The organism is Catellatospora chokoriensis (genome assembly GCF_011297315.1).
GTDB classification, from domain to species: Bacteria; Actinomycetota; Actinomycetes; order Mycobacteriales; family Micromonosporaceae; genus Catellatospora; species Catellatospora citrea.
Genome location: NZ_JAAOTI010000032.1, coordinates 1 through 108,071, shown reverse-complemented (window position 1 = coordinate 108,071; position 108,071 = coordinate 1). Strand labels below are relative to the sequence as shown.

Genomic DNA, 108,071 nt, shown 5'->3' with positions numbered 1-108,071 from the left:
CTTCATCGGACCCGAACTGAGACCCGACCTGTCCAGCAGCGCGCTGACCGAAGAGCCGGGCGGCACGAACGGCGCCCCCGGCGAACTACTGCGCCACCAGGCACAACAGGCCAAAGACACCAAGGACACCAGGGACTTCGAACGGCCAAGCTGACGCTGTGCACGCGCACGTCGCGGCGCGCCGATCACGGAAGGATCGCGGCATGAGCACCGTGCAACCACACTCGGAACTGATCGTCAAGGCCAGGCCCGAGGCGGGGCTGCGAGTGAGCCCCGCCGGTCTCACCTCGGTCACCGGCGCCGACACCGGCTCCCTGGGCGAGGTCTGCGCCCGCTACGGCGGAACGATGCGCCCGCTGTTCGGTGTCGGCGAGGAGCGGCTACGGCGGGAGGCGACCCGTGCCCCCGCAGCGGCCACCGCGCCCGACCTTTCGGTGTACTACGGCGTCGACGCGCCGGCGGACCAACTGCACACCATCGCCGCGCAGCTGCGCCAGCAACCGCTGGTCCAAGCCGCCTACGTCAAGCCGCCTCCCGAGCCGCCCCATCTGCTGCTGGACCTGCCCCCGCGTGCGGAGGAGGCACCCGCGGCCACACCCGACTTCAGCGACCGGCAGGGCTACCTCGGACCGGCCCCCGGCGGCCTCGGCCCGCAGCACATCTGGCACCTACCCGGCGGCAAGGGAGCCGGCGTGCGGATCATCGACATCGAGGCCGCCTGGCGGTTCACTCACGAGGATCTGAGCGGGCACCAGGGCGGTCTCGTCGGTGGCTTGCAGAGTCCCGATCTCGTGTGGCGCAACCACGGCACCGCGGTCGCCGGCTTGCTCAGCGGCGACGACAACACGATCGGCATCAGGGGCATCTGCCCTGACGCCACGCTGACCACGATATCGATCTTCGAACGCGACGTCGACGACACCAACTCGGCCGCCGCGATTCGCAACGCCGCGCTGCGGCTGTCCTTCGGCGACATCCTCCTGATCGAGCTGCACCGCACCGGGCCGCGCCACGATTTCGCGACCTCAGGCGGCCAGCAGGGCAGAATTCCGGTCGAGTGGTGGCCGGACGACTTCGACGCGATCCGGTTCGCCACCGATCGCGGAATCATCGTGGTGGAGGCCGGCGGCAACGGCGGTGAGGACCTCGACGACCAGCTCTACGACATACCGGCGCCCGGATTCCCCGCCGACTGGGCCAACCCGTTCCGGCGTGGCAGCCGCGACAGCGGCGCGATCCTGGTCGGCTCCGGCGCTCCCCCGCCCGGAACACACGGACGCGACCACGGCCCGGACCGCTCCCGGCTGGCCCACTCGAACTTCGGCTCGGCCGTCGACGTGCAGGGATGGGGTCTCGAGGTGAGCACCTGCGGCTATGGCGACCTGCAGGGCGGCAGCAACGAGGACCTGTGGTATACGGACCAGTTCAACGGCACCTCCAGCGCCTCGCCGATGATCGCCGGCGTGCTGGCCTGCATCCAGGGCAGCATTCGCGCCGCCGGCCTCGCTCCGTTCCATGCCGCCGAGGCCCGCCGTGCCCTGCGCGAGACAGGCTCGTCCCAGCAGGACGCTCCGGGCCGCCCGAGCAGCCAGCGCATCGGCAACAGGCCCGACGTGGCGCAACTGACAGCCGTCCCGCACGGTGCGAAGCCCCAGCCGGACAAGGACGCCAAGGAGAGCACGCTGGAGAAGACCGAGAAGGAGGCCAAGGAGACCAAGGACGCGAAAGAGGCCGTCAAGGAGCACAAGGACGGCAAGGAGAAGAGCGAGAGCTCGGAGAAGGCGGTGAGCGCGGACAAGTCATCCCCGGAGAAGGCAGTCGGCAAGGACCTGAAGGAGCTGAAGGAGGAGAAGGAGGGGAAGGACGCGCCCGAGGACGCCGCACCCGTCCCGCACCTCGGCATGCCGCAGACGGGCGCGGACAAGAACATCGCCGACCGGCTGGCCGGGCTCGAGCAGGTGGTCGCCCAGCTCACCCACTTCATCGGGCCCGATCTGCGACCGGACCTGACCTCCAGCGCGCTGGTACACGAACAGCCGGCCCTACCCGACGTCCGGGTTCTCAGCGCCGAGCTCCGCCGGCAGGCCGACGAGGCGAAGAACGCCAAGGACTGCAAGGACCTCGAGAAGTTCCCCGAGCGGTGAAGGGCGGCAAGGGCGTATGTGGCTGGTGCTGTGCCACCCGGACGACCATGCCGCGCTGTGGGCATACACCGCGCTGAAGGCGCGTGGCCTGGCACCCCTGCGCCTCGTCTGCCCGCAGGCGCTGGCCTGCGCCACCCACGTCGTCCACCGCATCGACGCGCACGGCGCCCGCTTCGAGCTGAGCCTCGCCGACGGCAGCACGCTCGCCAGCAAACAGATCCGCGGCGTGCTCAACCGCATGAGCTCGCTACCCGTAGCACACCTCGGCCCCGCCGATGACGTGGACAGCCGTTACGCCGCGGAGGAACTGAGCGCCCTCGCTCTGAGCTGGCTGTCCTGCATCAGCCCGGTCATGGTCAACCGGCCCAGCCCTCGTGGCCTGCCCGGAGCGTGGCGGCCGGCTGCCCAGTGGGCCGTCCTCGCGGCTCAGGCGGGCCTTGCCGTGTCGGCGGTGCCGCTGTACAGCCCCGGTCTCCATCCGCGACCGCTGGCGCCGGCCCGGGTGGTCGTCGTCGCCGCGGGCACCGCCTACGGCGCTCCCGCGCCCGAGGCCGTCATGCGGGCCTGCGTCCAGCTGGCCGATGCCGCCGAGCTCGACCTGCTCAGCGTCGGCTTCCACGTCGAGCCGGACGGCACCTGGCGGTTCGCACATGCCGATCCCCTACCCGACCTGCGCCTGGGCGGGCAGGCACTCATCGGCCGGTTGCACGATCACCTCCTGAACCTGCCATGGAGCCCGTCATGATCGTCGTATGCGGAATCGCCAGCGAGCCGCCGATCGCCATGGTGTGTGCGGAACTGGACCGCCTCGGGCTGGCGTACGTCATGCTGCACCAGCGGCGCTTCGCACACACCCGCATCGACCTCGAAGTCGTCGACGGTCAGCTCGCCGGACGCCTGACCGTCGACGGCACCAGCCTGTCCTGCGCCGGCGTCACCGGCGTCTACACCCGGCTCATGGACTGGAGGCAGCTGCCCGAGGTGGTCGGCGGCGGTGACGACGTGGCCGCGCACGCCCGCCAGTGGCACGAGGTCATCTCCACCTGGATCGAAATCCACCCGGGGCGGGTCATGAACCGTGCCGCCGCCACCGCATCCAACCAGTCCAAGCCGTATCAGGCACAGCTGATCACGCAGACCGGGTTCCTGACCCCGCCGACGCTGATCACCAACGTGCCTGACGAGGTTCGTGCGTTCAAGTCACAACACGGTCAGGTCATCTACAAATCCATCAGCGGCGTACGCTCCATCGTCCGCTTGCTCGACGACGACGCCCTCAGCCGCCTGGCCCGGATCCGCTGGTGCCCGGTGCAGTTCCAGCGCTACCTCCGTGGCACGAACGTCCGCGTGCACGTCGTGTCCGGGGAGGTGTTCGCCACCCGGATCACGACCGACGGCGTCGACTACCGGTACGCCCGACGCTACGGAGGACGGACCGACCTCACACCATGGGCCCTGCCTGACGAACTCGCCCAGCGCTGCGTGCACCTGGCCGCACGGCTCGGGCTTGAACTGGCCGGGATCGACCTGCTCCTGGCCGACGACGGCGGCACCTACTGCTTCGAAGTGAACCCCGGCCCCGCGTTCAGCTTCTACGAAGCGAACACCGGTCAGCCCATCGCCCATGCCATAGCGCTCGCCCTGTCCCGCTGACGGCCGCACCCCGGCCACCGCGCTGGGCGACCCCGGCGGCCTGTACGCCGAGGAGCTCGCCCAGGCGGTCATTCGAGTGACACCACGCAGGAGATCGGTCGTAGCCCGTACTGCTGCACTCCGACGTCGATGATCTGCAGATCCCCGTCCCACCCGCATTCAAAGGCGCGGTAGTAGGTGGGGCGGATCGCATAGACATCATCGCGCAGTTCGAACAGGTCGTCGGTGAGCTCGTCCTGAAAGACGGCGTCGGCGGTGCCGGCGGCTCTTGCTACGGTGGTCAGCGCCAGATTGACCTGGACGGTACGGTCATCCAGGAGCGTGCCTGAGGCGTTGATGCCCAGTCTCGTGCCTTTGAAGTCGGCCACCACCTGCGCCAAGGGCGGCAGCAACTCGTGACCGTTGGGTCCCAACGGACCTTCGATCTGAAAGTTCGCGAGCGGATAGTATCCCAATCCGTCATCACCGTTGAAGTGTATTCGCCCGAAACGCCCGACGGCCTGGTCGAAGTTGTTCTCGGGCCTGGCCTGCAGGTCGGCGAGCAGTTCGTCCAGATCCTTGTTGAAGGTACGCCATGCCAAGAGCATGTCCTTGGTCGGACGGCGCACGCCGGTGAGGCAGCCGCGGGCGGAGAAACGCGTATTGACCTCGACCGCGGCCACGGAGCACTCGACGTGCGTGCCGAAGCGGTGTTCGCGGATGCGGTTTTCCAGCTCGTTCACGTCGGACAGGTCCAGCACGGGCGAAGATTGCGGTGTGGAGGGATTCGTGAGGGTTTCCTGGAGGGCGATCTGACCGTCGAGGTAAGCCTGGTAGTTCGATTCCAGTCCGGGGTCGACGGCCAGCCCTTCGATGCGCTCCAGGAACGCTTCGGGTTCGCCGGCTCGAACCAACTCGACGATGTCGAGCAGCGTGAGAGGGTCGTTGGCGTACCAATAATTGAACAGCAATGCGGAATATCGGTAGTACTTGGCATCGGACTCGTAGGTGGATCGCAGAATGTCGGCGACGGTCATGCGGTTCACACCGTCATTCTTGATGCGCCCGACGAGTGTCTTTCTCACCGTGACACCGCCGGTGGCGGTGGCGCCGGTGAGAAATTCGGCGAATCCTTCGTCGAACCACTGCATGCGGCCGGTGTGATAGATCGGGGTGTTGGCCCACATCCCGCCGATGAGATATCGGCCGGCAAGGTAGTGGGCGTATTCGTGACGGAACAACTCCTCGAGGGTGTACGTCTGGCCCACTCGGTCGAAAGTGTAGAAGGTGCCCCGCGGCTCGATGTAAATGCCTCCGTTGTCCGTGTCGATGTCGAAGAGCTCCTTGGCGTGGTCGATGTATTGCTGATTGCTGCCGAAGAGGAACACCGTGAGTTGGCCGTTGTGGTCTTCGGGCAGCGGCGCGATCGTCTGGGTGACGCGGCTGAACTGGGCGTGGACCCGTTTGGTCGCGTCATAAAGGACCTGCAGAGCAGGTAGCCCCAATGGCGTCAACACGGTCATCGCGCCGTCGTCGAAGGTGAAGGTGTTCGGGAAGAGCTCATCCATGAGCCCGGCCACCTCGGCCGGGGGCCCCGGCGGCGCCGGCAGAGGTTTCGGCGGCATGTCCAGACGTTGCACGCCGTGGTCTACGGAGTTCGCGTACATGCCATCAGGTTCGCGTACCGGTCTGGGTGATGTCTGCCGATTCGCTTGATTGACATCCTCCCCGCCCTAAAGGACGGGGATTCCCTTGGTCGCCCTCAGGTTTTCCTGTTTCACCGACGATCGCCCCGTCCGAGAGGACTCTCGTTGAGGTCTTACACCGTCTCCGCAGGCTGTCACCGCCAGTCCGGCGGCCAGAATGTTACGCGCGGCGTTGACGTCGCGGTCGTGGACGGCACCGCATGGGCACGTCCACTCCCGTACGCTCAGCGGCATCTTCTGCGCGAGTGCGCCGCAGGCCGAGCACAGCCGGGTCGAAGGGAACCAGCGGTCCACGACGACCAGGTCCCGGCCGTGCCAGGCGGCCTTGTACTCCAGCATGGTGCGCAACTGCCGCCAGGCGGCGTCCGAGATGGCGCGGGCCAGACGGTGGTTCTTGACCATGTTACGGACGGCCAGGTCCTCGATCACGATCGCTTGGTTCTCACGAACGAGCCGAGTGGTCAGCTTGTGCAGGTGGTCGCGCCTGCGATCGGCGATCCGGGCGTGGATACGGGCGAGGGTGACCCGGGCCTTGGCCCGGTTCGCCGAGCCCTTCTGCTTACGGGCCAGGTTCTGTTGCGCGCGGGCCAGCCGCTGCCGGTCGGCGCTCTCGTGCCGAGGATTGGTGATCTTCTCGCCGGTGGACAGGGCGAGCACGCTGTCGAGCCCAGCGTCGATCCCGACCCGGCCCGTGGCGGGGGTCTGGGCGATGACGTCGTCGCAGAGCAGGGACACGAACCAACGTCCGGCGGCGTCACACGACACGGTCACCGTCGACGGCGACGCACCGTCAGGCAGCGGCCGCGACCACACGACGTCGAGGGGTTCGGTCATCTTGGCCAGGGTCAGCGTGTCGTCGCGCCAGCGGAACGCGCTGGTGGTGTATTCCGCCGACCGGCGCGAGCGCTTCTTGGACTTGAATGTCGGGTGCTTGGCTCGTTTTGCCCAGAAGTTGGTGTACGCGGTCTGCAGGTGCCGCAGCGCCTGCTGCAACGGCACGCTGGACACCTCGCTGAGAAACGCCAGGTCGTCGGTCTTCTTCCACGCGGTGAGCAGGGCCGAGGTGACGTTGTAGTCGATCCGCTCCTGCCGCTGCGTCCACGCCTCGGTACGGGCCTGCAGGGCCATGTTGTAAACCAGCCGGACGCACCCGAACGTCCGCGACAACTGCGCGGCCTGGGCGTCGGTCGGGTAGAAGCGGTACTTGAACGCCCGCTTCACGGTCCTGGACACGCCCGCAATCCTAAACGGACACTGCAGAGCCTTGGTCCATGGGTGGACGCCGGTCCGCCTCGACGGCGGATCGGCTATGCCTGTCCTGCTCCGCAGGGGTTCCGTTTCCTCTCCGGCCTGAAGGCCGGAGTATCCACGGAAGGGATCTGATGACACGCCGTCACGGCCGGACACGTGGACCTCGACGCGCCCGGAAGGCCATCCTGGATGCAGGCGCAGCCGGCACGGCGCCCGCCGGACACGATCCGCGTGAGCGCCGAACGGCCACAGGTCGGCCATCGACACCGAGTTGGAGCAGACGTGCACACATCCGGCCATGACCCGCGCACACCGCGGCCCCATGCCGCGGCCGGATCACGAGTTCCGTGCGGCGCCGCAGACGCCTTTGACGCCCTTCGCCTCCGCTGGCGCCGGGCGCTCATCGGCTCGGGGTTCGACCCCGCCGCTGAACCGTACGCGAGCAGGCTCGCGGCGCTCGGGGCCACAGCGGCGGGCTTTCGCGGCACCATGGCTCCTGCCGGCGAGTCTCTGTGGCCCGACCAGCCACTGGCTTCCTCCGACTCGGTCACCGGCGGCTACGCCCGGCTGCGGGTGATGGCATTGGCCTACGCGCAAGCCGGCACGGGCCTGACCGGCGACGCCTCGCTGCGCGACGATGTGGTCGCCGGCTTGGACCATCTGCACGGCCACGCCTACCACGCGTCGACCACCTTCTACGGCAACTGGTGGGACTGGAACATCGGTGCCCCGCTGGCTCTCACCGACACCATGACGCTCGTCCACGACGCCTTGTCCTCGACGCAGCTCGGCAGCTGGCTCGCGGCGATCGACCACTTCGTGCCCAGCGCCGACCAGCTGCTGCATGTCGGCCCCGCCACCGGGGCCAACCGAGTCGACGTCTGCGCCGTGCTGGCGCGCAGGGGCATGCTCGGCAGGAGCGCGGCCAAACTCGCCGCCGCACGCGACGGCCTGTCCCCCGTGCTGGTCCAGGTACGCGCGGGCGACGGCTTCTACGCCGACGGGTCCTTCATTCAGCACCGCCGCGTGCCCTACACCGGCACCTACGGCGAGGTCCTGCTCTCCGGCCTGGCCGCGATGCTCGCCTGGCTCGCCGAATCGCCCTGGGCGGTCACCTCCTCCCACCGGCGGGTCCTGTTCGACGCGGTCGCAACGACCTACGCCCCGTTCATCCACAACGGTCTTGTCATGGACGCTGTCAGCGGTCGCGCCATCGCCCGTAACCAGTCCGATCACCAGCGCGGGCACGCCGTCAGCGCCGGCATACTGCAGCTGGCCGCCTCGGCACCGCCCGCCGAGGCCGCTGTCTGGAAGGCCATGGTCAAGGGCTGGACGCAGCGTGAGCGCTGGGCGAACATCACCGTCGATCCCAAGCTCGGCATCCCGGCGCTGGCGGCCGTGCTGGCGGTACGAGACGACCCTGCCGTCACCCCCAGCCCTGAACCGGTCGGGCACCGGCTGTTCGCTTCGATGGACCGCGCCGTCCACCGCCGCCCCGGATGGGCGGCCGTGCTGAGCCTCTGCTCCGGTCGCACCGCCTTCTACGAGACCACCAACGGCGAGAACCTCAAGGGCTGGCACACGTCCAACGGCGCGTACCACTACTGGGGTGACACCTGGGGCGGCGGCCAGTACTCCGACTCCTACTGGCCCACCGTCGACCCCTACCGACTGCCCGGCATCACGGCCTCCCGCAAGACGCTCGCCGACGCCTGGGGCGGCGCTTTCGGGCTGCCCCGCCCTGACACGGTCTGGGCCGGCGGTGCCTGCGACGGCGCCCACGCCGCCCTCGGCCAGGACACCCGCGGTCCCGACTCCTCGCTGAAGGCGAAAAAGTCCTGGTTCTTCGTCGGCGACACCATCACCTGCCTTGGCGCCGGCATCACCGCCACCGACGGCACCGCCGTCGAGACCACCATCGACAATCGCGGCCTCGGCGGCGGTCCCCTCACCGGCAGCCTGACTGTCGACGGGGTCGGTCGGCCGGCCGCGACCGGCTGGAGCGCGACCTTCCCCGACGCGGGCTGGGCCCAGCTCGACGGAGCCGCCGGCTACATTTTCCCCGGCGGTGCCGACGTCCGGGTGCTGAGTGAGAGCCGCACCGGCAGCTGGTCGCAGATCAGCGCATCGGGATCGACTGCTCCGATCAGCCGCGATTACCTGACCCTCTGGCTCGACCACGGCGTCGACCCCGCCGGCGCGTCCTACCACTACCTGCTGCTTCCTGGAGCCGACGCCGGCACCACGGCTGCCCGTGCGGCAAACCCCACCGTCACAGCCCTGTCCAACACCACCACCGCTCAAGCGATCACCGACAGCGCCACCGGTGTGACCGCCGCGAACTTCTTCACCGCCGGCACTGCCGGGCCGGTCACCGTAAGCGCCCCGTGCTCCGTGCTCATCCATGAACACGGCGGGCAGCTGAAAGTCACCGTCGCCGACCCCACCCGCGCCGCCACCACCGTCACCGTCACCCTCGCCCGCAGCGGCTACGCCACAGCGGCCTGCGATCCGCAGGTCAGCATCACCAATGTCGATCCGATCACGCTCGTGGTCGAGGTCGGCGGCAGCCTCGGCGCCGGCCGCTCGCTGACCCTCGGCACCGGATCCGCGGTCACCGGCGGTCAGCACCTGACCCTGGCACCCGTCGCGGACGCCTATGTCCGCGACGGCTCGTACGCAACAACCAACTTCGGCAACGACCAGTACATGATCATCAAGAACGCGAGCGCCGGATGGGCCCGCCGCGCCTATCTCAAGTTCGACCTGACCGCGCTGACCGGCGCACCCAGGCGCGCGGTGCTGTGGGTCAGCGGCCACACCGCCGACAGCGCGGGCACCCACACCACCATCTCCGCGTACACCACGGGCAGCGGCTGGACGGAGAACGACATCACCTGGAACACCTCACCCGCGCTGGGCACGGTGGAGGCCACTGCGCCACTGTGCGACGTCACCGACTGGATACCGCTCGACGTCACCTCACTCATCACCTCGGCATACATCAGCGGCGCCACCGCCGCCGTCGCCATCTACCAGAGCTCAGCGGGCTTGGCCACCGTGATCAACAGCCGTCGCAACCCCGTCCGACCACCGTTCCTACAGGTCATCTCTGACTGAGAAGGGCCGCCTACGGTGTGCCGGTGATGCGCCGCCGACAGCCCCTTGCGGCATATCGGGCACGACCGCACGACTCGATCCCGAACGATTCGTCAGCAGGTCCAGCTCGCGGTCGTCGCCGGTCGAGCATGCCCGGTGGTTCCCGCATCGCGGCCCACCCGTGACCCAAGCCGCTCAGCCGTCATCCCCCGAACTCCAACCGGATCGAGTCGTTGTCCGGCAGCACGATGAGCCGGCCCAGCCCGTCGTTCCAGCCGTCACTGAGCAGGAAGTACTTGTCGCCGGAGCGCTGGAGGAGGAACAGGCCGTCATAGCGGTATCCGTACCCTGGCTCCGGGCCAGGCGTGATCGTCTCCCGGACCCGGTCGGTGGACAGGTTCAGGCGCCGCACGCTGTACACCGCAACCGGTGCCAGCTCGTCGGCGGGTGCCGCTTTGATGCCGACGGCCATCTCGCCGCCGACGAATGTGGCGTAACGCTCGGCGGTCCAGAACAGCGTGACGGCCAGCAGCGCGGCGACGAGCGCGACCGTGGTCAGGGAGGGCAGCGGCCGACCCTGGAACACACGGTGCAGGGTGGCACCGTAAGCGGTGCCCACGATCCCGACCGCCACCCACAACGGAAACGTGATGTGGCCGAACACCGGGACGATCATGGTCAGTGGTATGCCGATCGCGACCGGGATCAACCAGGAGAGCCTGAGCCAACGCGCCCAGCGGATGGCCGATCGTGGTGGTGTGCTGGGCACCGGCTCGGGACCGCCCTCGCGGACGGAGCCGACACGGTGGGACCCGGTCAGCCGGCGGTGCACGCGGATGCCGAGATACGACGCGACGAGCAGCAGGAATACCGGAATGAACAGGGCGTCGATGCTGCGTAGCAGGTAGTCGGCGGTGGACATGTCGAAGACGCTGGCGTCAGCACCGAAGGCGCGGGCCTGTGCCTCACTGCGTGCCCAGCCGAAGTAGTAGAGCAGCGCGGTGAGCAGCGCCGCCAGCGAGCCGACTTCGGTGGCGACCTTGAGCAGGGGCAACAGCCGGTCCGAGGTGGGGGCTACCGGCGGCTCCCCGGCCGAGGGCTGGGTCATGTCATCGGGCGGGGCAGGGTGCCCGGTGCGACCCGATGCGGGATCGTCCGGCTCCGCCTGCCGCCGGCGATTCGCCGGTGTCAGGCGGTGCAGGTGACACGGCAGGCTGCGACGCCGAGGCGGAGGGCGAGGGCGGCGGACCCACCGAAGAACTCGCGCTGGGCCCCGGCCGATCCAGGGTGAACAGTTCCTCATCGGTGGACCAGCTCACTTCCGCCTGCACGCGGACACACGCAGCTGTCGCGGACTCGGGTGCGGGCGGCATGATGAACTGCAGACCGCCCGCCACCGGCTGGAGCCCGTCGGGTCCCGCGTTCCGTTCGAAGAGGGCGGAGTCGTTGACCTCGCCGTTGAATTCCACGAATACGCTGTGGACCTTGTCGAGGTTGTCGCCGACGATCGTCACCTTGTCGCCGGAGAGGCCGTGGTCGGGCTGAAGGCGCGTGATGGTCGGACACGGAGGTTCGCCGCCCGGACCGGCCTCACCGACTTCGAAGGTCGCCTTCGGGTCCGCGCGGTGGGCCTTGACGAGCTGATCCAGCAGGTCGTAGACCGGGACGTTCAGGCAGTGGACCGAATCCGGTCCGCCGGCCTGTTCCAAGGCGGACTCGGCCGACGGCCACAGCTCGGTGCGGCCGTCGAAGGCCGCCAAACAGGCCTGTGCTGCTCCGGCGAACAGGCGGCCGGTCGCAGGCTCCATATTTTCGGTGAGGGGAATGACATCCGCGCACTTCCGCTGCCCCAGCAGGTCATAGGCCTCGGTCAGGTCCGATTGCGGACCGCGCGGTGTGCCCAGTCCCAGCCGTCTGAGCCAGGCGATGATGTTGCGCTTTCTGGTCGGCGCGACCCCCTGTCGGGCCGGAGTGGCGGCGGCGGTCGGCATGGCTGCGCCGGTGCCGGCCGGCGCTGCAGGCGCGCCGGGATCGGTGTCTGTGCAACCCGACGCTGCCAGGAGCATCGCGATAGCCAGCGGCACACAAAACCGGCGGATCATCATGCAGACACTCCCATGACCAAGCGCAGGGTTCCCTCGCGCCCTGATCGTAGGCAGGCCGATACACTTAAAGTGCGCTTTCTGGACAGTTGGTGCAGGACCCTAGCGCGGCGCGGACTCCTACCGTCCGGTCCCGGCTCACATCGCAGGTGCGCAGATCAGCGCCGTCCCGCAGCTTTCGTCCAGGACCACGCACTGCTGCGCCATGCGGTCATTCCGAACCCGACCGGTACGTAGCAGTCGTCGATGCCCAGTGACGCCGCCCTGCGGTATCCGTGAGACTCCAGCAGTATCCGGATCTGTTCGCGGGCCGACGTGTAGTTGTGTTCCACGGTGAGCACCCGGAACGCGTACTGCCCGAACGGGAACGACCGCAGGATCGACAGCTCGGAACCCTCGGTGTCCAGGCTCCAATAATCGATCACCGGCGGCGCGCCGCATTCGACCAGCACGGAACGCAGCGTCCGGGCCCGCTTGCGCTCGGGTTCCGTGCCGGCGAGCGCCTGCCGGGCGAAGGCACGCGCGAAGCGCAGGTGTTCGGGATCGTATTCGTCGACGATCCCGCCGTAGACGCTCGCGGCGGAAAGGAAGTCGACGTCGACGTCCTGGTCGTAGAGACAGCAGTCGAGGCAGATGCAGCTGCGGTTGCGCACCAGTTCGGCGAACATCGTGCCGTTCGGCTCTATGCATATCCCCGACCAGCCGAACTGGGACTCCAGCAGCTTCGTATTGCTACCGCGGACGCCGTCCGAGGCACCGGAGTCCAGGAAGAAGCCACCACGCAAGCCACCCAGCTGGGCTAGGACGAACAGGTCCTGCCCCTGGTAAGAGTGGCTGGACGGCATCGCGCGGGCGCCGTCACCGCCCACGTCGGAAAGCCCTCGACCGCCACGCGTACGGTGCCGCCGCCTCCGGCTCCGGCTGGCGCAGGGGGCTCGGATGGTGCTCATCCTGCTCCCGGTCGCCGTAGAGCATGGTGATGTTGACGCGCCGGTTCTCGTACTCCGGGCGGAATCGGATCTGCGCTGTCGCGTGGAACAGGTCGGAGTTGAAGATGATGGCACGATTCTGTCGATACGGGATCGTCACCGCCCGCGCCTGCCGCTCGTGCAGGTAGCGCCGAATGTATTCCAGACTCTCGTTGTAGGTGCCGAAGTCCCACGACAGGGGCGCCGCCACGTCGTAGACGACCAGCCCACCCGAATCGGGGTCCAGGTTCGCCGACTCGGGGGTGATCCAGAAGTTGGCGTTCACCGCAGCGAAGTCGGCATGGACGGTCGAGTCCGCCGGCAGGTTCGGCGAGTTCTTGAAACCCCACAGCTGGCGCAGCGGGTGACGACGGCCGATCACCTCCGGCAACTGCACACGGAGCTCGTCGGCGATCTGAAGCAGCAGCGGGCAGTTGAACCCCGCGAAGAAGAAGGCGCCCAGACGCCCGTCGGCGTACCGGTTGCCCGACCACACGGTCGACTCTTCACAGAACCGACGCAGGGCCTGCAGCGCCTGCGGGGACAGGAAATCGTCGATGACCACGAGCCCCGGTGACTCTTGGAGGTATTGCCGCTGCACCGCTGCCCGATCCCAGCTCTTCGACAAAGCGTGGTCAAGGCGGCCCGCCTCGCTGACGTGCACTATGCGGCTGTACACGTGGCCGATGCGCCGCTCGTCGTCAGCCTCCATCGGTGACCTGCTGTTGGTGCCCAGCGGTCGCAGCCGGTCTGCGATCTTCGCGTAGTCGGCGATGATGGCATCGAACTCCGCGCCGAGCACTCCACGCTGGCGCAGCAACCCGAACTGCGCCATGTCGTGGTCCAGCTTCGGCACCGACAGATACGTGTTCGGCGTGCGTGTGGGCAGCGGCAGCTCCCGGCCGGCCGAGTCGCGCGGCGGCCGCCACCGACTGGCCCATCGCGATGCGGCGAAGATGCCCGCCAGCTCACCAGCGACGGCGAGGTCGCCGGTCGCCATCGCGTCGACTATGGCGTCGTTCATCCATCGCGTGCCGTCCTCCCCGGACTGCACTTCTGCGTGCCATATGTCACGGCTGTCGGCGATCCGGCCGACCCTCACCAGGTGCTCAGCCAGCAGACGGCGTGTCCGGCCCGGGTTCATCGCGCTGCGCAGCGCAGATTCGTATCCCGCTCGGACCGAGTCGAACCCGGCATCGCGGGATTCACGGTCCGTACTCACTCGATCCATCGATGTACCTGGATCAGCCGAGACCGGAGACCCGCAGCGCGCCGCTGGCCCGCATCTGCTTGGCGAACTGCGTCAGCGCGTCGAGCGTCACCTGCACGTCGGGGCTGACCATGCGGGCGACGCCCGGGCTCATCTCGGTCCCGCCGGTGCCCGGGCTCATCTCCGTCCCACCACCCGGACTCATCTCCGTCCCCGCGAAAACACCACCACCCGCAGCCAAGACCCCCGGGCTCATCTCCGTCCCGCCGGTGCCCGGACTCATCTCCGTCCCACCACCCGGACTCATCTCCGTCCCCGCGAAAACACCACCACCCGCAGCCAAGACCCCCGGGCTCATCTCCGTCCCGCCGGTGCCCGGACTCATCTCCGTCCCACCACCCGGACTCATCTCCGTCCCCGCGAAAACACCACGACCGGAGCCGACCGCGCTGATGATCGCTTTGAGAAGTGCGGACTGGGCTCGGAACGTGTCCTCGCGCTGACCCCCGCCACGAACGAGCGCGAGCACGACTTCATCATCGCCGTGCCGGGCGACGGCACGCGAGAAGTCCTTGGCGAACACGTCCTCCGGCGGCATGTCGGGATGGCCGGAAGCGTAGTCGCGCAGCCACTGCAACAGCGGCGGGTGGGACAGCACCGCGTAGGTGAGCTGGTTGGCAGCCTGGGTCACCTCGGCTGACGGTCGTTCGCCGTCGACGTACTCGTAAAACACCTGGGCAGGATCGGTGACGAACTGCTCGCGCAGCAGGAAATCCGACGACATGGCCTTGAACAAGGCGTCGACCCGTCGCTTGAGTCTGAGTTCGACCGTCATACGAGTACTCCCCTCGGCGCGGGCGCTGGCCCGTGGTCACGTGTTGGTGGGCGACCGCTGATCCGGTCACCCACGACGACGCTATCAGGCTAAATACGACGCAATAGGGCTATTCGGCCGTGTGTCGGAGATCGCCCCCGTGGACGAACGAGCGAGCATCAGCGTTCAGACCCGCAGGAAGAACCCCGCCAAGCTAGCCCGGACGTGCGTTCCGGCATTGGTGTCGACACGGCGGATCATGTGCGGGCGATCTGGCCCGAGCAGCACGAGCCGGTTCGGATACGGCACGATGCAGGTGGCAATGCCGGAAGAGTCCTCGTCCTGGTCGTAGCCCCGAGAAGGCGCGACCGGATCCGCGTCGTGGAACACGAACAGCTCACCGCCCCAGTGCAGGCTCCAGGACCGGTGTGCGAAGAAGGTGAAGGCCCCGGTGTACTTCCCGCCGTCCAGGTGCAGGGACAACGCGCTACCCACGGGATACAGCCAGGGCGCGACGAACATCGCCCGCCAGTCGGCGCCCTGCGTCCCCGCGACGTCGGGGAACCGGTCGGCAAGCTCGCGGGCGGCATCGACCAGCGCGTCGACCGAGGTGCCGGTGGGATAGCTGACCTGCCCCTGGTCGAGCAGCCCCGCCGGGTCGAAGCGGACCGAGGGCCCGCGCAGCGGCTGGCCATCCGACAACCGCCATGCCTTGTCCCAGCGCCGGGCATGCACAGAGTGGTACTCCCCAGCGTCGACCTCGTCGGCCACGGCCTCGAACGTCTCGGCGGGCAGCACGTGGTCGGCCACCACGAGCCCCGGCGCCTGCAGCGTCACCTTCATGCAGGCACCTGCGCATCCCCCAGGGCGCCGGCGCGCACGAGCAGCGGCTGCACGATCTCAGGCGGGTACGCGTCCTGCCGGCCGTCGAACATGTGGCGCCGGGAGGAGCCATCCGCGCGCACGTAGTTCAGGAACACCTGGCCGAAGTTGTCGCCGTGGAACGTGTCGCGCCAGTGCTCGACCTGGGTGCCGAAGTAGACCACCGCGTCGCCGGGATGCTGCGTGACGGCGACCCCGGGAGCAAAGCATATCGGTGGCGGCGCGATCCCCTGCCGCCCGAGATGGATCGTCACGGCGATCTCGCAGGCATCCCGATCGCTGTGCCGCTTCAGCTCGTTGCCGGGCAGATAGAGGCGCGCGTACGAATAGGTGGGCAGCAGGCTGCAGCCGGAGGCGTGCTCGACTTCGGGCAGCAGCCCGAGCAGCAGTGCGTCGAGTGTCGAGTCGCCCCAGAAGCTGAGCGCGTCGGCGACCTGATCATCACGCTTGTATTCTCCACGGGCCCGGCGGAGCAGCAGCATCGCGTAAAGCGTGCGCGCCAGTGGTGGATCTATGAACTGCTCGACCACGGTGAATCCGGTGGCCGATAGCGATGGCACCATGCCTCCGACTTTAGTGCCGCCGCCGTGACCAGCGGTTCAACACGTCGACAACCCTGCCTCCCGACGAGAACCGAGTCGTGCCGCGACACCCTCGCCGCCGGCGGGAACTGCTGGGTCAAGTTCGCCGACATCCAGGTGTGCGACCCCGGCTTCGGACACAAGCGCCTCGACCACGTTGAGCCGATCCGAATCCCGCGCCGCCGCGCGGACGCCGCACCCCTCTCATTCACACGTTAGTGCCTGTTTCATGACATATCGCAGTTCAGATGGCCTGTATCGCTATAGTAGCTTTTGCCGCATTGATTGGTCGTAAAGCGAACCCTCGACCGGTGGGCGGCAGCGTCCGTTGATGCGAGGGGGAGCCTTGATCGGCGACAGCCCGTCGGCCGGAGCGGCCAGAAGATCGGTGGACGTCGTCCTGGTCCAGCCGAACATCGTGTGGGCGTACGACCCGTTCGAACACCTGGGTCTCGCCTATCTGGCCGCGGCGTTGCGAGCCGACGGGTTCAGTGTGGACATCATCGACGGTCTGCTGGGTGAGCTGACCACCGATCAGCTGCTCGACGAGTTGGGCCGGCGGGACATCGGCGTGCTCGGGGTGACCCTGATCTCGCACGGCTATCCGCAGACGGTCTCGTTCCTCGAGCGCGTCCGCCAGGCGCACCCTGGTACGCGGATCGTGGCGGGCGGGCACTTCGCGACGTTCGCGGCCGACAAGATCCACGCGCACACCGATGTGTTCGACGCCATCGTGCTCGGCGAAGGGGAGCGCCCGTTCCTCCACTACTGCCGCAACGTACTGCGGGGCGCTGTCGAGTGCCTGGACGACGTCTGCGAACGGGGCGAGAAGGCTCGCCGCACCGGCCGCTCCGGGTACGACCTCGACGAGCTGCCGAACCCGGCGCGGGACCTGCTCAGCCTGGCGCTCAGGCGAGGAGCTCAGGCGAGCGTCACGTCCTCGCGAGGGTGCTATGCGCGCTGCGCGTTCTGCAGCGTGCCGAACTTCTACCGGGCGGGCGGGGTGGCGGCGGGCTGGCGGCCACGATCGATTCCGCACGTGCTGGCCGAGCTGGCGGAGCTGCATGACCGCTTCCGGCTCTCCCATTTCATGTTCGTCGACGACAACTTCATCGGTCCCGGCAAAGCGGGCAGGCAGCGCGCGATCGAGTTCGCCGCGGCCTACAAGGCGGCCGGGATCCCCATGACGTTCCACATCGACTGCCGGGCGGTCGACGTGGACGAGGAGGTGATCGCGGCGCTGCACGACGCGGGCCTGCGCTCGGTGTTCGTCGGTGTGGAGTCGGTGACGGCCGAGGACCTGCTGGCCTACCGCAAGGGCGTGCGGGCGGCGAAGAACTGGGCGGCAGTCGAGATCCTGGAGCGCTACGAACTCCGGAAGACCCTTTCCATGATCATGTTCAATCCCGAGACCACGCCGGACGCCGTTCTGCAGAACATCGCGTTTCTCCGGTGGGCGGAGTACTACCCGCGGAACCCATTATCGATCTTGAACTTGTACGAGGGGACCGACCTGCTCGAACGTTACCGCGCTCAGGTGCGCGGGCCGTTCTGGGACTACCGCTTCAACTTCGCCTGCCCGCAGACCCGCGTGGTCTACGAGGAGGCGATGTCGTTCTGCAAGGGGACGCTCGCGCTCGAGCGCCGACTGTCCAGGGGCGACGAGGCGGCGGCGCGCGCCCGGACCGTCCTCTACCGCCTTCGCCTGGGCCACCTGGAGGATGTCGCGGCCCACCACGGGACCGAACCAGCCGGTGAGCGGCTGGCTCGCTGGCGCGGCCGAGTCGACGTCCTCGACAGCACGATGACCGCTGCGGGCGCGCCACCTGCGGTCCCCGAGCGGCGGTATCTCACCGGCTCCTTCGACGAGCCGGCCGACCTGCGCGACGAAACAGATGTATCCAGCTGACCGACAGACCAGTCAACCCGACAGACAGGAACCGGTATGACCACCCAGGACAGGGACGACAGCAGCCTCCTCGAGGAACTCTCGACCGGGGAGGACGAGTTCGACGTAGATCTCATGGCGTGCGGGTGCAGGCTCGCGCCGGCCGGAAAGCTCGAGTTCTCCATCTACGACCTCGTCCGCATGTACGCGCTCAACGAGGACGACCTGGTGTCCATGGTGGGCGCCCTGATCGACGAGGGCCGTATCCCGCACGACAAGGTGCACGAGCTCGCCGACCGGGTCGCCCGGGGTGAGTTCACCGAGAAGGACAAGGACGAGCGCGGCAAGACCATCGAGGATCGCCGCGCCCGCCGAGGCGAGCAGTGAACCGGCCACTCCTCGCCTGCGTCACGGGCCGGACCGCATCCGGCACCGCCTCGCTGTCGGCAGCGAAGCGGTGCCGGATTGACCTTCGCTAGCAGACTGCGATGGGGGTGACCATCCGGACACCGGCCGCGGCCGACACCGCACCGGACTTCAAGGCGGCCGTGGCCGAGGCACTGCACCTCGCCGGCCGTTTCGACGAGGCCGCGGCCGAGTTCACCAGTTTGGCACAGGCCGGACATCGCACCGGGGTGTCGGCCTTGAAGGCGGCGATCAGCCGATTGGCGGCCGGGGACACCCGATGCGGCACTCGGTTGCTCGACGTCGCCCGCACCGCGGGTGCGCCGCCATACGACGTCTCCTACGTCAGGGCGCAGGCGCTCTGGCACGCCGGCTCCGTCGACCGCGCGCTGTCGCTCATGGCGCAGGCCGCGCAGGAGGAGCCGTCACCGGGGCGGGCGGCCAACGCCCTGGGCATGCTGCTCTGCCGCACCGGTCACCGCGAGGACGGTCTGGCGCTCGTACGGAAGGCGGCTGACGCCTCTCCCCCTGATCCGTGCGCGCTCGTCAACCTCGTGGTCGCGGGGCCGCGCATCCCCGTCCGCGAGGCCCAGGAACTGCTCAACCGCGCGGCGGCACTGGCTCCCCAGCGTCCCGACGCCCACCGCGTCTGGTCCGTCCTGGCGGCCCGCGAACAGCTGGCCGACGAGGTCGAGCTCGCCCGGCAGCGGTCGGCCCTGCGCGCCACACCCAGCCGCCACGCCACGACCGGGGCCGCTCGCCCGGAGCCGCAGTACTGGGCGGACGGCAGGGTCGAGCTGGCGATCGGCCGCGGCGTGCGGCTGGCTGCCGTGATCACGCTCGATGATCAGGTCTGGGCGGCTCATCGCCCCAGCGTGCTGCGCATCAACGAGGGCTACGGCCGCGTCCAGGTCGGCGATCAGGAAGCCGCCGCCGGCAGTATCACGCTGGACGACAGCTGCTGGGATCTGCTCGACGGTGCCCGGCGGCTGCGCATACAGGCCAGCGGGACGCCCAGCGGACCGTGCACGCGGTTCGACGCGCGCCGCGTCGAACTCGGCGAGGCGTCCTGGTGGCTGCCGACGTTCGAGCCCGGACCTGACATCCGCTGGACGCCGGTCGCGGTCCCGGACGAAGGCGCCGTCGACATCCCGCTCAGCGGGGACCGACGCGGCGGCCTGGGCTGGTGCCGCCTGCGGCATCCCGAGACGTTCAGCCTCCCTGCCGGCGCGAGCGCCGTGGGCCACGCCCACCGGTCGGCCTTGCGCACGCTGGCGACCACGGCCACGGCCTACACCGACCTGCTGACCAGCCTGCTGGGCCGGGAGCCTCCACGGCACCCGCGAGTGGTCCTCGTGGACGCGCCGTCATCCACCTTCTGCTACACACGTGCCGGCGTCATCCGCGTCGCGTCTGGCGCCGTTGACCGCGGGATCGCCGAGGTTCTGCTCGGACACGAGGTCGGCCATCTGTGGTGGGGCATACGAGCCCCGTTCGCACCGGCCGGCACGTGGCTCTGCGAAGCCCTCGCCGAATACACCCTCCATCTGGCCGACCGGTCCGGCATGCTCGCCGGCGGCTACCGGCGGAAAACCCTGGAGGCGGTGGCCCGGCTCGACGCCGCCGGCTCGGAGGCGGCGCTGGAAACCCTGGCCCGACGCACCGACCCTGCCGGTCGCCATCTGCTGCGCGCCAAGGGCGGGTTCGTCATCGCGATGCTCGAGAACATCGTGGGTGCCGACGTCATGACCGAAGCGCTGCGCCACTTCCTGAGGCTGGGCCGCACCCATGTTCTCGACACGTTCGCTTTCGCGGCGATCGTCGGCGCGGCGTATGGCGGCTCGGTGGACTGGGTGCTGCAGCAGTGGCTGGAACGGCCCGGTCTCCTCGACATCCGGCTCGACCCGATCCGGCTGACCGGGTCCGGTGCCGGATGGGAGCTGGCCGTCCAAGCGCGCTGCACGACTCCCGCGGTGCCGGGCAGCGCGGTCACCATCGAGGTCACCGACGTCCACGGGGCTCGCGAGCGGCAGCGGGTGCTGCTCGACGTCGCACCCGCGGTGGCCGTGTTCTCGCTCAGGGCCCGACCGGCGGTGGTCGTCGCGGACCCGGACCACCTGTTGTTTCGAACGTTGCGCCCGGCGACCGTTCTGGGCCGCGAGCTGGAGGATGCCTCATGAATCTGCGTGACCGTGTCATCCTGCTGATCGCGCCGGAGATCATCAATCCGAGGTCGATGCCCTGCGTGGGGCTCGGATACATCGGCACCTATCTCGCGGCGAAGGGACTGCAGGTCAAGATCGTCGACAGCCAGTTCACCAAGGAGGACCCCGGGCGCGCGCTGGCGACACTGCCGCCCACGCTGGTCGCCATCGGCGTGGACTCCCGCACGATCGACCGTGGTCGGCGGATCGCGCGGCTTGCCAAGCAGCACGGTCACACGACCTTGCTCGGTGGCCTGCACGTCTCGCTGATCAAGGAGGCGATCCTCGAGTTTCCGGAGGTCGACTTCGGCATCGTGGGCGACGGCGAGGAGCCGACCTGGCAGCTGGTCGAAGCGCTGGAAGGTCGCCGCGAGTTCGCCAGAGTGTCCGGCCTCGTCTGGCGCGAGAACGGACGCACCCGGCGCAACGTCAACACCACGGAGTCCAACGACCTCGATGCCCTGCCCTTCCCCGACTACCGCCTGGCGGGCATCCACCACTTCCCGCTGTACCCGCTCGTCACCTCCCGGGACTGCCCCTTCAAGTGCACCTACTGCACGGTAGGGAACATCTCGCACGGCCGGTTCCGCTCGCGCACGCCACAGAGCTGCGTGGTGGAGCTGGCCTACGCGAAGGAGCGGTATGGAGTCCGCGGATTCCTCATCGTTGACGAGAACTTCGCCGTACGCAAGGAGCGCGCGTACGAGTTCTGCACGGCCCTGATCGAGGCGGACCTCAATCTGCCTTGGACAGCTTTCGAGGGGGTACGCGCCGACATGATGACCGACGCCTTCGCGGCGCTGCTGCGCCGATCGGGCTGCCGGTGGGTGTTCTTCGGGATCGAGAGCTCCGAGAACGGTGTACTGAAGGCGGTCCGGAAGGGTTCCAAGATGTCCCGCATCGAGCGGGCCGTGACGATCGCCCGCAGGAACGGACTCAAGGTGGGCGGGTTCCTGATCGTGGGCCTGCCGGAGAGCTCCTTCGAGTCGGACATGAGATCGATCGCCTGGGCGACCGAGCACCTCGACAAGTGCCAGTTCTGGATGTCGATCCCCTACTACGGGACGGCGCTGTACGAATGGGTCAAGACCAACGGGCGGCTGCTGCGGGCACCGGTCGGCGACAACCTGGTCAACTCGCTGAGCACCATGCCCTACTACGACACGCCGCAGTATCCAGCGCGCGACATCAAGCGGGCCCACGTCATCGCGTCGCTGCGCACCGGCGTCGAGTTCTTCTTCGAGTACATCGACCGCGAGGCGTACGACCGGATGCACTGGACCCGGCAGCGCGCGGACGCCGAACGGCGCCGCCTGCTGAAAGTGGCGACGCGCTGGGACCCCTTCTGGGCGGAGCACTTCGCCGGGCGGCTGCCGAAGGCCGTCGACCCGGTGACCGCGGCGCGGGACGCGGCGGCGGTCGCCGAAGAGCCCGCACTGACCAACGACTTCCTCGGGACACTCGGGTCGCCCGTCCCGCCTGTGCGCACACTGCCGATGGCGGTGCGGTGACATGGGCCTGATGAGCCTCGTCGTGCACGGCGAGATGCTGCTGGACAACGGCCGTAACCGGGCGCTCGCGGCGGCGATCGAGGAGGTCGTGCGCCCCGGCGACGTCGTCGCCGATGTGGGCGCGGGGACGGGCATCCTCGCCATGCTCGCCGCCCGAGCCGGGGCCGCCCAGGTTTACGCGATCGAGCGTGCGCCGATAGCCGCGGTCGCGCGGGCGCTGCTGGCCCGCAACGGGCTCGACGACGTCGTGCAGCTCGTGCACACCGACCTCACGGAGTTCGCGCCGCCCGCTCGCGTCGACGTTGTGCTGTGCGAGACGCTCGGCATGGCGTGCCTCGACGAAGGCTTCCGGGCGACCATGGCCGACGCTCGCCACCGGCTCCTGCGTCCCGGCGGCCGGCTGCTGCCCGCCGACGTCACCGTCCACGTCGCCCCCGTACGCCACGGCGCCGGTCGGGCCAGGCTGGACCAACTCGACTCGCTGGTGGGCCTTGACTTCGCGCCGTTCGGGGATCTGGTGCGGGCCGTCCACCGTCGTGTTCACCTCGACGCCAGTGACCTGCTGGCGCCCGCGAAGACGGCCTGGCTGCTCGACTGCCACACCATGGAAGCCGACGAGACGCTGACGTCGACACTGTCATTCCGGGCGACCCGGGATGCCGAACTCGGCGGCTTCGCGATGTGGTTCGATGCGGCCCTCTCGCCCTCGGTGCGCCTGAGCAACTGGGGAAACGACCCGGAGAACCACTGGGGCCAGGCATTCCTACCGGTGACGGTGCGGCCGGTGGCCGCGGGCGAGCGGATCGAGCTCGCCGTCTCGATTCAGGACAGTCCTGGCCAGTTCCGCGTGCACTGGCGCGACGGGGGCACCAACCCGCCGGCGGTCCGCCAACCGATCGATGCTTGAGAAGGAGTCGGCAGTGTGGAAGATCAGCCAGTTCACCGTCGTCCATGACCTCGCCTGCCGCGGACGCCCCGGTCTGCTGCTCGTGCTGAACACAGCCACGCAGCGCAGCATGGTCGTCGCGGAGCCGACCTGGGCGGCCGCTGCCGGCTCGGCAGCGTGCCCCGACTCGGCGGAGCCGTCCACGAGAACGGTCATCGCGGCGCTCGCCGACGCCGGATACCTGGTGGCAGAGGCCTTGGACGAGAACGCGGGTTTCCTCGACGGCTTCGACCGCCGTCGGCTGGCTCCGGCGCGCATCAACCCGATCATCGCTTTCACCACCGATTGCAATATCGCCTGCACCTACTGCTACGAAGAAGGTGTCCGCGCCACCACGATGACCGAGCCGGTGGTGGCGGCCACGGTACGGTGGCTGGAGCGGCGGATCGTGCTCGACGGAGTCATCGAGGTCGTCCCCAACCTTTTCGGCGGCGAACCGCTGCTGCACCGGCGGCTGCTGACCGACTTCATGACCCGGGTCAACGCCATGGGCGATGCGCACTCGGCGACCGTCGCCTACGCCATGTCCTCCAACGGGATGCTGCTGACCGAGGAGCTAGCACGCGTCCTGGCCCAGCTGCGGCTGCGCCAGATCCAGATCTCCCTCGACGGCCCCCCGGCCGTGCACGACCAGAGGCGGGTGGGCCACCGCGGCCAGTCGACCTTCGCCCAGGCGCTGCGCGGGATCGAGCATGCCTGCCGTTGGATCCCGGACGTCACCGTCAAGGTCAACTTTGATCGACACAACGCGGCCGCGGTACCGGACCTCTTCGACGAGTTGGCCGCCCGCGGCACCGCCGAGCGGCTGACGGTGAAGCTCGAGGCGATTGCGCACCAGTTCCCCGGATCGAAGGCCTGCCACCCGAGCAGTTATGTGATCCCACCCGAGACCCCGGAGATGGCCGACACCTACCTCGGTCTCACCCAGGCGGCCCGCCGCCGAGGGCTGCGCGTCACACCCGACACCGCGCACACCACGCCGTGCATGTACACGTCGCAGTGGGGTGTGATCATCGGGCCCGACGGGGGCATCTCGAAGTGCATCAGCCTGGTGGGGCGCCCGGAACACGAGGTCGGCAACGTCCTCGCCGGTGACTGGGACACGGACCGGTACGACGCCGCGATGAACGTCCGCAAGAAGGTCACGGACTGCGTCTCGGAGAAGTGCGCCTACCTTCCGGTATGCGCCGGCGGGTGCAGCTACGAGTCCGCCGTGCGAGGCATGTCCACCGCCACCCGTTTCTGCACCAAGCCCGCCCTCGAGCGATACCACTTCGGCCGCCAGCTGTTGCGGCACGAGGCCCGCCTGACAGAACTCGGGGTGACTCCGCTCGGCGACCCCGACTTCTCGTTGCCCGTGGCCCCGGCGCCCGGCCGAGCGCCCACACCGGTCCTTCTTCCCATGCCCACCAGAAGGGACAGCGCGACGTGAGCACCCACCCAGACAGCAGCACCACCATCCAGCACGACCGGCTCGACGGACTCGTCGACGCCGCGGGGGCCGAGCTCACGGCAGCCGGGCCGATGCGCTACCGGGGCGCCGCCTACCTGCCGGAACTCGACGGAGGCCCCTGGTTCGACCCGTCGGCATGGCAGTGGGCGGCATCCGTCGAGGACGCCTGGCCGGAAATCCGACACGAGTTCGAGACGATGGCGGCGCAGGCCGTGACACAGGAGTACCGGCAGCCGTTCGACGCCGACCGGCACGCGCCCGGACGGCCGGCCACCGGCGGCAGCGGCGGATGGGACGTCGTCTTCCTGCAGCGCCACGGCACCTGGGTGAAGCGCAATGCCGACCTTTTCCCCGCCACCCGCGCGACGCTCGTGCGCTCACCCATCGCCACCGGGGAGGCGATGTTCTCGGTGTTGGGGCCAGGCCAGCGGATCCTGCCGCACAGCAGCGGCTGCAACCTGGTCGTCACCTGCCATCTGCCGCTGGACGTCCCGCCGGGTGCCGGCATCTGCGTGGCCGGCCAGAACCGGACGTGGACCGAGGGTGCCATCCTCGCCTTCGACGACAGCTGGCTGCACCGCGCCTGGAACGACGCCGACCGGCCGCGGGTCGTGCTCATCTGGGACGTCTGGCACCCAGGTCTCACCGCCGACGAGGTCGACCGGCTGAGCGGACTTCTGCCGCGCCTGATGCCTGACATCGAAGGGTGACCCGCTGGCAGGCGCGGAGGACCTGAGTGGTCCCCCGCGCCTCATGCCGTGCCGGCCTACGCGGTCAGCTGTAGACCTCGAACTCGAACAGCGAGTAGCCGTACGCGGTGCCGCGGGCCGTGCCGTTGATCCTCACGTAACATCAAAGCCCGCTTCCGGAACTCCGGAAGCGGGCTTCTACCAGGTCTTACACACCGTCGGGCTGGCCGGATTCGAACCGACGACCCCTTGACCCCCAGGTATATCAAGGGCCAGCGGTGTACTAGGCAACGTTTGCCGAGGTCACTGGAAGCATAAAGTACCCTAGTCAAGGTGTCTGTGATTGCACCATTCCAGCATCACGTTCACCCAGCTCACGGACATACTGCATTCAGGATAGCTGATCGCCGCGTGACAAAATGGACAATCTGAAGTAGCCTCGATCGCCGAATTGCCGGGTCGCCAGCGCGCCGACGAGGATGCAGGCGATCCGGTCGCCCCGCCTCCGCCGAGGCCGATGCGGTCGAGACAGGCGAACACGAGCGGGGCACCGGGTGGGATGCCCGGAAACATGGTTGGTCCAGGAGTCGGGCTGGAAGTCGAGGATGCGGCTGGTTAGCCCGCGCAGCATCGCGCGAATATCGGTGACCTCCCCACCTCGGTGACGTATTCGGGCCGCGCGGCGAGTCTGCTCAATCGCCGCCACGGCAGCGCCTGCGCCAGGCCCGGCTGTGCAGGACGACGGCGGCCGCGATGGCGAGCGCGGCGGGGGCCCGGTGCCGAGATGCAGCCGCCGTGCCGGTGCGCTACAGCGGCGTGTTCGCCTATGTCAACGAAGCCTACGTCGGTCGGTAGCAGTTGGAGATATCGTGCCCTGGTCCCCAGCCTCGTCCTCGCCGACCCCGAGGGATCTGGTCAGGGAGTTAGAGGCTGGGGACTCACCTCATGCCGTCGCCGTGGCGGCGGCGATGATGAGGTTGGTGGTCACGTCCGGCCTGCTGACCATCGCTACGTGCGACCCATCGACCTCCACGGTCTTGGAGTTCGCACGTTTGGCCTCGTACCGCTCAAGTTCGGCCGGAATCGCCTTGTCCTGTCGCGCGATCAGCGCCCAGGACGGAATCGTGTGCCACGCTGCCTCCTGGGTCACGTCCTCGAACGAGGAGGCGCTGAACGGACGCTGGGTCGAGGCCATCAGCATGGTCGTCGACTCCGGCAGATCCGCTGCGAAGACCGCGCGCAGCTTGTCGGGCTGCAGGTACAGTTCTGTGCCGGTGGTGCCGTCCGGGTTCGGGAACTGCACTGGGTTCAATGCCGCTTGGATCTCACTGCCGGGGAACTTGCCGATCAGCTCACCGAGCCTCTCTCCCTTGTCCGGCATGAACGCCGCGATGTAGACCAGTGCTTTGACATCGGAGTCTCCGGCGGCCGCGTTGGTGATGACCGCGCCGCCGTAGGAGTGACCTACCAGCACGATCGGGCCCTTGACGCTGTCGAGCACGCTCTTGAGATATGCCACATCGGTGGGCAGACCGCGCAGCGGGTTGGCGGGCGCCACGACGGGGTAGCCGTTCTTCTGCAGGCGTTTGATCACGGGGTTCCAGCTGGCACTGGCGTCGGCGAAACCGCCGTGCACGAGAACCACCGTCGGCTTGGCACCGGCGATGCGGCTGTCCAGCGTCGTCTTCATGTCGTCAACGGTGGTGGAGGCGGTCGCGGACACCGTCGAGGTCAGGAGGATGCCGAGGGTCACGGCGGTGACGCCGGCGGCGGCCAGGATCGGGGTGGGTCTCAGCAGGTTTCGTATGTTCACTTTGTTCTCCTTGAGAATTATTACGTGGCGACAACGAGGTCGTTGCCGCGCTGCATCTGACTTGATGTTGCTAGGCGGCCGGACGTGTCGATGCCGCATGCGCCCGACAGCGAGTCCGGGCTGACGGCCCTGTATCCCCGGAGTCGGAGAAGCCGAGTGCCCCGATGGTCACCGGCCGGCTGCGGCGCGCTTGACGAGGGCCGCGACCGCGGCCGGATTCGACACGTACACCGCGTGGCTCCCGCCGACCTCGGACACGGTCGCACCGGCGCGCTCGGACATCGCCCGCTGCGCCGGCGGCGGGATCATCTTGTCGTCGGCGGCCACCAGGTACCAGCTCGGCTTGACTCGCCACGCGGGCTCGCTGACCGTGCCCGTGAGCGCGGCTACACCCCACGGCACCTGGGAATCGGCCATGAAAGAGGCCTGCCCTGCAGGGAGGTCGGCCGCGAACGACGCCGCGAACTTCTCCCGCTCGAGGAACAGGTATCCGTCCTGGGGCGGCAGGATCGGCGGGACCGGGGTGCCGGGCGGCGGGTCTGCGATGAGCGTGCTCACCGACTCGCCCTTGTCCGGTGCGAAGGCCGCGATGTAGACGAGTGCGGCCACGTTCTCGTGCATGCCCGCTTCCGTGATGACCACTCCACCGTAGGAGTGGCCGACCAGGACCACCGGGCCCTGCTGCTGGTCGAGGATCTGTCGCGTCGCCGCGACGTCGCCTTCCAGCGACAGCGTCGGGTTCTGCACGACACTGACGTTGTACCCGTCGGCCTTCAGCAGGTGGTAGACACCCTGCCAACCCGACCCGTCGGCGAACCCGCCGTGAACGAGCACGACGTTTGTCATGCCATCACCTATGTTCACGATCAACTCCAATTCATCCAGGGGAACGACGGCCGCACCACCCGTAGCGCCAAGGATTCGCGAGTTGGCACCCTGAAACATCGGTCAGGGCACCGAGCCGTAGAAAGCCCCAGAAGAAGTGAAATCAGACGTAGTCAACAAACGTTGCATAAGGGACTGCCGACGAGAGCAAGCCGGTACGACCAGCCGCACGAGCGCGGGCCTACGCTGACGTAGTGGGCAACGAGTACGCCCCGCCGACCGGTCGACAGAATGAAATGGACATACTTCTCAAACTGGCCGAACGGGCAGTAGGGGGTCACGGCGCGGCCGTGTGGCTGGAAGGCGAGCCGGGCATCGGCAAAACCGCGCTGCTGGAAGCGTTGGCGGCAGAACTCGGTCAGCGAGGTCTGCGTGTGGTCACCGGTCACGGCAACCAGTTGGCGAAGGAGATGCTGTTCACGACGCTGGGAACCTGCCTGCGCCAGCAGACGGCGAACACGCCCGAGGCGACGAGGCTCGGACTGCTGCTTGACACGAAGGACTCCGACAAGCACGTGTCGGCAGAGCACTACGGCTTCGTGGTCAGCGAAGCCGTCCTCGACATGTTCGAGACCTGGTGCTCGCAAGGCGCGGTCGCGCTCATCGTGGATGATGCCCAGTGGATCGACGCCGCATCGGCGGCAGCGCTGCAGCGCCTCATGCGTGGCATCTCTCACCTGCCACTAATGATGATGTTCGGCGCGACCCAAACCATCGACGATCATGGAGCAGCCACGGCAACTGCGTTGAGAGCCGACGCCAGCTTGCGGATCCCACTGAGCCCGCTGACTCCTGAGGACGTTGGGATCTTGGCCACCAACATCCTCGGCGCACCCCCCGGCCCTGGGCTCAGACTGCTACTGGAGCACGCCGGCGGAAACCCGCTGTTCGTGACCGAAGTCCTCACCGACCTGGCACAGCACGGCCAGATCGCCGTCGCAGGGCTCGCGGAACTGGTCGACCCCACCGGTCACCACATGCCGCCGTCGCTGGCCGAGGCAATCACCCGCCACTTCACCAGCCTGCCGGCGGAATCACGCCACGCTCTGCAGATCGCCGCTGTCCTGGGCCAGTCCGTCGACGTCGAAGAGCTCGCGCTCGTCCTCGAACTGCCGATGTCGACGCTGTCACAGATCGTTCTTCAGGCCGTGGATTGCCACTGGCTGCTCAGCACCGGGCCCAGGCTTCGATTCCGGCACGAAGTGGTCCGACTCGCCCTCAGGGAAAAGGTTCCACCGGCGCTGCGCGTCTCACTGCACCGGCGGGCCGCGCAGCTGCTGATCGCAGCCGACGCGGACGCCGACCGCGTGGCAGAGCACCTCCTGTCGGGCGACTTCACCGACGCGATGACGGCGCGATGGCTCACCCGGGAAGCTGACGCACTGATAACGCGCTCGCCGAAGCGCACCAGGAATCTGATCGAGAAGGCGCTCGTGGCCGCCGATCCCGAGACCCAGCGTCCGCTGCGCCGGCAACTGGTCCAGGTGCTGCTTTGGGAGGGCTGCTGGGAGCACGCAGAACACATAGCCCGCGGGGCCCTCGCCACCGACCATGATCCAGTGGACGAAGGCCCGCTCCGCTGGCACCTCATGGACGCGATCTACCGCCAGGGCCGCCTTCCGGACGCGATCCACGTGGCGGATGAAGCACTGGCGTCACCACACCTGACGGACGCGCAGAAGGCTCGATTCCACGGTTTCTCCGCGCTGTGCCACATGTTCGGCGGCCAGGCGGACCCCTGCCGTGCCGCCGCGGAGAAGGCCGTCGCCGGCGGGGAGGGCAGCTGGGACGAGATCGCCGTCGGATACGGATACGAATGCCTGGCCACGTTGCGTTACATGGACAATGAACCCGAGGACGCCCTGCAGCTGATCAACCGTGCTGCCGCCGCATTCCAGGGCAGCCGCCCCGACCTGCCGATGGCGACCTACGCCGTGCAGAGCCTCATCCTCGCGGCACTGGGACGTTTCGCCGAAGCAGACAAGGCGCTCGAGGACGCGGTACTGCAGAGCCAGCAGGCAGGAGGCGTCTACCTCACCTACATCTACTTCATCCGGGCGACACTGCGCTATCACGACGGCCGCTGGGACGACGCCCTGGCCGAACTCCGCGCCGCCGCAGACGCGAGGGACCCGCTGAACCAGACGACCGGCCTACAAGGCCTGGCCGCCCTCATCGACCTCCACCGCGGACGCGAGACTGAAGCTGTACAGCAACTGTTGGACCCAGGCGACGCCGGCCCCGGAAACTTCGACTTCCCCATGCGCTGGACCCAGGCCCTTCACCTCGAGAGGCAGGCAGGACCACGTCGCGCGCTCACGACACTTCATCCGGTGTGGCAGCGGGCCGGCGGCCTGACGCCCGCCGGCCTGGTTTACAGCCTCTGCCCAGACCTCGCCCGTATGGCAATCGACGCAAGTCGGCACGAACTGGCACGACGCCTGGCCGACGATCTTGAATCCTTAGCCGGCGGCAGACAGCCGGATTCCGTGACGGGCGTGAGTTCGTTCTGCCGCGGCCTCGCCAACGACAACCCGGAACTTCTGGCCGCCGCGGCACAATCCTTTCGCCAGGCAGGATGGCCGCTGTTCGAGGCACAGGCACTTGAGGAGACCGCTGTTGCCCTCGCCCGCGGCGGACATGTCCCAAAGGCTCGGGAAGCGCTCCGCGACGCCCTCGAAATCTTCGACCGGCTAGAGGCGACCTGGGACATCGCGCGCGTCACCTCCCGCATGCGGGAGTACGGCATCCGCGTCGGCGTCCGTGGTCGCCGCCAGCGGCCCAAGCATGGCTGGAACGCGCTAACCGCCACGGAGCAGCAGGTGGCGCTCCAGGTGGCGAAGGGCTTGTCAAACGCCGATATCGCCGCCCGAATGTACCTGTCCCGGCGCACCATCCAGACCCACGTGTCCAGCATCCTCGCCAAACTCGGCATGTCCTCCCGTGTCCAGGTAGCTATCGAGGCAGCGGCGCTACCGATGCGCTCGGACGACTAACCAGCCAGCCCGAGCCCAGCAACGGTGCGACGGCCCCGGACCCCGAGAATGGCGGGCCCGCCCCGCCGCCGGTTGTCGGTCCGGTGGCTTATCCGAACACTCACACCCGTCGACAAATTGCGGCTTTAGCCAAGTGCCCGCCCGGCGCAACGAACGCAACTGCGCAGTACGCACCGCACGGGCGCCGCTTTCGTCACCGCAGCGCAGTGACTGGTCCCAGAAGAAGAAGTGTGGCGTTGATATCCCGCACCGTTACTCCCCGGGCCGTGGCTTGCCCGCGGCGTACAGGTATGGCGCGAGCAGTTCGTCGACGAGGTTTCGAACGCCGTCCGGCGGGACCCCGTTCTCGATCATCTGGGATCCAGTCCGCACCACTGCCTGGATCAGCTCCGCCATGTGCTGTGGCTCCGTCGCTCCCGACCGGGCGAGCGCGTCGATGAGCGGCACGCGCAACTGCTCGTGGAGAACGCTGCTGGATTCGGCGAGGGTGGCTCCGGGTGCCGCCATGGCCAGGCCGCGCATGACGGCGTGTTCGCCTTGAGCGACCAGCTCCAGGTTGGCGTCGGCATATGCCAGGACCTGCTCGGCCGCGGTCGGCGCGCTGTCCATGCGCTGGGCGACGAAGTTGGACCAGCGGGGAAACATGTCGGCGATGACGGCTTCGAGCAGGTCCTCTCGTGATCTGAAGTACTGGTAGACGCTGGAACGCGCCAAGCCTGCCCGCTGCGCGACGGCGGACAGGCTCGGCGCGTCGGGCGCGCCCGAGGCCAGGAGTTCACGGGCAGCGTCCAGCAAAGCCCGGTGCTGTAGCGCGCGGTGCTCGGCTACCGTGGCCGCCTGAATCTTCGGCACGCGCCCTCCCCGCGGTCATAATCTGGTCAGTGCGCCGTCCATCATTCCGTAGACGGAGTCGCAGTACTGCAGCACCTCGGTGTCGTGGGTGACCATCACCGTGGCGACGCCGTGGCGGCGGGTCTCCCGGGCGAGCATCTGCACGATGTCGCGGCTGCGCGCCTGGTCGAGGGCAGCGGTCGGCTCGTCGACCAGCAGCAGCCGCGGACCGGTGACCAGCGCGCGGGCGATCCCGACCCGTTGGCGCTCGCCGCCGGAGAGCTCGTGGGGCCGCCGATCTGCTTTGCCCGCCATGCCGACCTCGGTCAGCAGCTCCATCGGATCACGATGGACTGCTCCCGCTGACGCGAACCGGGTCAGCAGGCGCAGCTGGTCGAGGGCCGTCAGCGCAGGCAGCAGGTTGCCGGACTGGAAGACGAAGCCCACCAGATCCCGCCGCAGCGCAGTGCGAGCCCGGCGGGAAGCCGCCGTCATCGGCCGCCCGGCGATGGTCACCGTCCCGGAGTCCGGCACGGCCAGCCCACCGGCTACCGCCAGCAGGCTGGACTTGCCGGATCCCGAGGGGCCGACGATGGCCGCGAACTCGCCTGCGGCCACGGTGAGGTGCACGCCATCCAGTGCGCGTACGGTGTCGTCGCCGTCGCCGAGCAGCATGGTCACGTCCCGCATGGCGAGGCCGTCCTGCTGCGCGGGGCCGTAATCGCTCTCGGCGGCGGCGTGCCGGGTGGTCTCGGGGTGTGCGTTCATCGGTTTCCTCCCAGTGCGGTCGCCGGGTCGACGGCGACGATGCGGGCGATGGCCACCGCTGCTCCGGTCAGGCCCAAGCCCACCAGCAGTGCGGCGGCCAACGCCACGGCTTGAACGTCCAGCGCGAACGGGACGCCGCCGCCGACCAGGGAGCCCAGCCCGATGCCGACGCCGATGCCGACGGCGGCCGCGGCCAGCAGCAGCACCAGAGCCTGCGCCAGCCCATCGCGCAGCAGGTAGCCGGTGGGCGCGCCCAGGGCGCGCAGCACGGCGAGCTCGTGCTTGCGCTGGATGGTCCAGACGGTGAAGAACGCGCCCGCCACCAGTGCGCAGATCAGGTACAGGAACACCTGGATGAGGGTGAGCGTCGACGTTTCGGCGGTGTAGCCGGGCGAGGCGCCGTACGACTCGGGCAGGGTCATGCTTTCGGTGCCCGCGGCGGCGTCGCCCGTGGCGAGGTCGACGGCGGTGCCCCGGACCGCAACGGCGGTGATCTCCTGGCGGGCGCGGTCGGGGACGGGTTCGCCCGGTCCGGCGCCCGCGTGGATCGCCTGCCACGCGGCCAGCGGCAGGTACGCGACATCGACGTGGCCGAAGGTGTGCTGTTCGGCCAGCACACCGACGACGGTGAGCCGGGTGCCGAGCCGGTCCACGGTGACGGTGTCGCCGAGCCGCAGGCCCGCGTCGGCCGCGGTGCTGCTGACGACGATGCCGTCCGGGGCTGCCAGCGGTGACCCGGTGGCGACCTTCGGCGCGAGGAATGAGCCGGGCTCAACCCCGAACAGCGCGAGGTCGATCTCGACGCCGGAGCTGCTTCGGGCGTTGATGAGGGCGCTGCCGAAGGGGGCGGCTTCGTCGACTCCGGGCTGCCCCGACCAGCTGTCAACCGTGTCCAGGCTGATGACGCTGCGGGTGAAGGCCGCGTCGCGTGCGACGCCGTGGCTGAAGGCGAGCGAGGTGACCGGCAGTTGCTGCAGCCCGGACACGCCGTCGCGGACCAGGCCCTGGGACAGGCCGGAGAGTAGGACCATGAGCACGGCGATGAGTGCGATGACCGCGCCCATCAGCGCGAAACGGGCACGGGCGAAGCGGAGCTCGCGGACGGCTAGGAACACAGGCACCGCCCAGCACACTTTACTGACATCATGTCGGCATCTTATCGACATGATGTCGGCAACTGACTGAGGGGGTGGTGCCCACCGCAGCTCCGACCTCACCACTCAGCGGCTACAGCGTGAACTGCTCGAAACGGGCGAGCACCGCGGTGCAGCCCGTTTATTGCGACCACTTCAGCTCGAACATCCGGTGTCGTCTCGCGACTTCGGCCTGCACGCTGCTTCACCGCCGGGCTCCGGCAGGACCCGGCCGCCTTCGCCGGCGGACTGTCCAGGGCTGTCCTCGATGACCATGCTTCAGGCGGCCTCGGACAGGTGAGCTAAGCCGTTGCGGCTGCCTGATCACCCGGTAAGGAAGCGAACTTTAGGCGCGGGACACTAGTCGGATTGCGTACCGAGAGTGGCGTCGTGCTTGGGTTCCGTGCGGCGTGGTTCACAGGAGTGTTGGTACCTCATACCCCTGGGGGTATGGTCGGACTATGCAGCTGAACGAAGCACTCGCGGGCGACGCCCTCAATCGACTCAAGCGCGCCCAGGGCCAGTTGGCCAGCGTGATCTCAATGATCGAGGAGGGTGAGGAGTGCGAGAAGGTGCTAACCCAGCTCGCCGCGGTATCGAAGGCGCTGGACCGGGCGGGGTTCAAGCTGGTCGCCTCCGGCCTACGGCACTGCCAGCGTGCCCGCGAGCGCGGCGAGCAGCCGCCGATGAACGAGGACGAGCTGGAGAAGCTGTTCCTGGCTCTCGCCTGATCCACTAGCCGACACCGTGCTTGGTGTCGGCTTCTTTCGATCCGACAGATACCCCCGGGGGTATCTCGCCGTGGCCGCAATCTACCATTCGCATACCCCCCGGGGTATACAGTTCAGGAGGACCCAATGGAGATCGTTTCGTTCCGGACGCCCGGACTGGGCGACCAGACCTACCTGCTCACGCACGAGGGCCAAGGCGTCCTTGTGGACCCGCAGCGCGACATCGACCGGTTCCTGGCCGCGAGCGCCGAGCGCGACGTGCAGCTGCGGTTCGTGCTAGAGACCCACCTGCACAACGACTACGTCTCCGGCGGCGAGCAGGCTGCCCTGCGCACCGGCGCTGAGCTGGTCCTGCCCGCAGCCGCGGCGTCCGCCTACCCGCACACCCCCGCCTTCCACCTCGAGGACATCAAGGGCGGACGAGGGCTGAGCCTGCGCCCGATCCACACCCCTGGCCACACCCCGGAGCACACCAGCTACCTCGTGCTCATCGACGGAGAGCCGGTGGCCGTGTTCTCCGGCGGCAGCCTGCTGGTGGCCTCCGCCGGACGCCCCGACCTGCTCGGCGTACCGCGTGCCCACACCCTCGCGAAGTTGCAGTACGGCTCGCTGCATCGCCTGGCAGGCCTGCCCCGCGACGTCGAACTGCTGCCCACCCACGGTGAGGGCTCGTTCTGCACCTCGTCGGGCGCGGGCCGCTACACCTCGACCATCGGCGCGGAGGTCGACACCAACCCGCTGCTGGCAGTCGGCGACGCCGAGGCCTTCGCCCAGCGGCTGATGGCCGAGCCGATGCCGATCCCGGCCTTCTACCAGCACATGGGACCGGCCAACACGCTCGGCGTACCGCCCATGCCCGCGGTGACAGTCGCCGAGATCGCCCTCGGCGACGTGCCCGCCGGCGCGCACGTGGTCGACCTCCGGCCGCGGGCCGCCCTCGCGGCGGGGCACCTGCCAGGCGCGATCGGCATCGAGCTGGGCATCGACTTCGGCTCCTGGGCCGGATGGCTGCTGCCCTACCAAGAACCGATCGTGCTGGTGGCACAGCGCGGCCAGAACGTGACCGAGGCAGTCACCCAGCTGGCACGGATCGGCGTCGACAGCGTCCGCGGAGTCGTATACGAACTCGGCGGCACCGCACTGGCGAACTTCGAGCTGCTCGACCTATCGGCGTTCACCGACCGGATCAGGGCCGACGGAGCACAGGTGCTCGACGTCCGCATGCCCAGCGAGCAGGGCGCAGTCCCCCTCAACGGCGCGGTGCGGCGGTTCCTGCCCGACCTGGTCACCGAAGGCATCCCCGCCGAACTGCACCGCGGCCGCCCGGTCCTGGTCGCCTGCGGCTCCGGCCGCCGCGCCGCCATCGCGGCGACCCTGCTGCTGCGCGCGGGCTACCAGCCCGTCGCGCTCACCGGCGCGGGCGTGCCCGACGTCGTCGCCGCGCTGTCTGCCTGACCAAGCACCCATATCCCGAGAAAGGAATCGCCATGACCACGACCGCATCCGCCACCATCAGCGTCACCGCTACCCGGGCTTTGATCGCTTTCGACCCCGACGTGCTCCTTGTCGACGTGCGCACGCCCGGTGAGTACGAAACCGCCCACATCGCCGGATCCATCAACCTGCCCCTTGACCAGGTCGACAGCCACCTGCAGTACATCGTCGCCGCAGCCGGGACCACCATGGTGGTCGTCTGCCAGTCCGGCAACCGGGCCGGACAATGCCAGACCAAACTCGCCGCCGCCGGCCTGACCGACACGGCCGTCATGACCGGCGGCATGAACGCCTGGCTCGCCGAAGACGGCCCCGTGATACGCGGGAGGCAACGCTGGTCGCTCGAGCGGCAGGTGCGCCTGGCGGCCGGCGGCATCGTGCTCACGTCGATCCTGGTCAGCATCTGGTTTCCCGCGGCACGGTACCTGGCCGGATTCATCGGCGCCGGACTCACGTTCGCCGCTCTCACCGACACCTGCGCGATGGGCATGATGCTCTCCAAACTGCCCTACAACCGATCAGCGAACAGCACCGACGTACGGCAGGCACTCTCCGGGCTGCGTGACAGGAACGACCGATGACCGCCTGGCTCGCCCTCACCCTGGCCGCGTCAGTCGCCATCGGCCTGACGCTGGGGCTGCTCGGCGGGGGCGGCTCCATCCTCACCGTCCCGGTGCTGGTCTACCTCGCCGGAGTCGAACCCAAGTCCGCGATCGCGATGTCGCTGGTCGTGGTGGGTGTGACCAGCGCCGTCGCGCTGATCACCCACGCCCGGGCAGGCCGGGTGCAGTGGCGTACCGGAGCGCTGTTCGGCGCTGCCGGCATGGCCGGCGCCTACGCAGGCGGCCGGGTCGCCCAGTACATTCCCGGCACCGTACTGCTGATCGCCTTTGCGCTGATGATGCTGATCACCGCGATAGCGATGCTGCGCTCGCGGCGCGGCACAACCGCGCCCGCTGAGTGCCGGAATGCGCCGCTGCCAGTGGTGAAGATCCTGGCCGAGGGCGTTGTCGTCGGCCTGGTCACCGGCCTGGTCGGCGCGGGCGGCGGATTCTTGGTGGTGCCGGCGTTGGTCCTGCTCGGCGGGCTGCCGATGCCCGTCGCCGTCGGCACCTCGCTGCTCGTCATCGCGATGAAGTCGTTCGCCGGCCTGGGCGGGTACCTGCACAGCGTCACCATCGACTGGCGGCTGACCGCCGCCGTCACCGCCGTCGCCGTTCTGGGCAGCCTCGCCGGAGGCCGCCTGGCCGGGCGAATAGACCCCGGCCTGCTGCGCCGAGGGTTCGGCTGGTTCGTCGTCGTCATGGGCGTCGGAGTCCTCGCCGGCCAGCTCGCCGGATAGCCAACGGCGACAGCCGTCTCCGGATTGCCGGTGCATCGGAGCGCATCGAGGCCTGCCAAATCATTTCCGATAACAGCAATCCGCGCGCGCAATACCCCCGGGGGTATTGTGAACGGCGACAAGAGATGAAAGGAACACAGCATGTGCCAGCGAGCCGTGTGCCGCAGATGCGGCAAGGCCACGTATCAGGGATGCGGGCAGCACATCGAGCAGGTCCTCGCCGGTGTGCCGGAATCGCAACGGTGCAGCTGTGCCACATCACAGAACCAGCCCAGCCGCGGGTTCTGGGCGCGGCTGCGAGGTCGGTGAACACCTCCTCCGACTGGACCCTGTGTGATCGGCGTGGGCAGGATACGACGACCCGCTGAAACGGGTACAAGTGCCTGCCCACGCCGAGACCGACTCCCCTGCTCGCCCCACACCGGCGTCGGATGAAGGTTGTTGGAACGGACACAGGCCTCAGGCGGGAGGCACGGGTGGGCGGCCGGTCGCCACCACGCCCGCGCCTGCCGGTAGTACCGTTCTTGTCAGCGCCGGCGCAGAGGTTGTGGCTGGTGGCCGCTCAGCAATCACGCCGCCAGCTGCGCGTTTCAGGCTACGGCGACGCCCACCAGCTGGCCGATGCCGAATGTGACAGCCATGGCGAGAGCACCACCGGCCACTAACCTCACCACCGCCCGGGTGACGCCGGCGGCGCCCAGGTAGGCGCTGACCGCGCCGGTCAGCGCCAGCGCCAGCAGCACGACGACGAAGGTGATCGGGACGCGTGTCGAGGCGGGCGGGAGCAGGATCGCGGCCAGCGGCAGCAGGGAACCGAGGGTGAACGCCAGTGCCGATGCTCCGGCCGCGTGCCACGGATTGGTGAGCGCGTGCGGGTCGATGCCGAGTTCGGCGTCGGCGTGTGCGGCGAATGCGTCATTGGCGGTCAGCTCGATGGCCACCTGGCGCGCGGTGGCCTCCGACAGCCCTTTGTTCCGGTAGATCCCGGCGAGTTCGTCGAGTTCCGTCTGGGGGAACCGGTCCAGCTCGTCCCGTTCCTTGCGCAGCAGCGCACGTTCGGTGTCACGTTGGCTGCTGACCGAGACGTACTCGCCGAGCGCCATCGACACCGCGCCGGCCGCCAGGCCGGCCACACCGGCGGTGAAGATCGCCGAGGTCGCGCTGGTCGCCCCGGCGACACCCACCACGAGGCCGGCCGTCGACACGATGCCGTCGTTGGCGCCGAGCACACCGGCGCGCAACCAGTTGAGCCGACCGGCCAGGCCGGTGCGGTGCGGCTCACCCGGATGCGTGGCATCGGGTGTCTGCTCGGCGCCGGGATCGTTCATCATCATCACAGTAGCCGCGCCACCGCTGGTTCAGCAGTGGTAAAGCAGACGCCTCCGGCTGAGGCGAACGGCCCAGTGGACGCGGCATATATCAGTGCTCTTGCTGCTCCAGCAGTTGGGCTATGCCGTCCACGCAGCGGGCTGCGGCGGTGTATTCACGCCCCGCCTCCTCGAAGCGCACCGATACCCGTTCTGCGGGCCCTCTGCGGGCGTGCTCGGCATGGAATCCCTGCGCCGGGCTCCAGGACAGCAGGTAGGCGAGCTTGTCAGAGCAGCCGACGACGATGGTGCCACCATGGCCGGACAGGGTCTGGCCCACGTAGGTGCTCTGGCTGTGAGGGATTCGGCCCTGGCCGGGGCTGGACGCGACCGGGGTCGGTGATCCGGCGGCTACGGGTATGTGTGGCAGCGTGATCGGGGCGGTCGCGGCGTCTCCGGCGTCGTCGCCCACCAGGCTGAGCGCGTACTGCCCGACCATCAGTGCGACAGCCGCGCCTGCGCACCAGGCGAGCAGGCTCGGCAACAGCCGGCGAAGGGTTGCGACCACACGGACACCATGACACAGCCTCGGGTTAAGGGACGGCTAAGGCAGCCTCAAAGTCGTGCTCAGCACCCGGCGAGGATGCCGATGCGGCATCGTTGCCGGTACGTTGGCCCCGTGGCACAACTGCTCCTGGTCGAGGACGACGCGGAGATCCGTCGTGCGCTGATCCGCGCGCTGAGCGAGCGTGGCCACGTGGTCGCCAGCGCGTCGACCTCCATCGCAGCGATGCAGCACGTCATCGGGCAGACTCCCGATCTTGTCGTGCTCGATCTGGGCCTGCCGGATCTCGACGGGCGTGAGCTGCTATTGATGCTTCGGGCCGTCAGCAAGGTGCCCGTCGTGGTCGCGACGGCCCGAGACGATGAAGCGACCCTGGTCGAGGTGCTGGACCGGGGTGCGGACGACTACGTGGTCAAGCCGTTCAGCGTGACTCAGCTCGACGCCCGCATCCGGGCAGTGCTGAGGAGGGCGGGCGCGGAGTCGGCCGCGGCGGCCGTACTGGGCGTCGGAACCCTGTGCATCAGTCCGGGTGCCAGGGAGGCGACCCTCGACGGAAGGCTGCTGGACCTCACGCCGCGGGAGTTCGACCTGTTGAGCTACCTCGCTGTGCGGGTCGGAACGGTGGTGACGAAGCGCGAACTACTGGTCAATGTGTGGCGTCAGCCGGCCGGGGGTGCCGACAAGACCGTGGACGTGCACCTGTCGTGGCTGCGCCGCAAGCTCGGCGAGAGCGCGCAGCAGCCGCGTTACCTGCACACGGTACGCGGCGTGGGCGTGCGGCTGAACGCGCCCGCGGAGCGCTGAGGCCGTTGCGGTCACGGCTCGTCTGGCTGGTCGCGGCCACCAGTTCGCTGCTGCTGGTGGCGTTCCTCGTGCCGCTGGCGCTGGCGGTGCGCAACGCTGCCTCGACCCGGGCGGTCAACTCCGCCGTCATGCAGGCGCAGGCGCTGGCAGGCCTGCTGCCCACTGCTGAGCCGGCCCGTCTCGAGGTGTTGCTCAGCGACGCGAACGGGGCCACCGACGGACGCCTTACCCTGTTCCTTTCCGACGGCACCGTGCTGGGCTACCCGGCGCAGCACTCCGCTGCGGTCGAGGCGGCCCTGGCCGGCAGCAGCCTGACCGCACGAGTGCCGGATGGTCGCGAGGTGCTGGTGTCGGTGGCAGGCCTGCCCTCAGGCCCCGCAGCAGTCCGCTGCCTGGTGCCCGACGCCACGTGGACCAGTGGGGTCTACCGCGCGTGGCTGCTGCTGTGCCTGCTCGGCCTGGGCCTGCTCGCAGTGAGTCTGCTGGTCGCCGGGCGGCTCGCCGGCACGCTGACCCGGCCCATCTCCGAACTCGCCGACGTCTCACACCGGCTCGCGGCCGGTGACCTCTCGGCACGGGCAGGCGAGACGGGCCCTGCCGAGGTTCGGCAGGTCAGCGCCGGGCTCAACCTGCTGGCGTCACGGATCGGCGAGCTGCTCGCCGATGAGCGGGAGGCGGTGGCGGACCTGTCGCATCGCCTGCGTACACCGTTGACGGCCCTGCGCATCGACGCCGAGTCGCTGCGCGACGGCCGCGACCGCAACCAGATCATGGCTGATCTGGACGCCGTCGAGCGCACCGTCAACGAGGTGATCCGAGCGGCGCGGCGCCCGATCCGCGAAGGTGTGGGCGCCTCGTGCGACGCCGCGGCGGTCGTCGCCGAGCGGGTGACGTTCTGGTCCGCGCTGGCCGACGAGGAGAACCGCATCGTGGGCGGACATCTGCCGGCGGGCCCGCTGCCGGTGCGGGTGACCGCCGACGATCTCGGCGCGTGCGTCGACGCGCTGCTGGACAACGTCTTCGCTCACACCCCGGAGGGCCGCGGCTTCGAGGTCCGCCTGCGGGCTCTGCCCGAGGGCGGGGCCGTTCTGGCCATCGACGACGAGGGGCCTGGGTTGGCGACCTCGTCCTGGCGGCGTGGCGGCAGTGGTGCCGGATCCACCGGGCTGGGGCTGGACATCGTGCGGCGTACTGCGGAGAACTCCGGCGGCGGTGTCTGGTTCGGGACGGCGCCGGGCGGTGGCGCCTCGATCATGGTGGAGTTCGGCCCGGCCAGCACGCAGCAACCGGTAGCCCATCCGATCGGTAGGCGTCTCCTGCCGAGGTGATGACGGCCGACTCGTATCCGTCGAGCGTGGCGAGCCAACGTAAAGCGGGCAGGCCCATCGCCAGCGCCGCGGTCGCGTAGGCGTCGGCTTCGGCGAGCCGGGGTCCGGCCACGGTCACCGACACGAGGTCGCGGGCGGGCCGGCCGTCGTGGGGGTTGGTCACGTGCGCGCCACGCTCATACGTGCCCGAGGTCGCCACCGCCAGGTCGGTGCCGGTCACCACCCAGGCCACCCGGTCCCGCTGCCACGGATGGCGGATGCCGACGAGCCACTGCTCGTCCGGTGCGGGTCGTCCCGCGAGCTGGAAGTCTCCGCCGGCGTCGATGCTGTGATTGTTCGCGCCGGCGGCGCGCAGCATTTCCGAGGCGACCTGGACCGACCAGCCTTTGACGTAGCCGGACGGGTCCAGCCGGCCGGTGGCGTAGGCGTCGAAGTAGCCGTCGGTGCGCCGCCAGAACTCGGCGCACTGGTCGAGCACATGGCGCAGGTCCGCCGAGCAGTCGGCGGTCGCCAGTTCGCGCCGGTCCAGGCGGTTGACCTCGCTGTCCGGGCGGTAGGTGCTGAACCGCCGGTCGACCTCGTGCAGCCAGGTGAAGACCAGGTCGGCGAGTTCGCGCAGGCGTGCGGGCGGCCAGTCCTCGGCGATGTGCACGGTCGCGACCGTGCCCATCACCTCGTCTTGGCAGCGCAGTCCGCGTGGCCGGTCCGCAACCGAGGCCATCAGATCTTGTTGATCGCGGCCTGGAGGGACTGCTTGTAGGCGTTGCTGGTGTAGGTCGCGCCGGAGACGTTGGCGATGTTCGCGCTCTGCGCCGCCAGTGCCTCCTGCCGCAGTATGGTCGCGGAGTTTCGTGGCCGGTTGGACATCTGCAGGACCTTGATGTCGTCGATGTGGCGTCCGGTCACGATGATCTGGACCTGGACGTTGCCGAAGTCCTTGGCAGGCACAGCCGTGCCGTTGATGGTCCTGGCGGCGGGCGGTGCCGCGGTGGTCGGGCCGGGCTTGGGCGCCGTCGCGGCTGGCTTCGGGGTTGCGGTGGGTTTGGGTGTGGCGGTGCCCTGCTTCGGGGTTGCGCTCGGCGTCGCACCGGGAGCCGTCGAAGGCCCGGAAACCGGAGCTGTGGCCGACGGATCGGGTGTGGTGCCCTCCTGGGTGCCCTGGCCGCTCGTGTCCCCTGCTGGGATCGAGTCGATCGGGGCGTCGGCCAGTAGCGAGGGGCCCCCGCTGGCGGTCAATCCGCCCTTGGCCCCGATGAGGAGCACAGTGGCGACCGCGGTGCCGCTGAGCCAGAGGATGAGACGGCGCATGTCCTGTCCTTCGGGTGGGGTTGACGTTCCGCTGAGCAGGATCGGGTGGTCAGAACTCGAAAGGGTCGAGGTGGATCTGGCGGCGCGGGACCCGCAGCTTGCGCAGAGTGGCCACGGCGGCGCTGACCATGCCCTCGGGCCCGCACAGGTAGACGTCGCGGCCGGCGACGTCCGGCACGAGTTCACGCATGCCGCGAGGTGACATCGCCCGCCGGGGGGCGGGGTCGTCGCGGCCGCCCAGGATGTACCAGACCTCGGCGGCACGCGCTTCGGCCAGCCAGTCCAGCTCGCGGCGGAAAATGAGATCCTCGACCGTACTGGCCCGGTAGAGCACGACCGCGCCGCGGGGCAGGTCCTCCAGCAGCGCGCGGATCGGGGCGATGCCACTACCCGCGGCGATGAGCAGCGCCCGGTTGCGGGTGCGCCGGGACGCGGTGAACGCGCCGGACGGACCCTCGATGAACACCCGCACGCCTGGGTCGAGCCACCGCAGCTGCTCGGTGTGGTCACCGACGGCCTTCACCGTCACCCGCAGCCACCGGTCGTTGGGCGCGGCCGACAACGAGAAGGGGTGTGCCTGCCACCAGCAGCCGCCGGTCATGAACCGCCACCGGAAGAACTGCCCCGCCTGGGCCTGCAGCTCGCTGAGACGGCGCCCGTGCACGTAGATGGAGAAGATGTCCGGTCCCTCGTGCACGACCTCCAGGACCCGCAGCCGGTGGCGCAGGTTGAGCCGCAGCGGCAGGATGACCCGACCCCAGACAAGGCACAGCACAACGAAGATGTTCAGGGCGGTCCAGTAGTAGCGCCCGAAGGTGCCGGGCAGCAGATTGGCGCCGCCGGCGAACTGGTGCCCGTAGCCGAGCAGCAGCACCAGGTAGCTGGTGGTGTGCAGGTAGTACCAAAGCTCGTACGGCATGGCGTTCTTGATGCGCCGGATCGCCATCACCCCGACCGCGGTGAGGATGCCCGTGGCGAGATAAGCACTGATCATGTCCTCGTACGAGCCGAGGATCACCCGGGACTCGTGCAGCAGAGTCGCCCCGTCCAGCGCGGCGTAGCCCACCGTGATCAGCGAGGCGTGGGCAAGGACCACCACCAGCAGGAGTGCCCCGAGATCACGGTGCCAGCCCAGGACCTCCGCGGCGCCCACGCTGCGCTCCAGCCAGCCCACCCGGCTCATCAGCAGGATCTGGATGAGCAGCAGATAACCCGCGATCATGCCCGTGATCTGGCCCCCCGCCGTGTAGGCAGCGGCCGCGTCGGTCACCGAACCCGCCGCCGTGTCCCACCACCAGGGCAGCAGGCTGAACGTGAGACCGGCCCAGAACAGCAGCACCAGCATCGGCCGTCCAGCCCGCCCTCGCCCCGCCATCCGCCGCGGCCGCTCGGACGCCTCCACCACCCGGCTGCGCTGGATACGTGGCATGGCACCGGTCTGCACCGCCGCGAAGCTGCCCGTATGGTGGTCGCGGTCGGGCCGGTAGGCAGGCAGGTTCCCGGTGAACGCCGGATCGCCGCGCCTGGGCGGGGCGTGCGGTCGCTGCTGGGGCACCGACACCACGGCCTGGTCTGCCGCCGGGAAATTCCGTTGCGGATGATGCCGTCCGGTTCGTTCCACCGGAACGGTCTACCAGAGCAGCTCAGGCACCGACAAGATCAAAGAGCTGCCTTTATGGCTTGTTAACGTCCCTTTACCGCTTGCTTAGCGGTGCCGCACGCAGCGTCCGGCGCGCCACGACAGCCGGTGACACCTCCAGCGATCCCCCATCCGGTCTTGAGCCGGCGCCCACAGCATCGTCCTACGCTCGTCGGCGTTAACAACTTGGGATCCAACCCGTCACCTGAGATGAGGATGAGCTGTGACGAAAACCGTGACCCTCTTCGGCGCGGCCGCGCTGGCGGCAGGGGTGCTGCTATCCGGGTGCGCCAGCACCGACACCGGAACATCCGGCGCCTCTGCCACCACGCCCGCCGTCGCTGCCGCAGCGTCCCCGACTCCGGCGGCGACGACCGCCGCGAAGATCTCGGCGAACACCGCGTCCGAGTCCGAGATCGCGGCCGCGCTGAAGGCGGCCGGGGTCACCAGCCCCGAGCGATGGGCCGAGGAGGTCGTCGAGTATCGCCCATACGAGGCCGGCGACACGGCCCTGAACCGGCTGCGGCAGAAACTCGCCAAATACAACCCCGGTGAGGACACCATGAACAAGATCTTGGCGGCGCTGCGGCCGTGACGGTCCTCGACCGCATCCGCACCACGGACACCGCGACCAATCTGCGAGCGGGCGTGCTCGTCCTGGCCGCAGTCGCGATAGCCGGCACGGCGGTCGAACTGGCGACGGAGCGGCACTGGAACGGGGTGGTGCAACTGGTGCCGTGGTTCGCGCTGGCCGCACTCGCCGCGTCGTGGGTGCTGACGGCGTGGCGGCCTCGGCCCGCATCGCTGAGCGCCGCGCGTGTCCTGGCCGCTCTCGTGCTGCTCGCCTCGCTGTACGGCATCTGGGAGCACCTCGAGTCCAACCTGAACGCCGGATGGCTCGACGCGGTCTACTCCGCCGGCTGGGAGTCGCTCAGCGCCGGCACCCGCTGGTGGTACGCGATCACCAAGACCGTTGGCGCCGCCCCGCCGCTGGCGCCGGGCATCCTCGCCCAAGCAGCGCTCCTGGTCATGCTGTCGACGTGGCGGCATCCCGCCATGACAGACCTCGACCGGTGCCCGCAGACGGGCGATGGGGTAAGACCACCCGGATAGCCTGCTCGCCCATCCTCACCGTCGGTTCTGCGTCGACATCCACTACGACCTTGCCATCGCACAGGATTGTCCAAACACCCTGACGCGGCGGCGAGTGGCAGGCCCGTATTGCGGTCGCATTTGAAGGCTGCGGTCGACCGGCACGAGTCCGTGAGCGGGGCGAGGCTGTCCGAGGCAGGTGACTCTGGCGTGGTGGCGATTGCGTCGTTCGGCTAGCGGGCCAGCAGTCTGATCAGATCACTGCTGGTGAACATACCCATCGGCGTGCCGTCGTCGTCGACGACTGCGACGGCGTCGCTGCTGCGGGCGTGCATCATACGAGCGGCGTCACGGACTCGCGCGTCGGCGCTGACGGTCGCACTGTCGTGGTCGAGCACGGCTCCGACGGTGACTGCGGTGAGGCCGGCAGGATCTGCCGACCAGGCAGCCGCGACCGATCTTGCAGCCAGTACGCCGACGCACCGACCGGCTGCGTCGACGACCGCGAGGTGACGCACCCCGGCGTGCAGCATCGCGGCCATGGCCTGGTCGAGGCTGGCATCGACATCGGTCGCGACCACAGGGCGGGTCATCACCTGTGAGATCGGTCGCCGGGCCCACTGCAGCGTCGGGTCGTCGCCACGTACCGGCGCTGCGAAGATCGCCTTCATCGCGACCCCGCCTCGGTCGCCGGGACAGCGGCGGCGACCGGCCGCGGCGGGCCGGGCACCGGGATGACGACCACCGGACACGGTGCGTTGGCGATGCACGCCTCGCTGACCGAGCCGAGGATGGTGTGGTGGGCTCGGCCATGACCGTGACTACCCAGCACGAGCAGGTCCGCGTTCCGTGCCGCGGCGACGAGAACGTCGGCGGGCTGGCCCTCGACGACCCCCGCAGCCACGCTCACCCCGTGCCGGGCGGGCTGGGCCTGCACCTCCCGGTCAAGGGTCAGCTGCGCCAGTTCCTGACAGGCTCGCGCGTCTGCCAATGACGTCCTGGGATCGCCCCGCCGCCAGGACAGCACCGCCTGCACGGTAGCGCTGCCGGCAGCCGCCTGCTCCAGCGCCCACGCGAATGCACGCCGTCCGCCCTGCGAGCCGTCGACTCCGACGACGATCTGCCGCGTAGCCATGTCGATCACATCCTTCGGCTAGTCGTTCATCTTCACTGTGCGCCCGACCCGTTGTCTTCGGCAGGGCCGAAAGCCCTGGTTGCGGGAAGACTGCTGCCGAGCGCGGTCGGCGGAGTCGGCCCTGAGCGGGTTCATGGCGTTCTCCGGGGGTGCGTGGGCCGCAGGTCCCGTCAGGCCGGGCCGGGCGTCCTGCGACGGCCGACGGGAGGTCCCTACGTGACCTTGGGAACATCGGTGAGGGACCTGTGGCCCTGCCCGCCAGGCCGGAGTTGATGTTGGCTGCTGCTGTCGAATCAGCTAGCAGGAGGAACACATGGGCACCACAGCTCGCGCGGGCACGGTCGCGGCCGCGGACGCGCTCACCGCGGAAGGGCAGATCGTGCGGATCCGGCCGGTGACGGCTGCCGATGCAGCCGGTCTTGAGGCTCTGTACCACGGCGGTTCAGTCGACAGCCTTCGCATGCGTTTCTTCGTCGTCCCAGGCGATGCCACGCTGAAAGCGGAGGTCGACCGATTGTGCCGGCCACCGTCCGGCACGCACGGCAGCCTGGTCGCGCTGTCAGACGGCACGATCGTCGGGGTCGCGTCGTGGGAGCGCGGCGATCGCGACACCGACACCGCGGACTTCGCGGTGTTCGTCGGCGAGCGCAGCCGCGGCGAGGGAATCGGCACGCTACTGCTGGAGCACCTGTGCGCGTGGGCACGGGCCTGCGGGGTGACCCGGCTGGTCGGGCAGACGCTGGCGGGCAACGTCGCGATGCGGCGCGTCACCCGCGGCCTCGACTCCGACGCCGAGATCGGCACCGTGGACGAGGTCGTCGGGCTGAGCGTGCCGACCACACCAGGCGAGGCTTCGCTGCTGGCGATGGACGTACGCGACCGGTCGACCGAGCGGGCGTCGCTGGGTCCGCTGCTGGCTCCTCGCGCTGTCGCGGTGGTCGGCGCCGGTCGGCGGCCGGGCGGCGTCGGCCATGAGACGCTGGCTGCGCTGCGGGACGGCGGCTACACCGGTGACCTGTATGCGGTCAACCCGAACGCAGCGGAGGTCGCCGGGGTCGAGGCCTACCGCTGTCTATCGGACCTGCCGGGCCCGGTCGACCTGGTAGTCGTCGCGGTGCCCGCGGACGCGGTCACCGCGGTCGTCGAGCAAGCCGCGGACGTTGGTGCAGGCGCCGTGGTGGTGCTCAGCTCCGGGTTCGGTGAGACCGGCCCGGCCGGACAAGCCAAGCAGTCCGACCTGGTGCGGCTGGCTCGCAAGCACGGGATCCGGCTGGTCGGCCCGAACTGTCTCGGGGTGGTCAACACCGACCCTGAGGTGGCGCTCAACGCCAGCTTCGCAGCCGTGACCCCGGCACACGGCGGCTTGGCGGTGGCGTCGCAGTCAGGCGCGGTCGGTATCGCGTTGCTGGAACACGCCGCCCGTAACGGCTGCGGTGTGTCCACGTTCGTGTCGCTGGGCAACAAGGCCGACGTCAGCGGCAACGACCTGATCGCCTACTGGTACGACGACCCTGCCACGACCGCGGTCGCGCTGTACCTGGAATCCTTCGGCAACCCACGCCGCTTCGCCCGTACCGTGCGTGCCCTTGCCCGCCGCAAACCGGTGCTGGCGGTCAAGAGCGGCCGCTCGCAGTCGGGCCGACGGGCCGGCGCGTCGCACACCGCCGCCGCGGCGTCACCCGACGTCAGCGTCGACGCCCTGTTCGCCCAGGCCGGAGTCATCCGCGTCGACCATCTCGGTGAGCTCATCGACGCCGCTCGGATGCTGACCGACCAGCCGCTGCCGGGCGGCAACCGGCTCGCGATCATCGGCAATGCCGGCGGCATCAACGTCCTCGCCGCCGACGCGGCCGAATACGGGCAGCTGACCGTCCCGACCCTCAGCCCGCAGGTGACCGCGAAGCTGACTGCGTGCGCCCCGGGCGCGGCCGGGTACGACAACCCGCTGGACCTGGGAGCCGCCGCCGACACCGCCACCGTCGCCGCCGCTGTCGAAGCGGTCGCTGCCAGCGGGGAGGTCGACGCGCTGCTGCTCGTTGTCGCCGCGACCCGCGCCAACGATGTGCCCGGCACCCTGGCCGCGCTGGCCGCGGTCCTCGACCGTCACCACGGCCTGCCCGCCGCGGTGGTCGTGCTCGGCATGTCCGAGCCCTCGACGACGCTCGGCGCCCGCAACGCGCCGGTGTTCGACCTACCCGAACGGGCGGTCACCGCGTTAGGGCACGCCGCCCGCTACGCGGCCTGGCGCCGCGAACCCCTGGGCCACCAGCCCGCCTTGGCCGGTGTCGACACCCGGACCGCACGGAAACTGGTCGAGTCGGCGCTGCACACCCGCGAGGGATGGCAGACCTATGACGTCATCTCCGCGGTGCTCGCCTGCTACGGCATCGGGTTGCTGACCACAGCCGTCGTCTTCGACGTCGACGCCGCCGTGAGCGCCGCCCGCGCTGCCGGATACCCCGTCGTGCTCAAGAGCGCCGACCCCCGGCTGGTCCACAAGTCCGACGTCGGCGGCGTGCGCCTGCACCTGCGCGACGACGCCCAGGTCCGTAGGGCGTTCGCACCGGTCGCCAACGCCGGAGATCCCTCCTGCGGGGTGCTGGTCCAGCCGATGGCGCCCGGTGACGTCGAGCTGACGACGGGCATCGTGCACGACCCCTTGTTCGGGTCGCTGGTCATGTTCGGGCTGGGCGGAGTGCACACCGACGTGCACGCCGATCGGTCGTTCGCGCTGGTGCCGCTCACCGACCGGGACACCGCCCGCATGTGGCAGGGTCTGCGGACCGCCCCGCTGCTGACCGGCTACCGCGGCGCGCCCGCCGTGGACATCGGCGCGGTCGAGGACCTGATCGCCCGCATCGGTCGCCTCGCCGAGGACCTGCCCGAGATTGCAGAACTGGACCTCAACCCGGTCCTGGCGGGTCCGGACGGCGTCTTGGCGGTGGACGCGAAGATGCGACTGGCCACCGTCGGCGCCGAACCCGATCCGTCGCTGCGGCAGCTGCGCTCGCCCGACTGACGCCGACCCGTCGAAGGCGACGTTCCTGGTGGTGAGGCCTCGCGGGTTCGCTCTGCGAGGCCTGTCAGCGGCGTACCACCAGCACCGGGCATGCGGAGTGGTGGAGCAGCTGCTGGCTGACGGAACCGAGCATGAGCCCGGTGAAACCTCCGCAGCCTCGTGCACCGACGACTATCAGCTGCGACATCTCGCTGAGTTGGGTCAGGATGCGACCGGGACGCCCTGACATGGTCTCGGCGCGTACGGACACGCCGGGGTGGCGGACCCTGCCGTCGGCGAGAGCACTGGTGCGTATGCGTTGAAACCTCGACTGCGCCGTCTCCAGTCCCGCCACGGGCGGGCCCGCATCTGCGACCACGGCCGCTTCCTGCACGTGCACGGCGACCAGGTTGGCATCGCGTCGCTCGGCCATGGCGAAGGCCGCTTCAACGACAGGACCAGGTTCCGGCAGGTCGTCAAGGCCGACGACCACAGGTGCGACCGGGTGCTCCTCGCCCCGCGCGACCAGGACGGGCGTTTCGGTATGAGAGGCGACCTGCGCGGTGACCGAACCGAGAAGCAGCCCCGCGAAACCGCCCACGCCTCGTTTGCCGAGCACTATCAGATCCGCGTCACGGGCGGCGGCAAGCAGCACCACCGCGGGATCACCGGTCAAGATTTCTGTGGTGACGGCGACGGCGCGGTCGGATACGGCTGCGGTCGCCGCCGCCTCGGCCAGCAGATGGTCGGCGTGCCGACGCGCTGCCTGGTACATGAACTGCGGAAATGCACTGATGTCGAACTGGGCCAAGGGCCACTCGAATGCGTGGATGATGCGCAGGCTCCGGCCGCGCTGCGCGGCTTCCCGGGTGGCCAGGCGGACCGCTGAAAGGGCTGCGGCTGAGCCGTCAACGCCCACCACTACCGGCGGTTTCACCGCACTGGCACCTCCGTGACTCCCCTGGCCATCATCTCGCGGCAATGGTCTGGCAATGGCGGTTCCGGTCCGCTGGTGTGCCGTGTCCGCTTCAGCGATAGTCGACGTGGTCAATGGCGAACCGGATGAACTCCTCGGTGGCGCAGTGGTCGGGACATTGCCACCAGCCTGCCCGCGCGGCGCTGCGGATGGTGAAGCCGTCGTAGGTTGCTTCGGGTCCGTCGAGCAGCGCGGTGAACAGGTGCTCGGCGTAGTCGGCTGCGGTGGGCTGCCCCCAGCGTGGCACGTCGACGCGGGTGAGGGTGCCGTCGGTGGCGACGGTGATGGTTACCGGGTGGCTGATGCCGGCGAGGTCGATAGTCGCGGTCGCCTTGCTGTGGTCTACCTCGCTCCAGCGCACCTGGGATGCCAGCGCGGTGGCGGGTACGAAGCAGAACTCCGCGGCGAGCCGGCCTGCGGCGCTGCGGGTGACGTCGGCTCCTGAGGCGGTCATCAACGGTAGGAGTCCGAACAGCCGCCAGCGCATCTCGCCGCTGCCGCGGGTGTAGCGGTCGTAGCCGCTGATCGCGATCGGACCGAGGTGGGTGGTTGCCGACCAGATGAAGCCGTTCAGTGGTGAAAGCGCCCAGTCGGCTTCGTAGTCGTGCCAGCCTCCGATTCTGATCTGGCCGTGTTGCCGGACGATCGCGGCCCGACGCAAAGGTGTGCCGGGGGCGATGGCCCGGTTGAGCCAGCGGCGGGTCGGCGCGGGCAGGTCTGCGGTCATGTCTGCGGTGAACTCCGTGGCGGGGTCGGTGGGTGCGGTGAGTGCGCTCCATTGGGCCCGCAGGGACGGGTCGATGCTGGCCGGCTGGGCTGACGGGTGGTGTCGCGGCCGTGCGGCGGTGTTCATGACGCTGCCTCCAGGTGGGATACGGATGTGTCCAGGTCGGGCGGCACGCCTGCCGACGGGTGGCCAGAACATCCATTTGCCACCCCGTCGGCCTGCGGGCTCGAGCCGTCGCGGCCCGCCGTGCGGTTCAGAGTTCGGACGGGTGGATGACCGCGACTGGGCTGTGAGCATGGTGGACCAGTGCGCCGCTGACGGAGCCGAGTAGCAGTCCGGCGAATCCGCCCCTCCCGCGGCAGCCGACGACGGTCAGCGTGGCGCCACGGGAGGCCTCGACCAGGCTGTATTCGCTGTTGAGGCTGCGGATGGCGCGGGTTTCGAGTTTCAGCTGCGGGTGTGTGGTGGTCAGCGCGGACGTCGCGTCGGCGAGCAGTCGCTGTGCCCGGTCCTCGGCGGCGCGTTCGGCTTCGGCCTGCGCGGCGGCCTCGTCCGCGACGAGCTGCAGCCAGGGTTGCGGCCAGTACACGTGCGCGACGACCAGCGGGACGTCGCGGCTGACGGCTTCTTCGGCAGCGAAGGTCAGGGCTGCTTGCGCGGCGGGGGATCCGTCGACGCCGACCACGACCGGGCGGTGGGCGGCGGGGGGTTCGGGCTGCTCCGGGCCCGGCTCGATCGAGTTGTCGGGCACCGGCGGGCGCACGACGATGACCGGGCAGTGGGCGTGGGCGGCGACCTGCGCCGACACGGAGCCGAGGAGCAGTTCGGCGAATCCGCCGACGCCGCGGCAGCCGACGACGGTCACGGCCGCGGTGCGGGACTGCTCGATCAGGACCGGCGCGGGACCGCCGGTGATCTGCCGGGCGTGGATCTCGCCGAGTTCGGGGTGCTGCTTGCGCAGGGCTTCGACGGCGTCGGCGAGGCTGCGGTCGATCGCGTCGCGGGTGTCGGCGTCGTCGTAGTACGGCTCGGCCAGCCCGGCGGTGCCGTAGCCGAACAGGGGGCTGAGGTAGCCGTGCACCAGGTGCAGGGGTGCCCGGCGGCGTACGGCCAGATCGGCGGCGTAGGAGGCGGCGGCGAGGCTGGACGGCGAGCCGTCGACGCCGGCGAGGATCGGCCGGATGGACATGTCGGTCTCCTGTTCAGGTGGCGGGGTTGATGGACTCTTCGTAGGGCCGCCTGGTGGTCGGCGGTGGCATGCGGGGTTGGGCGTAGCCGACACGTACGCAGACTTGCGGCTCACCGAGCACGGGCAGCAGTCTGCGCAGTTCGTCGCGGGTGCCGGGCACTTCGGTGACGTCGCTGATGGGTGCGCTGCCCAGGCCGTGCACCGTCGCGGTGAGCAACACCGCCGACAGTGCCTGTCCGGCGTGCAGCCAGGCGGCCGCGGTGTCGTCGTCGGTGAAAAGCACGAGGTAGCGCGCTCCGGCGTCGGTGTCGCGGCCGGGGTGCATCGTCTGCCCGCCGAAGGGTGCGTAGTCGCGGATCGGGACCCGCCGCGCGACTGCCTGCACGGTGGTGTCGGTGGACACGCCTTCGCCGCTCCACGGGGGCCGGTGGGTCCAGTCGGCCAGTTCGGCGCGGTATTCCGGGTCGGACAGCTGCAGGGCGCCCGCACGAACCGCGGCCAGGGCAAGGACCGCGACCTGATCGTCTCCGACGAGATGGACGTGGGCGTGCTCGTTTTCCGCGGCGGTGATGAGTGCCCGGCAGGTGGCGTCGGTGACCGGCTGGGTGGTGAACGGCCGCCGGTCGGTGTGCCGACGTGTGATCGCGGTGAACGTCTGCAGTTCGGCCAGGGCCGGCTCGCGCGGTCCGGTGATACGGATCTCGGCGAGCAGGTCCGGGTCGGCCGGGTCGGGCAGTTCGCGGACGTCGGTGTCGAAGCCGGCGGCTGCCAGGGCGGTGCGGGCGTGGTGCAGGCCCGTACCGCAGCTGACAGTCAGGAGCCGGCCTTGCGGGTCGGCGGTGAGCAGCTGGCGCCGGCGGTCGGCGAACAGGCGCAGGACGTCGGGGTCGGCCTGCCAGCGCCACGGCTGGGTGTTGAAGATCGACGGCGCGGCGAGCGCGGTGCGGGCCGCGTCGTACAACGCCGGTGCGCGGCTCGTCCCGTCTGCTGTCATGGTTTCACTGTCCGCTCGCGGCAAAGGCCGGGTCAGTGCCGGCGGGCCTGGCCCGGCAGGGGCAGGGGTCCTGTCTGCCGACGGGTCTTTGGTCCCTTCCCCGCCTCGGGCCGGGGTGGACAATGCGGGTGTGATCCGTGTCTTTCTGCTCGACGACCATGAGGTGGTTCGTCGCGGCCTGCGTGACCTGCTCGAAGCTGCCGGTGATATCGAGGTGGTCGGCGAGTCCGGTTCTGCTGCCGAGGCCACGCGGCGCATCCCGGCGCTTCGTCCCGACGTTGCGGTGCTTGATGGGCGGTTGCCCGACGGCAGCGGCATCGATGTGTGTCGTGACGTGCGTTCGGTCGACCCGGAGATCAAGGGCCTTATTCTGACCTCTTACGAAGACGACGAGGCGCTGTTCGCCGCGATCATGGCCGGTGCCGCGGGTTACGTTCTCAAGCAGATCAAGGGAACCGAACTCGTCGACGGGATACGCCGGGTCGCTGCGGGGCAGTCGCTGCTCGATCCGGCCGTCACGCAACGGGTGCTGGAACGCATCCGCAACCCGAAACACGAACCCGATCAGCTCAAGTCCCTGACCGACCAGGAACGCAAGATCCTCGGCTATGTCGCCGACGGGCTCACCAACCGGCAGATCGCGGCGCAGATGTTCCTGGCCGAGAAGACCGTCAAGAACTACGTGTCCAGCCTGCTGACCAAGCTCGGCCTGGAACGGCGCACCCAGGCCGCGGTGTTCGCGGTGAAGCTGACCGGGCAGTCGCCCCGTTAGCCGGTCGGCACGCTCCAGCGCAGGACGGTGCCGACCGGGTCGCCGGGTTCGACAGTGAGCTGACCGCCGTGCAGTACCGCACGCTCGGCGAGGTTGAGCAGACCGCCGCGGGGGGTGGCACCGCCGGTCCCGTTGTCGGTGACGGTCGCGCTGAGCCGGCCACCGTCGACCGCGATCGCCACGAGGACCCGTCCGGCGTGCGCGTGGCGTACCACATTGGACAGCGCCTCACGGACGACGGCAAGCAGGTCGGCGTGCAGTTCGTCGGGAACGGCGCTGTCCACTGGCCCGTCGAGGACCAGGTCGGGCCGGAACCCCAGCGATTCGGCCGCGCCGTCGACGAGTGTGCGAAGCTCGGCGCGCAGTGATTGTCCAGCGGGGCTGCGCAGTTCGAAGATCGCGCCGCGGATGTCGCGGATGGTGCTGTCCAGCGCGTCGACCGCGGACCCGATGCGGGCCGCCAGTTCCGGACGGGCGGCCGACATGGAAGCGACGGTCTGCAGTTGCAGGCCGGTGGCAAACAGCCGCTGAATGACCACGTCGTGCAGGTCGCGGGCGATGCGTTCGCGGTCGGACAGCACCAGTAGCTGCTCGCGGTCCTCGCGGGCGCGGGCGCGCAGCAGTGCCAGACCGGCCTGCCCGGCGAACGCGGTCAGCAGTAGTTCGTCGTCGGCGCGCGGGGCGCCGGTGTAGGCCACCAGCAGCACGCCCTGACCGGCGGCGAACGGTGCGGCGATACCGCGGATGTCGGGTACGGCCACCGGCCATGGCGCTGCCTTGCCGAGCTGGTCGAGGGTCACTACCTGCTGATTGGCAAGTACGGGCGCGAACCCGGTCTGTCCCACCGGCAGGATCGCGCCCTCCAGACCGGGCACAGGTTCTGCGGCGTCGACGACGGCGACGGTCAGGGACGCGTTGTCCTCGTCGTGCAACAGAACCGCGACCAGGTCGGCTTCGGCTACCTCGCGGGCGCGGCGGGCGACCAGTTCCAGGGCCTCGGCGGTCGAGGTGTCCTCACCGAGCGAGTTGATGATCTCCGCGGTGGCTGCCAGCCACTGCTGCCGGCGTTGCGCCACTGCGTACAGGCGCGCATTCTCGATCGCGGCGCCCGCTGCGGCGGCCAGCGCGATCGTGATCTCCTGGTCGTCGTCGGTGAACTCTGCCGCGTTGGCTTTCTCAGCCAGGTACAGGTTGCCGAATACCTGGTCTCGGATGCGGATCGGGACGCCGAGGAAGCTGTGCATCGGCGGGTGGTTGGCCGGGAACCCGACCGAGCGCGGGTGGGTGGAGATGTCGGGTACCCGTACCGGCTCCGGGTGGCTGATCAGCAGCCCGAGCACGCCGTGCCCGGTGGGCAGGTCGCCGATTGCCGCATGCTGTTGCGGGGAGATGCCGTGGGTGATGAATTCGACCAGCCGGTCGTCGGGGCCCAGCACGCCCAGCGCACCGTATTTGGCGTCGGCCAGCCGGCACGCGGCGACCACGATCCGTTCGAGGGTGGACCGCAGGTCCAGGTCGGTGCCGATGCCGACGACCGCGTCGAGCAGGCTGCGCAGCCGCTCGCGGCTGGCCATGACCTCCGACACCCGGTCGAGCAGCTCCTGCAGCAGCTCGTCGAGCTGCACGCGGGACAGCGGTGACAGGCCGAGCGACGCCCACTGGTTTTCCACAGCCACGATGCTATGGCCCCGCTCGCGGTGCGGCCATGCCTGGTTCGCGATGCGGCGCGGCCCGGACGCAGCCGCGGCCGCACCCTGGTCGCGCTGCTCACCGCGTGTGCAGCGGTGTCAGCGGGTGAGCAGGGTGACCAGGTCGCTGCCGGTGATGATGCCGACGGCGCAGCCGCGGCGGTCCACGACCGCGACGGCATCGACGTGGGTGCCGCACATGAGCCGGGCTGCGTCGACCACCGCGGCGTCGACATCGACGGCTGCGGGGGTGCTGTCCAGCACGCTGGATACGCGGCGTGCGGACAGGCACCCGGGTTCGGCGGCCCACGCCGCGACGATCGCCCGGTCACTGATCACCCCGGCGCACCGCCCGGCGCCGTCGACGACGACAAGGTGGCGCAGCTTGGTGCCGGCCATCGCAGCCAGGGCGTCTTCCAGGGTCGCCGAGGCAGTCACCTGCACGGGGTGACCGCTCATCACCTCGCGTACTGCTCGTTGCGGCAGGCCCGGTGGTGTGGTTGCCGGCCGGGCCGGATCCGAAGTCGTGGCCATGATGCTTGCTCCCCCGTGTTCAGACGACAGCGGTCACGGCGTGCGATCGTGTCGTGGATCCGGAACCACCAGGACGGGGCAGGCAGCGTGGTGCAGGATCTGCTGGCTGACCGAGCCCAGAAGCAGTCCAGCGAATCCGCCGCGTCCTCTGGCACCGACGACCAGTAGTTGCGCCAGCTCGCTGAGCTGCACGAGAGTGCGTCCGGGTCCGCCGCAAACCAGCTGCTCACGCACCTCGACCTTGGGGTGACGCGCCGAACCTGCCGCCACGGCGTCGGCGAGGACAAGCCGTTCGGCATCCTCGACCGGTCCGCAGTCGGCCGGCACCGGCGGCGTGTAGAGCGTGGCCATCACCGGGTAGGTCCAGGTGCGCACGGCCAGCAGTTCGGCTTGGTGCTGCTCGGCGGTGACGAACGCGGCCTCGATCGCCGCCGCGCCCGCGGGCGAATCGTCGACGCCGACGACGATCGGGCCGCCGGCGTGCTGCTCGCCGCGGGCGACGAGGACAGGTGTGGTGCTGTGCGCGGTGACCTGGACGGCGACCGAGCCCAGCAGCAGACCGGTGAAGCCACCGAGGCCGCGGTCGCCGAGGACCAGCAGTTCGGCGTCGCGGGCCGCGGACAGCAGCACCGACGCGGGGGCGCCGGTGACGAGTTCGGTGACGGTGGTGACGTCGGGCTGCGCCGCGGTGGCGGTAGCGGCGGCTTCGGCGAGCAGGCGTTCGGCGTCGTGGCGCAGGCCGCCTTCCGGCACGGCCTGCGATGCGCCGACGTTGACGTGCATCAGCGGCCAGATGAACGCGTGCACGATCCGCAGGTCGCGGCCGCGGCGGGCTGCCTCATGTGCGGCGAGCCGCACAGCGGACAGGGCGGCTGCTGATCCGTCGACGCCCACCACGATGTCGCGTCGTGTTTGCTGCTCGTGGCTGTCCATGGGTGGCTCCTGTCTGTATGGATTATCGAGGGTTGCGGCGGCGCCGGAGGGCTGTCCGCCAGATGAGGGCGACCGTTCCGGGTAGCAGGCCTGCTGCGGCGCAGAAGGCGAGCTGGGTGGCGTTGAGCGGTGCGGTGCCCAGCAGGGCGCGCAGGGCCGGGATCGCGACTGCGGCAAGCTGGGCGAGCGCGGACAGGGCGACGGCGGCGAGCAGGCCGGGGTTGGCCCAGCGGGTCCCGCCAGGTCGGGTGGCGCGTGATGCCAGGGCGATACCGAGCTGGGCGAGGCCGAGCACGACGAAGACCATGCTCTGCCACGGCCAGCCGGCGGCTGCCGCGTACAGGCCGGTGCCGAGGGTGACGGCGGTCAGCAGCGCGCCGAGGGCGAGTACGTCGCGCAGCAGGCCGTCGCCGAGGATCTGCTCGTCGGGCGGGCGTGGCGGCCGGCGCAGCACGTCTGGTTCGGCGGGTTCGGCGCCCAGGGCGACGCCGGGAAGCCCGTGGGTGAGCAGGTTGATCCACAGGATCTGGCCGGGCAGCAGCGGCACGCCCAGACCGAGCAGCGGGCCGACGAGCATGACGGCGAGTTCAGCGGTGCCGCCGGCCAGGCCGTAGCGCAGGAAGCGGCGGATGTTGTCGTAGACGCGGCGGCCTTCGGCGACGGCGTGGCTGACGGTGGCGAGGTTGTCGTCGAGCAGGACGAGGTCGGCGGCTTGGCGGGCGACCTCGGTGCCGCCGCCCATGGCCACGCCGATGTCGGCGCGGCTGAGCGCGGGGGCGTCGTTTACGCCGTCGCCGGTCATCGCCACGACGTGGCCGTGGTGCTGGAGTTCGGCGATGATGTCGAGCTTCTGCTCCGGCTGAGTGCGGGCGAACACCCGCACCTGGTGGGCATGCTCTGGCTGGTCGCCGGTGGCGATCGCGTCGCCGGGCTGCCAGATGCCGACCTGGGCGGCAATGTGCGCGGCGGTGCCGGGATGGTCGCCGGTGATCAGCATGAGCCGGATGCCGGCCTGGGTGAACTCGGTGGCGGTCGTGGCGGCGGAGGGCCGCAGGGGGTCCTCGATGCCGATGACGCCGAGGGGCCTAAGTCCGGTGGGCGCGATCGGGTTGGTCGGCTCGGCGGTGGTGCCTGCTGCGATCGCGAGCACGCGAAGACCTGAGGCGGCCAGGTCGGCGGCGGCTTGGCGGGTGGGGGCCAGGTGCGGGTCGGCCGGATCGACGACGGGCGAGCCAAGGACGCTTTCGGGTGCGCCTTTGCAGATGGTCAGGTAGTTGTCGCCGTAGCGGTGGACGGTGGTCATCTGCCGGGTGGCCTGGTCGAACGGGTGTTCAGCCCAACGGGGCGCGTTCGCCCGCACCACGTCAGGATCCAGGCCGCATCGAGCCGCGAACGTGACCAGTGCGGCTTCGAGCGGGTCGCCGACCGCGGTCCAGGCCGGCCGGTCGGGTGCCGGTGGCAGGACTGCGGCATCGGAGCAGAGCAGCCCGGCGCGGGCCAGGTCGAGCAACGGTTGCGGCAGCGGCACGGCGGTGCCGGTGATCTGCCCGGCGGGTTCGTAGCCGATGCCGGTGACCGAGGCGTCGGCACCAGGCGCGACCGCCCGGCGCACGGTCATCCGTCCCTCGGTCATGGTGCCGGTCTTGTCGGACGCGACGACGGTCACCGAGCCCATCGTCTCGACCGCGTGCAGGTTGCGCGGGATCGCCTTTCGGCGGGCCATCCGGCGGGCGCCCAGCGCCAGCGACAGGGTCACCACGGCGGGCAGCGACTCAGGGACCGCGGCGACGACCAGGCTGACCGCCGTCAGCGCCATCAACAGCAGCGGCCTGCCTGCGGCCAGTCCTGCGGCGAACACGACCAGGCACAACGCGACCGCAAGCGCGCCGAGGATGCGGCTCAGGCGGGTGAGGCGCTTCTGCAGCGGGGTCGGGCCGGCGTGGGTGGTCGCAACGAGTTCGGCGATGCGGCCCAGGGCGCTGCGCGCGCCGGTACGCACCACGATGCCCGCGGCGCGGCCGGTGACCAGCACCGTCCCCGCGGACAGTTCGTCGCCCGCGTCACGGGCCACGGGCACGGACTCGCCCGTCAGGGCCGCTTCGTCGGCCTGGCACCGGTGGGCGTCGTGCAGCAGGAGGTCGGCGGGCACGATGTCACCGGCCTCGACCCGGACCGCATCACCGCAGACCAGGTCGGCGGCGGGCACGACGAGTTCGGATCCGTCACGGGTCACCCGGGCGGTAGGCGCGGAGAGGGTGTCCAGCGCGGCAACGGCCTTGTCGGCACGTACCTGCTGCGCGACGCCGATCGCGGTGTTGAGGACCACGACCACGGCGATGATCACCGTGTCGGCCCAGTCCCCGAGAAGACTGGTCACCGCCCCGGCGACCAGCAACAGCGACACGAGCGGGTCGGCCAGTTGCGCCAATACCCGCCGGATCAGATGGGGCGGGTGCGGGGGTGCGACGGCGTTCGGGCCGTCCTGCGCCAGCCGTGCCGCGGCCTCGCCGGCGGTGAGGCCGGCCGGCCTCTGCCCGGCGTACGTGGCGGGTGTCTCGGTGAGGGCCATAGCGTCAAGGCTCCCGCCAACCCGTCCCTACGGCACAGAGCAGCTCGCCCCGCCGCGCACAGGCCGCTAGGGCACGATACCCGGGCCGAAGGTCCCGACCTGGTGACCTCTCCGACGGCGGGCCCAGGCCTCGGCCAGCCCGAACGCCGTGGAGAGGGCCGAAGGTCCCGAAGCGGGCGGGCTGGCAGGCCCTACACCCCACCGGCCACAGCAGCCACGCTGATGAACATGCATATCGCGCAGGGCGCCCCGCTGGGCGCGCAGGAGCTCGCACGCATCGACGCGCACTGGCGAGCCGCCAACTACCTGTCCGTCGGGCAGATCTACCTGATGGCCAACCCGCTGCTGACCCAGCCGTTGCTTCCCGAGCACGTCAAACCGCGGCTGCTCGGCCACTGGGGCACCACCCCCGGCCTGAACCTGCTGTACACGCACCTGAACCGGATCATCGCCGCACGCGGCCAGGAGACCATGTACATCACCGGGCCCGGCCACGGCGGCCCCGGCCTGGTCGCCAACACCTGGCTGGAAGGTACCTACAGCGAGGTCTACCCGCACGTCAGCCAGGACGAACGTGGCATGGGCCGGCTGTTCCGGCAGTTCTCGTTCCCCGGCGGCATCCCCAGCCACGTCGCGCCGGAGACCCCCGGCTCCATCCACGAAGGAGGCGAACTCGGCTACAGCCTCTCCCACGCCTACGGCGCCGCACTCGACAACCCCGACCTGCTCGTGGCATGCGTCATCGGCGACGGCGAGGCCGAGACCGGCCCCCTGGCCGCATCATGGCACTCCAACAAGTTCCTCGACCCGGTCGGCGACGGCGCGGTCCTGCCGATCCTGCACCTCAACGGATACAAGATCGCCAACCCGACGGTGCTGGCCCGGCTGTCCGACGACGAACTGACCGCGCTGCTTACCGGGTACGGGCACAAGCCCTACCTGGTCGAAGGCGACGACCCGACCACCGTGCACCAACTGCTGGCCGCGACGCTGGACGCCGTCTGCGACGAGATCGCCGCGATCCAGGGGTCCGCCCGCGCGGGCGAGCTCACCGAACGGCCCCACTGGCCGATGATCGTGCTGCGCACCCCGAAAGGCTGGACCGGCCCGAAGCAGGTCGACGGCCTGCCGGTCGAGGGCACCTGGCGCGCCCACCAGGTCCCGCTGTCGGCCGCCCGCGACGACACCGACCACCTCGCCATGCTCGCCGACTGGATGCGCTCCTACCGGCCCGACGAGCTGTTCGACGCCAACGGCGCGCCACTGCCGGAGGTCGTCGGCTGGCTGCCCGCCGGGCAGCTGCGCATGGGCGCCAGCCCGCACACCAACGGCGGCCGGCTGGTCCGCGACCTGGAGCTGCCCGACTTCCGCGCATACGGCGTCAAGCCCGGCCCGCTCGCCGAGCCGACCCGGGTGCTGGGCGGATGGGTCCGCGACGTGATGGCCGCCAACGCCGCCTACCGCAACTTCCGGATCGTCGGCCCCGACGAGACCGAGTCCAACCGGCTCGGCGCCGTCCTCGACGTCACCGGCAAGGCCTGGCATGCCCGCACCGTCGACACCGACCTGCACCTGGACCCGCACGGGCGAATCATGGAGATCCTGTCCGAGCACACCTGCCAAGGCTGGCTGGAGGGCTACCTGCTCACCGGCCGGCACGGCCTGTTCTCCTGCTACGAGGCGTTCGTGCACATCGTCGACTCGATGGTCAACCAGCACGCCAAGTGGCTGAAGGTGACCAGGGAGCTGGACTGGCGCAAGCCGATTCCGTCCTTGAACTACCTGCTCACCTCGCACGTGTGGCGTCAGGACCACAACGGCTTCTCGCACCAGGACCCCGGGTTCATCGACCACGTCGTCAACAAGAAGGCCGACGTCATCCGCGTGTACCTGCCGCCGGACGCCAACACCCTGCTGTCGGTGGCCGACCACTGCCTGCGCAGCCGCGACTACATCAACGTGATGGTGGCCGGCAAGCAGCCCGCGCCGACGTTCCTCGACATCGACGAGGCCGTCGCGCACTGCACCCGCGGGCTGGGCATCTGGGCCTGGGCCGCTGATGACGGCGGCGACCCCGACGTGGTCCTCGCCGCCGCCGGCGACGTGCCGACCATGGAGGTCCTGGCCGCGGCGGACCTGCTGCGCGAGCAGCTGCCCGAGCTGCGGGTGCGCGTGGTGAACGTGGTGGACCTGATGCGGCTGCAGCCGCAGACCGAGCACCCGCACGGCCTGCCTGACGCCGAGTACGACGCGATCTTCACCACCGACCGGCCGGTCGTGTTCGCCTACCACGGCTACCCGTGGCTGATCCACCGGCTGACCTATCGCCGCCACGGCCACGAGCACCTGCACGTGCGCGGCTACAAGGAGGAGGGCACCACCACCACACCGTTCGACATGCTCGTGCGCAACGACATGGACCGGTTCCACCTGGTCATCGACGTCATCGACAGGGTGCCCGGACTGGCCCGCAAGGCCGCCGGACTGCGCCAGGCGATGGTCGACAAGCGCACCGAACACACCGCATACATCCGCCAGACCGGCCAAGACCTGCCGGAGATCCGCGACTGGACCCCGACGCGCCGCTGAACCGGCCGTCCTGCGAGGAAGGTGGCACATCATGTCCGTGGACGTCACGGGGCGGGTGCTGGTCGGGGTCGACGACCTCACCGGCACCGCCCCGGCCGTCGAGGCCGCGCTGAGCGAGGCCCGGCGGGCCGGCTGCGGCCTGAGCCTGGTGCACGCGTTTGCCAGCTCGCCAGCGTTCGGGCCCAGCCAGTGGCTCAACGCCCTCGCCGCGGCCCTGCCCGAAGCACACGACCTGCTCGAACAGCAGGCCGACCGGCTCCGCGCCGCGCACGACGGCCTGGACGTCGACACCCAAGTCGTCGTCGGCCGTCCCGCACCTGTGCTCATCGAAGCGTCCCGGACCGCGCGGCTGACCGTGGTCGGCTGCCGCGGCGTCGGCGGCTTCACCGAGCTGCTGCTCGGTTCGGTCAGCGCCCAGGTCGCCGCCCACGCGCACAGCCCCGTGCTCGTCATCCGCCCACCCGGGCACGAGCAGCCCGTAAGTGACGCCCCGGTCCTGGTCGGCATCGACGGCGCGCCGGGCTGCGCCGAGGTTGTCCAGGCGGCGTTCGAGCACGCCCACGCGCGCGGCGTCGAGCTGGTCGCGGCGCACTGCTGGGCCTCGATGGAAGCGCCTGGCGGTGATGCGTGCGGCGAGTACGACCGGTCGGCGCCAGAGGAAGCAGCACAGCTGCTGCTCGACGGTGCGCTGACCGCTGCGCGACAGCGCTACCCGCAGGTGCGGGTGGTCCGGCGGCTGATCCGCACCGGCGCGACGGGCTCCGCGCTGGTGCGCGAGTCTGCTGAGGCCGGGCTGGTCGTGGTCGGCAGCCGTGGGCATGCCGGTGCCGCGGGCGTGCTGCTGAACTCGGTCAGTCAGGCGCTGTTGCACCACGCCCGCTGCCCGGTGGTCGTCATCCGCTGACCGCGCCGAACACCGACGGCACGCCATGCACGACAGCGCGCACCTGGGTGATCGGACCCGGTCGCCGGCGGGCAGGTCCCACAAGGTCGGGACCAGCGGCACTGAACAGCTGCTCCTTCAGCGGCGACAGTGCCGTGGCGGCCGACACCACACCGCGCCGGCCAGTGGCCGACGTGCTGGCCTCCCTACCGACGGTCCCGCAAGGCACCACACGTTAGTCCGGCGGGGGCGGGTCCTCGGCCACGAGACCGCCACCAAGGCAGCCTGGATCAATGCCAGCGTCCACCGCCACGGGTTCCTGCGCTGAGCAAGGTTCGTCGCAGGCGCGGCCCCGCATCGGGGCCGCGCCTGCGGCGTTGTCGAAATCACCCGCAGCCGCCCTGCCGGCAGCTCGTTGGCAGGGCCGAAAGTCCCGGCCGGAAGGACCCTTCGCTCCTGGCCCCGACCCAGGCGCACCACGTGCACTGGACGCGACGACTTCTTGGAGGCAGACGATGACCACGCCCACTGGCGAGCACCGCCGTCCTGCGGCGGCGGCCTACGCCGCGGCCGCTGACACAGCGAGGCGCGCGCCCTCGATCCACAACACCCAACCCTGGCACTGGCAGGTCCACCCGCACCGGCTCGACCTGTACGCCGACACCACCCGTGCGCTGCCCGGCACCGATCCCGGCGAGCGGATGCTACTGGTCAGCTGCGGGGCGGCCCTGCACCACGCCCAGGTCGCCCTGCACGCTGAGGGCTACGACGTCGCCGTGCGTCCATTGCCCGAACCGGCCAGGCCTGAGCACCTGGCGACCATCACCATCACGGGTGCCATTCCCGTGACCGCAGCCGCCATGCGGCTCGTGCAGGCCGTGCAGCTGCGGCACACCGACCGGCGGCCCACCGTCGACGTGCCGGTCACCGCGGAGCAAGTCGACGAGCTGCGCCGGATCGCCGACGCCGTCGGCGTCCCCCTGCACAGGCTCACCGCAGATCAGGTCACCGACCTGGTCGTCGCGGTCTCGCACGCCGAGGACGCGGCCGCGGCCGAACCGGTGTTGCAGGCCGAGACGCACCTCTGGACCGGCCCCAGCCGGCCTGCCGGCACCGGACTACCGCCCGAGGTGATCCCCGACCGGCGACCCGAGACCGACGTCGGCGAGCGTGACTTCGGCACCCGCGGCACCCTCGCGGTCGGTGGCGGCCACGACAAAGCCTCGACCTACGTCGTGCTGTTCGGCAGCGATGACGACCGCGCCGCCTGGCTGCGTGCCGGGCAGGCCCTTTCCGCGATATGGCTGCACGCCACCATGCAGGGTCTGGCCGTGCTGCCCTTCAGCCAGGTCATCGAGATCGACGGTACCCGGGCCATGATGCGCCGCATCCTGTCCAACCTCGCGTGTCCCTATCTCGTGCTGCGTCTCGGCGTCGCCGACCCCGAGCACGCCCTACCCGGACACACGCCACGGCTGCCGTTCGACGCCACCGCCACCATCGACGACACCGCCCGGTGACCCGCCCGGGCGCCGGCAACCGGGACAGGAACCCGCCATGATCCGAATTTTCGTCCTCGACGACCATGAAGTGGTTCGCCGCGGGCTCATCGAACTGCTGCAGCAGTCCGGCGACATCGAAGTCGTCGGACAATCCGGGTCTGCCGTCGAGGCCGCACGGCTGATCCCCGCGGTACATCCCGACGTCGCGATCCTCGACGTCCGGCTGCCCGACGGCAATGGCATCGACGTATGTCGCGACATCCGGTCGGTCGATCCCCGGATCCAGGGACTGATCCTGACCTCGTACGAAGACGACGAGGCCCTGTTCGCCGCGATCATAGCCGGGGCGGCCGGATACGTCCTCAAGCAGGTCCGCGGCACCGACCTGCTCGACGCCGTACGCCGTGTCGCCGACGGCCAGTCGCTGCTCGACCCCGCCGTCACCGCGCAGGTCCTGCAACGTATCCGCCGTGGCGTGCACGCTCCGCCGGAGCTGGCGCAGCTCACCGAGCAGGAGAGGCGCATCCTCGGCCACATCGCCGACGGTCTGACCAACCACGAGATCGCCGAGAAGATGTTCCTGGCCGAAAAGACGATCAAGAATCATGTCACCAGCATCCTGGCCAAGCTGGGCCTGGAACGCCGCACCCAGGCTGCGGTCCTCGCCGTGCGGGTACTCGGCGGCACCCGGCCCTGAACTCCTGGACGTGGTCCCTCAACAACGCGCCGCACCCGAGCGCCGCAGCCTCCCGAGCGCCAACGGTCCAATGGGCACAAGGACGCACCGGCAGAAGACCTTCGGCCCTGCCCCGCACTGTCAAGGCAAGACCAGTCTGGCACTGCACCCTCCACCCCCACGCCGCCGCAAGCGGCACCGAACAGAGGTGACACCCCATGGCCACCGTCGCCATCGACCGGCTCGGCAAGACGTTCCCCAACGCGGCCCGCCCTGTTCTGGACGAGGTCAGCCTCACCGTCGGCGACGGCGAGTTCCTGGTCCTCGTCGGCCCGTCGGGCTGCGGAAAATTGTTCGTCGCGGGATTCATCGGCTCTCCCGCCATGAACCTCGCTCTCGGCCGAGTCGAACCGGGCACCGACGGACCGGTCCTGGCTCTCGGCACGCACCGCTGGCCGGTTCCCGCCGCAGTGCTGGACAGGCTGGCCGGGCTGAACACCGACGCCGGGCACGACGTCGTCGTCGGGCTGCGGCCGGGTGCACTGGGACTCGCCTCGCACGCCACCGGCCAGGCCGACATCACGGTAGCCGCGATCACGGTCGAGGCCCTCGGAGACGAGACCAACGTGCTGTTCCTGCCGCCGTTCCCGGTACCCGACGTGATCCGCGCCGGCACCGGACCGGCCGACACCGAACTCGCCGCCATGTGGACTGCCCGCCTGGAGCCCGACGTCTCCGTCACTGCCGGTGACGACCTCACCCTCGCCCTTGACCTGGCGCAGGCTTACCTGTTCGACGCTGTCACCGGAATGGCCCTTCACCCGGCCGAAGCAGACGTGGCAGCCGCGTGACCGTCAGCCGTAACGCGCCCGGCCTGGCCGCCCATCAGGCTCACCTGCCGGGCACCGCCGTGTCGGCTGTGACCGCGATCAGGACGAACGTCCCGCCGAGTACGGTCCACCGCCCCGTGACCACGAGCCCACAGCGGACGAGCCTCGAAGGCGAAGCCACCGAAAGGTGATGAGGAAAGGAGCAGTCATGCGCGCTTGCGTGGTCACCGACTTCGCTGCCCCGCTGACCGTCGGCGAAGTGCCCATCCCTCAGCCCGGCCCCGAACAGATCCTGGTCCGGGTCGAGGCCAGCGGCCTGTGCCACACCGACATCCACGCCGCCCGCGGCGACTGGCCGGTCAAGCCGACGCTGCCGTTCATCCCCGGCCACGAGGGCGTCGGCATCGTCGAACGCCTCGGCCGCGGCGTCACGGAGGTCGCCGTCGGCGACCGCGTCGCCATGCCGTGGCTGGGCTACAACTGCGGCGCCTGCGAGTACTGCGTCAGCGGAGACGCCATCGCCGAAGTCCTCGCCTCGACCGTCACCGCGCGGATCGTGTTCCGCCTCTGACATCCACAGCCCGTGCGGGCCGCCACAGCGCGGCCCGCACGGCTGCTTTTGCGCCGAACGCAGCAGAAACGCCACCCGGCGGCCCGGCACCGTGGATGATCAGGACGGGCCTTCAGCCGGCTACCGGGGCTAACTCAGGAGATCGTCATGACCACCCCGCTGACCCTGACCAACACCGCGTTCCGCGACGTCGTCGCAGCCGCCGTCCGCGCCCCGTCCCTGCACAACAGCCAGCCATGGCGCTTCCGCAACCGTGGCGGCGCCATCGAGGTCCACCTCGACCCCGCCCGGCGCCTGCCGGTCGCCGACCCCACCGGCTGGGCCGCCCGCATCGCCTGCGGCGCCGCGACCTTCAACGCCCACCTTGCGCTGACCGCCATGGGCCTGGCCGCGCAGGTGCAGCTGCTGCCCGAGCCGAGCAGTCCGCAGCTGCTCGCGCGGCTCATCCCGACGGCGGCCTGGCAGACGACCCCGGCCGAGGAGGCGCTGTTCGCCGCGATCGAGCGCCGGTTCAGCAACCGGGAGCCGTTCTATCCCGCCCCGGTCCCCGTCCACGCCCAGGTGCAGATCGCTGAGGCGGCACGCGCCGAGGGTGCCTGGGCCGACATCCTCAGCGGCCCCGCCTGCGTCGAGGCCATCTCAGAGATCGTCCGCGCGGCCGACGCCGTACTGGCTGCCGACAGCGCTTACCAGGAGGAACTGCACGCCTGGACCCGACCGGACCGCGACGACCGCGACGGGGTGCCCGCACCGTCCGGCGGTCCGGTCCGGCAGACCGGCGATCTGCTGCCGCGTCGTGCCTACGGCAACCGTGAAGCCGTTCCAGGCGGCGACTTCGACCCCGACCCGCTCCTCGTCGTGCTGGGCACCGCCGGTGACACTCCGGCCGACCAGCTTCGGGCGGGTATCGCCCTACAGCGGGTCCTGCTCACCATCACCGACGCCGGCCTGGCCGCATCGATGCTGTCGCAGCCGATCGAGGACCCCGCCGAACGGGACAGCCTGCGACGGGCACTGGACCGGTGCGAGGTCCCTCAGATGGTGCTGCGGGTCGGCACCGGGCGGGCAGGTTATCCCACGCCCCGCCGCGACCTGGCAGAGGTTATCGACGAGCCGTGACCGGTCCTGGTGCCGGCAACTCGCGACAGCACGGACGCAGGCCTGACGGCAGTGCGACAGCGGGTCATTGGTCCCGAGACGACAGGTCCTCCAACTCTGCTGTGACAGCAGGGGCGCACGGGATTCTTGGTGCAGGCAACGATCCCCCCAAGGAGCCCACCATGAAGCGCAGGACCCTCGACCTGATGTTCAGCCTCGGCGGCGTGGCCATCGCCGTCCTGCTCGCCATCGCCGGCATCGTGCTGCAGGCCAACGCGAACTTCGCCACCGACTACGTCACCTCGCAGCTGGCCGAGCAGAACATCACCTTCAAGACCCTCGACACCCTCACCCCCGAGGAGCGCGAGCAGCCCGGCCTAGTCGAGTACGCCGGGCAGAAGCTGACCACCGGCAAGCAGGCAGAGGTGTACGCCCTGCAGTTCATCGGCCTGCACCTGAAGAACACCGCCGGCGGCAAGACCTACGCCGACCTCGGCGTGCCGCAGAGCCAACTGCGGGCACAGGTCGCCGAGGCGACCAAGAACAACGACCCGAACCTGGCCGCCCTGCAGCAGCAGCTGACCGAGGTCACCGCCCAGCGCGAGACCATGTTCAAGGGCGAGACCCTGCGCGGCCTGCTGCTCACCACCTACGGCTTCAGCGAGTTCGGCACCAAGGCTGGCCAGGCCGCGCTGGTGGCCTACCTCGCCGCCCTGGTGATGGCGCTGCTGTCGATCGCCGGCTTCGTCCACGCCTGGGTCACGCCCCGCACGCAGCCGTTCGCGCCGATCGAGGCGATCGCTGACCGGAAGCAGATCAACGCCTGACAGTTCCACCTCGTGGGGCGGCCCGCCGGAAGGCGTACCGCCCCACAAACGTGTGTACGCGCTTGCGCGGCAACCGCCCTCAGCCGCCTTTCGTCCAGTCTGCCTACGCCGGCCATCGTCTGCGCCGCAGGCCACCGATCCCGTGAGCAGCGCCCTCGGGTGCAAACCGGGCCCGCAACGACGGCCGACTCGCGTGGGCCAAGCAGTTCACACGAACGACACAGGTTAATCATCACTGCCTGCTGGCCGTTGCTGGTCGGATCGCAGGGTTCGTCTGTCGGTGCCGGCGGAGCGCTGCCGTTCGGCGTTCGGTCAGGGTCTGGCCATGAACCGACTGATAATGGATGAGTGCCTTACGCAGGGCGCACGGCCAGTGGAGCACCGATCGTGGTCGGCGTCGACGGTTCGGCCTCGGCGCCGGCGGCGGCGCGTCTGGACGCCCGCATTTCGGCGCGTCGTGGATTCTCGTTCTTCATCCCTGTACTGGTGCTGGCGGGGCTGTTTGATGGTGCCACCGGCTGGCCGGGGTGAGGTCGTGGTCGACCGGATGCGGCCGGGCCGTAGCGCGCTGGAGGAGCTGGCAGCGCGCCGGGCCGACGCCGCTGCGCTCGGCCGTCTGCACAATGTCGGGTCGAACAATGTCGCTGATGTCGGGTTGCCTGCAGCGGCTGTCCACGGCACCGTCACCTACTTCAGCGATCTGCACGCGGTGCGGGGCGCTCGTCATGTGCGGGTCTGTACGGGCACGGCCTGCTTTCTGGCCGGCGGTGGCCGCCAGCTGGGCGAGGTCGAGCAGGCGTTGGGGGTCCGGGCCGGCGGGCGTACGGCCGACGGTTCGGTATCGCTGCAGGCGGTGCACTGTCTCGGGTTCTGCTACGGCGGCCCGGCCGCACTCGATGGCAGCACGCCCGTGGCCGGGCCCGAACTCGCCTCGCAGCTGGCCGGCCGAGCGCCTCGTCGGGCGCCGCCGATCCCGGCCACCGCGGTCTCGCAGCCCGTGGTGCTTCGTGGCCTGGCCGGTGGCCCGAGCTGGCAGGTGTGGCCGTGCCTGGTCGGCCACGCCGACGCCGCCACCGTGATCGGTGACGAGATAAGCCGGTCGGGGCTGCACGGGCGCGGCGGCGCCGGTTTTCCCGTAGCCCGCAAGTGGCAGGCGGTGGCCGAGCAGCCCGCTCCGCGGTTTGTGGTGGCCAACGGTGACGAGGGCGACCCAGGCTCCTACGCCGACCGGCTGCTGATGGAACGCGACCCCGACCGGGTCCTGGAGGGCCTGGCGCTGGCCGGGCTGGCCTGCGGCGCGAGCTGCGGGGTGGTGTACGTGCGCTCGGAGTACCCGCAGGCCCTGGCCGGCATGCGGGACGCGGTCGCCTCTGCCCGCGCCGCCGGTCACCTGGGCCGCCGGGTGCACGGCAGCGGCGTCGACTTCGACGTGGAGGTGACGGAGGGCGCCGGGTCGTACGTGGCCGGGGAGGAGACGTCGCTGCTGCGCTCGCTGAGCGGGCTGCGCGGCACGGTGCGGCTTCGCCCGCCCTACCCGGTCGAGTACGGGCTGTTCGGCCGTCCGACGGCGGTGAACAACGTCGAGACGCTCGCGGCGGTGCCCGCGATCGTCGCCGACGGCGGGGACGCCTACGCCCGGCTGGGCCGGTCGCCGGAGAACGGGACGCTGCTGGTGTGCCTCAACGAGCGGTTCGCCCGCCCGGGCGCGTACGAGGTCGAGCTGGGCACGCCGCTGCACGAGATCGTGTACGGCCTCGGCGGCGGCCTGCCCGCCGGTCGCACGCTGCGGGCGGTGCAGGTCGGCGGGCCACTGGGCGGATTCCTGTCCCCCGATCGGCTGGACCTGCCGCTACTGGCGTCGGCGCTGAACGGCGCCGGAGTCGCACTGGGCCACGGCGGCCTGATCGCCGTCGACGACACCACGGCCCCGCACGCCCTGCTGGGACATCTGTGGCAGTTCTACGCCGACGAGAGCTGCGGGGCGTGCACACCATGCCGGGAGGGCACCCGCCGCGGGGCGGCCGACCCGCACGCGGTCTCCGCGGACCGGGACCTGCTGGAGCTGATGGCGACGGCGAGCCTGTGCCCGTTCGGGCGGGGCATCCCGCGCGCGGTGCGGAGCCTGATCCGTGCCCTGGCCGAGGACACGCCATGAGGGTCGTCGTCGACGGCCGCACGGTCGAGGTACCCCACGGGGCCAGCGTGCTGGACGCCGCGCGGGCCGCCGGGGCACCGGTGCCGACGCTGTGCCACGACGACCGGCTCAGCCCGGCCGGGCAGTGCCGGGTCTGCCTGGTCCGCGTCGACGGCCGCATCGCCGCCGCCTGCGTCACCGCCGCCGCCGACGGACAGCACGTCAAGACCGGCGACCCGGACGTGGCCGCGATGGCGCGGCTGGCGCTGGAGCTGACCGTCGAGCGGCTGCCCGCCACCGCCCTGGAACTGCCGACGGAGCTGGCCGCCTGCTGCACCGAACTCGGGGTGGGCGCAGACCGGTTCGCCGCGGCCGGACGTGGGTTGGGCCGTGACGACAGCCATCCGTATGTGCACCTGGACCGGGATCTGTGTATCGCCTGCGGCCGGTGCGTACGCATGTGCGACGACGTGCAGGGCGCGTTCGCGCTCACGCTGGCCGGACGCGGTGCCGATACCGTCGTCGCGCCGGGTGCGGGCAGCTGGGCGCAGTCGGCGTGCGTGTCCTGCGGCGGATGTGTGGACACCTGCCCCACCGGCGCCATCACCCAGGCGGGCCGCCCACCGGGGACGGCGACAGCGGCGGTCGACACGACGTGCGGATACTGCGGCGTCGGCTGTGCCCTGACCGTCCACACCGCAGACGGTGCCGTCAGCGAGATCACCCCGGACCGGCGAGGTCCGGTCAACCGAGGGCACGCCTGCGTCAAAGGCCGGTTCGCGTACGGGTTCACCACCTCACCGGACCGGCTCACCACACCCCTGGTCCGGCGCGGCGACCGCCTCGAGCCCGCGGGCTGGGAGGAGGCGCTCGCCGTGGTCGCCGACCGGCTGGGCGGCATCGTCGCCAGCAGCGGGCCGGACGCCGTCGCCGCGATCTGCTCGGCGCGGGCCACCAACGAGGAGAACTACCTCATGCAGAAGCTGATGCGCACGGTTGTCGGCACGAACAACGTCGACAACTGCTCGCGCATCTGCCACGCCCCATCCGCAGCGGGCCTGAGCGCCGCGTTCGGACTGTCCGGCGGCACCAACCCGGCCGACGACATCGAAGCTTCCGACTGCCTTCTGATCGCTGGAGCCAACCCCACCGAGGCGCATCCGGTCATCGGCGCACGGATCCTGCAGCAGGCCTTGTCGAGCGCGAAACTCGTCGTGATCGACCCCCGCCGCACCGCCCTGGCCAAGATCGCCGACGTGCACCTTGCCGGAACGCCCGGCAGCAACGTCGCGGTCTTCAACGGCCTCGCGCGGATCATGCTCGAACGCGGCTGGATCGACGAGCAGTTCCTCGCCCAGCGCGCCGACGGCCTCGACGAGCTGCGCGAGCAGCTGGCCTGGTTCACCCCCGAGCAGGTCGCCGAGATCAGCGGCGTCACACCGCAGGCGCTGCTGGACGCGGCACGCCTGTACGGCACCGCCGGATTCCCGTCGATCATCTACGGGCTCGGGGTGACCGAGCACGCGCACGGCACCGACGGCGTACGCGCCCTGGTCAACCTGGCGATCCTGCGCGGTGCCGTGGGCACCGGCCGCGGTGGCGGCGTCAACCCGCTGCGCGGTCAGAACAACGTGCAGGGCGCCTCCGACATGGGCGCGCTGCCGGACCTGCTGCCCGGCTACCAGCCGGTCGCCGACCCACAGGCGCGCGGACGCTGCGAACAGATATGGGGCTGCCCGCTCCCGCAGCGGCCGGGTCTGCGCATCCCGCAGATGTTCGACGCCGCCCTCGACGGCCGGGTCCGGGCGCTGTACGTGTTCGGGGAGAACATCGCCCAGACCGACCCCGACAGCGGCCACGTGCGCGCCGCATTGGACGCCTGCGAGTTCGTCATCTGTCAGGAGATCTTCCTGACGGACACGGCACAAGCGGCGGACGTGGTGCTTCCCGGCGCGTCGTTTCTGGAGAAGGACGGCACGTTCGTCAACTTCGACCGGCGTTTCCAGCGGGTCCGGCCCGCACTGCGCCCACCCGGGCTGGCCCGCACCGACTTCGAGATCATCAACGCGGTCGCCGTCGCCCTCGGCACGGACCTGGGCTGCCCGACACCGTCACAGGCCCTGGACGAGTGCGCCAGGGTGGCACCACTGTACGCCGGAATCTCCCACATCAGGCTGGACCGCGACGGCCCGCTGCACTGGCCGTGCCGCAGCCCCGACGAGCCGGGCGAGGCCCGGCTGCACCAGGAATCGTTCGCCACCCCGAACGGCCGCGCGCAGCTCGCCGCCAGACCCTGGCTGCCGCCGGGCGAGCAGACCGACGCACGTTACCCGTTCGTGCTGATCACCGGTCGGCGACTGGTGCACTACAACGCCGGCACGATGACCCGTCGGACCCTCAACCTGCGGCTGTCGCCACGCGAAACCCTCGACATCCACCCCGCCGACGCGCTGGCGCTCGGACTGCGCGACGGCGACCTGGTCGAGATCGAAAGCCGCCGCGGAACCGTCGCCGCACCCGCGCGGATCACCGGCGACGTCAGCGCGGGTCAGGTGTTCCTGGCGTTCCACTTCCCCGAGGTCGCCGCGAACCTGCTCACCTCCGCCGCCGTCGACGAGGTGACCTCCTGCCCCGAGTACAAGGTCACCGCCGTACGGCTGCGCCGGTGCTGAGCCGCCTGCCACGCCATGCCTTGTGGGCCGTGTCGGCCAGCAGCAGGATCGGCACGGCCAGCGCGGCAAACCCCCAGCCGGCCAGCGGGGGCCACGAACCGCCCAGCGTCCGGACGACTACCGGCACGCCGAGGAACACGCACAGCAGGACCAGCTCGACGGCGACCGCCCACAGCAGCAGCCGGTTGCGGCGCGGGTCGAGCAGGAACGCAGGGCGGGTCTCGCTGCGGCAGGCGAATGCGTTGGCGAGCTGCCCCAGCACGATCGCCGCGAACGCGGTTCCCGACGCCGCAGCCAGCAGACTGGGTGCCGGTGCCTGTCCGGGATGCCAGCCGCCGAGGCTCAGCACGGCGGTGAAGGCTCCCAGTGACGCGATCACCTCGGCGGGGCCGAGGACGCCGAATACCCGTACCAGCAGCCGGCGGTCAATGAGCTGCCCGGTGCGGGCCCGGCCGGTGAGCGTGCGCGGGTTGGGCGGTTCGGCGCCCAGCGCCAGCGCCGGCAGCAGGTCGGTGCCGATGTCCAGCGCGAGGATCTGCAGGACGCCGATGGCCAGCGGAAACGTTCCGCCGCTCAGCGCCCAGACCACGAACGGGGCGAGTTCGGCGACGTTGTCGGTGAGGTGGTAGGTCAGGAAGCGGCGGATGTTGGCGAACGTGGCCCGGCCGGTTTCGACGGCGGCGACGATGGTGGCGAAGTGGTCGTCGAGCAGGACCAGGTCGGCGGTTTCGCGGGCGACGTCGCTGCCGGAGGCGCCCATGGCGATGCCGATGTCGGCTTCGCGGAGTGCGGGTGCGTCGTTGACGCCGTCGCCGGTCATGGCCACGGCGTGACCGCGAGCACGTAGGGCGCGGGCGATGCGCAGCTTCTGCTCGGGGGTGACCCGGGCGACGACGACGCCGTCGTGGTCGACCAGTTCTCCCAGCTCCCGGTCGTCGGCGGGAAGCTGCGCGCCGGTCACTACGAGGGGGTCCGATCCGCACAGCCCGACCTGCGTGGCCAGCGCGCGGGCGGTCGCCGGGTGGTCGCCGGTGATCATCGCGAGGCGGATGTGGGCGCGGCGGCACGCGGCGATCGCGTCGCCGACGTCCGGGCGCGGCGGGTCGAGCAGCCCTACGACGCCGATGAGGTCGAGGTCGCGGGCGTCGGGTGCCGCTTCGGGTGCCACCGTGGCCCTGCGGGCGACGGCGAGCACCCGCAGGCCGTCGTCGGCCATGGTGTGCGCGGCCAGCAGTGCCGGCGCGGTGTCGCCGCGGCAGTCGGCCAGGATGCTCTCCGGTGCGCCCTTGGTGTACAGGGTGGTGCCGCAAAGGCTGGCCGTGCGCAGCCGCACCGGGTCGAACGGCAGCCACCGCTGTTCCGGTTCGTTCGCGGCGCGGGCATCGACGTTCACACCGCACCGCAGGGCGAGCACGTGCAGCGCCACTTCCATCGGGTCGCCGTGCGGCTGCCGGGCGCCGTCGTGCGGGACGAGGCGGCCGCGGGAGGCGCGGACGGCGGCGTAGGCCAGGTCCGCGACCTGTTCGCCGACGGTCGGCGCCGCGTCGACGTGCCCTCGGGTGTCGTAGCCCTCTCCGGTGATCACGGCCTGGCCGGCGGGTGTCCACACCCGTACCGCCGACATCTGGTTGCGGGTGAGGGTGCCGGTCTTGTCGGTGCAGATGAAGGTGACCGAGCCGAGCGTCTCGACCGCTTCGAGATGGCGGACGAGCGCGTTGCGGCGGGCCATGGCGTGCGCACCGTACGCCAGGGCGAGCGTCACGGTGGGCAGCAGCCCCTCGGGTACCAGCGCGACCGTCACGCCGAGGGCGAACAGGAAGCCCTGCAGCGGCGTCAGGCCGAGCAGCAGACCGACGCCGAACAGTACTGTTCCGGCGGCGACCGCCGTCACCGCGACGATGCGCACGACGCGGGCGAGCCGCACGGCCAGCGGGCTCGGCGGGCGGCGGGTCTGTGTGGTCATCGCCGCGATCGCGGCCAGCCGGGTGCCGGTGCCGGTGGCGGCGACGATGGCCTCGGCCGCGCCTTCGACGACGAAGGTACCGGCGTACAGCTCCTGGCCTGCCTGGACGCGGCGGGGCACGCTCTCGCCGGTCAGCAGCGACTCGTCGACGGCGAGCGCGGCCGCGGAGTACGCCCGCAGGTCGGCGCTGACGCGGTCCCCGGCCTCCAGCAGCACCACGTCTCCGGGCACCAGGTCGGTGGCCGGCACCTGGCGGCGGTGCCCGTCGCGGCGTACGACCGCCTGGGCGGGCATCAGATCTCGTAGCCGGTCCACGGAGCGGTCGGCCCGGTATTCCTGTATGAACGCGAAGACGCCGTTGACGACGACGACGATGACGATTGCTGCGCTGAGTTGCGGCATATGGGCCAGCAGCGCGAGCAGCGCGGCGGCCCACAGCAGCAGGGCGAAGAAGTGGCTGAGCTGGCGGGCCAGCAGCAGCACGACGGGCGGGCGCCGGCTCGCGGGGATGGCGTTGGCTCCGGCCCGAGCCCGCGCCAGGGTCACCTGGACGCTGGTCAGCCCGGCGCGGACGGCGTCGTCCGCGGATGCCGGGGCAGCCGTGGAAGAGGCTTCGGCGCCGGTCACCTGGGCTCCTCAGCGGCCCGTATCAGTCAGCGCCGGTGAGGTGCGTGGGGTGGTTCCACGTGCGACTCGGATCCGGGGAACACCATGCTCTCGCGTCCGGTGTCCAGCCACCTGACCATGTATGGCGGTGTTCCGTCGGTGTGCCGCAACTCGGTGATCACGCCGACACGCCGGGGCTCACCGACGTGGATGGCCTCCATGACCAGGCGGTCTCCCACGTGTGCCTTCATGCCTCCACTGTCCCTCCCCGCGGCGTGGCCTACAGGGGTAAGCGGTCATCGCCGTGCAGGACGTTCGTCCCGACTCGGGCAGGCGTGCAGGTTTCGCCCCGGCGGGCATCGGCAAGCCGCGGTGGCGGCCCGAATTCGACCGCGTCGCCGCGGTCGGTGCGCAGCGATCACGCGTTGCCGGACTGGTGTGGTACCGCGGAGGTCACTGCGGGTCGATCATCTGGCCGGCGGGGCGCCGCGGGCTGGCGGCAGGCCTGCCCGGCGGCGGATGACCGACACGAACCAGGATCTGCGGCTCGCCGGGCCCCTGCAGCAGCTTCGCGACGCGCGCTCGCAGATCACCGAATTCGATCACGTCGCTGATGGGGGCGCTGCCGAGTCCGGCCGCGGTGGCGGTGAGCAGCACCGCCGACAGGGCCTCACCGGCGCGCAGCCGGTCGGCGATGGTATCGGCGTCGGTGAACAGCAGCGCGTACGTCGCCCCGACGTCGTGCTCGGGCCCTGGGGGCAATCCGGCGCTGAAGTACGTGAAGTCACGAACCGGCACGCGGCGAGCAGAAGCGGTGACCGCGGTGGCGGCAGGGACGCCGTCACCGGCCTCGGGTGGGCGGTTGGTCCAGCGCAGCAGCTCCTCCTGGCACGCCGGGTCCGCCAGCTGCCGCTCGGCTGCCTCAGCGGCGACCTCGCGCAGGAACTGAACCTGCTCACCGGTGAGCGGCTGCAGGTGCGCGCCCTGCTCCTCGGCGGCAGCCACCAGCGTGCTGACCACGGCGCTGCTGACCGGTTCCGCAGTAAACGCCCGCCGGTCGGTACGGCGCATCCCGATCGCCCGGTACAGCCGCACCGACGTGTCGTGCGGCAGAATCTGGCCGACGGTGACGACCGCCAGCGGCTGACCAGGTGTCCCGGCGCGCAGGCGGTCCACTCGTGTCGCCAGACCGGCCGCGGCGAGCGCCACGCGCGCATGGTGCAGCGCGCACCCGCAGCTGATCATCAACTGGCGGCCGTCGGGGTCGGTGGCCAACTGCCGGTGCTCGTCGGCGTACAAATGCAGGCTGTCGTTGCTGGTGCGCCAGATCCATGGCTGGGTGTTGAACACCGACGGCGCCACCAGCGCGTCCCGCGCTGCTTCGACCAGGGCGTTGCGTACCTTCGATGCCGTGAAGTTCATGTTTTCACCGTATGCGCCGCCCCGCGGCTGCTGCGGCAGATCGGAGCCGATGAGCTCAGCTCAGGCCGAAGTCACGCCCCGCGCGGACCTGCTGTCTGCCGTCGTCGGCGTGGTCCTGACACGTTGCCGGCGCCGGAGCACGGACACGTCATCGCGTCGTATGCATGGAGGCGGGATGCGCTCTTTCGCCTGGTTCAGAAGCGCGCGACGAGCCACCATGCCGCCGCGGTGGCGATCACCAGTACCAGCAGGGCGAGCAGTGGGGTCCAGTCGGTGGTTCGCACCGGTCTCACCTGGCCGCGTCGAGCACGGTCGCGTCCACGGTCGCCGGCGTTCACGTGCCCTCACGTGGGACGACGAGGACCGGGCACGCAGAGTGGTGCAACAGGTGCCGGCGGACCTTACCGGGAACCAGGTTCGCGGAGCTGCGGCGCGCCCGCGTCCCGATCACGATCAGTTGCGCGGTGTGGCTCAGCCGTTCGAGCGTGCGCGCCGCTGGGCCTTTGATCAACATTTCCTGGACGGTCACGTCGGGGTAGGCCTCGCGCATCCCGGCCAGGGCTTCGCCCAGCACGGCCTGCTCCTCGCCTTTGACTTCGGCCACGTCGTAGACCAGCGGCAGCATGTCGCCCGGGCCCGACGACACGGGTCCGGTCCAGGTGTGCACCGCAGTGCAGTCGGTGCCGCGGATCTCGGCTTCGTAGAAGGCCGTCTCGATGACCGGCCGCGACGCAGGGTCGCCGTCGACGCCGACGACGATGGGACCGACGGCGTGTTCGGTCCCCCGGACCAGTAGCACGGGTGCTGGGCTGTCAGCGGAGACCTTCGCCGCCGTCGATCCGATGATCAGGTCTTCCAGCATGCTGGTGCCGCGGTGCGCCACGACGACCATCGCGGCCTTGTCTGCGTGCTGGCACAGTACCCGGGCGGGATCCCCGGCCACGAGCAATGTCTCCAACTCGGCGTCGGTGAGGCCTGCCGCGCGGGCGGCGACTGCGGCGTCGCGCAGGACGGCCCGCCCTTCGTCTTCGCCAGCTGGGCTTGTGTCGTGCACCGCGTGCAGGACCGTGAGGCGGCATCGTCGGCGTAGTGCCTCAGCGGCAGCCACTCCGACGGCACCGGTGGCTGATCGTGAACCGTCGACGCCTACCAGCACGGGAAGCTCTGCAGCGTAATACGGTCTCATCGCGTTCCCTCTCCCATTGTCGCCTTCAGTGCATCCTCGACGGCGCGTTGCGGCAAGGGCCGACCGGCCGCGGCGGACCGGGACTTTGGTCCTGCTCAAGGGCGGCGCAAGACGGACCATCGGCCCGCCACCTTGGCTCGAACGGCCCTGCCCGAGGCTGCCGACGGGGCGCACGGTGAGAGGATGAACACCCAGCAGGTGATGGAGATCGCTGGCCGGCACGGCGTCGGTGTCGAGATCCTGCAGGGCCGGGGTTCGACGACGACCCTGGCGCGGATTATCGATGCCGCGATCCGGGCGACAGCCGGCGACGGATCGTACAGGCCGCGGGCAGCGACACTCAGCTGCCTCGGCGACCGGCCGCAGGATTGCCCCGATCCGTGTATCGGGATGGCTTGCGCCGGCCAGCAGTTCGGCATCGTACTGACCACCGTCGGCGACGGCCCGCACGAGCGCGTCACAGCCGCCGAGGCCATGCGGAAGATCGTCGATGCGATTACCCGATCCGGCCTGGTCGTGTCGGTGCACGCCCAGGCTGCCGAGATCAGTGCGGCGCAGGAGCATCTCAGACTCGTCCTCGGCGTGTCCGCGACTCCACAGCTTGTGATCATGGTTAACCGCGTCGCGGACAGCGCAGCTCACCGATGGTCAGCGCAGCCGGCCACATATGCAGGTACGGCGACCAGCTCGCCGCAGGCAGCACTCTGAAGCCGGCCATCCAGCGGCGCCGCCATAGGACGCCGCCTGCGTGGGATCAGTGGTCGTGAACGACCGCGACCGGGCAGGAGGCGTGCTGAACCAGCGCATGGCTGATCGAGCCGAGCAGCATCCCCGTGAACCCGCCGCGACCCCGGCAGCCGACGACCACCAACCCGGCGCCCTCTGACTGCTCAACGAGCGCTCGTTCCGGGTTGAGGCTGTGCACCGCCCGCAGTTGCACCGCCAGACCCGGATGCCGTTCCCGCAGAGGACCGGCCGCCTCGGCGAGCATCTGTTCGGCTTCTTGGCGGGCCAGTTCAGCCGGATCGACGTCCGGTTCGGGTCCGGCGCCCCAGGGCGCCTGCCAATGCACGTGGATCATGACCAGGTCGGTGTCGCGCAGCGCCGCCTCCTGCGCGGCGAACTCCAGCGCCGCCTGAGCCGGCGCGGAGGCGTCGTAGCCGACCAGGACCGGCCCGTCCAGCCCCGCAGCGGGGTCCGGCTGGTCAGCGGGTGGTCGTACGACGACCACCGTCCCGTGCCCGTGTGCGGCGACCTGAGCCGACACCGACCCGAGGACCAGTCCTGCGAAACCGCCAGCGCCGCGGCTGCCCACGACGGTGACTGCCGCACGGCGGGACGCGTCGATGAGCACCGACGCGGCGCTGCCGGCCCGCAGATGCGACTGGATCGTCACCTCGGCCGACTGGCGGTGCAGCTGCTCCGCGGTCGCAGACAGCACCTGCTCAGCGGCCTGCCTGGTCTCCTCTTCCACCACCGGGTTGGCCGCCCCGAACGTGGGCGGCCCGAACCCGCACAGCGGGTTCTCGTAGGCGCACAGCAGTTCTAGCGGCACCTGACGCTCCCGGGCCAGCAGCGCGGCGTAATGTGCAGACCTGGTACTCGGTTCTGAGCCGTCCACACCAGCGACGACGGGCCGCGCGCCGCGACCGGCCGCCGAGCCCGCATCCGTACCCATGGTGTCCACCTTGCACTGGGATCGTGGCCGTCCGCACAGAAACGGCCGAACGGCAGTGGCGGATGCCGTAATCGGCGAGATTCGTGCTGTCGATGGGCATCGAGGTTTCCGGACAGGGTGACCATGGTTCAGAGTTCGCTTGGGTGGATCACCACCACGGGACAGTGGGCGTGGTGGACCAGAGCACGGCTGACCGAGCCCAGGAGCATCCCGGCGAAGCCGCCTCGGCCGCGGCAGCCGACCACAATCATGGTCGCGCCACGCGATATCTCGATCATGCTGTGCTCGGTGTTGAGGCTGTGGACCAGTCGGGTCTGCAGATTCAGCTGCGGGCGTGCGGTTGACGACGCGGCGGCCGCGTCGGCCAGTAGCCTGCGTGCCCGGTCCTCGGCCGCGTGTCCGGTCGCGGAATGCGGGTCGGCGTGCAGCCACAGCTGCGGCCCGTACACGTGCACGGCGACCAGCGGGACGTCACGGCTGAGGGCTTCATCTGCGGCGAACGCCAGGGCTGCCTGTGAAGCTGCCGAACCGTCCACCCCGACGACCACGGGGCCGGCCGGCTTGACAGCAGGCGGGGGCTGTTCAAAACCGGGCCCGATCCGATGGTCGGGAACGGGCGGGCGCACGACGATGACCGGGCCGTGGGCGTGTGCGGCAACCTGCGACGACACCGACCCGACCAGCAGTTCGGCGAACCCTCCCACACCCCTGCTACCCACGACGGTCACCGCGGCGGTGCGGGACTGCTCGATCAACACCTGGGCGGGGCCGCCGACAACCTGCCGGGCAACGACCTCGCCGAGCTCCGGGAATCGCCGGCGCAGCGTCTCGACGGCGTCGGTGAGGCTGCGGTCGATCGACTCGCGGATGGCGGACTCGTCGAAGTAGCGCCCGACGATGCCCGCAACGCCATAGCCGTACAGCGGGCTGAGATAGCCGTACACCAGGTGCAGCGGCGCTTGGCGGCGTAGGGCGAGGTCCGCGGCGAACGAGGCGGCGTCCAGGCTCGACGGCGAGGAATCGAAACCGGCGATGACCGGATGGGTAGCGATCATGCTTGTCCTGTGTCCACGATATCCGGGTTGATCGACTCCTCGAACAGGCGGCGCGGGGGCGCAGGCAGATCACCCGGCGGAGCATGGCCCACCCGGACGCACAGCTGCGGCTCGCCCAGGCCGGGCAGGAGCCGGCGGAGCTCGTCGCGGGTGCCGGCCACCTCGGTGACGTCGCTGATCGGCGCGCTGCCCAGGCCTTCGACGGCGGCGGTGAGCAGCACCGCCGACATCGCCTCACCGGCGCGCAGCCAGGCCGCCGGCGTGTCGTCGTCGGTGAACACCATCAGGAAGCGGGCACCGGAGTCGGTGTCGCGGCCGGGGTACATCGTCTGTCCGCCGAACGGCACGTAGTCGCGGATCGGGACACGCCGCGGCACCGCCCGTACCGTTGTCTCGGTGGGCACGCCTTCGCCACTCCACGGCGGGCGATGCGTCCAGTCGGCCAGCTCGGCCCGGTAGTCACGGTCAGACAGCTCCAGCGCTCCGGCTTGGGCCGCCGCCGACGCCAGTGCGGCGACCTGACCTGCGCCCACCAGGTGAACGTGAGCGTGTTCGCGTTCACCGGCAACGATCAGCGTCCGGCATTGCGCGTCCGTGACCAGCTGGGAGGTGAACGGCCGACGGTCGGTGCGTCGGCGCTTGATCGCCTCGCGGGCCTGTAGCTCGGCCAGCGCCGGTTCATGCGGGCCGACGATGCGCAGTTCGGCGAGCAGGTCCGGGTCTGCGGGGTCAGGCACGCGGCGCACCTGCACGTCGTGCCCGGTGGCGGCCAGGGCGATGCGGGCGTGGTGCAGGGCGACGCCGCAGCTGACGGTCAGCAGCCGTCCGGCCGGGTCCGCGACCAGGAGCTGGCGCTGCCGGTCGGCGTACAGGCACAGCTTGTCCCGGTCGGCCTGCCACCGCCACGGCTGGGTGTTGAAGATCGACGGCGCAGCGAGCGCGGTGCGGGCCGCTTCGCGCAGCACCTGTTCGCGGGTCGCGTCGTCTGCTGTCATGACCTCACCATCTGCCTCGGGCCGCCCGGCAGGTCAGGGGCGCCCGGCCCGCCACCAGCGGGGCGGGGGTCCTGTCTGCGGCAGGTCTTTGGTCCCTTGTCTCGCGGCATCTTTGGGCGGCCGACGAGTCCGGCAGCCGCGGTCGTATGCACGCCGGGTGCGCCGACCTCATGTCGACGACGTGGCCGTGACGCATTTGGTTCTGCCGGGTCTAGCGGTGCCGCCATCCTCCAGCCGCCGTATCCGAGCCATCCGGCCACCCAGGGGTTCTTGCGCTACACCATCTCGCCGCGAGCAGGGTCTCGTGTCGGACACGCCTGTGGAAGCAGAAACCAAAGGGCGAAGTTGTTCGCACACGGTGGCCCCAGGTTGGAAGATCCATGTGACGGACGGGTGGCGGCCTTCGGGCCTGGGCCAGTGAGGATGCAATACGTTGAGTTTCGCGGCACTCGCGCTGATCTCGATCGCGGCCGCTCTCGGCCCGGTGCTGGCGCTGCGCCGGAGTTGGCGTCTGCCTGTCATCCTGGGCGAGCTACTGGCCGGGATGCTGCTCGGTGCCAGCGGTGCCGGCCTGCTCGACCCACGGGATCCGACGTTCGCATTTCTGGCTGACGTCGGCTTCGCACTGGTCATGTTCGTTGCTGGGTCACATGTCCCGGTGCGGGAGCTGGGCTCGCACGGTACGTTGCGGATCGGGTTCTTGCGCGCGACGGTTGTGGGTGCGCTGGCCGTGGTGGTCGGTCATGTGGTGGCGGAGTCGTTCGGCACCGGTCACGCGGGCTTGTACGCGGTGCTGATGGCTTCGTCATCGGCGGCTTTCGTCCTGCCCGTTATCTCGGACCTGGAACTGCGTGGGACGCCGGTTCTGCAGCTGCTACCGCAGGTCGCCATCGCCGATGCCGCATGTATCGTGCTGCTGCCGCTGGTGGTGGACCCCGCTCGGGCTAGCAGCACGGTGCTGGGTCTACTCGCGGTGGGTGGCTGCGCCGCCGTGCTCTACCTGGTCCTGCGCCGACTTGAGGACTCCGGCCTGCGCCGACGGGCGCAGCGGGTGTCTCAGGAGCGCCGGTTCGCCATCGAGCTGCGGGTCAGCCTGGCGATCCTGTTCACCCTGGCGGCGCTGGCCGTGCACACACACGTGTCGGTCATGGTCGCCGGCTTCAGCTTCGGGTTGGTGGTGGCGGCGATCGGCGAGCCGCGGCGGCTGGCCCGGCAGCTGTTCGCGGTCACCGACGGCTTTCTCGGTCCGTTGTTCTTCGTGTGGCTCGGCGCCTCGATCGGCCTGGGCGAATTGTTGCGCCGGCCCTTCATGATGCTGCTTGGCCTGGCGCTGGGTGTGGGCGCAACGGCGGTGCACCTGGCCATGCGGGTTTTGGGCCAGCCCATCTCCTTCGCTGGGCTGGCCGCGGCCCAGCTGGGCGTACCGGTGGCGGCAGCGACCATCGGGGAACAGCAGCACCTGCTGTCGGCGGGCGAGCCGGCGGCGCTCCTGCTTGCCGCCGTGGTGACGATCGTGGTGGCGCTGGCGTGCGCCCAGCGGGCTGTGCCCGCAGTCCTCACCTGAGGACACCGCGGCCCGGCTCGGAGGTGCGCCGGGATCCGCGCTGGCACACCCACAGATCCCCGCCGGAGCGCACGGCAGCGGCGGGGCTCCCGCAGTCCGACTCGGGCGGTGCGATGCACCACCCTCGGCAGACCCAGATCACGACGAGACGGCACAACGGGTACCAGACACCGCCGGTACGCCAACTCCTAAGCCGCCCGCTCCACCAGCAGCGTCATGTGACAGGCCGCTAGCCACGGACGTTGACGGTGCCCATCATGCCAAGATCTTCATGGTCGAGGATGTGGCAGTGGTAGACGCTGCGTCCGGAGTGACCAGTGAACGGGATGCGCAAGCTGACCTGGCCGTATGCCCGCACGAGGACCACGTCCTGCAGCGTCGTGGCCGGTGGCGTCAATACGTTCGTATCCACCACGTGGAAGGGCCAACCGTGCAGGTGGAACGGATGATCCATCGGACTGGTGTTGAGCACTGTCCACTCCTCGGTCGTGCCGGGCGTGACGATCTGGTCATCGCGGCCCGGATCGAAGGTGCGTCCGTCGATCGTGAACCCCATACCCATGCCCATCCGCATCCCGGCGTCCATCCCCATCGCAAGGGTGAGCCGGCGCTGTCCGGTCACCGGGCCCTGTGGTTCGGTCGGCGCAGGCAACGCCGTGGGAAGCGGCGGCGGGGTGCCGGTCGAGCCGGTCACGATCAAGGTTGCGAGGGTGGCCGGACCGCGTGGGCCGCCCGTGGCGCCCATGCCGCCCATCATGGTGGCGCTGCCGCGGTCATAGGGTGCGGCGAACAGCGCGAACCGGCCGCTGGCCGTGGGGCGCACGATCACGTCGGCCCGGTTTCCGGGGGCGAGGACCACCTGGTCTCGGTCGACGGGCGCGGCAAGGAACCTGCCGTCGAGAGCGATCTGGGTGAGTCGGTGGCCGTCCAAGCGAAGGGCCAGCACCCGCGATACACAAGCGTTGATCACCCGCCACCGTTCGGCACTGCCCGCAGAGGCCGTGACGACAGGCTCGTGCTGACCGTTGACCAGTACCAACTCCCCTTCGCGGCCCTGCATCCTGGCCATGGCATCGGCCGGCACGACGTGGCCGCCGGCGTCCAGCGTGGTGTCGGTGACCAGCAGCACCCGGTCGCTGGTGACAGCCAGGTCGAGGTCGTCCTCGACCAGGAGCGCGCCGGCGAGTCCGGCGAAGATCTGGTCGGCGACGGTGCCGTGATGGTGCGGGTGGTACCAGAACGTGCCGGGAGGATGATCGGATGGAATCCGGATCTCGTAGTCGAACCCCGCCCCGGGCTCGATGGCGATGAACGGGTTGTCGCCGTCGGCCTGCGGCGACACCTTCAGGCCGTGGGTGTGCAGGTTCGTCGGCTGCCCGAGCTGGTTGACCAGCTGTAGTCGCAGCAGGTCACCAGGCCGTACGCGCAACGTCGGTCCGGGCGAGGTCCCGTTGTACCCCCACGCCGAGGTGTCGAGGCCCGCCAGCCGCACCCCCGCGGCGACGGCCAGACGCAGACTAAGGATTCCGTCCCGGCCGACCGCCACATCGGGCTGGCGCAGCGGCTCACCCGTGTCGGCCGGTGACAGGCGACCGCCTCGCAGAGGCAGTCCGGCGTCAACGAACCAGCCGGTCATCCCTGCCACGACGCTCGCCGCGCCCAGCCCGGCCAGGCCGAGAGCCCGGCGGCGGCTGATCGGCCGCGCGGTCATGGCAGCTCGCCCTTGCGACGCCGGTACTCTTCGTCGTCGATCTCGCCTCGGGCGTAGCGCTCGTCGAGGATGGTCCGGGCCGGTGAGCGATCCGGACGGGGTGTGGTCACCGTACCGTCGGGCCAGTACCGCGTGACCATCAGCGCCAGAAAGCCCAGCACCAACAAGCCGAAAAAGATCACGGCCGGCCAGATCCACATCCAGCCCATCGCATTGCCCATCATCGTCGACACCCCTCTCGCGGTGGCGAGGCCGGCGCAAACGCTGAAACCGAACCGTGCCGGCCAGGCACTGTCAACGCTACGTAGGCAATCGGGCTCTCCGCCCGTGCCATTGGTCCCGACCACCGCGCCAGGTGACCCGCAACGGATTCCGGTCGACGGCATGGCTGACTTGGTTCCAGCAGGCCGCCGTACAGCCGTCGGTAGCCCCGCTGTGGTCAGGCAGCCGAGCAGGCCGCGTTCACCAGCGCCTGTGCCGCGGCTTTGGCGGCTGCGGGGGTGGCGGGATCGGCGTCGAGCACGCCGTTGCCCAGGCCGCCGTCGATGAGCAGGGTGAGCTGGCGGGCGAGCAGGCCCGGGTCGGCGGCACCGGCACGGCGGGCAAGGTCGGTTACCCAGGCGCGCACGATCTGCTTGTGTTCGACGGTGCGGGCGTGCACGTCGCTGCCGGTTTGGCTTTCGGCGGCCGTGTTGATGAAGGCGCAGCCGTGGTAGCCCTCGCGCCGGAATGCCGTGCCCAGCGCGTCGAACATGCCGACGAGCTGTGCTCGGGGGTCGTCGCCGGCGTCACGGGCGGCGGCGCGCAGACCACCGAACCAGGCTTGGTCGGTCTTGTCCAGGTACGCCAGCACCAGGTCGTCCTTGCGTGGGAAGTACTTGTAGAACGTCGCTTTGGCGACGGCTGACTCGGCGATGACGGTGTCGACGCCGACGCCGCGGGGACCGTGGGCGTAGAACAGCCGGAACGCCGTGGTGAGGATGCGGTCACGGGCTGGCTGCGCGGCGGCGCCTGACTGGTTCATGGCTGCTTTCACCTCCTGAGACGTCCATGCACCATCCTACAGACAAGTCTGTCCGAGGTCGGTCCGGACACGATGAGGATGCTTCCGGTCTGTGGCATGTCAAAGGGCTAAACCAACCGCTGCAAGGGTGTACAGACCTGTCTGCTAGCCTTGGCCCCATCGAGAGCATCTGACCGACTTACCAGGAGCAACGCATGATGAAGATCGCCGTATTGGGCACGGGCATGGTCGGCCAGGCACTCGCCGGCAAGCTTGCAGGGCTGGGTCACGAAGTGACCGTAGGGACCCGCGACGTCGCCGCCACGATGGCCCGCACCGAGCCCGACGGCATGGGCAACGCCCCCTACAGCGGCTGGGCCACTGCCCACCCGGCGGTGACGTTGGCCTCGTTCGCGCAGGCCGCCGCCCGCGCCGAGATGCTCGTCAACGCGACCTCCGGCGAGGTCTCCATGGCCGCGCTGGAAGCGGCCGGGCGCGACAACGTGGCCGGTAAGGTCCTGCTCGACGTCGCGAACCCGCTCGACTTCTCGCAGGGCTTCCCGCCCAGCCTGTTCGTCAAGGACACCGACTCCCTCGGCGAACAGATTCAGGCCGCCTTCCCCGAGTTGAAGGTCGTCAAGTCGCTCAACACGATGAACGCCCACCTCATGGTCGACCCGACCCAGCTCGCGGACGGGGCGCATTCGGTGTTCGTCTCCGGCAACGACGCCGAAGCGAAGAAGACCGTGAGCGGCCTGCTGGAGTCTTTCGGCCACACCGACGTCATCGACCTTGGCGACATCACGACGGCCAGGGCCACGGAGATGCTGCTGCCGATCTGGCTACGCCTGTACGGGACCATGGGGACCCCGATGTTCCAGTTCAAGATCGTCCGCTGACCTTCGCCGGCCGGTCACGCCAACCAGACCGCCGTTCGCCCGGCACGCACGGACACCCCCACACCCGCGTGGCCTCATCGGCGTCCGCGATCGGCTCCGGCCCCATGACGGCGCAACAGGTCGGGTATTGACCCGACGTCCTCAACAGTCATGCCGCTGTACACCATCAGCACCGGTGACGACACGAACTTCACCAGCCGGCACCTCGACGCCGGACACCTGGCGAAGGCCACTGCATCGACCGGCGCCAACGCCAACCGTAGCCGTCCACAAACAGCACCGCGGCCCTCCGAAGGCTCATCCCTGCAGGCCTGTGACACCAGCACGCCGGTGTACCGGCCGCGCCGAGACCATCCACGCCGTAGCGGCTCCCGGCATAACATCGGCACAGCTCATGCATAGCAGCATGCCGGGTCGTGGCCGTTGATGCCGGTGGCCCCGCACGCAGGGCACGCCTCACCGTGGGCCATGCGCCAGGACACCAGCAGGGCCCCATGTACCAGACGCCGTCCCGCAACCAGCCCTCGCCGGTACTCAGGATCGGCGACCCGTGCGGCGTCGTATCCCATCGGGACTGGCCTGCGGTCACGCCGGGCGGCCATCGCCACGAGGCGGGCCACCAGCTCCTGCTCGACACGGCGTCCAGCCCGGACCCCCAGCCGGTAAGCCGTGCCAGCTCCGGCATGCTCACCTGACGGTGGCCCGCCGGCCGCGTCGCCGCGCAGTGGCTCGATGTCGTCTCCTTCGCAGGCCAGGCATGCGAACAGCCGCACTATCGCAACGGCGTCCTCGCCAGGTCCGCGCGGACCCGCAGCCGCATCTCCAGACCCGTTCACCACAGCGGCCCCGCCCCGGGCGCGCACCGCCGCCATCCCTGGTCGCTCTGCGGAGTCCACCAGCCGCCACTACGGCCCGAACTCCGATGGCGGCCGCGTCGCTCCAGGTTGATGGCGCGAGAATGGGTCGGACGTGTCAGCCGGGCACGAGAGATGGGAAGCCGGCCTGACACGCCCGCCCCGACCAGGGGTGGCGCGGAACAGCGCGCCGCGTGGCCTAGCGAACGCCGGCCTGCGCGGCACGCAGATCGTCGAGCAGCTCGACCTGGTTGGCCAGCACCTCGGTGAGGATCCGACGGGCGACGGCGAGCAGTTCGGCCACCTGCGGGCTGACCAGGGAGTAGTAGACGGTCGAGCCTTCCTTGCGGGTCACGACCAGGTTCATCTTGCGTAGGACGGCCAGCTGCTGTGACAGGTGGGCGGACTCCAGGCCGACTTCTGGCAGCATCTCCCCCACCGAATGCTCCCGCTCGGAGAGCAGTTCGAGGACGCGGATGCGGGCGGGGTGCGCGAGCGCTTTGAAGAATTCCGCCTTGGCCTGATACAGCGGCTTGCTCACCGGTCCACCCCCTTCGTTGCAGCAAACCGTACCCGCCCGGGCACATGGTGTGCTGCTGGGCCGGTCGGCTGGTGGTCGTGTGACATTTTCGCGTCACCGGATCAGACTACACGACCTAGCGAGTTGCTAAAGTAAGAAACTAATTGAGGGTCGCGGCACGGCGCCCTTACGCGGAAAGGCACCTGATCGATGGATGCGGCAACAACGGCCGGCCTGTCCCCCGCCCCGACGACCCATTCGCGGCTGCTGGCGTGGGTGGCCGAGGTGACCGCGCTGACCACCCCGGCACGGGTGGTGTGGTGCGACGGCTCCGACGGCGAGTGGCAGCGCCTGACCGGGCAGCTCGCCGACGCCGGCACCCTCGTTCGGCTCAACCCCGAGCTGAAACCGAACTCGTTCTGGGCCCGTACCGACCCCTCGGATGTGGCCCGGGTCGAGGAGCGGACCTTCATCTGCTCCGTCGATCCCGACGATGCCGGGCCGACCAACAACTGGATGGCCCCCGAGGAGATGAAACAGCTCCTGGGCGAGCTGTACCGGGGCTGCATGGCCGGGCGGACCATGTATGTCATCCCGTTCTGCATGGGCCCGCTGGACGCAGCGGACCCGAAGTTCGGCGTGGAGATCACCGACTCCGCCTATGTCGCCGCGAGCATGAAGATCATGACCCGGATGGGTACCCCGGTCCTGGACGTCATGGGCGCCGACGCCGAGTTCGTGCCCGCGCTGCATTCGGTCGGTGCTCCCCTCGCGCCCGGCCAGGCCGACGTGATGTGGCCGTGCAACGACACCAAGTACATCGCTCACTTCCCCGACACCCGCGAGATCTGGTCGTACGGCTCCGGGTACGGCGGCAACTCGCTGCTGGGCAAGAAGTGCTACAGCCTGCGCATCGCCTCCGTGATGGCACGCGACGAGGGCTGGCTGGCCGAGCACATGCTCATCCTCAAGCTCACCTCCCCGCAGCAGAAGGTCCACTACGTCGCCGCGGCGTTCCCGTCCGCGTGCGGCAAGACCAACCTCGCCATGCTCGAACCGACCATCGGCGGCTGGAAGGTCGAGACCCTCGGCGACGACATCGCCTGGATGCGTTTCGGCGACGACGGCCGCCTGTATGCCGTCAACCCGGAGTACGGGTTCTTCGGTGTCGCGCCCGGCACCGACGACTCCACCAACCCCAACGCCATGCGGACCCTCGCGCAGGGCAACTCGCTGTTCACCAATGTCGCGCTGACCGATGACGGCGACGTGTGGTGGGAAGGCATGGGCACCCCGCCGGCACACCTGACCGACTGGCACGGCAACGACTGGACCCCCGGGTCCGGCGCACCGTCCAGCCACCCGAACTCTCGGTTCTGCACCCCGATCAGCCAATGCCCGATCCTGGCACCGGAGTACGACGACCCGCGCGGCGTGCCGATCTCGGCGATCCTTTTCGGCGGCCGCCGCAAGACCACCGTCCCTCTGGTCGCCCAGTCACGCGACTGGATCCACGGCGTGTTCATGGGCGCGACCCTGTCCAGCGAGACCACCGCCGCCGCCGTGGGGCAGGTCGGCGTCGTGCGCCGCGACCCGATGGCGATGCTGCCGTTCATCGGCTACCACGCCGGCGACTACCTCGCCCACTGGGTGGACCTCGGCAAGGACGCCGACCCGGACAAGCTGCCGAAGATCTTCCAGGTCAACTGGTTCCGCCGCGGCGACGACGGCCGGTTCCTGTGGCCCGGATACGGCGAGAACTCCCGCGTCCTCAAATGGGTCGTCGAACGCCTCGAAGGCACCGCCGGAGCCGTCGACACCCCCGTCGGCCTCGTCCCGCACCCGGCCGCGATCGACACCGAAGGCCTGGACCTCGCCTACGCCGACCTGGCCGCGGCACTGCACGTCGACCCGACCGAGTGGGCCGTGGAGGTTCCGCAGATCGCCGCGTGGTTCAACCAGTTCGGCGAGAAGCTGCCAGGCATCCTGTGGACCGAACTCGACAGCCTGAAAGAGCGGCTGCGCTGAACCGCCCGTCCCCATGATCGTGGCGTGGCCCGCAGAACCCCTCCTCCTTCCCCGAGCGGCGGGCCACGCCACTCCGAACTCCGACACCTGAGGAGAACCCGGTGAGCGTCACCCGCACCGAACTCGCCGACCACATCGAAGCCGCGTTCACCGCTGGGCCTGCCACCCGTGACCGGCTACTGGCCTTCGCCGCCGGCAGCCACGCGCGGCCCGAGGTCATCGAGGTCATCAAAACCCTGCCGGAACGCCCCTACCCGGCCATGCGCGACATGTGGACCGACCTAGGTCACATCCCGATCGGCGACTGACCACGCGTGGTGCCAGGACACGCCAGAGCAGACCTGTCCTGGCACCACGCGGTGAAAGGAGGCGGCATGGCTTCCTCAGGCTCCCGGCCCATGCCCCGGCAGGGCGTGCGCGTCGACGTGCACACACGCGGGGAGCTCGATCCCGCGTTCGTGGGCATCACCCGCGAGGCAGTCGCGGCCGTGGTCGCCGCGAGCGCCACCGCGGCCGGGCCGGCCCGGCTGCGCATCACCGCCGGCAACTGCGCGCCCGGACCGACGCTCTTTCAGATCAACCTTCGGGTCCGCGGTGAACCGGCCCGGATCCAGCTCGCCGCCCGCACCCCGCAGGCCGCCGCCGGCGCCGCACTCGAACGGCTGGAACGCCAGGTCCGCCGTCTGGGGCTGCGACTGGACCTGACCGCATGGCCGCTGCCGTTCCGCAGGAGGCTCGCGGTGCCCGGCGAAGCCGCCATCGCCCGGCTGAAGGCGGTCCGGTTGCAGGTGGCCACTGTCGCGGAGGCGGCGATGCGACTGTCCGCGATGGATTACGACGCGCACCTGTTCACCGACACCGACACCGGTGCCGACGCCGTGATCTATCGCACCGGGTCCGAGCAGCTGCGCGTGGCTCGCCAACACACTGCGCCGTCGCGGCAGGCCGTGCCGGCGATCCAGGTCGACTCCCACCCGGCGCACGTACTCGATCCGGCACAGGCCGCCCACCGGCTCGCGGCCACCGCGGTGCCGTTCATCTTCTACACCGACCGCGACACCGGTCGCGGCAACCTGCTCTACCGCCGCTACGACGGCGACCTGGGATTGATCAGCCCTACGACGGCCGATGCGGCATCCGAGCAGACGCCTGCCCTGCAAGCACGGGCCGACGTTGCTTCCTCGGCCGGTCACTGCGGGTCGCAGCCGTCACGTGACGCGGTGGGAGTGCTGCTGGAGATCGCGAACAGCCGCACTGCCAACGCCCTCAGCAGGACCGCTGATCCGCAGTGATCGCCGCAGTGATGCATCGCATCAGCGCGGGCCACGATCGCCGTCATCCGGTGCGCGTCGGTGCCCCACCACCGGTGGCTTGCCGACAGGCGTTCGCTCAACGCCGCGAATTGCTCCGACAGTACGATCTCGGTGGTGGCGGCCTGCCGCAGCGCGGGCAGCAGGTCCGTCGCGATCGCCAGGTAGGCCTGCCACGCCGCGCGCCTATGCTGCTGCACCGGTCTCACGCTGCCTTCAGTGCACTGTCGGCGGTGATGACGCCGGTCTGGTGCAGCAGCGCCCTGGCAGCCATGATCGCGTCCGGGGTGTGCGCGAACACGCGGCCCTGGCTGCGAAGCCGGTCCAGCACACCGATCGCGGCGAGCGCGCGATCGTGCTCCAAGCGCACCCCTGACAGGTAGACGACGATGCCGCGGTGTTCGAGGCGTTCGATCGCGTCGCGCAGCACACTGGCGCCGGTGCCGTCGATCGACGAGGTCCGCGACATCCGCAGGATCATCACCCGCACGTCGGCTACCTCGGTCAGCTCCAGCAGGAACCGGTGGGCGGCGGCGAAGAACAGTGGACCGTCGAAGCGGTACGCGACGATGTGCTCGGTCAGCAGTGCCGCCTCCTCGGCGTGATGGTCGGCCACGTCGAGGGGCACCTGCTCCAGCGTCGCCGCGCGAGCGATCTTGCGTACCGCGAGGAATGCGGCCAGGACGAGTCCGATGCCGACCGCGGCGACCAGGTCCAGGGCCAGGGTCGCGGCGGCGGTGAGCACCATCAGTACCGCGTCCGAGCGTGTCGAGCGGGCCAGCGCGAGCAGCGAGCCGACCTCGATCATGCGGATCGCGGTGGCCAGCAGCACTCCGGCAAGTGCCGCCAGGGGGATGTGCGCGACCAGCGGCGCGGCGGCGAGCATGATCGCGGCGAGGACGAGGGCGTGGGTCAGTGCGGCCAGGCGGGAGCCGGCGCCGGAACGGACGTTGACGGCGGTGCGCGCGATCGCGGCGGTCGCGGGCACCCCGCCGAACAGGGGCGTGACCAGGTTGGCCACGCCTTGGCCGAACAGTTCCCGGTCGGGGTCGTGGCGCTGCCCGACGGTCATGCCGTCGGCGACGGTGGCCGACAGCAGGCTCTCCAGCGCGGCCAGCGCCGCGACGGCCACCGCGGAGGTGAGCAGCATCGGCACGGCGGCCGGGTCGAGGAACTCCAGGGATGGCGCGGGCAGCGTCGTGGGCAGTTGCCCGATCCGAGCGACGTCGAGGTGTGTCACCGCCGCAATTGTGGTCACGGCCGCGACCGCCAGCAGCGAGAACGGCACGCCCGGCTTCCAGCGGGCGCCTACCAGCATCACCGCGGCCACCCCGAGCGCCAACGTCGCTGCGGTCCAGTGCGGATTCGCGGCGAACTCGGTGACCGCCTGCCAGGCGACCGCGGTGACCTTCTCCCCTTCCGTGGCGGGTACGCCGAGTGCGGCAGGCACCTGCTGGAGGAAGATCACGGCCGCGATGCCGGCGGTGAAGCCCTCGATCACCGGGGCAGGCACGTAGCGCACATAGCGGCCGGCACGCGCCAAGGCCAGAACCACCAGCAACACGCCGGCAATCAGACCGACGGTGAGCACACCGCCCGGCCCGAAGCGGTGCACGATCGGCACCAGCACCACGGTCATCGCACCGGTCGGGCCCGACACCTGCAGGTTCGATCCGCCCAGCAGCGCCGCGAGCGCACCTGCGACGATCGCGGTTGCCAGCCCGGCTGCCGCGCCCAGACCCGACGAGACGCCGAACCCCAGCGCCAGGGGCAGCGCCACGACCGCGACGGTCAGCCCGGCGACCAGGTCACGACGCGGCTGGCGGCCCATCGCCGCGAAGTCGGTGCGCCTGGGCAGCAGCGCCGACACGCGCACCCAACCTCCGCGGCAGAGCGCCGCCACGGCGGTCACGGTGCCACCGTCGCGGTGTCGCGTAACTCGTCCAGCAATTCGGTCTGCTGTGCGATCATCGCGGTCAGGAAACGACGCGCGGCCACCATCACCTCGGCCACGTCAGGGCCGGACATCGCGTACATCACCGCCGCGCCCTCGCGGTAGGACACGACGATCCCGGCCCGGCGCAGCACGGCCAGCTGCTGCGACAGGCTCGACGGCTCGATAGCCACGTCGGCGAGCAGGTCCCGCACCGCCATCGGCCCGTCGACGAGCATTTCGAGCACCCGGATGCGCACCGGATGGCCCAAGGTCCGGAAGAACTCCGCCTTGCTCTCGTACAGCGGCACACTCACGTCGCAGCCCCAACCACACAGTGAACGGATTAAGCAATTGAACACCTCTTCAATTGCTTGTTGCACGGCCTGCGCAAGTCTAGTGACGCTTGTCACCACCGGGTGCTCTCGCGGCGCTGCGGCCGGCTCGCCGCTCAGCTCATCTGGCGAGAGGAAACTCGCGCTGGTCACCTGCAGTAAGGAAGTGGACGCTGCCGTCGACATCGACACGGATGGGGGCGGCCTGGCAGGGCCGCAGCAAGAGTCGCAGCCGTACGTGGTCGAGGTCGACGACGATCCAGTGGCCGCGATAGCACAGCTCGGCGTGCAGCGCGTGCAGTTCGGTGGGCAGCAGTGGATGGAAGTACAGGGTGTCGTCGCGGGTCTCCAGCCCGGTGTAGCAGCGCAGCGCGAGGTCGACGGTGCCCGCCATCGCGCCCAGGTGCACTCCCTCCCGGGTACTGCCGCCGCGGGTGTCGTCGAGGTCGGCGCGTAGCGCCTGCAGGAAAAGCGCCCAGGACTGTTCGCGGTCCGCGCGGGCCTGGACCCAGCAGTGCGCGATCCGGCTGAGGCTGGAGCCGTGGGCTACCCGGGCCAGGTAGTAGCGCACGGTGGCCTCGATGGTGGGGCCGTCGAGGTCGTAGCCGAGCCGGGCGAACAGGTCGCGAAGTTCCTCGGCCGACAGCAGGTAAAGCAGCATGAGCACGTCGGCCTGTTTGGACAGCTGGTACTGGTTGGGGCTCGCCCCCTGGGCGCGCAGGATCGCGTCGATGCCGACGAGGTCGCCGTAGCGGGCCCGGTAGGCGTCCCAGTCGAAGTCGGCCAACTGCCCGTACCCGTCGAACTGGCTGATGACGCCGTCGTGGAACGGAACCCGCATCCGCCTGCTGACACGTTCCCACAGCCGGGTCTCGACCTCGCTGATGCCCAACTGCTCCCACAGCAGGCCGCAGTGGTGGCCGGTAAGCAGGTTGATCACGTCGAGGGCGCGGTGCAGCACCCACGCGGTCATGACGTTGGTGTAGGTGTTGTCGCGCAGACCCGTTTCGCGCGCGCCGGGGTAGGCGGTGTGGTATTCGTCCGGGCCGACGATGCCGGCGATGCCGTATCGCTCGTCGACCGGGTCGTAGGCGACGATGCTGGTCAAGAAGCGCGCAATCTCGATGATCATCTCTGCGCCGTATTCGGCGAGGAAATCGACGTCGGCGGTGACCTGGTAGTACTGCCAGACGTCGTAGGCGACGGCGATGCCGACGTGGCGCTGCAGGTGCGAGAAGTCGGGGATCCACTGCCCGAGCCGCCGGTCGAAAAGCTCGTCAGGTGTCTCCTCCCTGCCGTCGCTGGCGCTCTGCCAGGGAAACATCGCACCGCGGTATCCCGCTGTACGGGCCGCGTGGCGTGCCTGCTCCAGGCGCCGCCACCGGTAGAGCAGCAGGGCACGTGACAGCGACGGCACCCGGAGGTTGAAGACGGGGAACACGAACATCTCGTCCCAGAAGACGTGTCCGTGGTAGCCCTCACCGTGCAGGCCGCGTGCCGGTACGCCCGCGTCGAGCTGCGCCGTGTGCTGCGACAGCGTCTGCAGCAAGTGGAACGTGTGCAGCCGCAGCGCGAGGGTGACCTCGTCGTCGGCGTCGAGAGTCAGATCGAACAGGTCCCACAGCCGCTGCCAGGCCCGTTCGTGGGTGACCAGCAGGTCGAAGAAGTCACCGGCGCGGCCGAGCGCGGTGCACACCGCCGACGCCGGCTCGCTGATCGCGGGGTCGCGCGAGGTGGCGATCGCGGCGACCTTCTCCACGATGACCGGACGGCCCTCGACCAGGTCCAGTTCCAGGTCCTGCCCGACGAATGAGGCTTCGCCGCTGTGTGGAGCGCGGCTCACGGGCACATCGTGGCCCGCGCTGTCGCGCACACGGGTGCGGGCCGCCGCCGCGATGCGGATACGCGACTGTGTGGTCACGGCCGTCAGCAGGATCGTGTCGGGGTCGATGATGCTCGTCTGTTCGGTGTGCAGGTGCACCCTGGTCAGCGGGGCGTCCTCGAGCAGGTTGGCATTGACGACACCGCCGTCGATGCCTGCGCACACTTGCAGGCCACCGGACCAGTTCTCGGCTGTGAAGGTGGTCTCCAGCGCGGCGATGTGCGGGGTGGCCAGGTGCACCAGGCGGCGCTGCTGCACCCGGGTAAGCCGACCGGACGGATCGCGCCAGCGCAGCACCCGCGTGAGAATCCCGGCCCGCAGATCGAGTTCGAGCCGGTGGTCGATCAGGTGCGCCGTGTCCGGGCTGAACCAGTCACCGCCGACGATCCGGAACCGCAACGGCAGCCAGTTCGGGGCGTTGACCAGATGCTCATGCTCGATCAGACGTCCGTCGATCGGCGTGGTCAGCCGGTTGTAGAGGCCGGACAGGTAGGTGCCCGGGTAGTGCACGCCGTCGGCCTGGCACTCGGCGGCGGCGCCACGCGTCGCCAGGTAGCCGTTGCCGAGGGTGCACAGGGCCTCGCGCAGGCCTTCCCTGCCGGGATCGTAGCTGTCGTAGCGCAGTGTCCACCCGGTGCTCGACCGTCCGCCGCCGAGCAGCTGCTGCGGTGCGCCCGTGTCACCGGGCAGCGTGTGCAGGCCCACCAGGTCGACGGGCAGGTCGGCCAGGTCGGTGACCACGATGTGCGCCCCGGCTGCGCCCAGCGCGCCTGTGCTGTCACGGTCGACGCCGACCACGAGTCCGAAGGCACCGCGCCGGCCCGCCTGGACGCCGGGCTCCGCGTCCTCGATGATCACGGCGCGGTCAGGCGACACGTGCAACCGGCGGACCGCCTCCAGGTATGTCGCCGGATCCGGTTTGCCGGGCAGGCCAAGGGCTGCCGCGTCCGTGCCGTCCACCCGCACGTCGAACAGATCGCCCAGCTGCGCAGCGGCCAGGACCTGGACGGCGTTACGGCTGGCGGTGACCACCGCGGTGAACACCCCGGCCGCACGCAGCCGCCGCGCCAGCGCTACCGACGACGGGAACGTCCGTACCCCCTGCTCGGCCAGCAGTTGCCGCAGCAACTGGTCCTTGCGGTTGGCGACCGCCCACACGGTAGCCGTCCCCGGCGGGTCCGCAGGCGTGCCCTCCGGCAGGCTCAGGCCCCTGGCCGCGATGAACCCGCGTGCCCCGTCGATCCGGGGACGGCCGTCGACATGTGCCCGGTACTCCGCGCCGGGATCGAACGGCGCGAACGCAGGCCCGCCGTGTCGAGCCAGGTCCTGCAGCAGGCCGTCGAAGGCCTCCTGCCACGCTGCCGCGTGCAGGCTGGCCGTGTCGGTCAGCACCCCGTCCAGGTCGAACACGACCGCGTCGACGTGTTCGATGAACAGCCCGCCCACCGGGGCGCTCATGGGTTGATGACCTCTGACGGCGCGCGACGAGCAGTGATGGCCGATCCCCCAGCCGGCGGATGCCCGACCCGCACCACCGCCTGCGGATGGCCTCCGCCTCGCAGCAGGCGGCCCAGCTGCTCCCGGGTGGCCCGCACCTCGATGACGTCACTGATCGGCGCACAGCCCAACTGCGCGACCGTCGCGGCCAGCAGTACGGCAGACAGCGCCTCCCCGGCCCGCAACCAGTCGACGACGTCGTCGCCATACGTGAAGATCATCGCGAAGCGGGCGCCCACATCATGTTCGAGGCCGGCCGAATGCCCCCGGCCGAACAGCGTGAAGTCACGCACCGGCACCGCGCGCGCGGTGGGCGTCACCGCCGTCGTCGCGGGCACGCCGTCCCCGCTTTCGGCCGGGCGGTTGGTCCACGTCATCAGCTCGTCACGGTAACCGGGATCGGCCTGGTGCACCGCCTCCGCGTGTGCCGCGGCCGCTCCGAGGACCTTGACCTGTTCGGTCGGCACGGGATACAGGTGAGCGGCCTGCCGCTCCGCTGCTGCGACCAGTTCGCTGAGCACCCGGCTGGCCACGGCCTCGGCGGTGAAAGCCCGCCGGTCGGTATGGCGGTCCCCGATCGCCCGGCACAACGCAACCTCTTCATCCGTGGGCACGTGAGCACCTGTGATGGCGATGCGCGCCAGCAGCCCCGGCGAGCCGGGATCCGGGATCCGGTCGACCTGGACTTGATGGCCCGCGGCCGCCAGCGCGACCCGCGCGTGATGCAGCGCGGCACCGCAGCTGACGGTCAGCTGCCGTCCGGCGAAGTCGGTGGCCCGCAGCTGGCGGCTGCGGTCGGCCCACAGCTGCAACCAGTCGTCCGCGCTTCGCCACGTCCACGGCTGCGTGTTGAAGATCGACGGCGCGGCAAGGGCGTCACGTGCGGCCTCGATCAGAGCTCGCCGCCGCTGAAGCGACGTTACGTCCATTTCCTCTCGCCATGTTCTGTGCGTATTGGGGATGACCCGCCCGGCTCTGGCGGCCGTTGACGGACGGAACGGATCGCCCATGATTGCTGCCGGAACCGGGGCACCACGCCGGGCGTCCGGCCCGGAATCGTGCCGAGCCGCACCTGTGACCTACTTGCTGGTAACCCGAATCTGCCGACCACACCCGCTTGCCTTCAGCGGACCGTCACCTTGAGGATCCCCTTGTCGTAGGTTGTGCCGACGTTGTCGACATCAGCATGCCCGGCAGGCGCACCGAACGCTGCCACTTGCCTAGTGGAACTCCGAACGGTCCGCAATCTTGTGCTGGACCCGCCGCTCCGCGTGGATGTCGAGCACCCCGCTATCCGCCGAAACCTGCATATCGGTGTCCGGATTCAGCTCTAGCAGCTCCGTGCGCACCCGGTGGTCCTGATCATCGATCGTGTCCGCGGCATGACGCTATCGCCGCCAACATCGCATGATCGGCCTTCACGGTCGGCCAGGTCCCGAACATCCGCGGCGTCAGGGCCGTCATCGCCTTATCTCTCCGATCTCTCCCCATTGCACCCCCGCCCGCGACCGGTCGACAGGGCCTACAGACCCTCCCCACCAGGGACCTTCGCCCTTTGCTGTGATGCGGGGCGTCCGTGTGGCAGCGCGCACGGGGACGACACCGCGGTTACTTGCGATGTGCGGCGGTGCGCAAGTTGCCGAACACCTTGTCTTTCGGTGCCAGCCACTGAGCATCAGGCGTACCCGGCTGGGCGGAGGTACGCACATGGACGGCGGCGGTCGCCGAGGCGCCGCGTTCGTCGCCTGGCAACGCCCGCAGCAGTCGAGCCGGACTCCGACCACTGGAATGAATCGACCGGCCTGATTCGTCGGGCCGGGCGGACATGCCGTCATGGCCGCCAGGTCGCCGAACCGGCGGCCCCCCGACGAGCCGAGGCCGCCGGTATCTATCACGCCCGTTTCCCCGACATTTCCGGCCGCGAAGACCCAATCGTGATCATCACTATCGATGCGGCCGACTCACCCCACGGTTCCTCACCGGCCGGCGGCCGGGCGTACAGGCATCCTGCGCCGCGCGGCCCGGCACCCGGCCCGATCGCCGAGTCGTTCGATACGGATGTACCGCGTGGCGACCCGATTCCGGTGATGCTGGCGTGGACGCTTCTCCACAGGACGGGCTGCGCTCAGGCAAGCGGGCAGGACGCGTTGACGAGCGCCTGCGCGGTGGCCTTGGCCGCGGCGGGGGCGGCCGGGTCTGCGTCGAGGACACCGGCGGCCAGGCCGCCGTCGATGAGCAGGGTGATTTGCCGGGCGAGCAGGTCGGGGTCGGCGGCGCCGGCGCGGCGGGCCAGGTCGGTGACCCATGCGCGGACCACGTTCTTGTGTTCGACGGTGCGGGCGTGCACCTCGCTGCCGGTCTCGGATTCGGCGGCGGTGTTGATGAACGCGCAGCCGTGGTAGCCCTCGCGGCGGCAGGCCGTGCTCAGCGCATCGAACATGCCGACGAGCTGGTCGCGGGGTGCGTCGCCGGCGTTGCGGGCGGCGGCGCGCAGGCCCCCGAACCAGGCCTGGTCGACCTTGTCCAGGTATGCCAGCACGAGGTCGTCCTTGCGGGGGAAGTACTTGTACAGCGTCGCCTTGGCCACGCCGGATTCGGCGATGACGGTGTCCACGCCGACGCCCCGGGGGCCGTGGGCGTAAAAGAGCCGGAACGCGGTGTTGAGGATGCGCTCGCGGGCCGGTTGCGTCGTGGCGCCTGACTGGGTCACGGTTCCCCTCCCTCCGGGTTTCGTAGCAGCCTACATACTACAGACAAGTCTGTCTCTTATCCTCTGCCAGATCTAACCTTGGAAGTGAGGCAGCCCCCCTCACAAGCAAGAGTTTCCGGCCGGATTGCGGGGTATACAGACCTGTCTGCTAGCTTGAATCGCACAGGAAGGACTCCCCCGCCAAGACTTCAAGGAGCAACCACGATGAAGATCGCAGTTCTGGGCACGGGCATGGTCGGCCAGGCCCTCGCCGGCCGGCTGGCAGGGCTGGGCCACGAGGTGACCGTCGGCACCCGCGATGCCGCCGCCACGATGGCGCGCACCGAGCCCGACGGCATGGGCAACCCGCCCTACCGCGACTGGGCCGCCGCCCACCCGGCCGTGACCCTAGCTCCGTTCGCGCAGGCCGCCGCCGACGCGGAGCTGATCGTCAACGCGACCTCCGGCGACGTGTCCATCGCCGCCCTTGAGGCCGCCGGGCGCGACAACCTGGCCGGCAAGATCCTGCTCGACATCGCCAACCCCCTCGACTTCTCGCAGGGCTTCCCGCCCAGCCTGTTCGTCAAGGACACCGACTCCCTCGGCGAGCAGATCCAGGCCACCTTCCCCGAGCTGAAGGTCGTCAAGTCGCTCAACACGATGAACGCGCACCTCATGGTCGACCCGGCCCAGCTCGCCAGCGGAGCCCATTCGGTGTTCGTCTCCGGCAGCGACGCCGAGGCGAAGAAGACCGTCACCGGGCTGCTGGAGTCGTTCGGCCACACCGACGTCATCGACCTGGGCGACATCAGCACCGCCCGCAGCACCGAGATGCTGCTGCCGATCTGGCTGCGCCTCTACGGGGCCCTAGGCACCCCCACGTTCCAATTCAAGATCGTCCGCTGATCGTCGATGGGCGGGCTCGTCACCTCCACCGTCGCACGCCCGGCACCTCCCCCCTCCGCGTGGAGAAGGAGTCAGCCATGGCCGGTCATCGCCAGCGCTCCCCTACGTTGCCTGAGCCACTACCCGGCAGAGCCGTCGTGCACGACCGTCAAGCCGTCATCCGTGGCGGCATCGTCGCGGTCATCCCGATGGCCGCACTCGTAGCGGTGATGATCATCGTGTCGGTGTCGACCTTCGACTGGCACAACATCACCCCCGCCACCCTCAAGCGCATGCCCGGGGCGAGACGCTCGTCATGGCCACCACGGTCGCGGCGACCCTGATCACCCACAACCTCGCCATCGGCGTCGTCCTGGGCGTGATCACCGCGATGGCCATCTTCGCCCGGCGCGTCGCGCACCTGGCCGAGGTCACCAGCGTCCTGGACCCCGACGGCACGACCCGCATCTACTCCGTGCACCAAGCCCAGTGCACGCCTCCACGAAACCCTCGCCGGGCAGCTGAAGGCCAGCCACTGACAATCCTGCCGGACGCCATGGGCGGCGGGCGGCACCTGCAGACCGGCCCAGCCGCCGAACGGGCCGCGCTCAGCAGCCGGACCCTGCGCCACTACCGCGAAGCCGCCCTCGTCGTACCGTCAGCCGAAGCGAAGGCGGCTGGCCTCTACGCCCCCGCCGGCGGAGACCGCCAAGCCGTCGAAACGCCGGATCAAGCCGCGCTGCTCAGGCGTGCCAGCTCCTGTGCCGTCGCCAAGGTGTGGCCTGTGGCGTTGATGGTGCACAATCGGTGTCGTCAACTGTTGTGGAGGCACGCCGGTGCTGGCGTTGGGCAAGCTCGTCGTCCCGGCCGGTGTCGGCCTGCTGGTCGCCTACGCGACCGGGGCATCAAGGCTGGAGTCATCGCCGACGTATCTGCTGGTGACCACGATCCTGCTGGCCGTCGGCCTGTACGGCAGCACCTTCGGCATCGACGTGCCCCACGCCCGCAACGACTGGCGCACGATCGTGGCCGCGGTCACGATCGGTGTATTCGCGAAGGCAGCGATTATCGGCGTCGGTCTGGCCCTGGCGTTCCAGAACCCGCTGTACCTGGTGCTCGGTGTCGCGGTGGCGCAGATCGATCCCCTGGCTGTCGCGGCGATCGTCGGCAACCCGCGCATGTCCCAGCGCGCCAAGTCGATCCTGGCCGCCTGGTCGTCGTTCGACGACCCGATCACCGTACTGCTGTCGGTGTACGCCGCCGCGCTCGTCGCCACCGCCCAGGGCGTGCCGCAGCTTCAGACCGGTACCGGCGGTTCCTACCTGACCAACCTCGCCGCGAACGTGGTGTTCATCGCGGTGGCGTTCTTGGGCTGGTACTGGCTGCGCCGCTATCCCAAGGCGATGGCGGTGCTCGCGGTCGGTCTCATCGCCCTGGCGGTGTGGCAGTTCACGATGCTCGGCCTGGCCGTGGCCGGCCTGTTCATCCGGCCCAGCATCAGCCGACAGCTCGGCTGGGCCGTGCAGGCCGCGCTGATCGGCGCGGCGTTCATGCTCGGTCTGCTACTCACCGAGGGCGTCAACATCGGCGCCGGAATCGCCCTCGGTGCGGCCGCGTTCGCCGCCCAGGTCATCGTCGGTTACGCCCTCACCCGCAAACTGCCCCCAAGCGACCGCGCACACCTGGCCCTGGCCCAGCAGAACGGCATCACCGCGATCATCCTGGCGCTGCTGCTGCAGGCTCAGTTCGACGGCGTCATCGCCGTCATCGCCCCCGCGATCCTCGTCGTCAACGTCATCCATCTGGTGGCCAACACACTGCTCGACCGGCGCTCCACACGAGCACCGGGTGCAGTTGTGCCGCTGCCGCACCAGGCCGGGCCCGGCGCCGACCTCGGACAGGACACCCAGCCCCGCTGACACGACCCGACGCCCGCGCGATGCGCGCCGCAACCGGGGCACAACACCGCGTGCGTGTGTTCCTTAAGATGACCTCTCCGCCCTCCCCTCGACCCGAAGGTGCGCGATGTCCACAGCCGACCCCACCTCCATGCCGAAGATCAACTGGTCGCAGCGGATGGCCGGGATTCTCGCCAGCACCATCGCCCTGCCCCTGATCTTCGAGATACTCCTCGCGCTGCTCGGCGACGATCCGTTCAACTTCGGCCGCGCCGGCGTCGCCGTCGTGATCGTCGGCCTGACCGCCGGCGGCCTCTACATCGCTCGGCCCGGCTGGCTCAACGTCCAACGCGCCCGCGGCGCGTTCCTCATCCTCGCCGGCCTGGGCAGCGCCATCCACGGCTTCCTGGTCACCGCCGCCTACGACCTGTTCAAAAGCGACCTCGTCCAGGACATCGTCGGCATGCTCACCCTCCTGCTCGGCGTCACGACCTTCGCCATCGGCTGCTTCTACTTCCGCGTCGAAGACGTCCACGAGGTCATCGAGAACCCCACCACCACGGCCCTGCCCGCCGAGGAGATCGCGATCTCCACCGTGCCCGGCAGCTACCAGGCCGACTCCACCGACCGCGCCATGCTGGAAGCCTGTCGCGACGCGCTCAGCGTCGAACGGCTGCACTACATCGCCCTGTACGAACCGCCGGACGGCCAACCCGACGCCCCCGCGCAACGCATCTTCAGCGTCGACGCGTTCGAGCAGGCCAAATACCGGCTGCGGCAGGTGAGCCCGCACCAGCGCCGCGAGCTCTACCAAGCCGAAGGCCTGCGGATCATCGAACGCCACCACGAGCTCAATCGCGAGCTGTCCGTGTTGTACACCGGCAGACTGACCCGCATGGTACTCGACGTGGAGCAGGGTGCCCTGTACCACTACGAGATCAGCCGCGAGCCCAGCCGTCACCTGATCGCCGTCACCCTCGACCAGGACCACGTCTACACCACCGACGCCGAACTCGACGTGCTCAAGGGGCGGTTGCGGCGCGAGCTGGGACTTCCCCGCCACTGACGCTCGACGGCGCAGCCGGCACCTGAGCTGCAGCACGTTTCTCGACCTGTGTGCCGTCCACCGCGGCGAGACCATTCGCCCGGGTTCTTCTTCGCGGTGTTCACGCAGGATCAGCGTGGCCTGGTTCGGCGCGAGGACGAGCCGCTTGGCCGGTCGCCGACGTGTGCAGCGCTGCGACGCAGGGGGCAGTGGGCATGGCCATGATCGGATTCGTGCTGTCTGAGCCGGCGCCGGAAACGCGGCGCCGCTTGGTGCCTGACCGGCGCCGTCCCGGGGCTCGGGCATGGGACGCCGCGCTGGCCGGGCATTTCGCAGTCAGCATCGCTTTCGAAGTCGGCTCCGACGTCGCCGCCACCGTCGTGTTCCTGCCGGCACAGGTGTGGTCACACGCGATTACCCTGGCGCCATGCTGGTCACCGGACGAGATCCCCATGGCAGCGTGCAGCTGTGGCGGGTGGGCCGGCGCCGCATCGCCTGGCGACCCCGATCGGCGATCAGAGGACTGGCTCACGACGACCCGATGATGTTCTCCCCTCTGCCTGGGCGGTTGGTCGGTCAGGCCTTGGAGTGGATTCCGGCGCTACTGGCCACGGTGGTGGTATGGCCGTGGCGAGCCTGCACTGGTATCTGGCCTGTCGTCGCGTACACACTCGGCATGGCTGACCAGTCCGGATACCTCTACCTGGCGACCGTCGGCGGGCGTGCAGCCGCCGACACGCTCGCCTTGCAGTGGGCAGCCGACATCGGCCGTCACGGCCGGCCCCAGGGTGTCGAGCCAGCGGAGGTCGTGGCCGACCGCACGGACCTTACCGGCCTATGACCACTGCAGCTCGGCCTTTCTTGGTGACTAGCCCGGACAGGATCGAGTGCGGAGCGTACAGCGCCCGCAACGTGGCCGCAGGCTCGGGCTTTGCGCAGTCCCTTGCGAGCTTCGCGGACCTTTCGCCAGACACCACCTTGTTTCAACGAAATGTTAGCCGCTAACATTGTCTCGTGGGGTTCGAGAGTGAGGTCGGTGGGAGACGGGCCCGCACGCATGCCCGCCTGCTGGACTGTGCGCTGGATCTGTTCGAGCGCCAGGGCTACGACCAGACGACCGTCGCGCAGATCGCCGAAGCCGCGGGAGTCACCGAGATGACGTTCTTCCGGCACTTCGCCGCAAAGGACCGGGTCGTGGTGGAAGACCCGTACGACCCGGTGATCGCCGACGCCGTCGCGGCCCAGCCCGGCACCCTCGCCCCGCTGGCTCGGGCGGTCGCCGGCCTGCGGACGGCCTGGGCCCGGCTCCCGGAACCGCAGAGCCAGACGGTTCGGCGGCGGGTGCGTATCGCGGCGGTCACCCCGTCGCTGCGTGCCGCGATCACCGCGAACAACGCCGCCACCGAGCAGATCCTGGTCGACCAGCTCGTCGCCGACGGGACCGACCCGCAGGCAGCCAGGGTCGCGGCCGCGGCGACCCTGGCCGGCATCACCGCGGCGCTGCTGGACTGGTCCCAGCGCGACGACGTCGCACTGACCGACGCCGTGACCGCAGCGCTCGACACGCTGGACGGACGCCCATGACCTCCGCACGTATCCAGGCACGCGGGCTCACCCGGCAGTTCGGCGGCGGCGCCGGCGTGGCCGGCATCGATCTCGACGTCGCCGCCGGCCAGATTCACGCCCTGGTCGGACTCAACGGGGCCGGTAAGACCACGCTCATGCGGCTGCTGCTGGGCATGCTGCGCCCGGACTCGGGCACCGTACGCATCAACGACGAGCCGCCGCACACGACCGACTGGGCGCACGTCGGTCACCTGGTGGAGAACCCCCTGGCCTACGGCGAACTGGACGGGCGCACGAACCTGACGCTGGCGGCGCGGCTGCACGGCGCGAGCGCCGCCCAGGCTGCGCTGATGGTGGACCGCGTCCTGTGGGAGCTGAACCTCACCCGTTACGCCGCCGTTCGAGCGAGGCGGATGTCGCTGGGCAACCGGCAACGGCTGGGCCTGGCCTCGGCCCTGCAGCACGACCCTGAGGTCGTCGTGCTCGACGAGCCGACCAATGCCCTCGACCCGGCGGGCGTCATCATGCTGCGCGAGGCGCTCATCCGACGCGCCGCTGGCGGTGCCGGCGTGCTCGTGTCCAGCCATCACCTCGACGAGGTGGCCAGGGTGGCGCACCGGATCACTGTCATCAACGCCGGCCGCGTGATCGGAACGCTCGACCCGCACGGCGTCGACATCGAACGATCCTTCTTCGCGCTCGTCCACGACGACGACACGCAGCACGAACGGAGCGAGCCGTGACCGTCCGGATGCTGGCGACGGCCATCGCCGTGGAAGGCCGTAAGTCGACCGCCTCCCGTGTGTTGACCAGCACCGCCGTTCTGCTCATCTGTGGTGTGGCCGCGCTGGCGGCAGCCACCACGGCCGCTGCCGCCGGCGGCAACGAACAGCTCGCCGCGAAGCTGGGGCCGCTGGCAGCCGAGGGTGGATGGCCGGCCATGCTCAACGTCGCCACCCAGGTCACCGCCGCGGCCGGATTGCTGGCCTTCGGGGTCGGCCTGAGCTGGATGTTCGGGCGCGAGTTCACCGACGGCACCATCACGGGCCTGTTCGGCCTGCCCGTCACCCGACCCACCATCGCGGCGGCCAAGCTCATCGTCTTCCTGTTGTGGGCGTGCGTCGCGTCGGCGGGACTCACCGCCGCTGTGGCGCTGGCCGCTGTCGCCGTCACCCGGCAGGCCCCCAGCCCAGCGGACTGGGCGGGCCTGGGCCGCCTGCTGGCCTTGGCTCTAATGACCGCGGCGCTGGCCGCCCCGGCGGCGTGGGCGGCCACCGTCGGCCGCGGACTGCTTCCCGCGATCGCCGCCGTGGTCGGCCTCATGGCCGTCACGCAGATCGTGGTCGTGGCCGGCGCCGACGGCGGCTGGTTCCCGCCTACGGCACCGGCGCTGTGGGCGCTGCTGCCCGGCACGGTGACCCCGGCACAGCTGATGCTCGCCGCGGTCTTTCCTGTCACGTTCGGCCTGCTGACCCTCCACGCCTGGCGCGGCCTTCAACTCGATCGCTGACCCGCCCCGCAATCCCCTGCGCCACCCCTCGGCGTCGCCTTCAACCAGTCGGAACGACAAGGCGGCAGCAGAGCCCGCGTGAACCTTCGGCTTGAGGTTCCCCCGATAACCCGGAGACTTTCGATCATGGTCTGATAGACCCTGACCAGGAGGTTTTCGTGCCCGCCCCTCGCAAGTACCCGGACGAGCTGCGCCAGCGCGCTGTGCGGCTCTACCGGG

General features: G+C 70.0%; 92 protein-coding genes and 1 pseudogene. 47 read left to right on the top strand and 46 right to left on the bottom strand.

Annotated features, from left to right (window positions below):
* Nucleotides 1-203 precede the first annotated feature (203 nt).
* Genes HAV39_RS35165 through HAV39_RS35155 form a run of 3 tightly spaced genes read left to right on the top strand, consistent with a single transcriptional unit; the run spans nt 204 to nt 3,797 of the window.
* A complete protein-coding gene (locus tag HAV39_RS35165) occupies nt 204-2,144 on the top strand; it encodes a S8 family serine peptidase (protein ID WP_239121005.1) in 1,941 nt (646 codons plus the stop codon).
* Nucleotides 2,145-2,160: 16 nt separating this feature from the next.
* Nucleotides 2,161-2,889, top strand: a complete 729-nt coding sequence (locus tag HAV39_RS35160; protein ID WP_191843483.1) for a hypothetical protein — start codon at nt 2,161-2,163, stop codon at nt 2,887-2,889.
* The gene (locus HAV39_RS35155; protein ID WP_191843482.1) at nt 2,886-3,797 is read left to right on the top strand and encodes an ATP-grasp domain-containing protein; all 912 of its coding nucleotides are present in this window, start codon (nt 2,886-2,888) and stop codon (nt 3,795-3,797) included. Before HAV39_RS35160 ends, HAV39_RS35155 begins: the two co-directional genes overlap by 4 nt.
* A 68-nt stretch (nt 3,798-3,865) precedes the next feature.
* Here HAV39_RS35155 and HAV39_RS35150 read toward each other — a convergent pair whose 3' ends face one another.
* Nucleotides 3,866-5,443: a collagenase gene (locus HAV39_RS35150; RefSeq protein ID WP_191843481.1), complete on the bottom strand. Its 1,578-nt coding sequence runs from the start codon at nt 5,441-5,443 to the stop codon at nt 3,866-3,868.
* 66 nt (nt 5,444-5,509) lie between these two features.
* Entirely contained in the window at nt 5,510-6,715 is a 1,206-nt protein-coding gene (locus HAV39_RS35145) for an RNA-guided endonuclease InsQ/TnpB family protein (protein ID WP_191843480.1), read from the bottom strand.
* Nucleotides 6,716-6,922: 207 nt separating this feature from the next.
* On the opposite strand from HAV39_RS35145, the gene HAV39_RS35140 reads away from it, so the two are divergent.
* The gene (locus HAV39_RS35140) at nt 6,923-9,853 is read left to right on the top strand and encodes a polysaccharide lyase family 8 super-sandwich domain-containing protein (RefSeq protein WP_239121006.1); all 2,931 of its coding nucleotides are present in this window, start codon (nt 6,923-6,925) and stop codon (nt 9,851-9,853) included.
* A gap of 181 nt (nt 9,854-10,034) precedes the next feature.
* On the opposite strand, the gene HAV39_RS35135 is transcribed toward HAV39_RS35140, so the two are convergent.
* From HAV39_RS35135 to HAV39_RS35105, 7 genes are all read right to left on the bottom strand, one after another.
* Nucleotides 10,035-10,940, bottom strand: a complete 906-nt coding sequence (locus HAV39_RS35135; RefSeq protein ID WP_191843478.1) for a hypothetical protein — start codon at nt 10,938-10,940, stop codon at nt 10,035-10,037.
* A 1-nt stretch (nt 10,941) separates the two neighbouring features.
* Nucleotides 10,942-11,937 (bottom strand): IPT/TIG domain-containing protein, encoded by a 996-nt coding sequence (locus tag HAV39_RS35130; RefSeq protein WP_191843477.1) that lies wholly within the window; start codon nt 11,935-11,937, stop codon nt 10,942-10,944.
* A gap of 155 nt (nt 11,938-12,092) precedes the next feature.
* A complete protein-coding gene (locus HAV39_RS35125) occupies nt 12,093-12,803 on the bottom strand; it encodes an FkbM family methyltransferase (protein ID WP_203736704.1) in 711 nt (236 codons plus the stop codon).
* Nucleotides 12,793-14,124, bottom strand: a complete 1,332-nt coding sequence (locus HAV39_RS35120; protein WP_191843476.1) for a hypothetical protein — start codon at nt 14,122-14,124, stop codon at nt 12,793-12,795. The genes HAV39_RS35125 and HAV39_RS35120 overlap by 11 nt, the downstream gene beginning before the upstream one ends.
* Nucleotides 14,125-14,146: 22 nt before the next feature.
* Entirely contained in the window at nt 14,147-14,947 is an 801-nt protein-coding gene (locus HAV39_RS35115; protein WP_191843475.1) for a hypothetical protein, read from the bottom strand.
* A gap of 165 nt (nt 14,948-15,112) precedes the next feature.
* Nucleotides 15,113-15,769 carry a 2OG-Fe(II) oxygenase gene (locus tag HAV39_RS35110; RefSeq protein ID WP_191843474.1) on the bottom strand — a complete coding sequence of 219 codons (657 nt, stop codon included), beginning with the start codon at nt 15,767-15,769 and terminating at the stop codon, nt 15,113-15,115.
* On the bottom strand, nt 15,766-16,371 hold the full coding sequence (locus HAV39_RS35105; protein WP_191843473.1) for a hypothetical protein: 606 nt from the start codon (nt 16,369-16,371) through the stop codon (nt 15,766-15,768). Before HAV39_RS35105 ends, HAV39_RS35110 begins: the two co-directional genes overlap by 4 nt.
* 349 nt (nt 16,372-16,720) lie before the next feature.
* Between HAV39_RS35105 and HAV39_RS35100 the strand changes: the two genes are divergently transcribed.
* The 7 genes from HAV39_RS35100 to HAV39_RS35070 all read left to right on the top strand — a co-directional run bounded on the left by HAV39_RS35100 (nt 16,721) and on the right by HAV39_RS35070 (nt 25,506).
* The gene (locus HAV39_RS35100) at nt 16,721-18,298 is read left to right on the top strand and encodes a B12-binding domain-containing radical SAM protein (protein WP_191843472.1); all 1,578 of its coding nucleotides are present in this window, start codon (nt 16,721-16,723) and stop codon (nt 18,296-18,298) included.
* A 36-nt stretch (nt 18,299-18,334) separates the two neighbouring features.
* The gene (locus HAV39_RS35095; protein WP_191843471.1) at nt 18,335-18,664 is read left to right on the top strand and encodes a hypothetical protein; all 330 of its coding nucleotides are present in this window, start codon (nt 18,335-18,337) and stop codon (nt 18,662-18,664) included.
* Between the two features lie 101 nt (nt 18,665-18,765).
* The gene (locus HAV39_RS35090) at nt 18,766-20,862 is read left to right on the top strand and encodes a hypothetical protein (protein WP_191843470.1); all 2,097 of its coding nucleotides are present in this window, start codon (nt 18,766-18,768) and stop codon (nt 20,860-20,862) included.
* Nucleotides 20,859-22,397, top strand: a complete 1,539-nt coding sequence (locus HAV39_RS35085; protein ID WP_191843469.1) for a B12-binding domain-containing radical SAM protein — start codon at nt 20,859-20,861, stop codon at nt 22,395-22,397. The genes HAV39_RS35090 and HAV39_RS35085 overlap by 4 nt, the downstream gene beginning before the upstream one ends.
* Nucleotides 22,398-22,407: 10 nt before the next feature.
* Nucleotides 22,408-23,304 carry a methyltransferase domain-containing protein gene (locus tag HAV39_RS35080; RefSeq protein ID WP_191843468.1) on the top strand — a complete coding sequence of 299 codons (897 nt, stop codon included), beginning with the start codon at nt 22,408-22,410 and terminating at the stop codon, nt 23,302-23,304.
* A 13-nt stretch (nt 23,305-23,317) separates the two neighbouring features.
* Nucleotides 23,318-24,775 carry a radical SAM/SPASM domain-containing protein gene (locus tag HAV39_RS35075; protein WP_191843467.1) on the top strand — a complete coding sequence of 486 codons (1,458 nt, stop codon included), beginning with the start codon at nt 23,318-23,320 and terminating at the stop codon, nt 24,773-24,775.
* Nucleotides 24,772-25,506, top strand: a complete 735-nt coding sequence (locus HAV39_RS35070; RefSeq protein ID WP_191843466.1) for an aspartyl/asparaginyl beta-hydroxylase domain-containing protein — start codon at nt 24,772-24,774, stop codon at nt 25,504-25,506. The genes HAV39_RS35075 and HAV39_RS35070 overlap by 4 nt, the downstream gene beginning before the upstream one ends.
* Before the next feature lie 922 nt (nt 25,507-26,428).
* Here HAV39_RS35070 and HAV39_RS35065 read toward each other — a convergent pair.
* Nucleotides 26,429-27,238: an alpha/beta fold hydrolase gene (locus tag HAV39_RS35065; RefSeq protein WP_239121008.1), complete on the bottom strand. Its 810-nt coding sequence runs from the start codon at nt 27,236-27,238 to the stop codon at nt 26,429-26,431.
* A gap of 228 nt (nt 27,239-27,466) precedes the next feature.
* Entirely contained in the window at nt 27,467-28,144 is a 678-nt protein-coding gene (locus HAV39_RS35060; RefSeq protein WP_191843464.1) for an alpha/beta fold hydrolase, read from the bottom strand.
* Nucleotides 28,145-28,377: 233 nt separating this feature from the next.
* Between HAV39_RS35060 and HAV39_RS35055 the strand changes: the two genes are divergently transcribed.
* On the top strand, nt 28,378-31,179 hold the full coding sequence (locus tag HAV39_RS35055) for a helix-turn-helix transcriptional regulator (protein WP_191843463.1): 2,802 nt from the start codon (nt 28,378-28,380) through the stop codon (nt 31,177-31,179).
* A 252-nt stretch (nt 31,180-31,431) separates the two neighbouring features.
* Here HAV39_RS35055 and HAV39_RS35050 read toward each other — a convergent pair whose 3' ends face one another.
* From HAV39_RS35050 to HAV39_RS35040, 3 genes are read right to left on the bottom strand one after another with little or no spacing between them, the layout of a single operon-like run.
* Complete coding sequence (locus HAV39_RS35050; RefSeq protein ID WP_191843462.1) at nt 31,432-32,031, bottom strand: TetR/AcrR family transcriptional regulator; 600 nt, start codon at nt 32,029-32,031, stop codon at nt 31,432-31,434.
* 15 nt (nt 32,032-32,046) lie between these two features.
* The gene (locus HAV39_RS35045) at nt 32,047-32,778 is read right to left on the bottom strand and encodes an ABC transporter ATP-binding protein (RefSeq protein WP_191843461.1); all 732 of its coding nucleotides are present in this window, start codon (nt 32,776-32,778) and stop codon (nt 32,047-32,049) included.
* Nucleotides 32,775-33,899 carry an ABC transporter permease gene (locus HAV39_RS35040; protein WP_244958914.1) on the bottom strand — a complete coding sequence of 375 codons (1,125 nt, stop codon included), beginning with the start codon at nt 33,897-33,899 and terminating at the stop codon, nt 32,775-32,777. The genes HAV39_RS35045 and HAV39_RS35040 overlap by 4 nt, the downstream gene beginning before the upstream one ends.
* Before the next feature lie 473 nt (nt 33,900-34,372).
* Here HAV39_RS35040 and HAV39_RS35035 point away from each other — a divergent pair, with 473 nt between their 5' ends.
* The 4 genes from HAV39_RS35035 (at nt 34,373) to HAV39_RS35020 (ending at nt 37,478) form a co-directional block, all read left to right on the top strand.
* Nucleotides 34,373-34,642 carry a metal-sensitive transcriptional regulator gene (locus HAV39_RS35035; RefSeq protein ID WP_191843460.1) on the top strand — a complete coding sequence of 90 codons (270 nt, stop codon included), beginning with the start codon at nt 34,373-34,375 and terminating at the stop codon, nt 34,640-34,642.
* A 126-nt stretch (nt 34,643-34,768) separates the two neighbouring features.
* Entirely contained in the window at nt 34,769-36,097 is a 1,329-nt protein-coding gene (locus HAV39_RS35030; protein ID WP_191843459.1) for an MBL fold metallo-hydrolase, read from the top strand.
* Nucleotides 36,098-36,129: 32 nt separating this feature from the next.
* Nucleotides 36,130-36,717, top strand: coding sequence for a rhodanese-like domain-containing protein (locus HAV39_RS35025; protein ID WP_191843458.1), 588 nt, complete (start codon nt 36,130-36,132; stop codon nt 36,715-36,717).
* A complete protein-coding gene (locus tag HAV39_RS35020; RefSeq protein ID WP_191843457.1) occupies nt 36,714-37,478 on the top strand; it encodes a sulfite exporter TauE/SafE family protein in 765 nt (254 codons plus the stop codon). Before HAV39_RS35025 ends, HAV39_RS35020 begins: the two co-directional genes overlap by 4 nt.
* A 590-nt stretch (nt 37,479-38,068) precedes the next feature.
* Here HAV39_RS35020 and HAV39_RS35015 read toward each other — a convergent pair.
* Nucleotides 38,069-38,806: a VIT1/CCC1 transporter family protein gene (locus HAV39_RS35015; RefSeq protein ID WP_191843456.1), complete on the bottom strand. Its 738-nt coding sequence runs from the start codon at nt 38,804-38,806 to the stop codon at nt 38,069-38,071.
* Between the two features lie 91 nt (nt 38,807-38,897).
* Nucleotides 38,898-39,353 carry a hypothetical protein gene (locus tag HAV39_RS35010; protein ID WP_191843455.1) on the bottom strand — a complete coding sequence of 152 codons (456 nt, stop codon included), beginning with the start codon at nt 39,351-39,353 and terminating at the stop codon, nt 38,898-38,900.
* A gap of 111 nt (nt 39,354-39,464) precedes the next feature.
* On the opposite strand from HAV39_RS35010, the gene HAV39_RS35005 reads away from it, so the two are divergent.
* The gene (locus tag HAV39_RS35005; RefSeq protein WP_191843454.1) at nt 39,465-40,154 is read left to right on the top strand and encodes a response regulator transcription factor; all 690 of its coding nucleotides are present in this window, start codon (nt 39,465-39,467) and stop codon (nt 40,152-40,154) included.
* A gap of 5 nt (nt 40,155-40,159) precedes the next feature.
* Entirely contained in the window at nt 40,160-41,482 is a 1,323-nt protein-coding gene (locus tag HAV39_RS35000; RefSeq protein ID WP_191843453.1) for a sensor histidine kinase, read from the top strand.
* On the opposite strand, the gene HAV39_RS34995 is transcribed toward HAV39_RS35000, so the two are convergent.
* Genes HAV39_RS34995 through HAV39_RS34985 form a run of 3 tightly spaced genes read right to left on the bottom strand, consistent with a single transcriptional unit; the run spans nt 41,406 to nt 44,345 of the window.
* Entirely contained in the window at nt 41,406-42,203 is a 798-nt protein-coding gene (locus HAV39_RS34995) for an FAD:protein FMN transferase (RefSeq protein WP_244958913.1), read from the bottom strand. The two genes, HAV39_RS35000 and HAV39_RS34995, sit on opposite strands and share 77 nt — an antisense overlap.
* A complete protein-coding gene (locus HAV39_RS34990; protein ID WP_191843452.1) occupies nt 42,203-42,790 on the bottom strand; it encodes an FMN-binding protein in 588 nt (195 codons plus the stop codon). The genes HAV39_RS34995 and HAV39_RS34990 overlap by 1 nt, the downstream gene beginning before the upstream one ends.
* A 49-nt stretch (nt 42,791-42,839) precedes the next feature.
* Nucleotides 42,840-44,345: a ferredoxin reductase family protein gene (locus tag HAV39_RS34985; protein WP_191843451.1), complete on the bottom strand. Its 1,506-nt coding sequence runs from the start codon at nt 44,343-44,345 to the stop codon at nt 42,840-42,842.
* Nucleotides 44,346-44,652: 307 nt separating this feature from the next.
* On the opposite strand from HAV39_RS34985, the gene HAV39_RS34980 reads away from it, so the two are divergent.
* Nucleotides 44,653-45,024, top strand: coding sequence for a hypothetical protein (locus tag HAV39_RS34980; RefSeq protein WP_191843450.1), 372 nt, complete (start codon nt 44,653-44,655; stop codon nt 45,022-45,024).
* Nucleotides 45,021-45,542, top strand: a complete 522-nt coding sequence (locus HAV39_RS34975) for a hypothetical protein (RefSeq protein ID WP_191843449.1) — start codon at nt 45,021-45,023, stop codon at nt 45,540-45,542. The genes HAV39_RS34980 and HAV39_RS34975 overlap by 4 nt, the downstream gene beginning before the upstream one ends.
* Nucleotides 45,543-45,754: 212 nt before the next feature.
* On the opposite strand, the gene HAV39_RS34970 is transcribed toward HAV39_RS34975, so the two are convergent.
* Together HAV39_RS34970 and HAV39_RS34965 are read right to left on the bottom strand one after the other, a co-directional pair.
* Complete coding sequence (locus HAV39_RS34970; RefSeq protein WP_191843448.1) at nt 45,755-46,192, bottom strand: CBS domain-containing protein; 438 nt, start codon at nt 46,190-46,192, stop codon at nt 45,755-45,757.
* On the bottom strand, nt 46,189-46,656 hold the full coding sequence (locus tag HAV39_RS34965; RefSeq protein WP_191843447.1) for a universal stress protein: 468 nt from the start codon (nt 46,654-46,656) through the stop codon (nt 46,189-46,191). Before HAV39_RS34965 ends, HAV39_RS34970 begins: the two co-directional genes overlap by 4 nt.
* 313 nt (nt 46,657-46,969) lie before the next feature.
* Between HAV39_RS34965 and HAV39_RS34960 the strand changes: the two genes are divergently transcribed.
* Nucleotides 46,970-49,675, top strand: a complete 2,706-nt coding sequence (locus HAV39_RS34960; protein ID WP_191843446.1) for a bifunctional acetate--CoA ligase family protein/GNAT family N-acetyltransferase — start codon at nt 46,970-46,972, stop codon at nt 49,673-49,675.
* Nucleotides 49,676-49,739: 64 nt separating this feature from the next.
* On the opposite strand, the gene HAV39_RS34955 is transcribed toward HAV39_RS34960, so the two are convergent.
* From HAV39_RS34955 to HAV39_RS34940, 4 genes are all read right to left on the bottom strand, one after another.
* Nucleotides 49,740-50,591 carry a universal stress protein gene (locus tag HAV39_RS34955; protein WP_191843445.1) on the bottom strand — a complete coding sequence of 284 codons (852 nt, stop codon included), beginning with the start codon at nt 50,589-50,591 and terminating at the stop codon, nt 49,740-49,742.
* Nucleotides 50,592-50,682: 91 nt separating this feature from the next.
* A complete protein-coding gene (locus HAV39_RS34950) occupies nt 50,683-51,483 on the bottom strand; it encodes a DUF6544 family protein (protein WP_191843444.1) in 801 nt (266 codons plus the stop codon).
* Nucleotides 51,484-51,610: 127 nt separating this feature from the next.
* Nucleotides 51,611-52,546 carry a universal stress protein gene (locus HAV39_RS34945; protein WP_191843443.1) on the bottom strand — a complete coding sequence of 312 codons (936 nt, stop codon included), beginning with the start codon at nt 52,544-52,546 and terminating at the stop codon, nt 51,611-51,613.
* A gap of 13 nt (nt 52,547-52,559) precedes the next feature.
* Nucleotides 52,560-53,540, bottom strand: coding sequence for an Acg family FMN-binding oxidoreductase (locus tag HAV39_RS34940; RefSeq protein ID WP_239120990.1), 981 nt, complete (start codon nt 53,538-53,540; stop codon nt 52,560-52,562).
* Nucleotides 53,541-53,670: 130 nt separating this feature from the next.
* Between HAV39_RS34940 and HAV39_RS34935 the strand changes: the two genes are divergently transcribed.
* Complete coding sequence (locus HAV39_RS34935) at nt 53,671-54,312, top strand: response regulator (RefSeq protein ID WP_191843442.1); 642 nt, start codon at nt 53,671-53,673, stop codon at nt 54,310-54,312.
* Here the strand turns inward: HAV39_RS34935 and HAV39_RS34930 are convergent.
* The 4 genes from HAV39_RS34930 to HAV39_RS34915 all read right to left on the bottom strand — a co-directional run bounded on the left by HAV39_RS34930 (nt 54,309) and on the right by HAV39_RS34915 (nt 60,036).
* A complete protein-coding gene (locus HAV39_RS34930; RefSeq protein ID WP_239120991.1) occupies nt 54,309-55,946 on the bottom strand; it encodes a sensor histidine kinase in 1,638 nt (545 codons plus the stop codon). The genes HAV39_RS34935 and HAV39_RS34930 overlap by 4 nt on opposite strands.
* 153 nt (nt 55,947-56,099) lie before the next feature.
* Nucleotides 56,100-56,534 (bottom strand): CBS domain-containing protein, encoded by a 435-nt coding sequence (locus HAV39_RS34925; protein ID WP_191843441.1) that lies wholly within the window; start codon nt 56,532-56,534, stop codon nt 56,100-56,102.
* A 33-nt stretch (nt 56,535-56,567) separates the two neighbouring features.
* On the bottom strand, nt 56,568-57,467 hold the full coding sequence (locus HAV39_RS34920; RefSeq protein WP_191843440.1) for a universal stress protein: 900 nt from the start codon (nt 57,465-57,467) through the stop codon (nt 56,568-56,570).
* A gap of 22 nt (nt 57,468-57,489) precedes the next feature.
* Nucleotides 57,490-60,036: a cation-translocating P-type ATPase gene (locus HAV39_RS34915; protein ID WP_191843439.1), complete on the bottom strand. Its 2,547-nt coding sequence runs from the start codon at nt 60,034-60,036 to the stop codon at nt 57,490-57,492.
* A gap of 222 nt (nt 60,037-60,258) precedes the next feature.
* On the opposite strand from HAV39_RS34915, the gene HAV39_RS34910 reads away from it, so the two are divergent.
* The 11 genes from HAV39_RS34910 to fdhF all read left to right on the top strand — a co-directional run bounded on the left by HAV39_RS34910 (nt 60,259) and on the right by fdhF (nt 73,818).
* Nucleotides 60,259-62,625 carry a phosphoketolase family protein gene (locus HAV39_RS34910; RefSeq protein WP_191843438.1) on the top strand — a complete coding sequence of 789 codons (2,367 nt, stop codon included), beginning with the start codon at nt 60,259-60,261 and terminating at the stop codon, nt 62,623-62,625.
* A 31-nt stretch (nt 62,626-62,656) separates the two neighbouring features.
* On the top strand, nt 62,657-63,529 hold the full coding sequence (locus tag HAV39_RS34905; protein ID WP_191843437.1) for a universal stress protein: 873 nt from the start codon (nt 62,657-62,659) through the stop codon (nt 63,527-63,529).
* Between the two features lie 494 nt (nt 63,530-64,023).
* The gene (locus HAV39_RS34900) at nt 64,024-65,028 is read left to right on the top strand and encodes an Acg family FMN-binding oxidoreductase (RefSeq protein WP_191843436.1); all 1,005 of its coding nucleotides are present in this window, start codon (nt 64,024-64,026) and stop codon (nt 65,026-65,028) included.
* 37 nt (nt 65,029-65,065) lie between these two features.
* Complete coding sequence (locus tag HAV39_RS34895) at nt 65,066-65,707, top strand: response regulator (protein ID WP_191843435.1); 642 nt, start codon at nt 65,066-65,068, stop codon at nt 65,705-65,707.
* Between the two features lie 197 nt (nt 65,708-65,904).
* On the top strand, nt 65,905-66,537 hold the full coding sequence (locus HAV39_RS34890) for an ATP-binding cassette domain-containing protein (protein ID WP_191843434.1): 633 nt from the start codon (nt 65,905-65,907) through the stop codon (nt 66,535-66,537).
* Between the two features lie 187 nt (nt 66,538-66,724).
* The gene (locus HAV39_RS34885; protein ID WP_191843433.1) at nt 66,725-67,087 is read left to right on the top strand and encodes an alcohol dehydrogenase catalytic domain-containing protein; all 363 of its coding nucleotides are present in this window, start codon (nt 66,725-66,727) and stop codon (nt 67,085-67,087) included.
* Nucleotides 67,088-67,234: 147 nt separating this feature from the next.
* Nucleotides 67,235-68,206, top strand: coding sequence for an Acg family FMN-binding oxidoreductase (locus tag HAV39_RS34880; RefSeq protein ID WP_191843432.1), 972 nt, complete (start codon nt 67,235-67,237; stop codon nt 68,204-68,206).
* Nucleotides 68,207-68,367: 161 nt separating this feature from the next.
* Nucleotides 68,368-69,012, top strand: coding sequence for a hypothetical protein (locus HAV39_RS34875; protein ID WP_191843431.1), 645 nt, complete (start codon nt 68,368-68,370; stop codon nt 69,010-69,012).
* A 387-nt stretch (nt 69,013-69,399) separates the two neighbouring features.
* Nucleotides 69,400-69,543 carry a hypothetical protein gene (locus tag HAV39_RS34870; protein WP_191843430.1) on the top strand — a complete coding sequence of 48 codons (144 nt, stop codon included), beginning with the start codon at nt 69,400-69,402 and terminating at the stop codon, nt 69,541-69,543.
* Nucleotides 69,544-69,547: 4 nt separating this feature from the next.
* Nucleotides 69,548-71,167 carry an NAD(P)H-dependent oxidoreductase subunit E gene (locus tag HAV39_RS34865; RefSeq protein WP_239121041.1) on the top strand — a complete coding sequence of 540 codons (1,620 nt, stop codon included), beginning with the start codon at nt 69,548-69,550 and terminating at the stop codon, nt 71,165-71,167.
* Nucleotides 71,164-73,818, top strand: coding sequence for a formate dehydrogenase subunit alpha (gene fdhF, locus HAV39_RS34860; RefSeq protein WP_191843429.1), 2,655 nt, complete (start codon nt 71,164-71,166; stop codon nt 73,816-73,818). Before HAV39_RS34865 ends, fdhF begins: the two co-directional genes overlap by 4 nt.
* Here the strand turns inward: fdhF and HAV39_RS34855 are convergent.
* The 4 genes from HAV39_RS34855 to HAV39_RS34840 all read right to left on the bottom strand — a co-directional run bounded on the left by HAV39_RS34855 (nt 73,790) and on the right by HAV39_RS34840 (nt 78,995).
* The gene (locus HAV39_RS34855; protein WP_191843428.1) at nt 73,790-76,408 is read right to left on the bottom strand and encodes a cation-translocating P-type ATPase; all 2,619 of its coding nucleotides are present in this window, start codon (nt 76,406-76,408) and stop codon (nt 73,790-73,792) included. The two genes, fdhF and HAV39_RS34855, sit on opposite strands and share 29 nt — an antisense overlap.
* A 26-nt stretch (nt 76,409-76,434) precedes the next feature.
* On the bottom strand, nt 76,435-76,638 hold the full coding sequence (locus tag HAV39_RS34850) for a DUF1918 domain-containing protein (RefSeq protein WP_191843427.1): 204 nt from the start codon (nt 76,636-76,638) through the stop codon (nt 76,435-76,437).
* Nucleotides 76,639-76,840: 202 nt separating this feature from the next.
* Nucleotides 76,841-77,809, bottom strand: a complete 969-nt coding sequence (locus HAV39_RS34845) for an Acg family FMN-binding oxidoreductase (protein WP_191843426.1) — start codon at nt 77,807-77,809, stop codon at nt 76,841-76,843.
* A 334-nt stretch (nt 77,810-78,143) separates the two neighbouring features.
* Nucleotides 78,144-78,995: a universal stress protein gene (locus HAV39_RS34840; RefSeq protein WP_239121042.1), complete on the bottom strand. Its 852-nt coding sequence runs from the start codon at nt 78,993-78,995 to the stop codon at nt 78,144-78,146.
* A gap of 183 nt (nt 78,996-79,178) precedes the next feature.
* On the opposite strand from HAV39_RS34840, the gene HAV39_RS34835 reads away from it, so the two are divergent.
* Nucleotides 79,179-79,703, top strand: coding sequence for a hypothetical protein (locus HAV39_RS34835; protein WP_191843424.1), 525 nt, complete (start codon nt 79,179-79,181; stop codon nt 79,701-79,703).
* Nucleotides 79,704-79,749: 46 nt separating this feature from the next.
* Here the strand turns inward: HAV39_RS34835 and HAV39_RS34830 are convergent, their stop codons facing one another.
* From HAV39_RS34830 to HAV39_RS34820, 3 genes are all read right to left on the bottom strand, one after another.
* The gene (locus tag HAV39_RS34830; protein WP_191843423.1) at nt 79,750-80,673 is read right to left on the bottom strand and encodes a universal stress protein; all 924 of its coding nucleotides are present in this window, start codon (nt 80,671-80,673) and stop codon (nt 79,750-79,752) included.
* A 128-nt stretch (nt 80,674-80,801) separates the two neighbouring features.
* Nucleotides 80,802-81,728, bottom strand: a complete 927-nt coding sequence (locus HAV39_RS34825; protein WP_191843422.1) for a universal stress protein — start codon at nt 81,726-81,728, stop codon at nt 80,802-80,804.
* Nucleotides 81,725-82,723 carry an Acg family FMN-binding oxidoreductase gene (locus HAV39_RS34820; protein ID WP_191843421.1) on the bottom strand — a complete coding sequence of 333 codons (999 nt, stop codon included), beginning with the start codon at nt 82,721-82,723 and terminating at the stop codon, nt 81,725-81,727. The genes HAV39_RS34825 and HAV39_RS34820 overlap by 4 nt, the downstream gene beginning before the upstream one ends.
* Before the next feature lie 433 nt (nt 82,724-83,156).
* Between HAV39_RS34820 and HAV39_RS34815 the strand changes: the two genes are divergently transcribed.
* A complete protein-coding gene (locus HAV39_RS34815; protein WP_191843420.1) occupies nt 83,157-84,287 on the top strand; it encodes a cation:proton antiporter in 1,131 nt (376 codons plus the stop codon).
* A 229-nt stretch (nt 84,288-84,516) separates the two neighbouring features.
* On the opposite strand, the gene HAV39_RS34810 is transcribed toward HAV39_RS34815, so the two are convergent.
* The 3 genes from HAV39_RS34810 to HAV39_RS34800 all read right to left on the bottom strand — a co-directional run bounded on the left by HAV39_RS34810 (nt 84,517) and on the right by HAV39_RS34800 (nt 87,022).
* Nucleotides 84,517-85,998 carry a multicopper oxidase family protein gene (locus HAV39_RS34810; RefSeq protein WP_191843419.1) on the bottom strand — a complete coding sequence of 494 codons (1,482 nt, stop codon included), beginning with the start codon at nt 85,996-85,998 and terminating at the stop codon, nt 84,517-84,519.
* A complete protein-coding gene (locus HAV39_RS34805; RefSeq protein WP_191843490.1) occupies nt 85,995-86,222 on the bottom strand; it encodes an SHOCT domain-containing protein in 228 nt (75 codons plus the stop codon). Before HAV39_RS34805 ends, HAV39_RS34810 begins: the two co-directional genes overlap by 4 nt.
* Nucleotides 86,223-86,437: 215 nt before the next feature.
* Nucleotides 86,438-87,022, bottom strand: coding sequence for a TetR/AcrR family transcriptional regulator (locus HAV39_RS34800; protein ID WP_191843418.1), 585 nt, complete (start codon nt 87,020-87,022; stop codon nt 86,438-86,440).
* Nucleotides 87,023-87,216: 194 nt separating this feature from the next.
* Here HAV39_RS34800 and HAV39_RS34795 point away from each other — a divergent pair, with 194 nt between their 5' ends.
* Nucleotides 87,217-87,900, top strand: a complete 684-nt coding sequence (locus tag HAV39_RS34795; RefSeq protein ID WP_239121043.1) for an NADPH-dependent F420 reductase — start codon at nt 87,217-87,219, stop codon at nt 87,898-87,900.
* A 1,053-nt stretch (nt 87,901-88,953) separates the two neighbouring features.
* Here HAV39_RS34795 and HAV39_RS34790 read toward each other — a convergent pair.
* Nucleotides 88,954-89,295 (bottom strand): ArsR/SmtB family transcription factor, encoded by a 342-nt coding sequence (locus tag HAV39_RS34790; protein ID WP_191843417.1) that lies wholly within the window; start codon nt 89,293-89,295, stop codon nt 88,954-88,956.
* A gap of 189 nt (nt 89,296-89,484) precedes the next feature.
* On the opposite strand from HAV39_RS34790, the gene HAV39_RS34785 reads away from it, so the two are divergent.
* From HAV39_RS34785 to HAV39_RS34775, 3 genes are all read left to right on the top strand, one after another.
* On the top strand, nt 89,485-91,302 hold the full coding sequence (locus HAV39_RS34785) for a phosphoenolpyruvate carboxykinase (GTP) (RefSeq protein ID WP_191843416.1): 1,818 nt from the start codon (nt 89,485-89,487) through the stop codon (nt 91,300-91,302).
* A gap of 101 nt (nt 91,303-91,403) precedes the next feature.
* Nucleotides 91,404-91,610: a DUF2795 domain-containing protein gene (locus tag HAV39_RS34780; RefSeq protein WP_191843415.1), complete on the top strand. Its 207-nt coding sequence runs from the start codon at nt 91,404-91,406 to the stop codon at nt 91,608-91,610.
* 66 nt (nt 91,611-91,676) lie between these two features.
* The gene (locus tag HAV39_RS34775; RefSeq protein WP_191843414.1) at nt 91,677-92,594 is read left to right on the top strand and encodes a sigma 54 modulation/S30EA ribosomal C-terminal domain-containing protein; all 918 of its coding nucleotides are present in this window, start codon (nt 91,677-91,679) and stop codon (nt 92,592-92,594) included.
* A 223-nt stretch (nt 92,595-92,817) separates the two neighbouring features.
* Here the strand turns inward: HAV39_RS34775 and HAV39_RS34770 are convergent, their stop codons facing one another.
* From HAV39_RS34770 to HAV39_RS34750, 6 genes are all read right to left on the bottom strand, one after another.
* Nucleotides 92,818-94,443, bottom strand: coding sequence for a SulP family inorganic anion transporter (locus HAV39_RS34770; RefSeq protein WP_191843488.1), 1,626 nt, complete (start codon nt 94,441-94,443; stop codon nt 92,818-92,820).
* A gap of 77 nt (nt 94,444-94,520) precedes the next feature.
* Entirely contained in the window at nt 94,521-94,862 is a 342-nt protein-coding gene (locus tag HAV39_RS34765) for an ArsR/SmtB family transcription factor (protein ID WP_191843487.1), read from the bottom strand.
* A gap of 139 nt (nt 94,863-95,001) precedes the next feature.
* Nucleotides 95,002-98,220 (bottom strand): HAD-IA family hydrolase, encoded by a 3,219-nt coding sequence (locus HAV39_RS34760; protein ID WP_191843413.1) that lies wholly within the window; start codon nt 98,218-98,220, stop codon nt 95,002-95,004.
* Nucleotides 98,217-99,269, bottom strand: a complete 1,053-nt coding sequence (locus tag HAV39_RS34755) for an Acg family FMN-binding oxidoreductase (RefSeq protein WP_239121068.1) — start codon at nt 99,267-99,269, stop codon at nt 98,217-98,219. Before HAV39_RS34755 ends, HAV39_RS34760 begins: the two co-directional genes overlap by 4 nt.
* A gap of 210 nt (nt 99,270-99,479) precedes the next feature.
* Nucleotides 99,480-99,608, bottom strand: a complete 129-nt coding sequence (locus tag HAV39_RS43445) for a hypothetical protein (RefSeq protein WP_275413994.1) — start codon at nt 99,606-99,608, stop codon at nt 99,480-99,482.
* A gap of 776 nt (nt 99,609-100,384) precedes the next feature.
* The gene (locus tag HAV39_RS34750) at nt 100,385-100,969 is read right to left on the bottom strand and encodes a TetR/AcrR family transcriptional regulator (RefSeq protein ID WP_191843412.1); all 585 of its coding nucleotides are present in this window, start codon (nt 100,967-100,969) and stop codon (nt 100,385-100,387) included.
* A gap of 204 nt (nt 100,970-101,173) precedes the next feature.
* Between HAV39_RS34750 and HAV39_RS34745 the strand changes: the two genes are divergently transcribed.
* From HAV39_RS34745 to HAV39_RS34710, 8 genes and pseudogenes are all read left to right on the top strand, one after another.
* The gene (locus tag HAV39_RS34745) at nt 101,174-101,854 is read left to right on the top strand and encodes an NADPH-dependent F420 reductase (RefSeq protein ID WP_191843411.1); all 681 of its coding nucleotides are present in this window, start codon (nt 101,174-101,176) and stop codon (nt 101,852-101,854) included.
* Between the two features lie 164 nt (nt 101,855-102,018).
* Nucleotides 102,019-102,314, top strand: a pseudogene (locus tag HAV39_RS34740) (SulP family inorganic anion transporter); the annotation flags it as partial.
* 355 nt (nt 102,315-102,669) lie between these two features.
* Complete coding sequence (locus HAV39_RS34735) at nt 102,670-103,752, top strand: cation:proton antiporter (protein ID WP_191843410.1); 1,083 nt, start codon at nt 102,670-102,672, stop codon at nt 103,750-103,752.
* 106 nt (nt 103,753-103,858) lie between these two features.
* Nucleotides 103,859-104,797, top strand: a complete 939-nt coding sequence (locus HAV39_RS34730) for a hypothetical protein (protein ID WP_191843409.1) — start codon at nt 103,859-103,861, stop codon at nt 104,795-104,797.
* A gap of 406 nt (nt 104,798-105,203) precedes the next feature.
* On the top strand, nt 105,204-105,617 hold the full coding sequence (locus HAV39_RS34725; RefSeq protein WP_191843408.1) for a hypothetical protein: 414 nt from the start codon (nt 105,204-105,206) through the stop codon (nt 105,615-105,617).
* 173 nt (nt 105,618-105,790) lie between these two features.
* Complete coding sequence (locus HAV39_RS34720; protein ID WP_203736771.1) at nt 105,791-106,360, top strand: TetR/AcrR family transcriptional regulator; 570 nt, start codon at nt 105,791-105,793, stop codon at nt 106,358-106,360.
* On the top strand, nt 106,357-107,085 hold the full coding sequence (locus tag HAV39_RS34715) for an ABC transporter ATP-binding protein (RefSeq protein WP_191843407.1): 729 nt from the start codon (nt 106,357-106,359) through the stop codon (nt 107,083-107,085). The genes HAV39_RS34720 and HAV39_RS34715 overlap by 4 nt, the downstream gene beginning before the upstream one ends.
* Complete coding sequence (locus tag HAV39_RS34710) at nt 107,082-107,852, top strand: ABC transporter permease (RefSeq protein ID WP_239121069.1); 771 nt, start codon at nt 107,082-107,084, stop codon at nt 107,850-107,852. Before HAV39_RS34715 ends, HAV39_RS34710 begins: the two co-directional genes overlap by 4 nt.
* The last annotated feature ends 219 nt before the right edge of the window (nt 107,853-108,071 follow it).

Bases quoted from the DNA above. Each gene is read 5' to 3' on its own strand.
- HAV39_RS35165 (WP_239121005.1), top strand. From the start codon at position 204: ATGAGCACCGTGCAACCACACTCGGAACTGATCGTCAAGGCCAGGCCC.
- HAV39_RS35160 (WP_191843483.1), top strand. From the start codon at position 2,161: ATGTGGCTGGTGCTGTGCCACCCGGACGACCATGCCGCGCTGTGGGCA.
- HAV39_RS35155 (WP_191843482.1), top strand. From the start codon at position 2,886: ATGATCGTCGTATGCGGAATCGCCAGCGAGCCGCCGATCGCCATGGTG.
- HAV39_RS35150 (WP_191843481.1), bottom strand. From the start codon at position 5,443: ATGTACGCGAACTCCGTAGACCACGGCGTGCAACGTCTGGACATGCCG.
- HAV39_RS35140 (WP_239121006.1), top strand. From the start codon at position 6,923: ATGCAGGCGCAGCCGGCACGGCGCCCGCCGGACACGATCCGCGTGAGC.
- HAV39_RS35135 (WP_191843478.1), bottom strand. From the start codon at position 10,940: ATGACCCAGCCCTCGGCCGGGGAGCCGCCGGTAGCCCCCACCTCGGAC.
- HAV39_RS35130 (WP_191843477.1), bottom strand. From the start codon at position 11,937: ATGATGATCCGCCGGTTTTGTGTGCCGCTGGCTATCGCGATGCTCCTG.
- HAV39_RS35115 (WP_191843475.1), bottom strand. From the start codon at position 14,947: ATGACGGTCGAACTCAGACTCAAGCGACGGGTCGACGCCTTGTTCAAG.
- HAV39_RS35110 (WP_191843474.1), bottom strand. From the start codon at position 15,769: ATGAAGGTGACGCTGCAGGCGCCGGGGCTCGTGGTGGCCGACCACGTG.
- HAV39_RS35105 (WP_191843473.1), bottom strand. From the start codon at position 16,371: ATGGTGCCATCGCTATCGGCCACCGGATTCACCGTGGTCGAGCAGTTC.
- HAV39_RS35100 (WP_191843472.1), top strand. From the start codon at position 16,721: ATGCGAGGGGGAGCCTTGATCGGCGACAGCCCGTCGGCCGGAGCGGCC.
- HAV39_RS35095 (WP_191843471.1), top strand. From the start codon at position 18,335: ATGACCACCCAGGACAGGGACGACAGCAGCCTCCTCGAGGAACTCTCG.
- HAV39_RS35090 (WP_191843470.1), top strand. From the start codon at position 18,766: ATGGGGGTGACCATCCGGACACCGGCCGCGGCCGACACCGCACCGGAC.
- HAV39_RS35085 (WP_191843469.1), top strand. From the start codon at position 20,859: ATGAATCTGCGTGACCGTGTCATCCTGCTGATCGCGCCGGAGATCATC.
- HAV39_RS35080 (WP_191843468.1), top strand. From the start codon at position 22,408: ATGAGCCTCGTCGTGCACGGCGAGATGCTGCTGGACAACGGCCGTAAC.
- HAV39_RS35060 (WP_191843464.1), bottom strand. From the start codon at position 28,144: ATGACAAACGTCGTGCTCGTTCACGGCGGGTTCGCCGACGGGTCGGGT.
- HAV39_RS35045 (WP_191843461.1), bottom strand. From the start codon at position 32,778: ATGAACGCACACCCCGAGACCACCCGGCACGCCGCCGCCGAGAGCGAT.
- HAV39_RS35035 (WP_191843460.1), top strand. From the start codon at position 34,373: ATGCAGCTGAACGAAGCACTCGCGGGCGACGCCCTCAATCGACTCAAG.
- HAV39_RS35030 (WP_191843459.1), top strand. From the start codon at position 34,769: ATGGAGATCGTTTCGTTCCGGACGCCCGGACTGGGCGACCAGACCTAC.
- HAV39_RS35025 (WP_191843458.1), top strand. From the start codon at position 36,130: ATGACCACGACCGCATCCGCCACCATCAGCGTCACCGCTACCCGGGCT.
- HAV39_RS35020 (WP_191843457.1), top strand. From the start codon at position 36,714: ATGACCGCCTGGCTCGCCCTCACCCTGGCCGCGTCAGTCGCCATCGGC.
- HAV39_RS35015 (WP_191843456.1), bottom strand. From the start codon at position 38,806: ATGAACGATCCCGGCGCCGAGCAGACACCCGATGCCACGCATCCGGGT.
- HAV39_RS34995 (WP_244958913.1), bottom strand. From the start codon at position 42,203: ATGGCCTCGGTTGCGGACCGGCCACGCGGACTGCGCTGCCAAGACGAG.
- HAV39_RS34990 (WP_191843452.1), bottom strand. From the start codon at position 42,790: ATGCGCCGTCTCATCCTCTGGCTCAGCGGCACCGCGGTCGCCACTGTG.
- HAV39_RS34970 (WP_191843448.1), bottom strand. From the start codon at position 46,192: ATGAAGGCGATCTTCGCAGCGCCGGTACGTGGCGACGACCCGACGCTG.
- HAV39_RS34965 (WP_191843447.1), bottom strand. From the start codon at position 46,656: ATGGCTACGCGGCAGATCGTCGTCGGAGTCGACGGCTCGCAGGGCGGA.
- HAV39_RS34960 (WP_191843446.1), top strand. From the start codon at position 46,970: ATGGGCACCACAGCTCGCGCGGGCACGGTCGCGGCCGCGGACGCGCTC.
- HAV39_RS34950 (WP_191843444.1), bottom strand. From the start codon at position 51,483: ATGAACACCGCCGCACGGCCGCGACACCACCCGTCAGCCCAGCCGGCC.
- HAV39_RS34945 (WP_191843443.1), bottom strand. From the start codon at position 52,546: ATGTCCATCCGGCCGATCCTCGCCGGCGTCGACGGCTCGCCGTCCAGC.
- HAV39_RS34940 (WP_239120990.1), bottom strand. From the start codon at position 53,540: ATGACAGCAGACGGGACGAGCCGCGCACCGGCGTTGTACGACGCGGCC.
- HAV39_RS34925 (WP_191843441.1), bottom strand. From the start codon at position 56,534: ATGGCCACGACTTCGGATCCGGCCCGGCCGGCAACCACACCACCGGGC.
- HAV39_RS34920 (WP_191843440.1), bottom strand. From the start codon at position 57,467: ATGGACAGCCACGAGCAGCAAACACGACGCGACATCGTGGTGGGCGTC.
- HAV39_RS34915 (WP_191843439.1), bottom strand. From the start codon at position 60,036: ATGGCCCTCACCGAGACACCCGCCACGTACGCCGGGCAGAGGCCGGCC.
- HAV39_RS34910 (WP_191843438.1), top strand. From the start codon at position 60,259: ATGAACATGCATATCGCGCAGGGCGCCCCGCTGGGCGCGCAGGAGCTC.
- HAV39_RS34905 (WP_191843437.1), top strand. From the start codon at position 62,657: ATGTCCGTGGACGTCACGGGGCGGGTGCTGGTCGGGGTCGACGACCTC.
- HAV39_RS34900 (WP_191843436.1), top strand. From the start codon at position 64,024: ATGACCACGCCCACTGGCGAGCACCGCCGTCCTGCGGCGGCGGCCTAC.
- HAV39_RS34895 (WP_191843435.1), top strand. From the start codon at position 65,066: ATGATCCGAATTTTCGTCCTCGACGACCATGAAGTGGTTCGCCGCGGG.
- HAV39_RS34890 (WP_191843434.1), top strand. From the start codon at position 65,905: ATGGCCACCGTCGCCATCGACCGGCTCGGCAAGACGTTCCCCAACGCG.
- HAV39_RS34885 (WP_191843433.1), top strand. From the start codon at position 66,725: ATGCGCGCTTGCGTGGTCACCGACTTCGCTGCCCCGCTGACCGTCGGC.
- HAV39_RS34880 (WP_191843432.1), top strand. From the start codon at position 67,235: ATGACCACCCCGCTGACCCTGACCAACACCGCGTTCCGCGACGTCGTC.
- HAV39_RS34875 (WP_191843431.1), top strand. From the start codon at position 68,368: ATGAAGCGCAGGACCCTCGACCTGATGTTCAGCCTCGGCGGCGTGGCC.
- fdhF (WP_191843429.1), top strand. From the start codon at position 71,164: ATGAGGGTCGTCGTCGACGGCCGCACGGTCGAGGTACCCCACGGGGCC.
- HAV39_RS34850 (WP_191843427.1), bottom strand. From the start codon at position 76,638: ATGAAGGCACACGTGGGAGACCGCCTGGTCATGGAGGCCATCCACGTC.
- HAV39_RS34845 (WP_191843426.1), bottom strand. From the start codon at position 77,809: ATGAACTTCACGGCATCGAAGGTACGCAACGCCCTGGTCGAAGCAGCG.
- HAV39_RS34840 (WP_239121042.1), bottom strand. From the start codon at position 78,995: ATGAGACCGTATTACGCTGCAGAGCTTCCCGTGCTGGTAGGCGTCGAC.
- HAV39_RS34835 (WP_191843424.1), top strand. From the start codon at position 79,179: ATGAACACCCAGCAGGTGATGGAGATCGCTGGCCGGCACGGCGTCGGT.
- HAV39_RS34830 (WP_191843423.1), bottom strand. From the start codon at position 80,673: ATGGGTACGGATGCGGGCTCGGCGGCCGGTCGCGGCGCGCGGCCCGTC.
- HAV39_RS34825 (WP_191843422.1), bottom strand. From the start codon at position 81,728: ATGATCGCTACCCATCCGGTCATCGCCGGTTTCGATTCCTCGCCGTCG.
- HAV39_RS34820 (WP_191843421.1), bottom strand. From the start codon at position 82,723: ATGACAGCAGACGACGCGACCCGCGAACAGGTGCTGCGCGAAGCGGCC.
- HAV39_RS34810 (WP_191843419.1), bottom strand. From the start codon at position 85,998: ATGACCGCGCGGCCGATCAGCCGCCGCCGGGCTCTCGGCCTGGCCGGG.
- HAV39_RS34805 (WP_191843490.1), bottom strand. From the start codon at position 86,222: ATGATGGGCAATGCGATGGGCTGGATGTGGATCTGGCCGGCCGTGATC.
- HAV39_RS34800 (WP_191843418.1), bottom strand. From the start codon at position 87,022: ATGAACCAGTCAGGCGCCGCCGCGCAGCCAGCCCGTGACCGCATCCTC.
- HAV39_RS34795 (WP_239121043.1), top strand. From the start codon at position 87,217: ATGATGAAGATCGCCGTATTGGGCACGGGCATGGTCGGCCAGGCACTC.
- HAV39_RS34785 (WP_191843416.1), top strand. From the start codon at position 89,485: ATGGATGCGGCAACAACGGCCGGCCTGTCCCCCGCCCCGACGACCCAT.
- HAV39_RS34775 (WP_191843414.1), top strand. From the start codon at position 91,677: ATGGCTTCCTCAGGCTCCCGGCCCATGCCCCGGCAGGGCGTGCGCGTC.
- HAV39_RS34770 (WP_191843488.1), bottom strand. From the start codon at position 94,443: ATGGGCCGCCAGCCGCGTCGTGACCTGGTCGCCGGGCTGACCGTCGCG.
- HAV39_RS34760 (WP_191843413.1), bottom strand. From the start codon at position 98,220: ATGAGCGCCCCGGTGGGCGGGCTGTTCATCGAACACGTCGACGCGGTC.
- HAV39_RS34755 (WP_239121068.1), bottom strand. From the start codon at position 99,269: ATGGGCGATCCGTTCCGTCCGTCAACGGCCGCCAGAGCCGGGCGGGTC.
- HAV39_RS34745 (WP_191843411.1), top strand. From the start codon at position 101,174: ATGAAGATCGCAGTTCTGGGCACGGGCATGGTCGGCCAGGCCCTCGCC.
- HAV39_RS34730 (WP_191843409.1), top strand. From the start codon at position 103,859: ATGTCCACAGCCGACCCCACCTCCATGCCGAAGATCAACTGGTCGCAG.
- HAV39_RS34725 (WP_191843408.1), top strand. From the start codon at position 105,204: ATGCTGGTCACCGGACGAGATCCCCATGGCAGCGTGCAGCTGTGGCGG.
- HAV39_RS34715 (WP_191843407.1), top strand. From the start codon at position 106,357: ATGACCTCCGCACGTATCCAGGCACGCGGGCTCACCCGGCAGTTCGGC.